The sequence below is a fragment of the Streptomyces arenae genome (assembly GCF_022343545.1).
In the GTDB taxonomy this organism is placed as follows: domain Bacteria; phylum Actinomycetota; class Actinomycetes; order Streptomycetales; family Streptomycetaceae; genus Streptomyces; species Streptomyces humi.
In genome coordinates, this window is sequence record NZ_JAKQYH010000023.1 from 1 (window position 1) to 113,505 (window position 113,505).

Sequence of the window (113,505 nt, forward strand, 5' to 3'; positions counted from 1 at the left end):
GGCGTCGACCTCCAGCTCCTCGGGATCGGCACCGACGGCCACATCGGCTTCAACGAACCCTGCTCCTCACTCGCCTCCCGCACCCGCATCAAGACCCTCACCGAACAGACCCGCGTCGACAACGCCCGCTTCTTCGACGGAGACGTCGAACAGGTCCCCCACCACGTCATCACCCAGGGCATCGGGACCATCCTGGAAGCCCGGCACCTCGTCCTCCTCGCGACCGGTGAGGGCAAGGCCGACGCGGTCGCCGCGACCGTGGAAGGACCGGTCGCCGCGGTGTGCCCCGCCTCGGCACTCCAGCTCCACCGGCACGCCACGGTCGTCGTCGACGAGGCCGCCGCATCCAAGCTCAAGCACGCGGACTACTTCCGGTACACCTTCGCCAACAAGCCGGAGTGGCAGGGGATCTAGCGCCGGTGCGGGCCGGTGAGGGCTCGTCGCGCCCACGCGGCGGAGCCGCATATCTTCAACGGCCTCGCGCCCCTAAAAGCCCGCCAACGCTTCCGCCGCCGCCTGGCCGCAGACTCTTGCCGCTCCGTGGGTGGCTATGTGGAGGGCGCCCCTCGGTGGGGCCTGGGGGACGCCCATCTCCACCACGATCGTGTCCGGGCGGGCCTTGAGCAGGACGTCCAGGGCCCCGCTCATCCACGGGTGGCGGTGTTCGTCGCGTACCACCGCGACGATACGGCGGTCGCCCGCCGCCACGAGCGCCGCGTGGCCCGCGTCCTCGCCCGCGAAGGTGCCGGTCTCGGTCCCGGGCAGCAGGCGGGTCAGTTCCGCCGCCACTCCCCAGGGGGTCTCCGTGCCCACCGCGATGTTGGCCACCGGGGCGAGGGAGGCGACGAAGGGGGGCACGGTCAGCGGGGCGGCGGAGTCGACGCGCGTCACATGAAGCGCGCGGCGGGCCGCGACCAGGCCGATCTCCGTGAGCGCGGGGTCCGCCGGCGCCGGTCGCGTCGTCGCGGTCCAGCGGGCCAGTGACCGTACCCGCTGAGCCGCCTCGGCCAGGCGCTCCTCCGGCAGTTCCCCGGCGCGGACCGCGGTGACCAGGGCGTCGCACAGCCGGCGTACCGTCCCCTCGTCCGACAGGCCGCCGCCCACGCAGATCGCGTCGGCCCCGGCGGTGATGGCCAGGACGCTGCCGTGTTCGATGCCGTAGGTCGCGGAGATGGCCTGCATCTCCATGCCGTCGGTGACGATCAGGCCGTCGTAGCCGAGTTCGCCGCGCAGCAGATCGGTGAGGATCGTGCGGGACAGCGTCGCCGGGCGGGCCGGGTCCAGCGCGGGGACCAGGATGTGGGCGCTCATCACAGCGCGGGTGCCGGCGGCGATGGCCGCGCGGAACGGGACCAGCTCGCGGGTGTGCAGGACGTCGGCGGTCACGTCGATGCGGGGCATGGCGTGGTGGGAGTCGACGGCGGTGTCGCCGTGGCCCGGGAAGTGCTTGGTGCAGGCCGCCACCCCGGCCGCCTGGAGGCCGGTGACGTAGGCGGCCGTGTGGCGGGCGACCAGGTCCTGGTCGGCGCCGAAGGAGCGGACGCCGATGACCGGGTTGGCCGGGTCGGAGTTGACGTCGGCGGACGGGGCCCAGTCGAAGTTCACCCCGCAGGCGGCCAGCCGCCGGCCCAGTTCGAGGGCGACCTGGCGGGTCAGCTCGGGGTCGTCGACGGCGCCGAGGGCGTGGTTGCCGGGGAAGGAGGAACCGGTGTGCACCTCCAGGCGGGTGACGTCACCGGCCTCCTCGTCGATCGCCACCAGGACGTCGTCCCGTTCGGCTCGCAACTGGGCGGTGAGTGCCGCGAGTTGCTCGGCCGACACGATGTTGCGGCCGAACAGGCCGACGGAGGCGAGGCCTTCGCCGAGCCGGCGGAGCAGCCAGTCGGGTGCGGTGGTGCCGGTGAAGCCGGGCTGGAGGACGGTCAGCGCGTCGCGCGTGATTGTGTCCGTACCGCTGGCGAGTGTCGTCATCGGATGGGGTTATCCCTTCACGGCGCCCGCGGTGAGGCCCGCGGCCATCTTGCGCTGGACGAGGAGGAACAGGACGACGATCGGCACGGCCATCATGGTGGAGCCGGCCATCATCGGGGCGTATTCGGTGCCGTGCTTGGTGGTGAAGTTGGCGAGCCAGACGGTCGCGGTCTGGTGCTCCTGGCTGAGCAGCATCAGGGCGTACAGGTACTCGTTCCAGGCCTGGATGAAGGCGTAGACCGAGGTGGCGACCATGCCGGGCGCGAGGAGCGGGAACACCACGCGGATGAAGGCGCCGGTGCGGGAGCAGCCGTCGACCATGGCGGCCTCCTCCAGCTCCTTCGGGATGTTGACGATGAAGCCGCGCAGGGTCCACACCGTGAACGGCAGGATGAAGGTCAGGTAGGTGATGATCAGGCCGCTGAGCTTGTCGTACTGGTCCAGGTCGTTGAGGAGCAGGAAGACCGGGATGATCATGGCGACCAGCGGGACCATCTGGACCGCGAGGATGCCGACGATCACGATCTTGCGGCCGCGGAAGGCGAACCGGGAGATGGCGAGGGCGGCGAGCAGGCCGATGGCCATGCCGATCGCGACGACGGACAGCGAGACGATCAGGCTGCGGCCCACCGGGCCCCAGAAGTCGGCGATGTCCAGGGCGCGGCGGAAGTTGGCCAGGGTGATGCCCGTGGGCAGCAGGCTCGGGTCCGGGTCGATGGCGTCCTTGGCCGGCTTGAACGCCGTGTTGAGCATCCAGTAGACGGGGAAGCCGGCGATGACGAAGACCAGGAGGCCGAGCAGGTTCCAGCCCCAGCGTGAGCCCTTGCGGGCGGTGGCGACGGTGCTCATTCGACCTCTCCGATCTTCAGCATCTGGCGCATGTACACGGCGACGACACCGAGCAGGAGGAGCACGGTGAGCAGGGCGATCGCGGAGCCCTGTCCGTAGTCGTTGACCACGAAGGCGCGGTCGTAGGAGTAGGTGGTCAGCAGCTGGAACTCGGGTTCGGGGTGGCCGCCGCGCATCACGAAGACCTGCGGGAAGACACCCATGTCCCAGATCACCGAGAGCGTCGTGAGCATCACGATGATCGGCTTGAGGATGGGGAGGGTGACGTAGCGGAACACGCCCCAGGCGCCGGCGCCGTCGAGGCGGGCGGCCTCCTCCAGCTCCTTGGGGACCTGGGTCAGACCGGCGCTGAGCGTGATGACCACGAAGGGCACGGCACCCCAGACCACCAGGAGCATGATCACCGCAAGGCCCTCCGGTCCGCTGGCGAACCAGTTGTGGCCGATCATGTCGACCCCGGGGAGCTTGCTAAGCAAGGCGTTGAAGATGCCGTAGTCGGAGTCGAAGAGCCACTTGAAGAGCGTGGTGGCGACGATGACCGGCATGCCCCAGCTGGCCACCAGCACGATGTTGACGAGGGTCTTCACCCAGCCGGAGACCTTCTGCAGCAGCAGGGCGATGAGCATGCCGACGACCATGGTGAAGACCACCGAGCCGACCGCGAAGACGATCGTGCGCAGCACCACCTGCCAGAACTCGGTGTCACCCAGGACGTGGGAGAAGTTCCCGAACCCGACCCACTCGGCGGGCTTGAACCCCCACAGCTGGGACTGCCCGAACTCCTGGAAGGAGAGGGTGACCAGCCGGTAGAAGGGGTAGCCGAGGACGAGCGCGAGGATCGCCAGGCAGGGCGCGAGCAGCAGCCAGGGGACGGCGGGCCCGCCGGAACGCCGGTTCGCTCCCGGTCTCTTCGGGGACTCCGGTGGGGGTGCCGGCACCTTGGCGGGTGTGGTCGTGTCTACGGCACTCATCGCGCTCCTAAGCAGTTCAAAGAAAGGCGGCAGTAAGCGCCCCTTCAGGGGCGCGGGGAACTGCGCGACCAGCCACGACGAACCGGCACCAACCCACCGATCCGTCGTGGCACTTCCTGAGATCACCCACCGGCCGGACCTGCCCCCCGTGCCCCAGGCCCGGCCGCGGTCACCTACTTGGTGTTGATGACCTTGTCGATCGCGGCGTCCGCGGTCTTGGCGGCCGCCTCCACCGTCTGCTTGCCGGTGCCGATGTTCTGCAGCATGGTCTGCAGCACCTGGGCCTTCTCGACCTGGCCCCAGCCCGGCGCCATCGGCACGAACCAGTTGGACTCGGCCGCGGTGGCCGGCACCGCGGTCGCCGGGTCGTTCTTCAGCGTCGCGAGGTCGGTCTTGTTGTTGGGCAGGTTGCCCTTGGCCATCAGGCCCTTCTGGCCGGAGGGACCGGTGAACGCGTTGATCCACTCGGCGGCGACGGCCTGCGCCTTGGACTTCACCGGGATGGCGAGGTCGGAGCCGCCCAGGAAGACCGGCATGTTCTTGCCGGACGGGCCGGGCATCACGAAGTTGACGAGGTTGTCCTTCAGCTTGCCGCCGGTCTTGTCGTTCTTCGGGTCGGCCGCCGTCGCGCCCTCCCAGGCGGCACCGAAGATCATCGCCGACTTGCCCTGGCCGTAGACGATGTACCGGTCGGACTCGTCCTTGGTCTTGTCACCGTGCATGTACTTGTCGATGACGTTCTTGAACTCGGTGAGGCCCTTGATGGACTCCGGCGAGGAGAGGTTGCCCTTCCACTGGCCGCCGGACTCCGCGGCGATGGAGCCGCCGGCGTCGTAGACGAAGGACATGGCCGCGTACCAGTCGCGGGTCGGCTGGTACCAGGCGCTGAACTTGTCGCCTTCCTTCTTCTGGATCTTGTCCAGGTCGGCGGTCAGCTCGGTGTAGGTCTTCGGGGTGGTCTTGATGCCGGCCGAGGCGGCGATGTCCTTGCGCCAGTTGGCGACGCGGCCACCGGCGTAGTAGGGCACGCCGTAGGTCTTGCCGTCGTAGGTGACCGAGGCCTTGAGGCCGTCGAGCCACTGGTCGGAGCTCGTGAACTGGGTGGCGTCGACGGGGGCGAAGGCACCCTTCACCATGTAGCCGAGCATCTCGGTGTTGCCCATCTCGACCACGTCGGGGGCCTTGTCCGTGGCGAGGACGGCGTCCAGCTTGGTGTTCTTGTCCGGCCAGCCGTAGTACTCGTGCTTGATCTTGATGCCGGGGTGCTTCTTCTGCACGGCGGCGTCGGCGGCCTTCACCAGGTCGGGCCAGTTGTTCTGCGCGTCCACCGTGAGCCAGACGGTCAGCTCCTTGGCGTCCGAGCCCTGGGACTTGTTGTCGTCCTTGTTGTCACTGCCACACGCCGCGACGGAGAAGACCATGCCCGCGATACCAATCGCGGCTATCAGCTTGCGCTTCACGCCACCCTCCTCAGGGATGCCACAAACCCCCCTGCCTCCCCGCACGAGCGTTGGGCCGGGACCTGGACCAATGGTGTAGACCAGTGCGGGAAGCTTGGCCCAGACCACCAGGCCTGTCAAGGGTGGTCGAATAGGCTCCGACCAGCCGTTATGCGACCTACATATGCAAGAACCTTTAAGTAAGAAGCCCTCGAAAACCCGGCGCCCGGACGCGACAATTCCGGTAGACCACTAACGTGGTGGACTAGACCAGAAGGGCCCGCGACGGTATACAGAGGGGATCACGCAGCGTGCAGGGCGAATCCCGGTACGCTGCCGTGCCACGAGGCGAGCCGCATCAGGAGCCGGGAAGGCGGAGCATGAGCACCGACGTCAGCAGTGCGGAGAACGAGAGCGGGACAGCCGTCCGTACCGCGCGCGTGCCCAAGTACTACCGCCTGAAGAAGCACCTCCTCGAGATCACCGAGACCCAGGCCCCCGGCACCCCGGTCCCGCCCGAGCGCACCCTGGCCGCGGAGTTCGACACCTCCCGCACCACCGTCCGCCAGGCCCTCCAGGAACTGGTCGTCGAGGGCCGCCTGGAACGCATCCAGGGCAAGGGCACCTTCGTCGCCAAGCCGAAGGTGTCCCAGGCGCTCCAGCTCACCTCGTACACCGAGGACATGCGCGCCCAGGGCCTGGAACCGACGTCCCAGCTGCTGGACATCGGTTACATCACCGCCGACGACCGGCTGGCCGGCCTGCTCGACATAAGCGCAGGCGGCCGGGTGCTGCGCATCGAGCGGCTGCGCATGGCCAACGGCGAGCCCATGGCCATAGAGACCACCCACCTGAGTGCCAAGCGCTTCCCGGCGCTGCGCCGCTCCCTCGTCAAGTACACGTCCCTGTACACCGCCCTCGCGGAGGTGTACGACGTCCATCTCGCGGAGGCCGAGGAGACCATCGAGACCTCGCTGGCGACCCCCCGCGAGGCCGGCCTGCTCGGCACCGACGTGGGCCTGCCGATGCTGATGCTCTCCCGCCACTCCCTGGACCGCGACGGCCAGCCGGTGGAGTGGGTGCGCTCCGTCTACCGCGGCGACCGCTACAAGTTCGTCGCCCGCCTCAAGCGCCCGCAGGACTGACGCGGACCGTCCTTCACGGAATCGACATACCGAGAGCCCGACTGCCACTTCCGCTGCGGTGACGCCGTGACCTAGATTGCCTGCGCATTACACAGGCGATCGGTGAGGGGACGGAGCCGCGGTATGTCGGATGTACCTGAAGTGAGGCAGTCGGTGGTGACGCCCATACGCGTCGTCATCGCCGTCTGCCTCGTCGCGCCCTTCGTGGCGATGCTGTGGGTGGGCTCCTACGCCAGGACGGACCCGACGTTCATCGGGATCCCGTTCTTCTACTGGTACCAGATGCTGTGGGTGCTGATCTCCACCGCGCTCACCATGACCGCGTACCAGCTGTGGCAGCGTGACCAGCGCGCCCGCAAGGCCGACCACACGAGCGGGGGTGCGCAGCGGTGAAGGACGGCGTGAACGGCGTCGCGCTCGGCGTCTTCATCTTCTTCTTCCTGGCCGTCACGGTCATGGGATTCCTGGCCGCGCGCTGGCGCAAGGCCGAGAACGAGCACAGCCTCGACGAATGGGGCCTGGGCGGCCGGTCGTTCGGGACCTGGGTGACCTGGTTCCTGCTCGGCGGCGACCTCTACACGGCGTACACGTTCGTCGCCGTACCCGCGGCGATCTACGCGGCGGGCGCGGCCGGTTTCTTCGCCGTGCCGTACACGATCCTGGTCTACCCGCTGATCTTCACGTTCCTGCCCCGCCTGTGGTCGGTCTCCCACAAGCACGGCTACGTGACGACCTCGGACTTCGTACGCGGCCGGTTCGGCTCCAAGGGCCTCTCCCTCGCGGTCGCGCTGACCGGCATCCTGGCGACGATGCCCTACATCGCGCTCCAGCTCGTCGGCATCCAGGCGGTCCTCGACGTGATGGGCGTCGGCGGCGGCGACGGCACCAACTGGTTCGTGAAGGACCTGCCGTTGCTCATCGCCTTCGGCGTGCTGGCGGCCTACACCTACTCCTCGGGCCTGCGCGCGCCCGCTCTGATCGCGTTCGTGAAGGACGGGCTGATCTACCTCGTCATCGCGGTGGCGATCATCTACATCCCGATCAAGCTGGGCGGCTTCGACGACGTCTTCGCCAAGGCGGGCCACGCGTTCGCCCAGACCAACCCGGCGACCGGCAAACCGCGCGGCGCGCTGGCACCCCCGGAGGCGGGCCAGTGGACGTACGCCACGCTGGCGCTGGGCTCCGCGCTCGCGCTGTTCATGTACCCGCACTCGATCACCGCGACGCTCTCCTCCAGGAGCCGTGACGTGATCCGCCGGAACACCACGATCCTGCCGCTGTACTCGCTGATGCTCGGTCTGCTGGCCCTGCTCGGCTTCATGGCGATCGCGGCCGGCGTCAAGGTCACCAACGGCCAGCTGGCGATCCCGCAGCTGTTCGAGAACATGTTCCCGGACTGGTTCGCCGGCGTCGCCTTCGCGGCGATCGGCATCGGCGCGCTGGTCCCCGCGGCCATCATGTCCATCGCGGCCGCGAACCTCTTCACCCGCAACATCTACCGGGACTTCATCAAGCCGGACGCCACGCCGAAGCAGGAGGCCCAGGTCTCCAAGCTGGTGTCCCTGCTGGTGAAGGTGGGCGCGCTGGTCTTCGTCCTCACCATGGACAAGACGGTCGCCATCAACTTCCAGCTGCTGGGCGGCATCTGGATCCTTCAGACCTTCCCGGCGCTGGTGGGCGGCCTGTTCACCCGCTGGTTCCACCGCTGGGCGCTGCTCGCGGGCTGGGCGGTCGGCATGGTCTACGGCACGGCCGCGGCGTACGGGGTGGCCTCGCCCACCCAGAAGCACTTCGGCGGCTCGGCCAAGGAGATCCCGGGCATCGGCGAGATCGGCTACATCGGCCTCACGGCGTTCGTGCTGAACGTGGTGGTGACGGTGGTCCTGACCTTCGCCCTCAAGGCCCTCAAGGCCCCCGAGGGCATCGACGAGACCACCCCGGCGGACTACACGGCCGACGCGGGCGACCCCGGCGTCGAAGTGGAACTGCCCCCGGCCGTAGCGCCCCTTTAGGGGCGCGGGGAACTGCGCGAGCAACCCCGTACGACCCGCAGCGGGCCGCCGAGAGTACCCTCCTCGGCGGCCCGCTCTTCGTATCTCACCGTACGAACAATCTGACGCTCCGACACCTCCACGACACAACATCTGGGGGTGACACGACAGCCCGGCACTAGATGTATGCTCATGCTCGCTGTCGCCGCAGGGGAATCCGGTGCGAATCCGGAACTGTCCCGCAACGGTGTACTTGTGCGCATCCGCGCACGAGAGTCAGTCCGAGGACCTGCCGACAGCACGCCCGGCCACCCGGTCAGGGCGTCTGACGTCCGGGCCTCGTGGAGTGGGCCAGGGTCTCGACGCGCGCCCCCGCGCGCTCGCGCTGCCCGCTGCCCTCCGCCAGGCCCCGTGCCGAGCGAGGGAGAGCCCCACGTGACCATCGCGCCAGCCGATCCGGCTTCAGCGACCACGACCGCCGCGGAGACCGACGGTCCAGGAACGGCCCTGCTGCGGATCCTGACCGAGCTGACCGGAGACCTCCCCGACGCCGACCCCGGCCGGGTCGCCGCCGCCGCGCTGCGCGGCCGGTCCGCGCGGGCCGACGAGTCGGAGTTGCGCGAGCTGGCCACCGAGGCCGCCGCCGGTCTGATCTCGGAGGACCCCGCCTACTCCCGGCTGGCTGCCCGCCTGCTCACCCTCACCATCCGCGCCGAGGCCGCCTCGCAGGGCGTCACGTCCTTCACCGAGTCGGTCGCCGTGGGCCACCGGGAGGGCCTCATCGCCGACCGCACCGCCGAGTTCGCGCGGCTGCACGCGGCGCGCCTGGACGCGCTCGTCGACCCGGCCGCCGACGACCGCTTCGGCTACTTCGGCCTGCGCACCCTGCACAGCCGCTACCTGCTCCGGCACCCGATCACCCGCAAGGTCGTCGAGACCCCCCAGCACTTCATGCTCCGGGTCGCCGCAGGTCTCGCCGAGGACGACACCGCCCGCGCGGTGGACGAGGTCGCCGCGCTCTACGGCCTGATGAGCCGCCTCGACTACCTCCCGTCCTCCCCCACCCTGTTCAACTCCGGTACCCGGCACCCCCAGATGTCGTCCTGCTACCTCCTCGACTCCCCGAAGGACGAGCTGGACTCCCTCTACGACCGCTACCACCAGGTCGCCCGGCTCTCGAAGCACGCCGGCGGCATCGGTCTCTCGTACTCCCGGATCCGCGGCCGCGGTTCGCTGATCCGCGGCACCAACGGGCACTCCAACGGCATCGTGCCGTTCCTGAAGACCCTGGACGCCTCGGTCGCCGCCGTGAACCAGGGCGGCCGGCGCAAGGGCGCGGCCGCGGTCTACCTGGAGACCTGGCACTCCGACATCGAGGAGTTCCTGGAGCTGCGCGACAACACCGGCGAGGACGCCCGCCGTACGCACAACCTCAACCTCGCGCACTGGATCCCGGACGAGTTCATGCGCCGGGTGAACGCCGACGAGCCGTGGTCCCTGTTCTCCCCCGCCGACGTGCCGGAGCTGGTGGACCTGTGGGGCGCGGAGTTCGACGCCGCCTACCGCAAGGCCGAGGCCGACGGGCTCGCGCGCAGGACCATCCCGGCCCGTGACCTGTACGGCCGGATGATGCGCACCCTCGCACAGACCGGCAACGGCTGGATGACCTTCAAGGACGCGGCCAACCGCACCGCCAACCAGACGGCCACGCCCGGTCACGTCGTCCACTCCTCCAACCTCTGCACGGAGATCCTGGAGGTCACGGACGACGGTGAGACGGCGGTCTGCAACCTCGGCTCGGTGAACCTCGGCGCCTTCGTCGACACGACGGCCGGTGACATCGACTGGGAGCGGCTGGACGAGACCGTCCGCACCGCGGTCACCTTCCTGGACCGGGTCGTCGACATCAACTTCTACCCGACCGAGCAGGCGGGCCGCTCCAACGCCAGGTGGCGGCCGGTGGGCCTGGGCGCGATGGGCCTCCAGGACGTCTTCTTCAAGCTGCGGCTGCCCTTCGACTCCCCCGAGGCCAAGGCCCTCTCCACCCGGATCGCCGAGCGGATCATGCTCGCCGCGTACGAGGCCTCCGCCGGCCTCGCCGAGCGCAACGGCCCCGTGCCGGCCTGGGAGAAGACCCGTACCGCACGGGGTGTGCTGCACCCCGACCACTACGGCGTCGAGTTCACCTGGCCGGAGCGCTGGGCGGCGCTGCGCGCACGGATCGCCACCTCCGGGCTGCGCAACAGCCTGCTCCTCGCCATCGCGCCCACCGCCACCATCGCGTCCATCGCCGGCGTCTACGAGTGCATCGAGCCGCAGGTCTCGAACCTCTTCAAGCGGGAGACGCTGTCCGGTGAGTTCCTCCAGGTCAACTCGTACCTGGTGCGGGAGCTCAAGGAGCTCGGCGTCTGGGACGCCCGGACCCGGGAGGCGCTGCGCGAGGCGAACGGCTCCGTGCAGGACTTCGTCTGGATCCCGGAGGACGTACGGCGGCTCTACCGCACGGCGTGGGAGATCCCGCAGCGCGGACTGATCGACATGGCCGCGGCCCGCACCCCCTACCTGGACCAGGCCCAGTCCCTGAACCTGTTCCTGGAGACGCCGACCATCGGCAAGCTCTCCTCGATGTACGCGTACGCCTGGAAGTCCGGGCTGAAGACGACGTACTACCTGCGCTCGCGCCCGGCGACCCGTATCGCCCGCGCCGCGCAGGCCCAAGCCACCATCCCCGTGCAGCAGACGGCCGATCCCGACGCCGTCGCCTGCTCCCTTGAGAACCCCGAGTCCTGCGAGGCCTGCCAGTGATGTCCAGCAAGAACCTTCTCGACCCCGGCTTCGAGCTCACGCTCCGTCCGATGCGCTACCCGGACTTCTACGAGCGCTACCGGGACGCCATCAAGAACACCTGGACCGTGGAGGAGGTCGACCTCCACTCCGACGTCGCCGACCTCGCGAAGCTCAGCCCGTCCGAGCAGCACCTCATCGGCCGGCTGGTCGCCTTCTTCGCGACCGGCGACTCGATCGTGGCGAACAACCTGGTGCTCACGCTGTACAAGCACATCAACTCCCCCGAGGCGCGGCTCTACCTGAGCCGGCAGCTGTTCGAGGAGGCGGTGCACGTCCAGTTCTACCTGACCCTGCTGGACACCTATCTGCCCGACCCGGAGGACCGTGCCGCGGCCTTCGCGGCCGTCGAGAACATCCCCTCCATCCGGGAGAAGGCGGAGTTCTGCTTCCGGTGGATGGACTCGGTGGAGAACCTGGACCGGCTGGAGTCCAAGGCCGACCGCCGGCGCTTCCTGCTCAACCTGATCTGCTTCGCCGCGTGCATCGAGGGCCTGTTCTTCTACGGCGCCTTCGCGTACGTCTACTGGTTCCGCAGCCGTGGCCTGCTGCACGGTCTCGCCACGGGCACCAACTGGGTGTTCCGTGACGAGACGATGCACATGAGCTTCGCCTTCGACGTGGTCGACACGGTCCGCAAGGAGGAGCCGGAGCTCTTCGACGACGAACTCCGGCAGCAGGTCACCGACATGCTGCGGGAGGCCGTCGAGGCGGAGCTGCAGTTCGCCCGTGACCTGTGCGGTGACGGCCTGCCGGGCATGAACACCGACTCGATGCGGCAGTACCTGGAGTGCGTCGCCGACCAGCGGCTCGGCCGCCTCGGCTTCGCCCCCGTGTACGGCTCGGAGAACCCGTTCTCCTTCATGGAGCTCCAGGGTGTTCAGGAGCTGACGAACTTCTTCGAGCGCCGTCCGTCCGCGTACCAGGTGGCGGTGGAGGGCACCGTCGACCTGGACGAGGACTTCTGAGCCTGCCGCTCACGGGCCTCCCGGTCCTCGTGGGCCTCCCTGATCTGCCGGTCGATGCGCCTGTCGCGCAGGACGCCGAGCACGGACGGGAGGGCCATGAGGACCAGGATGCCGAGGACCAGGACCATTCCGACGAGACCTTCGATCTGGTTTCCGTTCATGGACACCACTGTCGCGCCTGAGACTCCTTACCGTGAGTGGCAGTGCTGCCATGCACCCTCGAATTACTGCCAGCGGCGAGGCACACTGGCAGCATGCTGAAGAACGTGGTGGCGGTGCTCCTGGACGGCGTGCACCCCTTCGAGCTCGGCGTGGTCTGCGAGGTCTTCGGCCTCGACCGCTCCGACGAGGGGCTGCCGGTGTACGACTTCGCGGTGGTCTCGGCGGAGGGGCCGGCGCTCGGCACCCATGTCCCGGGCCTCACCGTCACCACGCCGTACGGCCTGGACCGGCTGGAGGAGGCCGACCTGATCGCGGTCCCGGCCTCCGACTCCAATGTCGCCCGGGACTACCCGCCCGAGCTGCTCGACGCGCTGCGCCGGGCGGTGGACCGGGGCGCCCGGGTGCTCAGCGTGTGTTCCGGCGTCTTCGTGCTCGGCGCCGCCGGGCTGCTGGACGGGCGCCGCTGCGCCGTGCACTGGCGCCACGCCGAGCTGCTGGCCCGCCGCTACCCGCGCACCCGGGTCGAGCCTGACGTGCTGTACGTCGACGAGGACCCGGTGATCACTTCCGCGGGCACCTCCGCCGGGATCGACGCCTGTCTGCACATCGTGCGCAAGGAGCAGGGCCCCGAGGTCGCCACGAAGATCGCCCGGCGGATGGTGGTCCCCCCGCACCGGGACGGCGGCCAGGCCCAGTACATCGAACGTCCGCTGCCGGAGGGGCCCTGCGACACGGTGGGCGAGGTGCTGGCCTGGATGACGGAGCACCTGGACGAGGAGGTCACCGTCGAGCAGCTGGCCGCCCGCGCCCTGATGGCCCCGCGCACCTTCGCCCGCCGCTTCCAGCAGGAGACCGGCACCACGCCGTACCGCTGGATCCTGCGGCAACGGGTGCTGCTGGCGCAGGAGTTGCTGGAGGGGACGGACGAGACGATGGACGCCATCGCGGGCCGGACCGGTTTCGGCACGGCCGCCGCGCTGCGGTACCAGTTCGTGAAGTCGCTGGGCACCACCCCGAACGCCTACCGGCGCGCGTTCCGCGGCCCGGAGGCCGCCGCCTGAGACCGGCATCCGAGACCGGCGGCTGAGACCGGCGGCTGAGACCGGCGGCTGATACCGGCGTTCGCCGGAGAACGCCTGCCGGCGCGCGTCCGGCGGCCTCACGGGCCGTCCGAGCGCGCGCCGGTATCAGGGGCCGGCCGGGAAGGCCGGCAGGTCACCAGGGCACCGGTGTGAGCAGCAGACGCTGGGGGCGCAGGGTGATGCCCACCCGGGTGGCGTCGTCCGATCCGGGAACCTGCTCGAAGCGGTACCTGGCGCACAACGCAGCCGTGATCAGGCTCAGTTGGGTCATGGAAAAGTGGTCGCTCGGGCACTTGCGGTTGCCGACGCTGAAGGGGCTCATGGCGTACTTCGGCACCTCCTTGGCCCGCTCCGGCAGCCAGCGGTCCGGGTCGAAGTCCAGATGCGCCGGGTACGAGTGCGGGTCGCGCTGGACGGCGTAGGGGCTGTAGACGATGTCGGCCCCGGCCGGAATGCGATAGCCACCGAGCTCGGTGTCGGCTTTGGCGCGCCGCGTCAATATCCATACGGCGGGCCGCAAACGCATGGCCTCGACGATGACATTGTTGGTGTGGGTGAGCCGCCGAACGTGCTCAAAACCGACCGGTTGACCACCCGTCACGGATTCGACCTCGGTCCGTACCTTCGCCGCGTGTTCCGGGTGTTCGGCGAGCACCTGGAGCAGCCACATGATCGTGGAGGCGACTGTTTCGCTTCCGGGGGTGAGTATCGCGACGACCTGGTCGTGGATCTCCTGTTCCCCGATGGGCTCGCCATTCTCGTCCTTCGCTTCGAGCAATGCCGTCAGCAAATCGTCCGGCTTTTGACCAGATGCCCGGCGCTCGGTGACGATCTCGTCGACCAGCAGATGTAAATCGGCCAGGGCCCGGTTGAATTCGCGGTTGGCCGGCAACGGCAGTCGGTACAGCGGGCCGAGCGGGATCACCATCCGCCGGTACATACCGCGGAAGACGCTCGCGAGATCGGTGCTGAGCCGCTCGGCGCGCTCGTCCATGTACTCGCCGCGCAGCAGGCAGCGGGCGGCGATCCGGACGGCGACCCGGAACGACTCCGAGGTGCAGTCGACGGTGTCGCCGGGCTGCCAGCGCTCGGTCAGGGCATGCGCCTCCTCCTGCATGACCGGCCCGTACTGCGGGATCGCGGAGAGGTTGAACGCGGGCTGGACGGTGCGGCGCTGGCGCCGGTGGCGGGGCCCGTTGGCGGTGGCCACCCCCTCCTTGCCGAGCAGTCCCTCCAGGGACTCCCACAGCGGGCCGGCGATGACGAAGTCGGGGCTGAGGGCGAGGGCGCCGGTGAGCTCCGGGGTGGTCACGGCGTACACCTCCTTGGGGCCCAGCCGCAGGCGCACCATGTCGCCGTGCTCGCGCAGCCGGGACATGAAGGCCAGCGGGTCGCGGACCAGCTTCCAGCCGTGCCCGAGCAGCGGCACCCCGCCGCCCGCCAGGGGCGGTTCACGCAGTTCGCTCGTTTCGGAAGCCCCGGTGGTCGCGGGTTTCACGGACTCGACGGTCATTTCTCACCTGCCGTTTCGTTGTTGACGTACGGGGGCGTGGACCGGTCGTCCCAGCTGTCGACCATGTAGCGGCCGGATTCGTGGTGGAACCAGTAGACGGAACTGAACCAGTTGCGCATGTTGGCGACACAGGCCAGGACCGCGGCACCGAGTTCCTTTCCGTGGACGGTGCCGTCGTCGAGCTGTTCGGCGAAACGAAGTGCGGCACGCTCGGCGACCAGGAATTCGCGAATGCATTCCTCGACGCGTCGCCTGACTTCTTCGATCGCCTGCTCCAGATTCATTCCCTCATGGGTGACGAGACTGATTCCGAGATTGTGCACCTCGTCGCCCGCTATCTCCTTCGGAAGCGAGCAGAGGTCGTTGTACCAGGCGGCGAATTCCTGACTGAGCAGTGCCGGGCGGCGATATGCCGGGTGCTTGCGCACGGCGTCCGGCAGTTCGGTTCCCGCGCTCGGCTCCAGCAGGTCCGTCCATATCCAGTGGGCGAAGGTGAGGCGCCGCAGCGCGAGGTATTCCTCGACCCGGGGAACGTGTCCCGTGGTGCGGTTGCGGTACTCGCGGTCGTAGGCCTCGACCACCTCGTGGAAGTGCCGGGCGAACCGCTCGTTCCAGGTCCGCGGCAGGAACGTGTACAGCCGGGCGACGCTGTCCGCGAAGCCCGCGACCAGGGTGTCCGGGTGGTGCAGATGGTGCAGTGGGGCGTCGAGGGCCGCGTGCAGCCGGAACCTCAGCCGCCGCCAGTCGGCCGACCGGCCGTGCACCACGTCCCGGTCGTGCCGGTCGTCCCAGACGAAGAACCAGGCGCTGTAGTCGCATATCGCCTGGATGACCTCCTCGGACGCGCCGAGGTAGTACCCCGCCATGAGGTCGGTGTAGCAAAGTCCATCGGCATATTCATGCACCTTGTCCGCGGGCATCAGCCGTTTTTCCAGCAGCCAGAGGCGGGTGTTCTCCTGGAGCCGTGGCCAATACGGGTGCAGTCGCCGGGGAAACTCGGCCTCGATCACCGGGAGGGCGAGTTGTGGTGGAACCGCTACCGCCGTCGGCGTCGATGTGGTGCTGTGTGAGAAAGCATGCACGAACAAACCCCTCTCAGCCGCGCCAGGAGCGCACGCCCCTCCCGCTGTGCCAGGCGTGCGCCGTTGCGTATCCCCGCACTTCCCATTCAGCACCACAACTGACCGGTCTGGGAACGGATTTGCTTCACTCACTACCCCACGATGCCGCGAATCTCCCCTTGTGTGACTGATTAAGGATCGCTAGGGGCGCACAAAGGATCGAATGTGCGACGGACGGGCGAGCGACTCCGACCGGACATGACGAACGCCTGGTCGAGAGGTTCTCGACCAGGCGTCACAACTGCCCTAGCGGTCTCAGTCGTTGGCGACCACGGGATAGCGTGGCTCGTTCTCGGCCATCTGCCGCAGCGCGTCCTTGCGCTCGCGCTTGGAGAGCCGGTCGATGTAGAGGTAGCCGTACAGGTGGTCGGTCTCGTGCTGCAAACACCGTGCGAAGTAGCCGGTGCCGCGCACCTTGATCGGGTTGCCCTTCTCGTCCTGCCCGGTGACCTCGGCGTAGTCGGGGCGCGCGAGCGGCGCGTACGCGGTGGGCACCGACAGGCACCCCTCGTTGCTGTCGTCCAGCCGCCGCTTGTCCGCGGGCAGGTCCACGAGCTTCGGGTTGCACACCACGCCGACGTGCCGGGCGCCCTCGTCGTCCTGGCAGTCGTACACGAAGACCTTCAGGTCGACGCCGATCTGGTTGGCGGCGAGACCCACGCCCTCGGCGGTCCGCTGGCTCGCGAACATGTCGGCGACCAGCTGGTCCAGCTCGTCCCCGAACTCGGTGACGTCCTTGCACTCCTTGTGCAGCACCGGGTTCCCGACGACGGTGATGGGCCGCGAGGTCCCCCGCGCACGCCAGGCGTTCTCGCGCTCCTCGGTCCCCTCGGTGTCGACGACGAACCCGTCGTCATCCACGGGGAGCACGCCCGCGTGCTGCTGATCGGTGTCCTGCTGCGCCATGACCGACGTAAGCCTTCCTGGGTAAAACGGAGGTGATGTTGCTGATACAGGGTACGTGGACGCGCCCGTCAGGGGCGCGGGGAACTGCGCGACAAGCCCCCACGCGGCCGCACCCGGAACCCGGCCCTCAACAGACCTCTTCCAGATCCCGCCAGTCCCTCGAATCGGGGCTGTCGGCGACCCACCCGTCCAGCAGCCCCCTCACCAGCGCAGCCGGCGCGGCCACCCCGCACTCCCGCTCCGGCACCCACAGCTGCCCGTCGGTCCGGTGCCCGAGCGGCCCCGGATGCCCCGGCTCACTGTGGTCGTGCGGATCGAGATGCACTCCGTCGCCCTCGTCGGACGGCATCCGCGACTCGGAACACATCCGGCACAGCAGCCGCACGGAGGAGGACCAGTCCTCCGCCGCGAACCCGGCGTCCCCGGCCAACTGCTCCAACGCGTCCCGGTCGGCCTCCGTCGCCGCCTCCAGCAGCACCACCCACGTCGGCACCGGCGACGGCGCCCACAGCTCGATCTCGTCGAAGACGGGGTAGGCGTGGCCGGTCGCCGTGGTCCGTTCCCCGTGCGGCACCCCGTCGTGCAGGACGACCTCGCCCCAGCGCCGCCCGGACGAGGGCAGCGGAATGGACTGCACCTCGATACGGGCGGGGTCGAGCCGCCGCCCCCAGACCACCTCGGCCTCCCCCTCCGGGGACAGCCGTACGGCGGCACTGCCCAGGTCCATGCCTTCGGGCTCGGCGGACGCGGTGGCACTGCCCGGCACCCGCAGCCCGTACGCCTGCCAGGCCCGCCGGGCCAGCGGCCAGTCCTGGAGCGCGGTCGCCGCGATGCCCACGTTCCACCAGTCGGGCGCCCCGGTCTCCCGGTCCAGCAGCGCCACCGCCCGCAGGCCGGCCGCCCGCGCCTGCTCCCAGTCGTGCCGGAACTTGTGCAGCAGGGCGAGGTTGAACCAGGACTCGGACAGCCAGGGCTCCAGGTCGGCGGCGCGCGTCAGCAGCTCGCCCGCGTCCTCGTACCGGCCGTCGCCGATCAGCGTGAACGCGCGGTCGGTCGCCTGCCGCCAGGAGGCGGAGGGCCGGTGCCGTCCCTTGCCGAAGATCCTCACGATTCCCGCCTGCCAGTTCCAGTTCCGCACAGTGGGCTGGCTTGTGCCCCCGGACATCACCCTCTCCCTCGCATCCAACCACGTACGACGGGAGGGCCGCTCATTACCCATGGGTTACCCAGCCGCGCGCAGGGTCAGACAGTCTCCGGAGAGCACGCGCGCCAGGGACTCCACGACCTCGGGAGCGTAGTCCCCCGCAGCGGCCAGGCGTAACTCCTCCAGCGCGGTCAGCTGCCCGCCGGGCCCGGAATCCCGGGACTTCTCGTCGTACGCGTTGACGGCCCGCACGATCCGCGCGGCGAGCGGCTGCTCCCGGCAGGGGTCGGCCTGCCGTTCCACGACCACGGCGACGGCCGCGGCCACCCCGGTCTGCCGGACGACCGCTCCGCCGAGGAGGGCTATCCGGCGCTGCTCCGCCGCCGACAGCCCGGCGGTGGCACCGGCGGGGACCGGGTCGACGAGACTGAGCTGGCCGATGTCGTGCATCAGCGCCGCGTACTCCAGCACGGTGAGTTCCGCCTGGGACAGGCCCAGGTCCCGCCCGACGGCCTGGCTGAGCGTGGCGACCCGGTGGGCGTGCCCGGCCGGGGTGTACCCCGCTATCTCGGTGGCGCGGGCGAGGGAGGCGATGGTCTGCCGGTAGGTGGCACGGACGGCCGCGTACCGGCGCAGGGACAGCTGGGTGAGGAGCAGGGGCAGACAGAAGACGGGCAGGGCCCACAGGCCGACGGCGGCCACCGCCAGTGCGATCACCGCGCCGGTGGCGCAGACGGCGGACCCGATGCCGAGCAGCCCGCGCAGTTCGTCCCGCAGCAGCGGCCCGAACGGCCACCGGGTGCGGGAGTGCGCCTGGGCGGCGGCGAGCACGGCGTCGCACAGTGCGGTGAGCACCAGCAGCGCGACCAGCAGCAGCGCGTACGCCGGTCCGCCCCAGCGCTCCAACGCGCCCCTGGCGCAGAGGGGTTGGAAGCAGACGGCGGCGAAGCCGACGGTGAGGACACGGCGGGCCAGGTGGTCGAGCGTGCGCCGGCCACGGGCGATGTGGGGCACGTTGCCGAGCAGCGCGGCCGCGCTCACGACGGCGACGACCTGGAAGGCGCCGTCCCGCGCGGCGATCCCGTCGTCGGCGCCGAGCAGCGCGTAGGCGAGGCCGCCGGCCGCCCCGAGGGGTGCGGCCTCCCGCACGTCGGCGCCGGTCCACCGGGCCCACTCCCCGACCCCGACGAGCATGCCGAAGGCGAGGGCGGCACCGCGGTTGTCGATTCCTTCCCACAGGGTGCCGGCGACACCGCCGAGGGCGAGGACCAGTGCGGCCGGCCGGACCGACCACAGCAGGGCCGCGGGACGAGGACGTGACAGGGGACACGGGGCGACCCGGTCCACGGCCGTCTCCCGTCCGGAGGTCGGGTCGGCGGCGCTCATGGGGCGGCCCGCCCCGCGCCGTGCCGGTCACCGCCCGGCCGAGGGGAAGGGGGCGGTCCCGGTGGCGGGGATCCGGCGGTCACCGTGGGGTTCCAGCCCTCCCTGGCCAGCGCCCGGGTCAGGGCGTCGACGACCCGCGCGTCGAAGTGCCGGCCGGCGCACCGTCGTAACTCCGCCACCGCCGCCGGTACCGGGCGGGCCCGGCTGTAGGAGCGGGTCGAGGTCATCGCGTCGAACGCGTCGGCCACGGCCACCACCCGCGCGGAATGCGGGATCTGGCTGCCCGCGAGTCCGTAGGGGTAGCCGGTGCCGTCGATGCGTTCGTGGTGGTGGAGGATCGCCGCGCGGGCCTCGCCCAGGAAGGAGATCCCGCGCACCATCTCGTGGCCGTACTCCGGGTGGAGTTCGATGATCCGCCGTTCCTCCGGTGTGAGCGGACCGTCCTTGCGGAGCAGCCGCGTGGGGACGCCGAGCTTCCCGACGTCGTGCAGGATCCCGGCGAAGCGGAGCACCTCGACCCGCTCGTCGTCCATGCCCAGTTCACGGGCGATCATCACGGAGGCCTGGCCCACTCGCTCACTGTGCCCGCGGGTGTACCCGTCCTTGATGTCGACGGCCTGGACGAGCGCGCGGATGGTGGCCTGGTGGGCGGCCCGCTCCCGGTGGTACTGGGCGAACACCCACCAGGAGACGCACATCGGCAGCAGGACGAGGAGCGCGGCGACGGGGCCGTAGGGGCTGCGCCAGAGCACGGCCATCATCAGTCCGGCGAGCCCGTGCACCGCGACCGGTGCCAGCGATCGGGAGAACAGCCCGCGCCAGGCCCGGCGGGCCGGGACCCTCCCCCACTGCCCGAAAGGCGTGGGAGGTGCCCCCATGCCGAGCGCGAGGATCCCGCCGTCCAGCAGCGCGAGCGCCCCGCAGAACGTCAGGACCGCCGCCGCGCACGGCAGCAGCGCGTACGGGAAGTCGGAGCCGACCACCGCGTCCCGGCCGCCGAGCAGCCAGTGCACCCGCCCCGCGCTCCACACGGCGAGCGCCAGTTCGGCGGCCCGCCAGATCCGGCGCAGCGCCTGCGGACGGTGCCCGGCGGGCGAGAGCAGCGCACCGGGCAGCGGTACGAGGGCGGCGGCCGGCGGTGGCAGCAGGAAGGCACCGGCGAGCAGTACCGGGTGGAAGGTGCCGCCGAGCCGCTGTCGTACGACGTGTTCGCAGGCCGCGTACAGCGCGGCCAGCAGGGCGACGGCCCACCACGGCGTACGCAGAGCGGGCAGCGGCAGCAGACAGAGCACCGTGCCGAGGGCGGCACAGGCGACGTACGCGCGTGCCCGTGCCGGAACCGCCTCCATCACGCCCCTCCCCCGACCATGCCTGTCCAGGCTTCGGAGCCTAGGGCGGGGGCCGGCGGGTACGGGGGCTTATGCCGGGAGGGTTAGCACATTCGGGTGACAGACCACCCGTAGAGCATCCGGTGGCGGCACACTCCGCGGAGGAGGACGCTCAGCTTTCCTGGTGGGTGACCGGCGCGGTGGCCACGTCGCTCTCCGGGACGGTCTGGCCCGAACGGATCAGGTCCAGCCGCCCCAGCACCTTGGCCCGCAGGTCGGTCGGCACGTCGTCATGCCCGCAGCAGCGCTTGACCAGCTTCTTCACCGCCTGCTCCAGCCCGTACTTCTCCAGGCAGGGCGAGCACTCGTCGAAGTGCTGCCTGAACTTGACGCGATCGACGTCAGGCATCTCACTGTCGAGGAACTCGTAGAGATGATCGAGTACCTCACTGCAGTCCGTCTCGTGCGGCTCTCCGCAGCTCATGAGCCCGAGCCTTTCGCTTCGTTCGACTCTCCGGCGCCCGCCGGGACGAGTCCGCGCTCACGCGCGTAGTCCTCCAGCATGCCGCGCAGTTGACGGCGGCCCCGGTGCAGCCGGGACATCACCGTACCGATGGGTGTCCCCATGATGTCCGCGATCTCCTTGTACGCAAAGCCCTCTACGTCGGCGAGGTAGACGGCGATGCGGAACTCCTCGGGGATCGCCTGCAGCGCTTCCTTCACGTCCGAGTCGGGCAGGTGGTCGAGCGCCTGCGACTCCGCGGAGCGCAGACCCGTCGACATGTGCGACTCGGCACGGGCGAGCTGCCAGTCCTCGATCTCCTCGGCCGCCGAGCGCTGGGGTTCACGCTGCTTCTTGCGGTACGAGTTGATGAAGGTGTTGGTGAGAATGCGGTACAGCCACGCCTTGAGGTTGGTGCCCTCACGGAACTGGTGGAAGGACGCGTACGCCTTGGCGTAGGTCTCCTGCACCAGGTCCTCGGCGTCGGCGGGGTTGCGTGTCATGCGCAGCGCGGCCGAGTACATCTGGTCGAGGAATTCGAGCGCGTCCCGTTCGAAGCGCGCGGTGCGCTCCGACGTCGACTCCGCGCCCGTGCCCTGGCCCTCGGGCAGCTCCGCCTGGCCGTTGTCGGTCCCTGCGTCGGTACCGGTGACCGGACCCACCTCCTCAAGTTCCCGGGCAGGACCAAAACCGATCCCACCCGACTCGGAGGATAGAACACGACCCGTGCCTGCCGCCGCTCGAATAGGAGCGGTCTTGGCCGCGTGCAGCACCGTCCACTCCAGGTCAGCGCTGCTGCTGCGGCTCGGGCAGATGGTCGAACCCATGCGGCGGACTTCCTCTCCTTCGGCGTCGGCGCTGGTGCCCCAGCACTTCTGTCCGCCTCAACAGCACTCCGTCACGCAACATTCCCGGCCGTCACCCGAGGGTCGTGAGCCATGCGGTGACCGCGTCCGTGATGATCGTCACTGCCCGCTCCTGCCCGATGTCCGCCCGTTTGGGCACCGCGAAGCCATGATCACCGTGGGGTACCTCGACCAGTTCGTAGTCCCCGTCGGGAAACTCGGCCGGCTTGCCGAACGGGTCGTTCCCGCCCTGGACGACGAGCGTGGGCACCCCGGCCCCCAGCAGCTCCGCGGCGCGTGACTTCTCCGGGCTGCCCGGCGGGTGCAGCGGGAAACTGAGGGCGAGGACCCCGGCCGCGCCCAGCTCGGTGGCCGTACGGCAGGCGACCCGGGCGCCCGCGCTGCGGCCGCCGGAGACCACCGGCAGCCCGGGCGCGGCGAGCGCCGGCCACACGCCCCGCCAGCCGGTGTCGAGGGTCTTCGGCGCGGGCGCGACCTTCTTCCCGGCGACCCGCCAGGGCTGCTCGACGAGGGCCACGGTCACGCCGTGCTCCGGGAGCGCGGCGGCGATCGCCCGCAGGTCCCGTGCCTCGATGCCGCCGCCGGCCCCATGGCCCACGGCGAGCACCAGCCGCGCCTTCTCCGCTTCGTGCCAGGTGACGCGGGCGTCCCCCGCGTCCGTACCGACGATCTTCGATGTGGTCACGGGAGAAGGCTAGAAGAGGGTGCCCTCCTCGGGCCCCTCCAGTTCCTTCAGCAGCTCCGGGCCGTTGTTGCGGACGTTGCTGACGGCCGTGGCGACCGGGTAGGCCCGCATCAGGCCCTCCGGTGGCGGGGCCAGCAGCGACCGCAGGTCCTCGACGTCGGTGCGCGCCGGGTCGAGCCAGGCGTCCCAGCGGTCCGGGGTCAGCATCAGCGGCATCCGGGGGTGGATGTCCGCGAGCGTGCGGGGCCCCTCGGCCGGCGCGACCGCCAGCGGCGCGGTCTCCGCCTCCGTCGTGATCACCGAGCAGGTCGCCCACCAGGCCAGCGGGTGCTCGTCGGGCAGGGTGCGGTCCCGCCAGAACTCGTACAGCCCCGCCATGGCGAACACCGAGCCGTCGGCCGGGAGCACGAAGTAGGGCTGCTTGCGCGGCCGCTTCTTCTTCCCCTCGACCTCCAGGTCGCGCTCCTCCTTGGCGGTGACCCACTCGTAGTAGCCGTCGGCGGGCACGATGCAGCGGCGGGCGGCGAAGGCACGGCGGTACGACGGCTTCTCGTGCACGGTCTCGGCCCGCGCGTTGATCATCCGGGCGCCGCCCTCGGGCGTCTTGGCCCAGGAGGGCACCAGCCCCCACTTGAGCCGGCGCAGCTGGCGAACCGGGCGGCGGTCGTCGGCGTCTTTCACCGGACGGTCGAGGACGACGTAGACCTCCTTGGTCGGCGCCACGTTGTAGTCCGGCTCCAGGGTCTCCTCGGGCTCCCACTTCTCGACTTCAAAGATTCCTGCGAGATCCTCGGGCCCACGACTGGCTGCATACCGTCCGCACATACGTGCAACACTGCCAGACTCCACGCGCCCATAGGGAGTAACCACCGGACCATGGACAGCACCGCCGCCCTCGCGCTGCCCGACTTCTGGGACCGTCTCACGGGGACCCAGACCGACCCCGACCTCTGGGTGGTCCTCGCGACCCTGGCCGCCGCGCTCGCGGTGGTCGTCCCGCACACCCTGTGGCGGATATCCCGCAACGCCGTCACCATCGCCCACGAGGGCGGTCACGGCCTGGTCGCCCTGCTCACCGGCCGCCAGCTGACCGGCATCCGGCTGCACTCGGACACCAGCGGCCTCACGCTCAGCCGGGGCAAGCCGCACGGCATCGGCATGATCCTCACGGCCGCGGCCGGCTACACCGCGCCCCCGCTGCTGGGGCTGGGCGGGGCGGCCCTGCTGGGCGCCGGCCGCATCACGCTGCTCCTCTGGGTCGCCACCGCGCTGCTCGTCGTCATGCTCGTCATGATCCGCAACGCGTACGGCGTACTGACGGTGTTCCTGACCGGCGGCACCTTCCTGCTGGTGTCCTGGCTGGCCGGCCCCCAGGTGCAGGCGGCGTTCGCGTACGCGGTGGTGTGGTTCCTGCTGCTGGGCGGGGTGCGTCCGGCGTTCGAGCTCCAGGCGAAGCGCTCGCGGGGCGGGACGGGCGACTCGGACGCGGACCAGCTGTCCCGCCTCACCCATCTCCCCGCGGCCGTATGGCTGTTCCTGTTCCACACGGTGTCGCTGTGCTCGCTGATCGGCGGGGGCAGGTGGCTGCTCCGGATGTGATGCTCGCCCCGCAGGGGCAGCATCACAGGGGCGCGGGGAACTGCGCGACCAGCCCCCGCGGCGCCGCACCCGAAGGCTCCACAGGCAGCGGCACATTAAAGTGAGCCCATGGCCGCAAACCCCACCGCACCAACCGCCCTCTGGCCCGCCCCCCACCCGCGCGGAGCCGTCGACGCGACGGTTCACGTGCCGGGGTCCAAGTCGGTCACCAACCGCGCCCTCGTCCTCGCCGCCCTCGCCTCCGAGCCCGGCTGGCTGCGTCGCCCGCTGCGGTCCCGCGACACCCTGCTGATGGCCGGCGCCCTGCGCGCGATGGGTGTGGGCATCGAGGAGGGCGTGGGCCCCGACGGCTCCGGTGAGGCCTGGCGCGTGATCCCCGCGGGGCTGCGCGGCCCCGCCACCGTGGACGTCGGCAACGCCGGCACGGTGATGCGCTTCCTGCCGCCCGTCGCCACCCTCGCCACCGGCGACATCCGCTTCGACGGCGACCCCCGTTCCTACGAGCGCCCGCTGCACGGCGTGATCGACGCCCTGCGCGCCCTCGGCGCCCGGATCGACGACGAGAGCCGGGGCGCGCTGCCCCTCACCGTCCACGGCAGCGGCGCCCTGGACGGCGGCCCGGTGTCGGTCGACGCCTCGTCCTCCTCCCAGTTCGTGTCGGCCCTGCTGCTCTCGGGACCGCGTTTCAACCAGGGCGTGGAGGTCCGCCACACCGGCGCGAGCCTGCCCTCCCTCCCGCACATCCGGATGACCGTCGACATGCTGCGCGCGGTCGGCGCCCAGGTCGACACCCCGGAGTCGGGCGGCGAGCCGAACGTCTGGCGGGTCACCCCGGGCGCCCTGCTCGGCCGTGACCTGACCGTGGAACCCGACCTCTCCAACGCCCAGCCGTTCCTGGCCGCCGCCCTGGTGACGGGCGGCAAGGTGCTGATCCCGGACTGGCCGTCCCGGACCACCCAGCCGGGTGACCGGCTGCGGGAGATCTTCACCGAGATGGGCGGTTCCTGCGAACTGACGGAGTACGGCCTGGAGTTCGCCGGCTCGGGCCGGATCCACGGCATCGACGTCGACCTCGGTGACGTCGGCGAGCTGACCCCCGGCATCGCGGCGGTCGCCGCCCTCGCCGACTCCCCCTCCACCCTGCGGGGCGTCTCCCATCTGCGTCTGCACGAGACGGACCGGCTGGCCGCGCTCACCAAGGAGATCAACGAGCTGGGCGGTGACGTCACCGAGACCGCCGACGGCCTGCACATCCGCCCGCGCCCGCTGCACGGCGGGGTCTTCCACACCTACGAGGACCACCGCATGGCGACCGCCGGTGCGATCATCGGCCTGGCCGTGCCGGACGTACGGATCGAGAACGTGGCGACGACGGCGAAGACCCTGCCGGACTTCCCCGACCTGTGGACCGGGATGCTCGGGAGCGGTGGGGCGTAGGGGCGTACGACCATGCGCCGCTACGGCAAGCACACCGACGAGGACGACATCCGCTCCCGTCCCAACCGCAAGGGCAACCGGCCGCGGACCAACATCCGCCCCAAGCACGAGGACGCCGCCGAGGGGATGGTCCTCACCGTCGACCGGGGCCGGCTGACCTGCCTGGTCGACGACCGTACGATCCTCGCGATGAAGGCCCGTGAACTGGGCCGCAAGGCGGCGGTGGTCGGCGACCGGGTCGCCCTGGTCGGCGACCTCTCCGGCAAGAAGGACACCCTCGCCCGGATCGTGCGCATCGAGGACCGCGGCTCGGTGCTGCGCCGCACCGCCGATGACGACGACCCGTTCGAGCGGGTGGTGGTCGCCAACGCCGACCAGCTGGCGATCGTCACCGCGCTGGCCGACCCGGAGCCCCGCCCCCGGCTCATCGACCGCTGCCTGGTCGCGGCCTACGACGGCGGGCTCACCCCTCTGCTGGTCATGACCAAGTCGGACCTGGCTCCGCCGGACAAGCTCCTGGAGCTGTACGGCGACCTGGAGATCCCCTACGTGGTCACGAGCCGCGAGGAGCTGGAGACGGGGGACGCCGCCCGGCGCGTCCTGGAGCATCTCGACGGCAAGATCACGGCGTTCGTGGGTCACTCGGGCGTCGGCAAGACGACCCTGGTGAACGCGCTGGTCCCGGTGGACCGCCGGCGTACGACGGGCCAGGTGAACGCGGTGACGGGCCGCGGCCGCCACACCACGACCTCCGCGCTGGCCCTCCCCCTCTCCGGCGACGACGGCTGGGTCGTGGACACCCCGGGGGTCCGCTCCTTCGGTCTGGCGCACATCGATCCGTCCCGCGTGATCCACGCCTTCCCCGACCTGGAGCCCGGCACGGTGAACTGCCCGCGCGCGTGCAGTCACGACGAACCCGACTGCGCGCTGGACGAGTGGGTCGCCGAGGGCCACGCGGACCCCGCCCGGCTCTACTCGCTGCGCCGGCTGCTGGCCACGCGGGAACGCAAGGAGGGCGACTGACCACCGCGGTGTTTGTCCTGACCCGAGCCAGGTAAGTGCATAATCGCACCGAGCCGGACGTACGGGAGGACAGCACATGGCGTGGCTGCTGGTGATCGTCGCCGGAATCCTGGAGACCGGCTTCGCCGTCTGCCTCAAGCTCTCCCACGGCTTCACCCGGCTGTGGCCGACGATCGCCTTCGCCTCCTTCGCCCTCGGCAGCTTCGGTCTGCTGACCCTCTCCCTGAAGAAGCTGGACGTGGGACCGGCGTACGCGGTGTGGACGGGCATCGGCGCGGCGGGCACGGCGATCTACGGCATGGTCTTCCTGGGCGACCTGGTCTCGGTCCTGAAAATCGTCTCGATCAGCCTGGTGATCACGGGCGTCATCGGCCTCCAGCTGTCAGGCTCCGCACACTGAGGCGCCCCACGGGGGCGCTGGGGGTACCCCCGGCCGAAGGCTGGGGGAGGAACTGCGCGACCAGCCCCCACGCACCCGCGCGTACTCACGGCCGCACGAACCCTCTTTCACACCGGCTGCCGATGAAGCACCCCCCGCACCAGCTCGGCGACGCCCCCCTCCCCCGGCGGCGCGGCCACACACGACAGCGCGAGCCGGACGACCAGCTCGCACGACCGCGCGAGCTCGCCCCCGTCGCGCCCGGACCCGTCGCGCCCGGCGCCGGCCAGCACGGCCACCGCCCGGTCCCGCACGATCTGCACGAAGTCCCCGGGTGACGGCAGCGGCCCGTCCGCCCGCCGCTGCGCCGGCACCGGCGAGGAGGACGGCACCGCGGACAGCGCCGGCGCCGGCAACCGCTCGCTCCAGCACCCCGTGAGCATCGCCCGTACCAGCACGTTCTCCCGGGCCGCCAGCGCCATCCACTCGGCCGTCGCCGTCAGGCGCTCCCGCGCCTCACTGTGGCTTCCCAGCGCCCGCTCGACCCCCGCGAGATACCCGTCGGCCTCCCTGCGCACCAGCGCCCTCGCCAGGCCTTCCTTGCTGCCGAACTCGTTGTACAACGTCTGCCGGGACACCCCGGCCGCCGCGGCCACGTCGACCATCCGGACGGTGGCCCACGGCCGGCGTGCCAGCGCCGCGTACGCGGCGTCCAGTAGGGATTCCCGGGCTGCCGGCATCATCGCCTCCCTCGGGCGAGCGACTCTGCGCCCAGATTTGACGCGCACGAATCGACTGTCAAGGGTTCGCGAAGGCACCAGGGGGCGCCCTTCGGCCAACACGCGCGGGTGCGCCGGAGTCCGCCATCCGGTCACCGCGATCACCGTCCGCTGATCACAGGGTCACCGCACGGCGTCCCCGGAGCTCTCCGGGGGTCCTCGGGCGTCCCCCCTGGTAGCCCCGCGCCGGTCCCGGCAGATAGCGTTCGTCGCATGCCGGACTACCTCGACGACCTGCGTCTCGCCCATGTGCTCGCGGATGCGGCCGACGCCGTCACCATGGACCGCTTCAAGGCCCTCGACCTCAAGGTCGAGACCAAGCCGGACATGACCCCCGTGAGCGAGGCGGACAAGGCCGCGGAGGAGCTGATCCGCGGCCAGTTGCAGCGTGCCCGTCCACGGGACGCGATCCTCGGCGAGGAGTACGGCATCGAGGGCACGGGTCCGCGCCGCTGGGTGGTCGACCCGATCGACGGCACCAAGAACTACGTGCGCGGGGTGCCCGTCTGGGCCACCCTGATCTCCCTGACGGAGGCGGGCGAGGGCGGCTACCAGCCGGTCGTCGGTGTGGTCTCCGCACCCGCGCTGGGCCGTCGCTGGTGGGCCGCGAAGGGCCATGGCGCCTTCACCGGGCGCAGCCTGTCCTCGGCGACCCGGCTGCACGTCTCCAAGGTGTCGAAACTGGCCGACGCGTCCTTCGCGTACTCCTCGTTGAGCGGCTGGGAGGAGCGCGGCCAGCTGAACGGCTTCCTGGACCTGACCCGCGAGGTGTGGCGCACGCGCGCGTACGGCGACTTCTGGCCGTACATGATGGTCGCCGAGGGGTCCGTGGACATCTGCGCGGAGCCGGAGCTGTCCCTGTGGGACATGGCCGCCAACGCGATCGTCGTGACGGAGGCCGGCGGCTCCTTCAGCGGCCTGGACGGCCGCCCGGGCCCGCACAGCGGCAACGCGGCGGCCTCCAACGGCCTCCTCCACGACGAGCTGCTCTCCTACCTCACCGAGCGTTACTGAAACAGTCTTCTGGGACGTGACGGAAGAACCTGAGGCACGAGGGAGCGCTCCACCCCCTCACATATGAGCGCACACGCCCTCAATTGGCTGCGCGCACCCCCTTGTTGACTCCCGCTTTACCTGCCACCCTGAGAGCACCCCCGTTTGTGAATTTGTGAATCGCTGAACTATCGGCGGTTCCGTAGGAGGTGGCACCTTTCATGCTCGTCCGTGACGCCATGAGCACGGTGGTCCTCACCGTCGGCCCAGCCCACACCCTCCGCCAGGCAGCCGCCCTGATGTCCGCGCGCCGCGTCGGCGCGGCGATCGTCCACGACCCGGACGCCGGCATCGGGATCCTCACCGAACGCGACATCCTCAATTCCGTCGGCCTGGGCCAGGACCCGGACCGTGAGCCCATCCACGCCCACACCACCAACGACGTCGTGTTCGCCGCCCCCACGTGGACCCTGGAGGAGGCGGCCCGCGCGATGGCCGACGGCGGCTTCCGCCACCTGATCGTCCTCGACGGCGGTGAACCGGCCGGGATCGTCTCGGTCCGCGACGTCATCCGCTGCTGGGCCGGGACCCGGGCGCCGCAACCCGTCTAGGACATTGGACTAAGTCCAATTCAAGTCGCGCTCCAAAGTCACACAGCTTCGGAAAATGGTCCACCGGCTGTTAGGCTGATTTCCATGAGTGACCTTCTGGAACGGCTGCGTGGACGCGGATGGCGGATGACCGCGCAGCGACGCGTGGTGGCCGAGGTCCTCGACGGCGAGCACGTCCACCTGACGGCCGACGAGGTCCACGCCAGGGCCGTCGTCAAGCTGCCCGAGATCTCCCGGGCGACCGTCTACAACACCCTGGGCGAACTGGTCACGCTGGGCGAGGTCCTCGAGGTCTCCACGGACAAGCGTGCCAAGCGGTACGACCCGAACGCGCACCAACCGCACCACCACCTGGTCTGCTCCCGCTGCGGCTCCATCCGCGACGTCCACCCGACCGGCAACCCGCTGGCCGACCTGCCCAGCTCGGAGCGGTTCGGCTTCACGGTCTCCGACGTCGAGGTGACCTACCGCGGCCTCTGCCCGGACTGCATGGCAGCCGCCTGACGTACGGCCCCCGAAGGCCCCGGCACCCCTCAAGGGCGCCGGGGCCCTCGCGTCGCCGTGCCCGCGCACGGGGTTCCCGAATCTGACGGGTCGTCATATGGTCGGCGGGTCCGCACTCTTGCGAGGAGTTCCCGTGGGAGAGCCGTATCCGAAGCTCCGTGCCCATGCCCTGACCCGCGCCTTCGGCCGGGCCCCCCGCCGGGTCGACGCCCTCGGCCCGCTCGACCTGACCGTCGGAACCGGCGAGTTCGTCTGTCTCGTCGGTCCCTCGGGCTGCGGCAAGTCCACGCTCCTGCGGATCGCCGCCGGCCTGCTGCGCCCCAGCGGCGGCCGGCTGGAGATCCGTACCGACAGCGCCCGGCCGGCGGCGATGATCTTCCAGGACTACGGCATCTACGACTGGAAGACGGTCCTCGCCAACGTCCGCTTCGGCCTCGACGTCCAGCGTGTCCCGCGCCGCGCGGGGAACGCCCGCGCCCTGGACTGGCTGACCCGGCTGGGGCTCTCGGACTTCGCCGACGCGTACCCCGGGACCCTCTCCGGCGGTATGCGGCAGCGGGTGGCCATCGCGCGGGCCCTCGCCGTGGAGCCCGAACTCCTGCTCATGGACGAACCGTTCGCGGCCCTGGACGCACAGCTGCGGGTGATCCTCCAGGACGAACTCCTGGACCTCACCCAGGCCCTGCGCACCACCACCCTCTTCATCACCCACAGCCTGGAGGAGGCGCTGGTGCTCGGCGACCGGGTGCTGGTGATGTCGGCCCGGCCTGGCCGGATCATCGCCGAGCACCGCCCGCCGTTCCCGCGTCCGCGCACCGGAGAGGTCCGCGACGCCCCGGAGTTCACGGCGCTCAAGAGCGAGCTGTGGGAACTGCTCCGGAAGGAGGCGGTACCGGCATGACGACCCTCACCCCGGAGCGGGAGCCCGCGGTCCTGGTCCGCGCCCCCGGACCGGCCGAACTGCGCCCGGCCCGCACCCACCGGCGCCGCCGCGCCCTGGAACTGGCGCTGGCCGCGGCCGTCCCCCTGCTCCTGGTCCTCCTCTGGCAGTTGGCAGCGACCCGGGCCTGGATCGACGACCGCGTCTATCCGGCGCCCTCCACGATCCTGTCCGACGGCTGGGACCGGGCGACGGCGGGCGACCTGTGGCCGGACGTCCGGGCGACCTGCCGCCGGGTGCTCGCCGGCTACGCCGTGGGTACCGCGGCCGGTTACGCACTGGGGTTGCTGATGGGCTCGCTCCCCCTGGTCAGGGCCGCCCTGGAACCCCTCCTGGACGCCCTCTACGTGGTGCCGAAGCTGGCGCTGCTCCCGGTCTTCCTGAACATGTTCGGGCTGGGCGAAGGGCCGCAGGTGGCCCTGGTGGCGGTGACGGTCTTCTTCTTCGTCTGGATCTCCACGATGTCGGCGGTGCTCGCCGTGCCGTCCGGCCACCGCGACGCGGGCCGGGTGTTCGGCGCCTCGCCCTGGCAGATGTTCCGCCATGTGCTGCTGCCTGCCTCGCTGCCCGCGGTCCTGGTCGGGGCCCGGATCGCCGCGGGAGTGGCCGTGCTGGTGATCGTCGCCTCCGAGCAGATCGCGGCCACGGACGGCCTGGGTCATCTGATCTTCGACTCGCGGGCGCTGTTCGAGAACGACGTGATGTTCGTGGGGATCGTCTGCGTCGCGGTACTGGGCGTGGCCTTCTCCGAGCTGATCAGGTTCGTCGGCCGCCTGCTCACCCCCTGGGCGCCGCGGGACCGTGGACGGGGGCAGGCATGAGGGCCCTTCGATGCCTGGTGGCGACGGCCACGCTGGCCCTCGTGGCGACGGCCTGCTCGGCACCGCACTCCGGGGACCCCGGGGCGGCCTCGGCACCCCGCACGGTCCGTCCGGTGGCGGGCTGCGGCAGGGCCTCCTGGACCGACCCGGCCGACCTCTCGCCGACCCGCTCCCCCGCCCGCTGCTCACCGGGGAAACCGGCGCCCGTGCCCCTCACCGAGCCCCGGAAGATCACGATCGCCACCGGCACGCTGAGCGCGGAGTACGTGGCCCCTCTCGAAGTCGCGCTCGACAAGGGCGAGTTCAAGGCGGAGGGGCTGGACGTCACGCTCAAGGTGCTGCCCACCCCGGACGCGCTGCCGCTGCTGGCCAAGGGGGACGTCGACGCGATGTGGGCGGCGCCCGAGGCCGCCGTGATGAACGGCGTCCGCGGCGGCTTCGACATCAAGTGGGTCGCGGGCAACTTCTCGCCCGCCCCGGGGTCGAGGAGCGGCCTGTGGGTACGGCTGAAGGACGGCGAGAACGCGTCCGGCGTGCGGATGGCGGGGCGCACACTGGGCACGATGATCGGCAGGGGTTCGGTGATCGCTTACCCCATGCAGAAGGCGCTGGCGAGCCATGGCGGCGGCCTGGATCGCATCCGCTACCAGCAACTGGGCTCGGCGGACGTCCTCACGGCCCTGCGGAACGGTGGCGTCGACTCGGCGTGGCTGCTCGACCCGGTGTGGCGGCAGGTCACCGGCAGGGCGGGCTACGCGTTCCTGGGCGGCCAGCCGCAGGGCGAGCCACTGGGCGGGATGCTGTACGGCCGTACGCTGCTGAACGACGACGTGGACGCCGGGGTGGCGCTGCTCAGGGCCTACATCCGCACCGTCGACACGTACTTCGCGGGTGACTACAAGGCGGACGGGACCTTCGTCGCCTACCTGGCGAAGCTCCTGAAGGCCGATCCCGCGATCCTGCGGGCCACGCCACCGCTGCGCATGGACTGGGAGATCCGTGCCGGCACGACGACGCGTCTCCAGGCGGCGTACCGCGCCCAGGGCGTCGAGTCGGGCTCCCCGCTGCCGGAGTCCCGGACGGTGGACCGGGCCCTGTACGAGGAGGCGGTCGGCCACCGGCCGTAGGCACCGACCGTGGGGCACCCGGCCGTCGGCGGTGACACCCGGGCATGGAAAAACCGAGGGCCGGATTCCGTTTCCGGATTCCGGCCCTCGGCCTTCAGTAGCGGGGACAGGATTTGAACCTGCGACCTCTGGGTTATGAGCCCAGCGAGCTACCGAGCTGCTCCACCCCGCGTCGATGAATGCAACACTACGTGAGGGACGCGAGAAGAAGCAAATCAACCCCCGCGACCCCCACTGACCTGCGGAAAGGGCCCCCTCACGCGGACAGCTCCTCCCGCAGCGCGTCCCGCAGCCGCCCCGCCCGTTCGCTCACCTCGGCCGGCCCCAGCGCCACCGCCCGGTCGGCCCAGCGCTGGCCCTCCGCCAGCTCACCCCGACGCGCGTAGACCAGGGCCAGCCGCAGCGCCGCCCGTCCGTGCCCGGCGTCCGCGGCCCGCTCCCACCAGACCGCCGCCTCCGGCTCGCTGCCCTCGCGGGCCAGCAGCAGGCCCAGGTTGAAGGCCCCGTTGCGCGATCCGGCCTCGGCCGCCGCCCGGTACCAGCGCGCCGCCTCCACCACGTCCCCGCGCGCCGCGGCCAGCATCCCGACCCGCACCTGGGCGCGCCGGTGGCCCTGCGAGGCGGCCCGCTCGTACCACTCCTCGCACTCCGTCTTCACGTTCAGCGAGGACTCCCCGAGCTCGTGCTCGGACACCGTGGGCCGGCGCGCGTCGAGCACCGCGGCCAGCCGGTACGCGGCCTCGGCGCTGCCGCCGCCCGCCGCGCACCGCAGATGCAGCTCGGCGGCGGCCTCGTCGCCCTCACGGAGCCGGGCGATGCCGACCTGGAGCGCGGCCTCGGTGTGCCCGGCGGCGGCCGCCTGCTCGTAGCAGCGCAGCGCGACCCGGTCCTCGCCCCGCCCGGCGTACAGGATCCCCAGGTTGAAGGCGGCGTCCACGCTGCCCGCCTCCGCGGCCTTGGAGAACCACGGTTCGGCCCCGGACGTGTCACCGACCTGGAGCAGCAGGATGGCGAGCGCGTTCGCGGCCTCCCGGTGCCCGGCGTACGCGGCCCGCCGGTACCACTGCTCGGCCTGCGCGGTCCGGCCCTGTTCGGCGCAGAGCAGCCCGAGGTTGTACGCGCCGTTGTCGTCGCCCGCGTCCATCGCCGCCCGGTACCAGCGTTCGGCGGTCTGGGTCTCGCCGCGCTCGGCGTGCAGCGCGCCGAGCGCGTTCGCCGCGTTGCCGTCGCCGTCCTGGGCGGCCCGCAGCCACCAGATGGCCGCGTTCTCGGTGTCCCCGGCGTCGCGCAGCAGGAAGCCCAGCGCGCAGGCGGCCCGAGCCTCACCGTCCTTGGCGGAGGTCAGGTACCAGCGCCCGGCCTCCTTCAGCTCGCCGCGCTTCTCCAGGATCGCCCCGAGGTGCAGGGCGGCCCGCCGGTGCCCGCGCGCGGCGGCCTGCCGGTACCACTGCTCGGCCTCGGCGGCCTCCGCGGCACCGGCCGCGGTCTCCACGGCGGCACCGCCGTCACCCCCGGCGCCCTCCTCGCCCGCCGCCGGCCTGCGGTCGAGCGCACGGGCCAGCCGGTACGCCGCCTCCCGGTGGCCGCGTTCGGCGGCGGCCCGCATCCACTGTCCTGCGGTCGTGTCACCGCGGTGCTCCAGCAGGTCGGCGAGCGCGTAGGCGCCGAGCGGGTGTCCCTGCTCGGCGGACTGGCGCAGCCAGTACTCGGCAGCCGGTTCGTCCCCGCGCTCACGGTGGTGGCGGCCCAGCGCGTGGGCGGCGGCCGCGGATCCGGCGACGGCGGCGATCCGCCACCAGCCGGCCGCTTCGTCGGGGTAGCCGCGCTGGTGCAGCAGGACACCGAGGTTGTTGGCGGCGGCGCGGTCGCCCGCAGCGGTGGCGGCCCGCAGCTGGGGCTCGGCTCCGTCGAGGTCGCCACGGCGCAGCAGCATGGCGCCGAGGACGCTCATCGCCTCGACGTCACCGCCCTCGGCCTGGAGCCGACAGCGTGCCTCCTCAGCGGCCTCAGCGGCCTCGTCGCGGGTCGGCTCCTCGCCCGAAGGCTGCACAAATCGCCCTGTCTCGAACAGAGTTGCCTTGTCCCCCATAACGTTCATCGTCGCACCACCTGCAACCTGGGTACACCACGTATACCGCAGACCGTGAGGTCACTTCAGCGTTTTGTCGACATGCCCACAGAACGACAAGTCAAACACATCTCGCTCAACTCCCGGCAGCGGCGCGGCGCCCCGTCGGCCGGTACATGCGTTCGTCACCTGTCCGGACACCACGAAGGCCCGGATCCTCAAGAGGATCCGGGCCTTCGACTTCAGTAGCGGGGACAGGATTTGAACCTGCGACCTCTGGGTTATGAGCCCAGCGAGCTACCGAGCTGCTCCACCCCGCGCCGTTGCCTGCAAACCGTACCACGGCGCGGAGCGGACTTGATCATCCGCCCCCGGGGATCAGCCGCTGGGGCTGGAACTCCCGCTGGGACTGGGGCTGCTGCTCGCACCCGCGGCGGGACTCGGACTGCCGCTGGGACTGCCACTGGGGCTCGGGCTGCTGCTCGCGGTCGCGCCCCCGCCTGCCTTGTCCGCCTTCGCCTGCGCGTCCTCGGCCCGCTTCAGCGCGTCCTGGAGTTCGTCCTGGGCCTTGCCGTACGCCGTCCAGTCGCCCTTCTTCAGGGCCTCCTGGCCCGCCTCGAAGGCCTTCTGGGCGTCCTCCAGCGCCTGTTGGACCGTCGGATTGCCGGACGTCGGCGGGGTGGTGGTGCCGGTGTCCGAGGATCCCGTGTCCGAACCGTCCGAGCCGAACACCTTGTTGAGCGCCTCGTCGAGGGTGTTCTCGAAGGCCGTCCTGCCCTCGTAGGTGACCAGGACCTTGCGCAGCAAGGGGTACTTGACGCCCGCACCGCGTACGTAGACGGGCTCCGCGTACAGCAGGCCCCCGTCCAGTGGCACGGTCAGCAGATTGCCGTACTCGACCTCGGAGTCGCCGCCCTTGAGGAGTTTGATCGCGGCGGCGATGTCCTGTTCGGAGTTGAACTGGCTCTGGACCTGTTTGGGTCCGTCGACGGTCGTACTGGTCGGCAGTTTCAGGATTCTGATCTTGCCGTAGTCCTGGGAACCGGCCTCCGAGTCGACGGACATGAACGCGCTGAGGTTGTCCCGGCCGTTCGGCGTGAACGTCGTCGACAGCGAGAACGCCTGCCGGCTCTGGTCCGGCATCTTCATGCTCAGGTAGTACGGCGGCACCGCGTTGCCCGACTTGTTGGTCGGGTCGTCGGGTACCTGCCACACCTCGCTGCCGGTCAGGAACGTCTGCGCGTCCGTCACGTGGTAGCGGGTGAGCAGTTCCCGCTGCACCTTGAACAGGTCCTGCGGGTACCGGAGATGGTCCAGCAGGTCCTGCGAGATGGCGCTCTTGGGCTGCACCGTGCCGGGGAAGGCCTTCATCCAGGTCTTCAGCACCGGGTCCTGGGTGTCCCACTGGTAGAGCTCGACCTGGCCGGTGTACGCGTCGACGGTCGCCTTCACCGAGTTACGGATGTAGTTGACCTGGTTCTGCTGGGCGACCACCGCGCGGGAGTTGTTGGTCGCGGTCAGCGAGTCGGCGGTGGTGTCACCGAGGGTCGTACGGGAGGCGTAGGGATAGCCGTTCGACGTGGTGTAGGCGTCGACGATCCACTGGATACGGTTGTTGACGACCGCCGGGTAGGCGTCGCCGTCGATGGTCAGCCAGGGGGCGACCGCCTCGACGCGCTCCTTGGGCGTGCGGTTGTACAGGATCCGCGAACCCTCGCCGATGGCACCGGAGTAGAGGATCTGCGGCTCGTTGAACGCCACCGCGTACGCGGCCCGGTTGATCGGACTGGAGAGGCTGACCCCGCTCTTGCCCGCGTAGCTGGTGGTCTTCTCACCGCTGTCGTCGGAGTAGTCGATCTCCTTCTGGGGACCGCCGACGATCGAGTAGGTGGTGGTCTTCTCGCCGTAGTAGACCCGCTGCTGGTACGTGCCCAGGTCACCGGTGGACGGCAGGTCGGACTCGGTGAAGACCGGCTGCCCCTGGTCGTCGGCCTCGGTGCCCTTGGCCGCGACCACGCCGTAGCCGTGCGTGTAGCGGAAGTGGTCGTTGATCCAGTTGTTCTTCGGGATACCGGCGAGGTTCAGCTCGCGCAGACCGATGACGGTGTCCTGGACCTTGCCGTCCTTGGTGTAGCGGTCCACGTCCAGGTTGGTCGGGAACGCGTAGTAGTTCCGCATCTGCTGGAGCTGCTGGAACGTGGGCGACACGATGTTCGGGTCCATGATCCGGATGCTCGCCGTCGAGTCGACGTCGTCCCGGAGCTTGGTCTTGTCCGTGGTGGTGCTCTTGCCGGTGTACTCGGTGACCTTGGTGTCGTCGATGCCGTACGCCTCGCGGGTCGCCTTGAGGTTCTTCTGGACGTACGGGGCTTCCTTGGCCTGCTCGTTGGGCTGGACCTGGAACTTCTGGACGATCGCCGGGTACAGGCCGCCGATCAGGATCGCCGACAGGACCATCAGGCCGAAGCCGATGACGGGCAGCTGCCAGGTGCGCCGCCACAGGGTGGCGAAGAACAGCAGCGCGCAGATGACGGCGATGCAGAACAGGATGGTCTTGGCGGGCAGATAGGCGTTCGCGTCGACGTACCGCAGGCCCGTCCAGTTGCCGGTGGCCTTGAAGTCACTGGACTTGACCGCCAGTCCGTAGCGGTCGAGCCAGTAGGCGACCGCCTTGAGGGCGACGAAGATCCCGAGCAGCACCGACAGGTGACCGGTCGCGGCGGCGGTGGCACGCGCGCCGGGGCTGGTGACGCGCAGCCCGCCGTACAGGTAGTGGGTGAGCGCGGCGGCGATCAGGGAGAGGATCGCGGTGGCGAAGCCGAAGCCCAGCAGGAACCGGTACCAGGGCAGGTCGAAGGCGTAGAAGGAGACGTCGAGGTGGAACTGCGGGTCCTTCTGGTGGAAGGGCACGCCGTTGACCCACATCAGCCAGGTCCGCCACTGGCCTGCCGCGGACGCGCCGGCGATCAGCCCGACCAGCGCGGTGGCCGCGAGCAGCAGCCACCTCTTGTAGGGCGCGATGCCCATCCGGTAGCGGTCGAGGCTCTGCTGCTCGGTGGACATCGCGCTCAGCGGCGGCCGCAGCCGGTGCGCGAGCCAGATGTTGAAGCCCACCGCGGCGGCCATCAGCAGGCCGAAGACGGAGAACAGCCCGATCTTGGTCCACAGGGTGGTGGTGAACACCGAGGAGTAGTGCACCGACCGGTACCAGAGCCAGTTCGTCCAGAAGCCCGCGAACATGCTGAACGCCATGCCGAGCACGGCAAGGACGCCCAGGGTCAGGAGCAGGGTCCGGACGCGCCGGGACGGACGTCCCGTCGCTCTGATCCGTGGCCCCGTCGGGCCTCCGCCGCGGTCCGGCATCTGGAAAGCCAAGGTGCGCACCTCGAAGTTCGCTGTTGGGTCTGCTTCTTGTTCCGTCAGGCTCCGGTGTTCGTGAGCCTTCCGTGGTCCCCCGTGATCGCGAGGCCACACCTATGCAACTTACTCACGGTTTACTCGGTTCCCGATTCCGGCCATGAACGAGGCAGGATTGTGACCATGTCCAACACTCCCATGGCAGCGAACCCGCTCACCCGGGCCGTACTCGAGATCGACGAGTACGCCTCCGGCCTCGGCTGGGACCAGCCCGCTCGCCTCTTCGCCCTCGTCGACACCGTCCGGCTGCGCTCCCAGGAACCGGCGCTCGCCGCCCAGCTCGGTCTGGAGGACGAGTCGGCGACCACCGGCCTCACCCCGATCGAGCAGGACGAAGTGCCAACGGACAAGGCGCTGGACGAGTTCCTGGGCACCATCGCCTGGCCGGACGCGGTGGTCGGCTGCGCGCTCACGGTGGAGCGCCTGATGCTGCCGCCGTCCGCCGAGTCGCAGGTCCCGGAGGGGTTGAGCGGGGCCAAGCTGACCAAGTGGGTCGCGAGCCACCCCGACCGCCAGGAGGTCCGGATGACCGTCGCCGTCCTGCGGGACGGCAGCCGCGACTCGGCCGTGCGCCTGCGCGAGAAGGACTCGCCCACGGAGGTCCTCACCGGCCCCGACCTGGTCCCGGGCCTGGCGGAGGCCCTGAAGGCGACGTTCGAGGACTGAGGCCCGCGCGGCCGGCTCCGGGGGCGCCCCTCGTCAGGAGGGCGCCCCCGGTGCGTCCGGGTCCGTCAGCCCTTGGCCGTGCACTTCGGCAGGGCGCCGGTGTCCCCGGTGCGGATGTCCTTGAGGGCGCCGAGGGCGTCCCCGATGTTCTTGACCTTGACCAGGGTGAGCCCGCTCGGGGTGTCCTTGGCGGCCTCGGCACAGTTGTCGGCCGGGGTGAGGAAGTACTGGGCGCCCTTGTCGTGCGCGCCGATGGTCTTCAGCGCGATGCCGCCGATCGGGCCGACCGTGCCGTCGTCGTCGATCGTGCCGGTACCGGCGACGAACTTGCCGCCGGTGAGACTGCCTGGGGTCAGCTTGTCGTAGATGCCCAGCGAGAACATGAGACCGGCGCTGGGCCCGCCGACGTCGGCGAGCTTGATGTCGACGGTGAACGGGAACGTGTGATCGGTCCCGGCGGAGATCCCGACGATCGCGCGCTTCTCGCCGGCGTCGTCGGAGGTGGTCGTGGTGACGGTGACGTTCTCGGTCTTCGTGGCCGTCTTGTTCGCCTTCTCGGCGGCGGCCTGTTCCTTGGCCGGTACGACGGTGAAGACGACCTTCTGGCCGGCCTTGTGCTTGGTCACCAGCGTGGCCACGTCGGTCGGCTGCTTGACCGCCGTGCCGTCGACGGCCTTGATCACGTCACCGGCGTGCAGCCTGCCCTCGGCCGGCGAGTCCTTGAGGACCGTGGAGACGATCACCCAGGACTTCACCGGGATGCCGAGCTCCTTCAGGGCGGCGACCTTGGCGCTCTCCTGGGACTGGCTGAACTCCTCGGCGTTCTCCTGGGTGGACTGCTGCTCCGTCTTGCCGTCCGGGTAGAGCGTGTCGTGGGGCACGACCTTGTTGTCGTGCGACAGCCAGCCGTAGACCGCCTCCAGGAGGTTCATCTTGTAGTCGGCGCTGGTGACCCGGACCGTGGTCATGTTGAGGTGCCCGGAGGTGGCGTAGGTCTTGTGTCCGGACACCTGCAGCACCGGCTCGCCGTCGTGGTCCCCGAGCGTGTTCACGGTCGGGCCGGGAGACATCTCCGAGTACGGCACGTTGATGAGCACTCCGGCGCACAGGAGCGCGATCAGCATCAGGGTGGAGGCGAGCATCGTCGCGGTGCGGCGTGGCATGAAACGACAGTACGGGACGCGTCTGTCAGCGCACCGTCAGGGCCACCCGTCGCACCCGCCCCCGCCGTGCCTCAGCCACCGGTGTGGGACCGCTCCATGGCCTCGCGGAACCGCGCGTACCCGTCGAGCTCGGGGCCGTCGCTCCGGACCTTTCTCGTCCGGTTGGCCCAGCTGCCCCACAGACCGGCACCGACCGCCGCCACCAGCGGAATCAGCAACCAGACGAGCGCCGCCATGCCGACCTCCAACCCCATGACCGTCGCGACTGACTGATCAACAGATTAATCAACCGCACTGACAACGCTCACGCGAGGGGTACGGTTACGCAACCGGAGGTCCGACGTGGGTCCTGCGCGGGTCCTTCAGCAGGCCCCGACCCATTCCTCCGTCCCGTCGGAGAACTTCTGGTGCTTCCAGATGGGCACCTCGTGCTTGAGGTCGTCGATCAGCTTCCGGCAGGCTTCGAATGCCTCCCCCCGATGCGGACACGACACACCGACGACCACGGCGAGATCACCCACCCGCAGGTCCCCCACCCGGTGCACGGCGGCCAGCGCCCGCACCGGATACTCCGCGACCACCTTCTCGGCGACCCTGCGCATCTCGCTCTCGGCACTGGGATGGCACGAATACCCGAGCGCGTCGACGTCGGCGCCCCCGTCGTGGTTGCGCACGGTCCCCACGAACAGCGCGACCCCGCCGGCCGCGTCGTCCCCGAGGGCCGCGAAGACCTCGTCCACGGAGAGCGCGCTCTCACGGATCGCGATCAGCCTGACCGGATCGTCGGCACCCAGCTCACCGGGGTGATCATTCACAGCAGCCATGCCTCCATGGTGCCGCACGTACGGAGCCGCACGGAATACGACCAACACCCGGCACACGCGCGGACGCGTTTGGAGGCTCCTACAGAGCGACCGCAGGGACAGGGAGCGTCAGATGCGGCGGCGGGCCTTGCGGGCGCGTCGGACCACGGCCGCCGCGCCCAGCAGCGCGACCGTCGCTCCCGCGGCTCCCGCGGCCGTCGCGTCCTTGCGTCCGAGCCGCCGTCCGACGACAGTGTGCCGCCCGGACACCTCCCCCAGCAGCTCGGCCAGCACCTCCTCGTTGGTCCACGCCGGCCGCCACCCCGCGTCGTGCAGCCGGCTCCCGCTCACCACCCAGGGGTACATCGTGTAGGCGAGGTCCCCGGCGGGCGACGGTGTCAGTCCGATCCGGTGCAGCCGGGCCGCGGCGCCGAGCGCGACCGCCGACGGCAGTTCCATCCGCCGGATCCCGCTCAGCTCCTCGACCTCCTCCTGCTCCAGCCATCCGTCGCAGCCGACGGCGAGTTCCCCGTCGACCTTCTCCAGGACGGCGTACTTGAGCGCGCTGCACAGATCCTCGACATGGCAGAACTGCCAGGCGGGCCGCGAACCGGCGACGACGAGCAGCCGAGGAGACTCGAAGTACCTGGTCAGCGCGGTGTCGGTACCCCCGACGAGCACCGCGGGGCGCACCACGGTGACATTGAGCCCGGGGTGCGCGCGGGGCGCCCGGCGCGCGAGCCGCTCGATCTCCAGCAGGTCGCCCACGCCCGTCGCCTCGGCGGTCGCCCGCAGCTCCGCGTCCTCGGACAGCGGCAGCTCGTTGTCCGGAAGCGCTCCGTAGACCATCGCGGAGGTGCACAGCACCACGCGGTGCACCCCGGCCGCGGCCGCCGCCGTCAGCACGGTCTGCGTCCCGCGCACGTTGTAGGCCGTACGCGCCGCCGGATCGGTCTCCAGGTCCAGGTCGAGCGCGAGATGCACCACCACGTCGGCCCCGCGCAGCTTGTCCGCGATGGCCGGATCCCGCACGTCGAGGATGTGCCACTGGGCGTCCGCGCACTCCCCGCGCCGCTCGTCGATGGCGATGACCTGCTTGATCTCCTCGGAGGCTGCCAGCAGCTCGGTGAGCAGCGCGCCGACCCCGGTCGCGGCACCGGTGACGGCGACGACGGGCCCGCGCGTCGCGGGAGGGGTTGAGTGGTTTCGCGCTGCGCGAACCTGCGGATCTGGGGAACTCACCGGGCGTCTCCAGCGGTTGTCTTCAGTACGGGCGCGAGTGACGCGTACGTACCAGGTGGCTTCCATCCTGCCGCAGGCGGACTGTCGGCGAAGCACCGAGGCCCGATCGGGTCGGGGTGTCTACGCTGGGTGGTGTTGTCGGGCAGCCGCGCCGCCGGAGAGAACCGGTGGCCTTACCAGCCGAGGATTCCCGTGAGTGACACCCCATTCGGTTTCGGCCTTCCGCCGGAGGAGCCGGAAGACGGCGACGAGGGCAAGAAGAAGGACCAGCAGAGCGGTGGTGGGCAGGGACCGGCCAACCCGTTCGGTTTCGGTACGCCCGGCGCCGGTGGCTTCGGCGCACCCGGCGCCGACAATCCGTTCGCTGCCATGTTCGGTTCGCTGAACCCCAACGACCTGGGTGCGGCCTTCCAGCAGCTGGGCCAGATGCTCTCCTACGAGGGCGGCCCGGTGAACTGGGACATGGCCAAGCAGATCGCCCGCCAGACGGTCTCCCAGGGCACGTCGGACGGCGTCAAGGACGCGAGCGTCGGCCCCGCCGAGCGCACGGCGGTCGAGGAGGCAGTGCGACTGGCCGACCTGTGGCTGGACGACGCGACGTCGCTGCCGTCGGGTTCCGGCTCGGCCGTGGCGTGGTCGCGCGCGGAGTGGGTCGAGGCGACGCTGCCCGCCTGGCAGGAGCTGGTCGACCCGGTCGCCGAGCGGGTCGGCGCCGCGATGGGCGACGTCCTGCCGGAGGAGATGCAGGCCATGGCGGGCCCGCTGATCGGCATGATGCGCTCGATGGGCGGTGCCATGTTCGGCACCCAGATCGGGCAGGCCGTCGGGGTGCTCGCGGGCGAGGTCGTCGGTTCGACCGACATCGGCCTGCCGCTGTCCCCCGCAGGCAAGGCCGCGCTGCTGCCGGTGAACATCGAGGCGTTCGGCAAGGACCTGGGCGTGCCGAAGGAGGAGGTGCGGCTGTACCTCGCGCTGCGCGAGGCGGCCCACCAGCGCCTCTTCTCGCATGTGCCGTGGCTGCGCTCACACCTGTTCGGCGCGGTCGACGGGTACGCGCGCGGGATCAAGGTCGACACGGCCAAGCTGGAGGACGTGGTCGGCCAGTTCGACCCGCAGAACCCCGAGCAGCTCCAGGACGCCCTCCAGCAGGGCATGTTCCAGCCGGAGGACACGCCCGAGCAGAAGGCCGCCCTGGCGCGTCTGGAGACGGCTCTGGCGCTCGTCGAGGGCTGGGTCGACGCGGTGGTCCACGCGGCCGCGAAGCCGCGTCTGTCGTCCGCGGACGCGCTCCGCGAGACCCTGCGCCGGCGCCGGGGCACGGGTGGCCCCGCGGAGCAGACGTTCGCCACGCTGATCGGCCTGGAGCTGCGCCCGCGCCGGCTGCGGGACGCCTCCCGGCTGTGGGCCTCGCTCACGGACGCGCGCGGTGTCGACGGCCGGGACGCGCTGTGGGCGCACCCGGACATGCTGCCGACGGCGTCCGACCTGGACGACCCGGACGGCTTCGTGCACCGCGAGCAGCTCGACTTCTCCGAGCTGGACAAGATGCTCGGCGAGGCGGCGGAGAAGCCCGACCTGCGCAAGAAGGACGACCGGGCCGAGGGCGACGACCGGACCGAGGGCGACGGCACCGAGTGAGCCTGTACGACGACGCGGTCCTCGTCCTCAAGGGGTACGAGGACCAGGGAGAGCTGCGCCAGGCCTACCTGGACCATCTCGCGGCCCACCCGGACGGCCTGTGGAAGGCCTGCCACGCGGGCCATGTGACGGCGAGCGCGCTGGTGATCGACCCGGAGCGGGGCCGGGTGCTGCTGACCCTGCACCGGAAGCTGCGGATGTGGCTCCAGATGGGCGGCCACTGCGAGCCGGGCGACGCCACCCTGGGCGCGGCGGCCCTGCGGGAGGCGACGGAGGAGTCCGGGATCCCCGGTCTGACCCTCCTCGGGGCCGGCCCGGTGCGGCTGGACCGGCATCCGATCCCCGCACCGTGTCACTGGCACTTCGACGTGCAGTACGCGGCCCTCGCCCCGGCGGGCGCCGCCCACGTGATCAGCGACGAGTCCCTCGACCTGCGCTGGTTCGCCTACGACGAGGTCCCGGCGGTCGCGGACGACTCGGTCGTCCAGCTCCTGGCGGCGACCCGCGCGCGGATCTGACCGCGGTTCTCCGGAACCTTCCGGCGCATGCGTAAGGGGCGCCCGCCCGGGCGGGCGCCCCTTACCCGTGGGCTCTCAGCTCCAGACGTTGCCCTGGTTGGCCCCGCGCGCTCCCTGCTGGCCCATGCCGAACTGGGCGGCGATGCCCTGACCGATCTGGGCGTGCTGCGGAGGCAGCAGTTCACTCGGCTGGACCAACGCGAAGCCAGTTCCCATGAAGCTCAGCTCCCAGCCCTCACCGGTGCTGCCGCGGCGCCGCCAGACACCCGAGGAGTGGGTCTGGGCCTGCATCTGGACCCGCAGCCCGGTGGACCAGGCCACGATCGCGTCGGCGTCACAGTTGACGTACCGGTCGGGCGTGACCTGCATCAGCAGCGGCGCACCCGAGGTCATCAGGGCGACCTTGCCGCGCCCGGTGATGTTGAGCTGGTACTTCCCGGACCCGGAGATGCCGTAGAGGCTGTCGACGGCGACGACCTCGTAGTGCAGCGAGGAGTCCATGGCGAGGACGTAGCCGCTGTCCACGGTCAGGCCGTCCTGCTCGACGTCGAGGACGTGGACGTGCTGGGCGAGGTTGGCGAAGTAGACCGTGCCCTGCCCGTGGCAGCGCATCAGGTCCAGGCCCTCGCCGGTGTACGCACGCGCGCGTGACTGCTGGTTGTTCGTGTACTCGGCGTCGAACTCGACGAGCCCCTGGTAGGCGACCATGGTGCCCTTGCGGGCGAGGACGTCGTCGTGGCCCTCCAGGACGACCCGCAGCATCTGCTTGTTCTGCAGGCTGTAGCGGTCCCGGGCCTGGGAGTCGTTGAAGGCGAAAAGCGGGCTCTGCATGGTTTCCTGACTCCCCCTCAGCCCCGGAACCGGAGGCGGTCGGTGCTGTCCTCGCTGGGCTGGACGACGACGATGCCCTGGCCGGAGAAGGCCATCTGGTAGGCCTCGCCGCTGCCCCGGCCGATCAGGGACTGCGCCTTGAAGCTGCGCTTGCCCTTCACCTTGAGGTTCGGGGACCAGGCGACCAGCGCGTCCGGGTCGACGTACGTCTCGTCGTCGCCGCCACCGCAGTCGACCACGATGGGCTTGCCCCGGGAGGTCAGCGCGACCCAGCCCTGCCCGGAGATCCTGGTGTTCCACAGGCCCTGGCCGGCGAACTTCGCCAGTCCCTTGACCCGCTCCACGCCCCACGTCAGGTGGGCGTCGAAGGCGAGCAGGTTGGTGGCGTTGACGGAGATGCCGTCGCCGTTGAGGTTGATGACGACGACGTTCGCGCCGTAGTCGGCGAGGTAGAGCAGGCCGTCGCCGGAGCACTTCATCAGCGGTGCGCCCTCGCCGGTCACCCAGTCCCGGGCGATCTGGCGCACGGCCGGCGGGTTGGGCTCGTACTGGACGAAGCCCTCGTAGGCGACCATGGACCCCACGCGCGCGAGGAGGTCGTTCCCGGTCTGCATGGCGACCTTGAGCATGTGGTCGCCGTGGTTCTCCATGCGGGCGGTGACGGGTGCGGGGGCGTAGCCCGCGAGCGGCTGGTTCATGACGGGCTCCCTCAGACCTCGTACGGCTGGACGACGATGAAGTTGCCGGGTGCACCCCGGAACTGCAGGTTGACGCTCTCGCCGGTGTCTCCCGGATAGGCGTTGCGGCGCATCCGGACCTGGCTGGAGACGATCACCTGGGAGGCCGCCGACCAGGCGACGATCGCGTTGCAGTCGGCGAAGGTCGTCGGGGTCACGGGCAGCACGACGGGCGTGCCGTGTGTCTTCACGACGATCGTGCCGGTGCCCTGGAACTGCATCGTGAACAGCGCACCGCCGGGGATGCCGTGCCCCTCGATGCGGCGGACCTCGTACTGGAGGCTCTCGTCGAAGGCGAGGACACTCTCGGCGGAGACGCAGATCGCGTCGCCCTGGAGCTCGATCGGGTGCAGATGCGCGGAGTTCTCGGCGAAGAACACCTGGCCGTTGCCGGTGCAGCGCATCAGCTGCATCTCCTGGCCGGTGGCGTTGCCCACGATCCGGCCGGCGAATCCGGCGCCCTTGTAGCTGAAGTCGACCTTGCCCTGGTACAGGACCATGCTGCCCTGCCGGGCCAGCACCGGCTGACCGCCCGTGCCCAGGTCGACGCGGATGAGCTTGCTGTTCTGCGGGGTCCAGCGCTGCCCGGTGGGCGTCTCCTTGAACTTCTGGAGGGCGGCGCCCACTCCGGCACCGCCCTGGGGAGCGCCTTGCGGTACCCCGTAGGCCTGCTGGCCTGGCACCTGCCCGAACGGCGGCTGCTGGCCGTAGCCAGGGGGCGGCGTAGGAGCCTGGGGGTAGCCGGGCGGCGGACCGGGGGCCTGCGGAGGCGCCGGGGGCTGGCCGTAGCCGGGCGGCACGGGCGCGCCAGGGACAGGCGGCTGACCGTAGGGCGCCGGAGAGGGGGGCGGCACGGTGCCGGGCGGGGTCATCGGGGCGATGAGGGTGGGTGCCGCGTGCACGTTCGGGTTGGGTGCGGGAGCCGGGGGCGGGGTGAAGCCCTGGGGCGCGGGAGCGGGCGCCGGCGGCGCGGGCGCCGGGGCGGGCGCCGGGGGCGCGGGCGGGGTCGCGAACGCGGGCGGCGCGAAGCCGGGTGCGGCTCCGGTCCCCGGCTGCTGCGGCGCCGGGGCGGCAGGCGCCTCCTCCTCCAGCACCTCGCCGCCGAAGTTCTTCAGCAGCGCCTCAAGACCGCCGTCGAACCCCTGGCCGACAGCGGCGAAGCGCCACACGTCCTTGAGGTAGAAGTCGCCGAGCATCACGGCGCGTTCGGTGGAGAACTCCGAGCCGGTGAAGGAGTACCGGGCCACCTCCTCACCGCCCGCGACGATACGGATGTAACCGGGCGCGACCTGCGACATCTGCCCGGCGCCGTCGATGGTCGCCGTGAACGCCAGCTTCTGGATCTGCTGCGGGACCCTGTCCAGCGTGATCCGGAAGGACTCCGTGTCGCCCGCCTGGGCGCCGAGCAGCTGGATGGACTCCTCGGGGGACTTCGGCTGGTTGAAGAAGACGAAGTAGCGGTCGTCCGAGAGCCGTTCGTCGGCGTCGAGACCGAAGCAGCTGATGTCGAACGACAGACCGGGCCCGGAGATCTGCACCCCTACGTACAGATCCGTTCCGGCCGTGAGGTCACTGATCCTGGCCTTGTGGCCGCGTTGGAATTCCCTGGCCATGCGTTACGACCGTCCCCCATCCCGAATGTGAGTGCGTCGCGCCAGGCTAACGGCTAACTCGGACATCGGAGGAAGTCGGTACAGACCCGGTACACAACCGCACTCGGCGGCCACGGAGGAAACGCCGCCGGGGCGCGTCACTCGTCGCGCACACCGGGCACCGGGGGCAGCCGGTCGGCGGCGACCACCCCTTCGAGGTACCCACGGGCCCGCTCGGTCCGGGGGTACGCCTCGAGAAGCTGCCAGAAGCCGGGGCCGTGCCCGGGTACGAGCAGATGCGCCAGCTCGTGGCAGAGCACGTAGTCGACGACGTACTCGGGCATGCCCTGAAGCCGGTGGGAGAGACGGATGCTGCCCTCGGCCGGGGTGCAGGAACCCCAGCGGGTGTTCTGGTTGGTGACCCAGCGCACCGTGGCGGGGCGGGCCCGGCCGCCGAAGTACTGGGCCGACAGCCGCTGGGCGCGCTCGGCGAGTTCGGCGTCGCCCAGCACTCGCCTGCTCTCCTGGGCGGCGAGTTTGTTGAGCATGACGGTCACCCAGCGTTTCTCCTCCGCCTCGGACATCCGGGCGGGGATCAGCACGACGGTGCGATCGCCCTCGCGGTATGCGGAAACGGTCCGGCGGCGCCGGGCGCTCCTGCGAACCTCGATCGCGCTCGCCCCCGAGCCGCCGGGCGGCTGGCTCGTCGTACTGCGCTGTGGCTTTCCGGCGCGGTGCAGTGGGTCGGCGGGCACGCCCCGACGTTACCCGCTGCGCACGGGGGAAGTCCCGGGTCCGGGACGGTTCGGTTTCGATCCCCCACCATGCGTTGGATTTGTACGACGAATACTCGGTGCCTGTGGACAACTTTCGGCACCCGCCGGGCGGTCCGGGCATGCTGGCATTCGTCGGCGGAGCGTGACCAGCACCACCGGCAGACGTGGACGTTCCATGACCTTTCGACAGCTACGGGGGCCTGTCATGCATCCGTTGGTGAAGCCCGCGCTCCGGCGCGGCTGGCGCGATCTCAACACCGTCCAGTTCGGGATGACTCCGGCGCACGCGATGACCCTCGGGCCGATGGACACGGCGACCGGGAGCTTCCTCGACCTGCTCGACGGCGCCCGGGGACTGGCGCTGCTGCGCGCGGAAGGGCATCGCATGGACCTGCCGGACGGCCATGTCGACGCGCTGGTGGAGCGGCTGTCCCGGGCCGGGCTCGTGGACGACGCGCGTGGTGGCGGGCCCGCCGCTCAGGAACTGCGGGAGAAGAAGGAGGTGCTGGCCCGGCTGGGCCCGGATCTCGCGTCGCTGTCCCTGATCACTCAGGAGCCGGGGGGCGCGATCGGGCGGCTGGCGGCCCGGCGGGCTCTTCGGGTGGAGGTGCGGGGCGCGGGCCGGGTGGGTGTCACGCTGGCCGCGCTGCTGTCGGGCGCGGGCGTCGGCGAGGTCGACGTGCGGGACGTGGGCCGCGTCCAGCCGTGGGACGTGGCGCCGGGCGGGCTGCCCGCGGAGTCGGTCGGCGAACGGCGCGCCGAGGCCGCGCGCGCAGTGGTACGCCAGGCGGCCCCGGACCGCCCGCCGCGCCGGCCCGGTCCGGACGTGGCGGAACCCGGGCTGGCGCTGGTCGTCGTCGCCCCGCGCGACGACGTTTTGGTGCACGCCCCGGACGCACGCGCCGCCGAGCCGCTCATGGCCTCCGGGACACCTCACCTCTACACGGGTGTCGTGGAGGGGACGGGCGTCGTCGGCCCGCTCGTGCTGCCCGGCGGGACAGGCTGCGCCCGCTGTCTGCACGAACACCGCACGGACCGGGATCCGGCCTGGCCACGGCTGGTCGCCCAGTGGCGGTCCGGGCAGGCCCGGCGAGTGGGGGCCTGCGATCTGACACTGGCGGCGGCCGTGGCCGGCCTGGCCGCGGCGCATGCCCTGGCCTTCCTCGACGGCGAGTCGCCGTCCGGTACGGGCGTCCGCTGGGAGGCGTCCGTGCCGGCTCTGCACTGGCATGCGCGACCGGTCCCGCCGCACCCCGCGTGCCCCTGCGGAGCGCCGGAGAAAACGGAGGCGACAGCCGGGCGGAAAGCCGTGGAGGAGGCCGGGCGGAACACCGGGGAGAAAGCTGAGGGGGAACAGGCCTCAACCAACCGGACTCCGCACGGGACAATGGTGGTGCAACGGCCGTCGGCGAAGCGGCGAAAAGCGGCAGACGCGGCGCGGCCGACTGGGACTTGGAGGGCGCATGTCTGATCTTCCCCGGAAGGCGGTCACCCGGACCGCCAAGCTCGCCGCGCTCCCGCTCGGCTTCGCCGGCCGCGCGACCTGGGGTCTGGGCAAGCGCATCGTGGGCGAGTCCGCGGAGATCGTCGGCCGCGAGCTGCAGCAGCGCACGGCGGAGCAACTCTTCAAAGTGCTCGGAGAGTTGAAGGGCGGAGCGATGAAGTTCGGGCAGGCCCTGTCCGTCTTCGAGTCCGCCCTGCCGGAGGAGGTAGCGGGCCCCTACCGGGCGGCTCTCACCAAACTCCAGGACGCCGCGCCCCCGATGCCGACCCGCACCGTGCACTCGGTGCTCGCCGAGCGGCTCGGAGAGGACTGGCGGGAGCTGTTCGTGGAGTTCGAGGAGAAGCCCGCGGCGGCCGCCTCGATCGGCCAGGTGCACCGGGCGATCTGGCACGACGGCCGCGCGGTGGCGGTGAAGGTGCAGTACCCGGGAGCGGGCGAGGCCCTGCTCTCGGACCTCGGGCAGCTGAGCCGTTTCGCCCGTCTGCTGGGTCCGCTGATCCCGGGTATGGACATCAAGCCGCTGATCGCGGAGCTGCGCGACCGGGTCTCCGAGGAGCTGGACTACTCCCTGGAGGCGCAGGCCCAGGCGGCCCACGCGGAGGAGTTCGAAGGCGACCCCGATGTGCTGGTGCCGGCAGTGGTGCACCAGTGTGACCAGGTACTGGTCACGGAGTGGATCGACGGGATACCGCTCTCCGAGATCATCTCGGCGGGTACCCAGGAGCAGCGGGACCGGGCCGGTCAGCTGCTGGCCCGCTTCCTGTTCTCGGGCCCGGCCCGCACCGGCCTGCTGCACGCGGACCCGCACCCGGGCAACTTCCGTCTGCTGCCCGGCGGGCCGGAGGACGAGGAGGAGTGGCGCCTCGGCGTGCTGGACTTCGGCACGGTCGACCGCCTCGCCGGGGGCCTGCCCAGTCCGATCGGCGACTCCCTGCGGATGACCCTGGACGGTGACGCGGAGGCGGTCTACGAGCTGTTGCGCGCCGAGGGGTTCGTGAAGGAGTCCATAGAGCTGGACCCCGATGCCGTCCTGGACTATCTGGTGCCGATCATCGAACCGGCCCAGGTCGACGAGTTCACCTTCACCCGCAACTGGATGCGCAGTCAGGCGGCCCGTATCGCCGACCCCCGCAACCCCGCATACCAGCTCGGCAAACAGCTCAATCTGCCGCCCGCCTACCTGCTGATACACCGGGTGACGCTCAGCACCATCGGCGTGCTGTGCCAGCTGGGCGCGACGGTCCGGCTGCGGGAGGAACTGGAGGCGTGGCTGCCGGGGTTCGTGCCGGAGGACGCCGCGGAGTTCGAGGAGGCCGAGGCGACGGAGGCGGTCGGCGAGGCATAGGGGGCGTGTCCGGCGCAGGGGACCCGGTGTTCACCACCAGGACGAGTCGAGCCTGCCCTCGATCGCCCTGAGGTTGTCCCTGGAGCAGGTGTCGCAGAAGTACCGGCGGATGCCGTGTTCCACGGAACAGGTCCAGGTGGTGGGCGGGGGACCGTCGGCCGGGACGCCGCAGCGGGCGCACGCCAGAGGGTGGGGCTCCGGGCCGGAGCCGCCGTGATCACTGCCTCCGGGAAGACTCGTCACCTGGTGACGATAACTCCGCGGTGCGCCGATCCCGGGCACAACGCACCGCGGGGGCCGGTCCGTTCGGCCGGACCGGCCCCCGCGGGGAGAGCTTTCGCCTCCCTCGGTCGGGAGGCCACCGCTTCAGGTGTTCGGGACTACTGCATCACGGCCATGGCGAGCGCGCGGCGGGCGCGCAGCGAGGCGCGCTCGGCCCTGCGCTGCATGCGGCGAGCGGCCGCCAGGCGCACGGCCAGGCGTTCCCGCTCGGCCTCGTGCAGTCGCTCGTGCATATGCGCACGGGCCAGGGCTTCTGGAATGAGTTGCATCTCTCGGGTCCTGTTCTGACGCGAACCGGTGGTGGCACCGGCAGTGGTGAAGTCTGGGGTCGCGGAGCCTGCGGGCTCGCTGGTGGACGGCTTCATCGGGGCCTGCTTCTTGGGGTCGTGCGTGAGGGGGCGGTCGATCGTTCCGTGGATGTTCATGCCGTGACCGGGTTCTTGCGCGGACGGCCACGAGGCCGCTTGCGGGCCACGACGACACCCTGGACGAACAGCTCGCCACCCCAGACGCCCCAGGGCTCACGCCGCTCCTTGGCGCCGGCGAGGCAGGCCTCGATCAGCGGGCAGGTGCGGCAGAGGGACTTGGCGTACTCGACGTCGGCCGGCGACTCGGCGAAGAAGACCTCCGGGTCGTAGGAGCGGCAGGGGACGGGTACGCCGAGGTTCTCGATGGCGTCGTCGAGCGCGGTGAGCGCGGTGAGCGGGATCAAGGTGGAGTCCTCCGTGAGGCCGGGCGGGGGGATCGTTTCGGAAGGCGGTACGGACGGGGCGTGCGCTTCGAGTTGCACGGTTGTTCTTCCTCGTCTGGTCGTTCCGGTCGGGTGGACCGGTTGGCGGCTGGTACCGGGTTCTGCTCTTGCCCCGAGGCCCCTTCGCTCCGCTCTCCCCGTTCGGGGAAAACAGAAGGGCCGCGGATCCCGGATGGGGTTCCGCGGCCCTGAAGGCGCCGGCCTGATCGATCAGGCTGGATCACTCCAGGGTTCTGGCCCACGGAAGGCCCACATCAGGTCGTGCTGCTTCGTCTGCTTCCGGCTTCCGGCACCGGCTGCCGTAAAGGCATAGGCATTGGCCCCTGCCACTACTGCTTCCAGTGCCTCGGTCGGTCGCTCGTCGCGCTCACGGACGGGAAGACCCGCGAGAGAGACAACGGTGGACGCCGGACGCACGGCAGAAATGCCGGACAGACCGGTGCCCAGGTTGGAGACGCCGAGCATGCACAGGGAGACGGCCGAGAGATCGGTCATTTTGGCCGCGCTGATGTTGGTCTCGATGCTGATCACTGGACTCGCCTCCTCTCGGCGTCTGGGGGGACTGGGGTGAACCAGTCCGCTCGGATATGCAAGTACAACACGGAACCGGGCCTTCGAGAAGGCCGCCGCTTCCGTGCCTAGAACCTATGGGGATTGCTGGCGCATGCGCAAACTATTTTTTCGACGAGTTCGCATCAGTCGTCGGCGTCCCCTCCCCCGGGCTGCCGACCTGCGCAGATGGCCAGAACATCGGCGCCGTAGCGGTTGAGCTTGCGCATGCCGACGCCGGGGATGCGAGCCAGTTCGCGATCGTCGTCCGGGGCCGTCTCCGCGATGGCCATCAGCGTCCGGTCGGTGAAGACACAGAAGGCGGGCTGACCACTGAGCCGGGCCTGGTCGGCACGCCAGTCGCGCAGCCGTTCGTAGAGGCCTTCGTCCATGTCGGAGGGGCAGCCGTCGCAGCGCATCAGTTTCATCTCGCCCGCGTCGGTGAGCGTACGCCCGCAGACCCGGCAGCGGGCCGGGGTGCGCTGGGTGCGCCGGGGTGCTGCCGACGGGCCGCCGCCGAAGCCGCGTTCGACGCCCCCGCCGCCGGTGCCCGTGGCGCGGCCCACGGTGCCGGTGGAGCCGGGGCGCAGACCGTCCAGGAAGTGGCTGGGCCGGCGGTTGGGGCGGCCGCCGGGGCTGCGGGAGAGCGACCAGGAGACATGGAGCCGTTCCCTGGCGCGGGTCACACCGACGTACAGGAGACGGCGTTCCTCCTCGATCTGTTCGTCGGTCTTCGCATAGGTGATCGGCATCATGCCCTCGGCGACACCGACCAGGAAGACGACGTCCCACTCCAGGCCCTTCGCCGAGTGCAGGGAGGCGAGGGTGACGCCCTGGACGGTCGGGGCGTGCTGGGCGCCCGCGCGCTCGTCGAGTTCGGTGACGAAGTCGGCGAGGGTGGCGGCGGGCCGGGCGGCGACGACGTCGTGGGCGAGGTTGACCAGGGCGGCCAGTGACTCCCAGCGTTCCCGGACCGCGCCGGAACCGGCCGGCGGCTCGCTGGTCCAGCCCTCGCCGGAGAGGACCGCGCGTACCTGGGAGGGCAGGTCGACGGTGTCGTCGAGCAGCGCGTCGTTGCCGCCGAAGCGGGCCGCGGCGCGCAGCGCGACACCCGCTCTGCGCACCTCGGGACGGTCGAAGAACCGTTCGGCGCCACGCAGCTGGTAGGACACCCCGGCGTCGGCGAGGGCCTGCTCGTAGGTCTCGGACTGGGAGTTGGTGCGGAACAGCACGGCGATCTCGGCGGCCGGGACGCCGGCGGCCATGAGCTCCCGGATGCGGCGGGCGGCGCCCTCGGCCTCGGCCGGTTCGTCGGCGTACTCGGTGTAGACGGGCTCGGGTCCCGCTGGGCGCTGGGAGACGAGCTCCAGACGGTGGTCGGCCGCCCGGCCGTTGGCCTGGGCCAGCAGGCCGTTGGCGAGGTGGACGACCTGGGGGGTGGAGCGGTAGTCCCGGACCAGCTTGACGACGGTGGCCCCGGGGTGGCGGGTGCGGAAGTCGAGCAGATGGTCGGGGGTTGCTCCTGTGAACGAGTAGATGGTCTGGCTGGCGTCGCCGACGACGCACAGGCTGTCGCGCTCCCCCAGCCACAGTTCCAGCAGCCGCTGCTGGAGGGGGCTGACGTCCTGGTACTCGTCGACGACGAAGTGCTGGTACTGGGCGCGGACCTGGTCGGCGATGTCCTGCCGGTCCTGCAGGATGCCGACGGTCAGCAGCAGGACGTCCTCGAAGTCGATGACGACGCGGTCCCGCTTGAGGTCCTCGTAGACCGAGTAGAGCTGGGCGATCTCCGCCGGGTCCCGCGGGCTTTCGCGGCCGGCCTTCAGGGCGGCGAGCGCGTAGTCGGCGGGGACGGTCTGGGTGACCTTGGACCACTCGATCTCCGCGGTCACGTCGCGCAGCTCGCCCCGGTCGAGACGGATGCGGCAGGCGGCGGCCGCGTCGGCGACGAGCTGGATCTTGCGGTCGACGAGCCGGGGCAGGGAGCCACCGATCGCTTTCGGCCAGAAGAACTGGAGCTGGCGCAGCGCGGCCGAGTGGAAGGTGCGGGCCTGGACGCCCTGCGCGCCGAGCTGGCGCAGCCGGCCGCGCATCTCTCCGGCGGCGCGGTTGGTGAACGTGACGGCGAGCACGCTGGAGGGCTGGAGGATGCCGGCCCGCACCCCGTAGGCGATCCGGTGGGTGATCGCCCGGGTCTTGCCGGTTCCCGCTCCGGCCAGCACACACACCGGTCCGTGCAGGGCGGTCGCCACCGCGCGCTGCTCGGGGTCGAGCCCTTCGAGCACCGCGTCGGCCGAGTCCGGTACCGGTGGGAAGAGGGAGGAGTGCGTTGCTGCTGTCACATTGCCATGCTGCCAGGTCGCCCGAGACGACCGTGCCGGTTGTCCACAGGCGTCCCCTCGCGGTCGTACTAACGCGGCAGGCGCCGTACTAATGCGGCAGGCGCCGTGCGGGGCGGGGGCGGTGGGAATGGCGGACGGGTCGCGGACGTTCTTTCTCCGGACGACCTTCCCGAGCTGCCAGAAGGAGCGCGAGCGAGATGCAGGGCACTGTGACGATGTACAGCACCACGTGGTGCGGTTACTGCCGTCGGCTGAAGAGCCAGATGGACCGCGAGGGCATCGCGTACACCGAGATCAACATCGAGCAGGACCCGGAGTCGGCCGCGTTCGTGGAGAAGGCGAATGGCGGAAACCAGACGGTGCCGACCGTGCTCTTCGGAGACGGCTCGACGCTGACGAACCCCTCCCTGGCCCAGGTCAAGCAGAAGATCGGCGCCTGAGTTCGCAGTCGTACGGCGGCCCCTGACACATGTCAGGGGCCGCTTTCGCGTGTTCAGACGGGCTTGTCCCACACCAGGCCGTAGCGCCAGAGCAGGGCCTTGTGGTTACAGGGAGTGTCGGCCTTCATCGCGCCCGTCGTCTCAGACGAAGCTCCTCGTCGGCAGTGGCTTGCCGTACCACATCTCGATCAGGCGGGCCGCGATGGAGATGCCGTACGGCGGCAGGACCTCGCCGGAGTCGAAGGCGGCGCCCAGTTCGTCGCGGGAGAACCAGCGGGCCTCGTGGATCTCGTCGCCGTCCACGTTGATCTCCGTGGAGGTCGCGCGGGCCATGAAGCCCAGCATCAGGCTGGACGGGAACGGCCAGGGCTGGCTGGCGACGTACTCGACCGGGCCGACGGTGACCCCGACCTCCTCGGACACCTCACGGCGCACCGCCTGCTCGATGGACTCGCCCGGCTCGACGAAACCGGCGAGCGTGGAGAAGCGGCCCTCGGGCCAGTGGACCTGGCGGCCGAGCAGGATGCGGTCGTCCTCGTCGGTGACGGCCATGATCACGGCGGGGTCGGTGCGCGGGTAGTGCTCGGCGCCGCAGGCGGGGCAGCGGCGGATGTGTCCGGCGGCGGCGATGGCGGTGCGTTCGCCGCAGCGGGAGCAGAAGCGGTGGGTGCGCTGCCAGTTCTCCAGGCCGACCGCGTGCACCATCAGGCCGGTGTCGCGCGGGGACAGCAGCAGCCCGGCCTCCCGCAGGCCGGCGGGGCGCGCGGACTGGTCGATGCGGCCGGGCAGCGCGTCCTTCTGGAGGGCGAAGTAGCTGACGCCGTCCTCGTCGGTGCCCAGGAAGTAGCGGTGCGCCTCGGTGAGGGGGGCCTCGAAGGAGGGGGTCATGACGAGTTCGGTGCGGCCCTCGGGCGTCTCGTCGATGAGGACCTGGCCGCCGGAGACCACGAAGCAGCGGGTGTCGGGGTGGCTCCACGCCGCCGCGAGCCAGGCCTCGTCGAGCCGGTGGTGGGCGGCGCGGTCGATGCCGCTCGGGGCGGTGAGCGAGATGGGTCGGTCGGCGGTGTGGTCGGTCCAGGTGGTCACGGGTGCTTCCAACTCCCCCAGTGCAGCGGATGTTTCAGCGGGTGGTTCAGTGGGACGAAGGGCGGGAGGAGACCGGGTCGGGCGGGGCCGGGCGGGGCGGCCCTTCCAGTGTGCCCCGCGCGCGGTGCCGCTCCGGACGGCGCCGGCGGCTCAGGGGGCACGGCGCCAGTTCTCGGCGAGGTCGTCCCAGAGGTAGGCGCTGGTCTCGACGCCCTTGAGGAGGAGGTCCAGCTCGACCTTCTCGTTCGGGGCGTGCCAGCCGTCGGAGGGGACGGAGATGCCCAGGAAGAGGACGGGTGCCCCGAGGACGTCCTGGAGGTCCGCCGCCGGTCCCGAGCCACCCGAACGGGTGAACCGGACAGGGCCTTCGAAGGCCCGCCCCATGGCACGGGCCAGCGACTGGAGCCCGGGGTGGTCGAGCGGGGTCAGGCACGGGCGGGTGGCCGGCAGGAACGTGATCTCGGCGCGGACGCCGGCGGGGATCCGGTCGGCGGCCCAGGCGCGGACGGCCTCGTTGACGCGCTCCGGTTCCTGTCCCGCGACCAGCCGGAACGACAGCTTCAGCTCCGCCGAGGACGGGACGATCGTCTTGCTGCCGGGGCCCTGGTAGCCGCCGCCGATGCCGTTGACCTCGGCGGTGGGACGGGCCCAGACGCGCTCCAGGGTGGTGTATCCGGCCTCGCCCGCGGTGGCGTGCGAGTGCGCTCCGCGCAGCCAGCTCTTCTCGTCGAAGGGCAGCTCGGCCCAGAGCCGCCGCTCGCGGTCGCCCGGCTCCACGACCCCGTCGTAGAAGCCGGGGATCGCCACCCGCCCGTGTTCGTCGTGCAGGGCGGCGACCAGGCGGGCCGCGGCGGTGGCCGGGTTGGGCACGGCACCGCCGAACTCGCCGGAGTGGATGTCCTGGTCCGGGCCGTGCAGGACGATCTGGCACTCGGTGAGCCCGCGCATGCCCGTGCACACCGTGGGGATGTCCTCGGACCACATCCCGGTGTCGGAGACGATCACGGCGTCGGCGGCGAGCCGCTCGGCGTGCTCCTCGACCAGCGCGCGGAAGTGCGGGGAGCCGGACTCCTCCTCGCCCTCGATCAGCAGCTTCAGGTTGACCGCGGGGGCGGTGCGGCCGGTGGCGGCGAGGTGGGCGCGGACGCCGAGTGTGTGGAAGAACACCTGGCCCTTGTCGTCGGCCGCGCCGCGCGCGTAGAGGCGGTTCTCCCGGACGACCGGCTCGAAGGGTTCGCTGTCCCAGCCGTCCTCGCGGGCGGCGGGCTGTACGTCGTGATGGCCGTAGACGAGGACCGTGAGGGCTTCGGGGTCGCCCGAGGGCCACTCCGCGAAGACGGCGGGGGCGCCCGGTGTCTCCCAGACCTCGGCGGTCGGGAAGCCGGTCCCGGTCAGTTTGGCGGCGAGCCAGTCGGCGCTGCGGCATACATCGGCGGCGTGGTCGGGCCGAGCCGACACGGAGGGGATGCGCAGCCATTCGGCGAGGTCGGCGAGGAAGGCGGCGCGGTGCTGCTCGATGTACGTACGGACGGCGCTGTCCGGGGTCTGGCTCATGGTCACGAGCCTATCGGCCCGGACGGACATCCTCGGCGGGCTGTTCGTCACACTCAGCTTGTCCGACGATCAGCTTTTCCAGGGCGGCGCGGTCCGGCAGCCCCTCCGGCCGTTCCACCTCGCCGGTGCGCACGTGCACGAACGCGACCGTGACCGCCTCGGGCGGCACGCCCTGCTGCTCCGCCCAGCCGATCCGGTAGATCGCCAGCTGGAGCGGGTCGGCGAGCCGGGTACGGCTGGTCTTCCAGTCCACGATCTCGTACGACACCCGGTCGCCGCTCACGGTCCGGTACACGGCGTCGATCCGGCCCCGTACGACCCGGCCCGCGAGGGCGAGCTGGAAGGGGGCCTCGACCCGGTAGGGCGTGCGGTGGGCGTACTCGGTGCGTTCGAAGGCCTCCTTGAGGGCTTCGAGGTCGCGTTCGTCGGCGATCTCGGCGTCGCTGCCGGGCAGCTCGTCGGGCTCCAGCATGGGCAGCGTGAGTTCTTCGAAACGGGCCTCGACCCAGGCGTGGAACCGGGTGCCCCGGCGCGCGGCCGGCTGCGGGGGGCGTGGCATGGGGCGGGCGAGTTCCTGTGCGAGCCCGTCCGGGTCCTCCGCGAGACGCATCAGCTGGGTGGCGGAGAGCGCGGCCGGCAGCGGCACGTCGGTGACGCTGCGGCGGGCGCGCAGCAGCTCACCGGCGAGCGCGTCGAGGTCACGGTCCCAGGAGGCGACGGCGCGGGCCTCCTCGGGGGTGAGCGGGACGGCGGGGGCACGCTCGTCCGCCGGCGCGTGCGGGGGCGTGCGCTCGGCGTGCGCGACCTGGTGCGGGACCGTGGGGCGGTCGGTGCTCCAGGAGTCCCAGTCGGCGGCGTGGGCGTCCGCGAAGGCGTCCTCGTCGGGGTCGGGTTCCTCGTCCTCCGGCGGCGGGGGCCAGTCCGGGTCCTCGACGCCGGCCGGGTCGTGGGCGGCGGGAGCACCACCCGAGCCGGCCTCGGCCGGAACGGCGTCCAGGTGGGCGAGCACGGTCTCGGCGGCCGCGCGCCGGCGGGCCAGCGCGCCCTCGTCCAGGGGCAGCGGCCAGGCCTGGTCGGCGCTCGCCGTGTGCAGTGCCGGGTTCTCCTCGTCCTCACCCGGTTCGTCGGCCCAGGCCTCGATCTCGCCGTATCCGGCGGCGCAGTGCTCGTACAGGTCCCCGAGGAAGTCGGAGGGGCCGCGCGGCTTCTTCTGGCTGGGGCCCCACCAGTGGCCCGACCCGAGGAGCAGCGAGCGGGGGCGGGTGAAGGTGACGTAGCCGAGCCGGAGTTCCTCGGTGTGCTGGTGGTCCTTCATCGCCTCGTGGAAGGCCTTCATGCCCCGTGAGTCCCAGGCCTCGACGTCGGGCAGGGTGTCGGTGTCGCCGCGCAGGGCGTGCGGGAGCACCTTGGCCTGGGCGGTCCACTTCTCACGCCCCTGGCTGCTCGGGAAGGTGCCCTTCACCAGTCCGGGGACGGCCACGACGTCCCACTCCAGGCCCTTCGACTTGTGCGCGGTGAGCACCTTGACGGTGTTCTCACCGCCGGGCAGCGCGTTGTCCAGGCCCTTCTCGTACTGGGCGGCGGTACGCAGGAAACCCAGGAAGGCGAGCAGACTCGCCTCCTGGTCACCGGCCGCGAAGGAGGCGGCGACGTCCAGGAAGTTGGACAGGGTCTCGCGACGGCGGGCGGCGAGGGCGTGCGGGGACGCCGACAGCTCGACCTCGAGGCCGGTGACCGCGAGCACCCGGTGCAGAACGTCCATCAGCGGGTCGGACAGGGCCCGGCGCAGCTCGCGCAGTTCGGCGGCGAGCCGGGCGAAGCGCACGCGCGCGTCCGGCGAGAACGGCAGCCCGTCGTCCTCCGGCCCGGTCCGGTCCGTGCCGATCGGCAGCTCCAGGAAGGTGTCCAGGGCGTCCGCGAGCGATATCACCTCGGCGGGGTCGACGCCTTCGACGGCCTCGGCGAGCCGACGGTCCGGGTCGTCCGGGTCGCCCACGCGCGCGTGGGCGACCAGCAGCCGGGCACGGCGGCCGAGCAGGGCCAGGTCACGAGGGCCGATGCGCCAGCGCGGGCCGCTCAGCAGCCGGACCAGGGAGGCGTTGGCCCCGGGGTCCTGGAGCACTTCGCAGACGGCGACGAGGTCGGCCACCTCGGGCAGGTGCAGCAGCCCGGAGAGGCCGACCACCTCGACGGGGACGTCCCGGGCGACGAGTGCGCCCTGGATCTGTGCGAAGTCGGTCGCCGTGCGGCACAGGACCGCGATCTCGCCGGGCGCGGTGCCGGTGCGGACGAGATGGGCGACCGAGTCGGCGATCCAGTCCATCTCCTCGGCGTGGGTGCGCAGCAGGGCGCACCGGACCGTGCCGTCGCGTTCGGCGCCCGGGGCCGGGCGCAGGGCCGCCACGCCCGCGTGCATGGCACGCAGCGGCTCGGCGAGGCCGTTGGCGAGGTCGAGGAGACGGCCGCCGCTGCGGCGGTTCTCGCTGAGCGCCTGGCGGGTGGCGGGGCGGCCGTCGGCGCGCGCGAAGTGCTCGGGGAAGTCGTCCAGGTTGGCGACGGAGGCGCCACGCCAGCCGTAGATGGCCTGGCAGGGGTCGCCGACCGCGGTCACGGGGTGCCCGGTGCCGCCACCGAACAGGCCCGCCAGGAGGACACGCTGGGCGACCGAGGTGTCCTGGTACTCGTCGAGGAGGACGACCCGGAACTCGTCGCGGAGCAGCCGGCCCACCTCGGGGATCCGGGCGAGCGAGGCGGACAGCGCGATCTGGTCGCCGAAGTCGAGCAGGTCCCGCTCGCGCTTGGCGGCCCGGTACCGCAGGACGAGTCCGGCCAGGTCACGGCGTGCGGCCGCGGCCTCGGGGACCTTGCGCAGGTCGGCGTTGCCGAGCTTGACGCCCGCCAGGGTGCTGAGCAGTCCGGCGTCCCAGGTGCGCAGCTCCTCGGGTCGTACGAGGTGTTCGGAGAGTTCGGAGTCCAGCGCGAGCAGGTCGCTGACCAGGTCGGCGAAGGAGCGGGTCAGGGCCGGGTAGGGGCCGGGGGCCTCGCGCAGTACGCGGGCGGCGAGCTGGTAGCGGGTGGCGTCGGCGAGCAGCCTGGAGGTGGGCTCCAGGCCGATGCGCAGCCCGTGGTCGGTCAGCAGCCGGCCGGCGAAGGAGTGGTAGGTCGAGATGACCGGCTCGCCGGGCGGGTTGTCCGGGTCGATGACGTCGGGGTCCGTGACGCCGGCCCTGACGAGCGCCTTGCGGACGCGTTCGGCGAGCTCACCGGCCGCCTTGTTGGTGAAGGTCAGGCCGAGGACCTGTTCGGGGGCGACCTGGCCGGTGCCGACCAGCCAGACCACGCGGGCCGCCATCACCGTGGTCTTGCCCGAACCGGCTCCGGCCACGATCACCTGCGGGGCGGGCGGCGCGGTGATGCAGGCCGTCTGCTCCGGGGTGAACGGGATGCCGAGGAGCTCCTTGAGCTGCTCGGGGTCGGTGATGTGTGCGGGCATGAGGAAAGAGGCTAGCGGCGGGCACTGACAATCGAGACACAGCGCTCACTCCACCACGTGCCGCCCCTCGGGCCGGGCGCTGCACGACGCCCGGAAGGCGCAGTGCGTGCAGTGCTGGCCGGTGGTGGGCGTGAAGCGTTCGTCGAGTACCTTGCCGGCGGCCGTGGCCAGCAGTTCACCGACCCACTCCCCCTCCAGCGGCTCCTGCGCCTGCACCTTGGGCAGTGTCTCGCCGCCGTCGCGCTGGGCGGCGCCCTGTCGGAGGTGGACCAGTTCGGCGCCGCCGGGCTCGGGCCGTACTCCGTCGAAGGCCTCGTCGACGGCGCCCTCGCGGACCGCGAGCTGGTAGACGGCGAGCTGGGGGTGCCGGGCCACCTCGGCCGAACTGGGCGCCTGTTTGCCGGTCTTGAAGTCGACGACGTACGCGCGGCCCTCGGCGTCGGTCTCCACGCGGTCCATCTGCCCGCGGATGCGCACCTCGTAGTCGCCCGCGTCCAGGGTGACGTCGAAGTCCTGTTCGCTGGCGACCGGGGTCCGTCCGGTGCGGTCCAGGACGTGCCACTTCAGGAAGCGTTCGAGCGCCACGCGCGCGTTGTCCTTCTCCTGCGCCGACTTCCAGGGCGCGTCGAAGGCGAGCGCGTTCCACACCGACTCCAGGCGCTCCATGAGGACGGCGAGGTCGGCGGGGGTACGCCCGGAGGCGACCTCGTCGGCGAGGACGTGCACGACGTTGCCGAAGCCCTGGGCGGTGGTGGCGGGGGCGTCGGCCTTCACCTCGCGGCCCAGGAACCACTGCAGGCTACAGGTGTTGGCGAGCTGGTCGAGGGCGCTGCCGGAGAGCACCACCGGCTGGTCGCGGTCGCGCAGCGGCACCTTGCTCTCGGTCGGCTCGAACATGCCCCACCAGCGGTAGGGGTGGGCGGCGGGCACCAGGGGGCGGCCGTCCTCGTCGGCGAGTGCGGCCAGCCGGGCGAGGCGCTGCGCGGCCGCCTCGCGCAGGGCGTCGGAGGCGCGCGGGTCGACAGTCGTCGCGCGCAGCTCGGCGACCAGGGCGGCCACGGCGAGCGGCCGGCGGGGCCGGCCGGTGACGTCCTGGGGTTCGACGCCCAGCTCGGTGAGGAAGCGGGAGGGCTGGTCGCCGTCGTCCGCGGGGGCCTTCACCGCGGTGACGACGAGACGTTCCCGCGCGCGCGTGGCGGCGACGTAGAACAGGCGGCGCTCCTCGGCGAGCAGCGCGCCCGGGGTGAGCGGTTCGGCGAGTCCGTCGCGGCCGATGCGGTCGGCCTCCAGGAGCGAGCCGCGGCGGCGCAGGTCCGGCCAGACCCCCTCCTGGACGCCGGCCACGACGACCAGTCGCCACTCCAGCCCCTTGGCCCGGTGCGCGGTCATCAGGCGTACGGCGTCGGGCCGTACCGCACGGCCGGCCAGGGTGTCGGCGGCGATGTCCTCGGCCTCGATCTCGGCCAGGAAGTTCAGCGTGCCCCGGCCGCCGCTGCGCTCCTCCGCGCGGGCGGCGGTGGCGAACAGGGCGCACACGGCGTCCAGGTCACGGTCGGCGTTGCGGCCGGCCGCGCCGCCGCGCCGGGCGGCGCGCTCCAGGCGCGAGGGCCAGGGTGTGCCGTTCCACAGGTCCCACAGCGCCTCCTCGGCCGTACCGCCGTCGGCGAGGCGCTCCCGGGCCTTCCTGAGCAGCGCGCCGAGGCGCTGGGCCCCGCGCGCGTAGCCGGGGTCGTGGACGGCCAGGCGCTCGGGTTCGGCGAGCGCCCGCGCGAGCAGTTCGTCCGAGGGCGGCGGGAGCGCGTTCCCGGACGCGCGCTCCTCGTCGCGCAGGGCCCGGCCGAGGCGGCGCAGGTCGGCCGCGTCCATGCCGGCGAGGGGCGAGGTGAGCAGGGTGAGCGCGGTCTCGGTGGTCAGCCAGCTGGCACCGTCCGGCGCCTCGTGCGCCGCTGCCGCCTCGGCCACCGCGCGCAGTGCCGCCAGCAGGGGCGCCACCGCCGGTTCGTGGCGCAGCGGCACGTCGTCACCGTCGATGTCCAGGGGGACCCCCGCCGCGGTGAGGGCGCGGCGGACCGTCGGAAGTGTGGCGCCGCCGCGCACCAGGACGGCCATGTCGCTCCAGCGGACGCCGTCCTCCAGATGGGCGCGCCGCAGGACGTCGGCGATGTTGTCCAGTTCGGTGCCGGCGGTCGGATACGTGTAGACCTCGACGTGTCCGCCGTCCCGCGCGGGGACCGGTTCGCGGTGGGCACGCACCCGGTCGGCGGGCAGCCGGGTGAGCGGCATCCGCCGGGTCAGCAGCCGGGTCGCGGCCAGCAGGCCGGCACCCGCGCGGCGGGCGGTGCGCAGCACCTCGACGGGGGCGGGAGTGCCGTCCACGCGCGCGAAGACGTGCGGGAACTCCAGGATCCCGTTCACGTCCGCGCCGCGGAACGTGTAGATCGACTGGTCCGGGTCGCCGAACGCGACCAGGGTGCGCCCGGCCCCGGCCACGGCGCGCAGCAGGCGGACCTGGGCCGGGTCGGTGTCCTGGTACTCGTCGACGTAGACGGCGTCGTAGCGCCCGGCGAGGTCCAGGGCGACCTCGGGGCGGTGGGCGAGCAGCACCGCGCGGTGGACGAGTTCGGCGTAGTCGAGGACACCCTGGAGGTCGAGGACGTCCAGGTACTCGGCGAGGAAGGCGGCCGCGGCCCGCCAGTCGGGGCGGCCGATCCGGCGGGCGAAGGCGTCCAGGGCGGCCGGGTCCAGGCCGAGTTCCCGGCTGCGGGCGAGGACCGCGCGGACCTCGTCGGCGAAGCCCCGGGTGGTCAGGCAGGCGCGCAGTTCGTCCGGCCAGCGCACCGGGTCGAGCCCCAGCCGCTCCAGCTCTGCCTCGCCGGCCAGCAGCTCGCGGACGGTGACGTCCTGCTCGGGGCCGGACAGCAGCCGCAGCGGGTCCACGAACAGACCGCTGTCCTGGTGGGCGCGGACCAGGGCGTAGCAGTACGAGTGGAAGGTGGTCGCCCGGGGCGCGCGGGCCGCGCCCACCCGCAGGGCCATGCGGTCGCGCAGTTCGACGGCGGCCTTGCGGCTGAACGTCAGCACCAGGATCCGCTCGGGATCCGCACCGCGCGCGATCCGCGCGGCCACGGACTCCACCAGGGTGGTGGTCTTCCCGGTGCCGGGACCGGCGAGGACGAGCAGCGGACCGGCGGCGTGCTCAACCACGGCGCGCTGTGCGGCGTCCAGACGAGGGGGGCGCACAGCGGCCGGCGGGGTACGGACCAGTCGGTAAGCGCCACGGCTCCCCTGCCGCACCTGGGGGTGCGGCAGGCGCCTGGTGGAGGAAGAGGAGCTCACGTGGTTCGCCGGTCCTGGTGGGTGTGCTGGTCGGTCCGCGGTCGCGGGTGCGGGACGGTGGCCGCGGGGTGAGCGGGACACGCGCTGCCGACGCTACGCCGACGAACCGGACGGAAGCAGGGCTTCCGATTCTTCCCGCCCGGCCCGCCCGCCCCGGGCGGCACCCGCGGCACACGTTTCCCGCATCCCACGAACGTACGTCATGCCACGGACGTCCCCGGTGTCCCTCGTACGGGCCACCGACTCCCCCCGAGGGCCCCGGATGGCGGAAGCTGTCAGGTGTGAGCCCCCGCGTCCGCGCCGCCGTCCCACCGCGCCCGCTTCATGTCGAGCCGCGGCAGATGGCCCTCCGCGGCCCTGCTCGCCGTCTTCAGCGGAGTGCCCTCGGCGCGGTAGTGGTCCAGTGCGCGCAGTTCGTGTCCGGGCAGCAGCACCCCGTCGGAGCGCACCACCCGCCACCACGGGACGGCACCACCGTAGAGCGACATCACACGCCCCACCTGACGCGGTCCGCCCTCCTCCAGCCACTCCGCGACGTCCCCGTACGTCATCACGTGCCCGGACGGGATCCGCTCGGCGACCTCCAGGACCCGCTCGGCGTACTCCGGCAACTCGTCCGGGTACCCCTCCCGGGTGTCCGCGGGACGGCTCTGCTCGCTCATTCGTCACATCCTGCCGCACCCCACCGACAACCGGAGCGGTCCGCGGTTCGGCGCCACCTCGCCCTCTGGCGGCGCTTGGGGCAGACTGTGCGCCCCCGCATCTGCACCCTGATGCCCTCCGGTGTCGGTGGGGCATGCCACCATCGTGCGGGCGGTGACTGGTGATACGAGACAAAGAAGAGACGACCAAGCAGCAGGGCGTGCACCCCGACGGCGCGGCGGGCACCCCTGACGCCGGCGCGCGCCCGGACGCCGGAACCCCCGGCACGGCGCACCCCGAGCCGGCCGCCGACCCCGACGCCGCCGAGGCGGAGCGCGTGCCGGACGAGACACACGCCGACGAGGTGGAGGGCGACGAACCGCTCCTCCCCGCGCGCGTGCACCGTCCTTCCGACCTCATGCGGCTCATGGTCGGCGTGCTGGGCATCGTCGTGCTGCTCGGCATCGCCGCGTTCGCGCACGGCACCACCTCCGGGCTCGAACAGGACATCAACAAGGGCACCGGCCAGGCCCCGGACCTGCTGATCAGGTTCGCGGGACTGGCCTCCAGCATCGCGATCCTGCTGGTGCCGGTCGCGTTCGCGATCGAGCGGCTGATCAAGCGGGACGGGCTGCGCATCGCCGACGGCGTGCTCGCGGCGGTCCTCGCGCACGGCGTGACCCTCGCCACGGACCTGTGGGTGGCCAGGGCCGCGCCGGGCTCGATCCAGGAGGCGCTCACCCAGCCCTCCCCCGGTGACATCCACGCCCTCACCGACCCGGTGCACGGCTATCTCGCGCCCGTCATCGCCTATATGACGGCCGTCGGCATGTCCCGGCGGCCGAGATGGCGCTCGGTCCTGTGGATCGTGCTGCTGCTCGACGCGTTCTCCATGCTGGTCACCGGCTACACCACCCCGTTCTCGATCATCCTCACCGTGCTGATCGGCTGGACCGTCGCCTACGGCACGCTCTACACGGTCGGCTCGCCCAACGTCCGCCCCACCGGGCGGACCCTGCTGGCGGGCCTGCGGCACGTCGGCTTCCACCCGGTCGGCGCGGCCCGCGAGGAGGTCCTGGACTCCGAGAACGGCGACCGGGGCCGGCGCTACTTCGTCACCCTGGAGGACGGGCCGCCGCTGGACGTCACGGTCGTCGACCGGGAGCAGCAGGCCCAGGGGTTCTTCTACCGGGCCTGGCGCAACCTCACCCTGCGCGGCTTCGCCACCCGCTCCAGCCTCCAGTCACTGCGCCAGGCGCTGGAGCAGGAGGCACTGCTCGCGTACGCGGCGATCGCGGCCGGCGCCAACGCCCCGAAGCTGATCGCCACCTCCGAGCTGGGCCCCGACGCCGTGATGCTCGTCTACGAGCACACCGGCGGCCGCACCCTCGACTCGCTGGCCGACGAGGAGATCACCGACGACCTGCTGCGCAACACCTGGCACCAGGTGCAGGCCCTGCAGTCGCGCCGGATCGCGCACCGCAGGCTCGCGGGCGACGCCATCCTGGTGGACCGTTCCGGCACGGTGATCCTCACCGACCTGCGCGGCGGTGAGATCGCGGCCGGTGAGCTGCTGCTGCGCATGGACGTCGCCCAGCTCGTCACCACACTCGGCCTGCGGGTGGGCGCCGAACGGGCGGTGGCCTCGGCGGTCGGCGTCCTCGGGCCCGACGCCGTCGCCGACTGCCTGCCGATGCTCCAGCCGATCGCGCTCACCCGCTCCACGCGCGCGACGCTGCGAAGACTCGCCAGGGAACGCGCCCAGCGCGAGCGCGACGCGGTCCTGGAGGCGTCCCGGCAGGCCAAGCAGGCCCGCGCAGAGGAGGCCGAGAAGCCCGACAAGAAGACCGTGCGCGCCGAGCAGCGGGCCGAGAAGCGGGCCCTGGACGACGCGCTGGAGGAGGCCCGCGAGGAGGACCTGCTCACCCAGATCCGGCACCAGGTGCTGCGGATCAGGCCCCAGGCGCCGGTCGAGCCCGCCCGCCTCGAACGGGTGCGGCCCCGCACCCTGATCAGCTTCATGGCCGGTGCGATCGGCGCGTACTACCTGCTCACGCAGCTCACCCACATCGAGTTCAACACCCTGTTCGCACAGGCCCAGTGGGGCTGGGTGATCGCCGCGGTGGCCTTCTCCGCGCTCAGCTACGCCGCCGCCGCGATGGCCCTGCTCGGCTTCGTGCCCGAGCGGGTGCCGTTCGTGCGGACCGTGGCGGCGCAGGTCGCCGGCTCCTTCGTGAAGATCGTGGCGCCCGCCGCCGTCGGCGGTGTCGCCCTCAACACCCGCTTCCTGCAGCGCGCGGGGGTCCGCCCCGGAGGCGCGGTGGCGAGCGTCGGCGCCTCCCAGCTGTTCGGGCTCGGCTGTCACATCCTGATGCTGCTGTCCTTCGGCTACCTGACCGGCACCGAGAAGACACCGTCCCTGTCACCGTCCCGGACCGTCATCGCCGGCCTGCTGACGGTGGCCGTCCTGGTCCTCGTGGTGACCTCGGTGCCCTTCCTGCGGAAATTCGTCGTCACGCGCGTGCGATCGCTCTTCGCGGGTGTCGTGCCGCGCATGCTGGACGTGCTCCAGCGGCCACAGAAGCTCGTCACCGGCATCGGCGGCATGCTGCTGCTGACCGCCTGCTTCGTGATGTGCCTGGACGCCTCCATCCGCGCGTTCGGCGACCAGTCGACCTCGCTGAGCATCGCCAGCGTCGCCGTCGTCTTCCTCGCCGGGAACGCCCTCGGCTCCGCGGCGCCCACACCCGGCGGCGTCGGCGCGGTCGAGGCCACCCTGACCGTCGGCCTGATCGCCGTCGGGCTGCCCAAGGAGGTCGCGGCCCCCGCCGTCCTGCTGTACCGGCTGCTGACCCTGTGGCTGCCTGTCCTGCCGGGCTGGCTGGCCTTCAACCACCTCACCCGCAAGGGCGCCCTGTAGGGCCGTACCTCGTACGGCTCGCGCCCCGCGCGCGTGGTGGGGCGCGACCCCACGATGGGGGTATGCCGAAGCCCAGCCGGATCCGTGTCGCCGCCCTGACCACCGCCCTGGTGCTGTTCGTGCTGACCGGATGCAGCGGCGGCGGATCCGAGAACCAGGATCTGACGGCGCAGAAACTGGACTGGAAGGCGTGCCCGGCCCCCGACGAGGCCGAGGGCGGCGGCGACTCGCCCTCGCCGCTGCCGGGTGGCGCCAGCTGGCAGTGCGCCACCATGAGGGCGCCCCTGGACTGGTCGAAGCCGAAGGGCGCGACCATCGGGCTCGCCCTGATCCGTGCCAAGGCCAGCGGCGCCCCGGACCGGCGGATCGGCTCCCTGGTCTTCAACTTCGGCGGGCCCGGCGGCAGCGGCGTCACCACCCTGCCGGCGTTCGGCGCGGACTACGCGGCCCTGCGCACCCGCTACGACCTCGTCAGCTTCGACCCGCGCGGGGTAGGCCGCAGCGACCCCGTGGAGTGCGAGAACGACGCCCAGCTCGACGACTACTTCCAGCAGGACGCGACGCCCGACACCAGCGCCGAACGCACCCAGCTGATGAAGCGCACCCAGCAGTTCAACGCCGCCTGCGAGAAGAACTCCAAGACGATCCTGCCCCATGTGCCCACCACCGACGCCGCCCGCGACATGGACCTCATGCGCCAGGTCCTGGGCGACCGGCAACTGCACTACTTCGGCATCTCCTACGGCACCGAACTCGGCGGCGTCTACGCCCACCTGTTCCCGAAGAACGTGGGCCGGGCCGTGTTCGACGCCGTCGTCGACCCCACCCAGAACCCGGAAGAGAGCTCGCTGGGGCAGGCCAAGGGTTTCCAGCTCGCGCTCGACAACTTCGCCGAGGACTGCACCTCGAAGAAGACACCGTGCCCCATCGGTGACACCCCGCAGGATGTGAAGGACCGTATCGCCAAGCTCCTCGTGGACCTCGACAGGAAGCCGATCCCCGGCATCCTGCCCCGCATGCTGACCCAGACCGCCGCCACCAACGGCATCGCCCAGTCCCTGTACTCCAAGGACTTCTGGGAGTACCTCACCGAGGGCCTGGAGGAGGCCTACGACGGTGACGGGAAGATCCTGATGCTGCTGTCGGACTCGATGAACGGCCGTAACCAGAACGGCGAGTACAGCAACATCACTGCGGCCAACATCGCCATCAACTGCGCCGACGAGAAACCCCGGTACACCGCGGACTACGTCCAGCAGAAGCTGCCCGAGTTCCGCGCCGCCTCCCCGCTGTTCGGCGACTACCTCGCCTGGGGCATGGTCAGCTGCACGGACTGGGCGGTGCCCGGCGCCGCCGACCACCCCGACGTGAGCGCGCCCGGCTCGGCGCCGATCCTGGTCGTCGGGAACACGGGGGACCCGGCCACTCCGTACGAGGGCGCGAAGAAGATGGTGGAGGCGCTCGGGCAGGGGATCGGGGTCGAGCTGACGTACAAGGGGCAGGGGCACGGGGCGTACGACAGCAAGAACAAGTGCGTGCAGGGCGCGGTGAACGGCTACCTGCTGGAGGGGACGGTGCCGAGGGCGGGGACCGTGTGTACGTGATCGCGGCGGGTGGTGCCGAGCGGGTGGCGCCGGGAGGGTGGTGACGCGGCTGCGGCGCCGTCGTGGCTGATCGCGCAGTTCCCCGCGCCCCTTTCGGGGGCGCTTTGAAACCGCAGGTCAAAGGGTTATCCACAGGCGGAATTGGGCTTCGTGCGTTCCGCCTACCATGGCCTGACCGCTTTCCGCGACGAACCTGCGGAGGGCCCGTGTGGGGGATGTGAGCACATGTATCGATCTGTACGGTGGGGGGCCGTCGTGGCCGCCGGGCTGCTGGTGGCCGGGTGCAGCGGTGGGTCGTCCGGTGGGGGCGGGGAGCCGGGGAAGGCCCGGCCCGTCCGGCCGTCGGCCTCCGCCAGTGGTTCCGGTGTCCTGCCTGGCTCCCTCACCTCCCAGAAGCTCGACTGGGCCCGCTGCAAGGCCACTTCGGACTCCGCCGCGCCGGGTGACGAATGGCGGTGCGCGACGCTCAAGGTGCCGTTGGACTGGGCGAAGCCGGACGGGGAGACCATCGGGCTGGCGCTGATCCGGGCGAAGGCGAGCGGGGCCCAGGGCAAGCGGATCGGTTCGCTGCTGTTCAACTTCGGCGGCCCGGGCAGCTCGGGTGTCTCGACGATGCCGTACTACGCCCCCACCGTCTCCGCGCTGCGCGAGCGGTACGACCTGGTGAGCTGGGATCCGCGCGGGGTGGGCGCCAGCGAGGGCGTCCGGTGCCGCGGCGACAAGGCCGTCCAGGCCGCCGAGTCGGTCGACGCGACACCGGACACGGCGGCCGAGGAGACGACGTACTTCCAGGACGCCGCCGACTTCGGGAAGGACTGCGAGAAGGCCGCCGGCAAGCTGATCGCGCACGTCTCGACGACCGACACGGCCCGCGACATGGACCTGATGCGCCAGGTGCTCGGTGACACGAGGACGCACTACTTCGGCATCTCCTACGGCACCGAACTGGGCGGTGTGTACGCCCACCTGTTCCCCGGGCGGGTGGGGCGGCTGATCCTGGACGCGGTGGTCGACCCGACCGCGGACTCGGTCGGGCACGCGAAGAACCAGGCCCAGGGCTTCCAGCGGGCACTGGACGACTACCTGAAGTCCACCGGGCAGGACCCGAAGCAGGGTTCGCAGAAGATCGTGGACCTGTTGAAGACGCTCGACGCGAAGCCGCTGCCGACATCCTCCGGGCGGAAGCTGACGCAGACCCTCGCGGTCACCGGCATCGTCCTGCCGCTGTACAGCGAAGAGAGCTGGCCGACGCTGACCAGCGCGCTCAAGGCGGCCGAGGAGGGCGACGGCACGGAGCTGCTGTCGCTCGCGGACCAGTACAACGAGCGTGACTCCGCGGGGCACTACGGCACGACCACCCAGTCCCAACGGGTCATATCGTGCCTGGACGACAAGCAGCGGCCGACGCTCGCCGAGACGAAGAGGCTGCTGCCCGAGTTCGAGAAGATCTCCCCGGTCTTCGGGGACTTCCTGGGCTGGGACACGGCCGGCTGGTGCCACGACTGGCCGGTGGCCGGCGAGTACGACACCCCGGAGGTGAGCGCCGCGGGCGCGGCCCCGATCCTGCTGGTCGGCAACACCGGCGACCCGGCGACCCCGTACGAGGGCGCCCGGCGGATGGCCGACGAGCTGGGCAAGGGCGTCGGTGTCGAGCTGACCTGGAAGGGCGAGGGCCACGGTGCCTACGGCAGTGGCAGCGACTGCGTGGACTCGACCGTGAACGCCTATCTGCTGGACGGCACGGTCCCGAAGGACGGCAAGGTCTGCTCATGACGGAGGCGGGGGCCCCGGGCACCTGCCGTGCCCGAAGCCCCCGCCCACCGTGGGAACCGTGCTCAGTAGACCGGCTTCGCCGGCTCGATCTGGTTGACCCAGCCGATCACGCCGCCGCCCACGTGGACGGCGTCGGAAAAGCCCGCGGACTTGAGGACCGCGAGGACCTCCGCGCTGCGGACGCCCGTCTTGCAGTGCAGGACGATCTTCTTGTCCTGCGGCAGGCCCTCCAGGGCGGTGCCCAGGAGGAACTCGTTCTTCGGGATCAGCTTGGCGCCGGGGATGGAGACGATCTCGTACTCGTTCGGCTCGCGGACGTCGATGATCTCGATGTTCTCGCCGTCGTCGATCCACTCCTTGAGCTGCTTGGGAGTGATCGTCGAACCGGCGGCCGCCTGCTGGGCCTCCTCGGAGACGACGCCGCAGAAGGCCTCGTAGTCGATGAGCTCGGTGACGGTCGGGTTCTCGCCGCAGACCGCGCAGTCCGGGTCCTTGCGGACCTTGACCTGGCGGTACTGCATCTCCAGGGCGTCGTAGATCATCAGCCGGCCGACCAGGGGCTCACCGGTGCCGGTGAGGACCTTGATGGCCTCGGTGACCTGGATGGAGCCGATGGACGCGCAGAGCACGCCCAGGACACCGCCCTCGGCGCAGGAGGGGACCATGCCCGGCGGCGGGGGCTCCGGGTAGAGGCAGCGGTAGCAGGGGCCGTGCTCGGACCAGAAGACCGAGGCCTGGCCGTCGAAGCGGTAGATGGAGCCCCACACGTACGGCTTGTTCAGCAGCACGCAGGCGTCGTTGACCAGGTAGCGGGTCGCGAAGTTGTCCGTGCCGTCGACGATCAGGTCGTACTGGCTGAAGATGTCCATCACGTTCTCGGCCTCGAGCCGCTCTTCGTGAAGGACCACGTTCACGTACGGGTTGATGCCGAGGACGGAGTCCCGGGCGGACTCGGCCTTGGAGCGGCCGATGTCGGCCTGGCTGTGGATGATCTGACGCTGCAGGTTGGACTCGTCGACCTCGTCGAACTCCACGATGCCGAGAGTGCCGACGCCCGCGGCGGCCAGGTACATCAGCGCCGGCGAGCCCAGGCCGCCGGCGCCGACACAGAGCACCTTGGCGTTCTTCAGCCGCTTCTGCCCGTCCATCCCGACGTCCGGGATGATCAGGTGGCGGGAGTACCTGCGGACCTCGTCTACGGTGAGCTCAGAAGCTGGCTCGACCAGGGGTGGCAGCGACACGGAGACTCCGTTGATCGGTCTATCACTACGTTTGTTCTCCCTGTAACACTGCCACGGCCTTCATCATTCCGAGACACCTGTTCCGATCCGCGAGACGATCTCGTCCCAGTAGCCGGGCATGGCCTCCCACGGATCCGCCCTGCCGCCGCGATCGGTCCGGTCGGTGATGTAGATCGTGGCGGCGCCCTGCCAGCGGGTGATCCGCAGGGCCTCGTCGAGGTGGCCGAGGGGCACGCCGTGGACGAAGTGGCAGAAGCGGTCGGGCGGGTAGTCCGCGGTCCACTCGGCCACCTGCGACCAGCGGTAGTCGCTCCAGGGACCGGCGAAGGTGACCAGTTGGTCGGCGTTCTCGGCGTAACCCGGGTGGGGGTGGGTGCCGTGTCCGAGGACGATGTGGGGGCCGTCACCGATGTCGCGGAGCGCGGCGACGGTGCGGCGGACCTCGGGGAGCGCGGTGCGCTCGGTGGGACAGCGGTCCAGCAGGAAGCCGTCGACGCGGTACCAGTCGTGGAAGCAGTGGGCGTCGGTGACCAGGTCGGCGCGGGGGCGGGCGCCGTGGGCGGCGTCCAGATGGCCGAGGACACGGACGCCCGCATTGCGGAGCCGGCCGGCCGCCTCCAGGCAGTGCGGGTCGGGCCGGCTGCCGGGACCGTTCGCCACGTCGAGGACGACCCAGTGCAGGGGCGTGCCAGGGCGGGCGAGTTCGGCCCACTGGGCGGGCGCGAGAAGGGGGTGGGCGTAGCCGGGGATGCCGACCGCGGTGCGGACGCCGGTGGTGGCGGCGCCCGCCCGAGGGCTGGTCAGATGCGGCATGCCGCCTCCATCCAGATGTCCGCGAGGGATTCCTCCAGGTTGATACGGGGCCGCCAGCCGAGCCGGTCGCGGGCGCAGCGCACGTCGGCCTGCTGCCAGCTGCCGCAGCCGTCCGGGTACGGGTACGCGACCGGGGCCGCGTGGTCGGGGTCCAGGCGGGGGTGGCCGATGGCGCCGCGCAGCGGGCCGGGCGGGCCGTCCAGTTCGTGCAGGGCGCCGCCGTATCCGGCGACCCGGGCGAGGACGGCGGCCGCGTCGCGCAGGCGGACGGCGCGCCCGGAGCCGATGTTGATGACGCCCTGGGCGGCGGAGAGCGAGGCCGCGTGCACGGCGCGGGCGACGTCGCGGACGTCCACGAAGTCGCGCTGGGCACCGAGGCCGCCGAGTTTGAGTTCGCCGTCGCCGGACTGCATGGCGCGGCGCATCGCCTCGGCGAGCCGGCCGAGCGGGGAGCCGGCCGGGGTGCCGGGCCCGGCGGGCGAGAAGACGCGCAGGACCACGGCGTCCAGGCCGGAGCCGAGGACCAGTTCGGTGGCGGCGAGCTTGCTGACGCCGTACGGGCCGCCGGGTCGGGGCACGGCGTCCTCGGCCGTGGAGGAGCCGGGCTGGCTCGGTCCGTACTCGGAGCTGCAGCCGATCTGCACCAGCCGGGCGCCGCAGCCGCTGCGGCGCAGGGCCTCGCAGACGGTGGCGACGGCGACGGTGTTGTGCCGGGTGAGTTCCCGGGCGCCGCCGCGGGTGGCGCCGGCGCAGTTCACGATCACGCCCGGGTGGACCGCGTCGAGGAAGCGGGTGAGGGCGCCGGGGCTGCCGGTGGCGAGGTCGAAGCGGACATCGGCGTCGTCACCGCGGCCGAGTGCGGTGAGCTGGACGGCCGGGTCGGCGAGCAGCCGGTCGGCGACGAAGCGGCCTAGGTATCCGTTTGCTCCGATCAGCAGGACCCTCATCGCGTGGCTCCCGGGGTGTGCGCTCCGGCGACTCCGGTGGTTCCGGACGCTCCGGGTCCGGGTCGGGAGATGGTCATCTGGTGGTCTCCTTCTAGGGGTGCGGTTGCCTCGGACGAGGCGCCGGGCGCCGGCCGCCGGGACGGCACGGCGTGACCCGGGAAGAGTTGGCTCACTCGGGGTCTCCCGTGGGGGCGTGGGCCGAGGCCCGGGTGAGGGTGCGGGCTGCCCGGAACAGCAGCGCCAGGGCGGCCGCGCCGCAGGCCAGGGCCGGGACGCCGCCCGGGCCCGCCACGTTGGCGAGGGCGTCGACAGGGGTCGCCAGGAAGGCGCAGCCGGGGAGCCGGCCGGCGAGGACCAGGGCCACGGCCGCCGCTTCCGTGACGGCGGCGCCGGCGAGGGCGAGGCCGACCCCACGCGGGGCGTGGTGGACGGCGAGCAGCCGGGCGAGCAGCAGGAGGGCGCCGAGGGTGAGGGCCTGCGGGTAGCCGGCGGCTTCGCCGAGGACGGTGCCGCACAGCGCGAGCAGGCCGGTGAGGGCGCCCAGGCAGAGGGCGAAGGTGCCGAGCAGCAGCGGCTGGACGGCTGCCGTGAACTCCTCCAGGCCGCGGCTGCCGGCGAGCCGGCGGCGGGCACCGGTGGTGAGGAGGTGGGTGCTCCAGGCGGCCGGGGCGGTGGCCAGGGCGAGGGCGAGGACCGGAACGGTGGCCACCGGCCAGGGGCCGTGCGCGGTGCCGGTCGGGAGACCGTGGGGACCGCCGTCGAGGGCGGCCCGCAGCAGGCCGTCGCCGAGGAGGGCGTAGCCGAGGAGCCAGCAGGTCCATGCGCGGGTGCCGGTCGCGGTGTGCCGGGCGAGCGCGCGGGACGGCGCCGCCAGCGGGCCGCGGCGCAGCGTGAGGCGGAGGGCCAGGGCGACGGCGAGGACGCCGGCGGCTGCCAGCAGGAGCCGTGGGCGGCCCTGGGTGAGCCGTACGCCGGTCACGGTCAGCGCGGCGAAGGTGCCCGGGAGGCACGCGAGCAGCGCCCAGTCGGCGCGTACGCGGGGCGTGGGCGCCGGTTCGGGGTGCGGGCGGTGTTCGTCGTCGCGGGGCACGCGCGCGTAGAGCTCCTCGGCGAGTGAGAAGACGTCACGGTGCCGGAAGCCGGCGGCGGTCCGGTCGGTGACGCCGTGCGCCTCCAGGCCGGCGGCGATCTCCAGGGGGTCGACGGCCCGCTCGCAGAGGGCGCGGTGGCGGTGCAGCAGCGCTTTCACGGGGTCGCCGGCGCTGCGTCGCGGGCTGGACCTGTGGCGCCCGGCGGTGTCCTGGCCTTCCCTGCCATCTGCGGCACCCGTGGCGGCCATGGCGGCCGCGGCCGGTCCCGGTCGGCCGCTTCCGAACGGGGAGGAGTCTCCCGGATCGCCCTCCTCGGGCTCCGGAAGCCACTCCCCCGACCGGGCGTCCCACGCAGCGGCCCGGCTCGGCGGCCCCGGCCGGTCCAGTGCCCCCGGCCCACCGCCCGCCGTACCGCGCCCGTCACCGCCCGCCGCGCCGCGCCCGTCGCCGTTCACCGTGCCCCCTCGCGCTCTTTGAGCGGTGTGGCCCGCACCGGGGTGATCCCCGTCGTGGCGCCCGGCGCCCGGCCGGGCCCGCGCCTGCCGGCGACCTGGGCCGTGGGGCCGGTCCAGCGGCCCGGCACATGGGCCTCGGCGGGGACGGCGAACGGCAGCGGCTCGCCCGACTCGTCGAGGACGACGCGGCGCACCGGGCAGTGCGAGACGATCTCCAGGTAAATGCCGCGAAATGCCGTGACGTTCTGCTCGACGGTGAAGAGTTCCAGTGCCCGGGCGCGCGCGGCGGCACCGAGGCGCTCACGGCGCTCGGGGTCGCGCAGCAGTGCCACGCACGCCTCCGCGAGCGCCCGCGGATTGCGCGGGGGTACGACGAGACCGGTGCCGCCGATGACCTCCACCACGGCGCCGACGTCCGTGGACACGGTCGCGCGGCCGCAGAACATCGCCTCGGCGAGACCGACCGGGAACCCCTCGACGACGCTGGAGAGGACGACGACGGTGCCGGACGCGTAGGCGTCGGCGAGGGTGGGCGCCTGCGGGCCGCCGATCTCCTCGAAGCAGACCGGGTTGTCGCCGACGGCGTGCACGCCCTCGGCCTCGTCCGGGAAGAGCTGCGCGGCGAGCGCCTTGCAGTGCCCCAGATAGGCCGCGCCCTCCGGACCGGTGGGGGCGCCCAAGATCCGCAGCCGCGCCTCGGGCTCCTCCTTGCGGACCTCCGCGAAGGCGTGCAGCAGCGACATCAGGTCCTTGGCGGGTTCGACACGGCCGACCCAGACGAGCGTGTGCGGGTCGGCACGGTCCGGGGCCTCACCGACCTCGGTGAAGCGGGCGGACTCCATACCGGGGTGCACGGTCCTGATCCGGGCCCGGTCGGCGCCGCAGCGCTCCTGCCAGCGGCGGGTGTGCGCGTTGCCCGGGGTGATGATCGCGGCGCGGCCGTAGACCTCCGCGGCGAGCCGGCCGTGCAGGGCGGCGAGCAGGGTGCGCACGGCCGGGGTGGCCGCTTCCGGACCGGCGGCGAGGTAGTGCGCGCGCAGTCGCGCGCCGTACTCGGTGACCAGCAGCGGGACGTCGGAGAAGTGCCCGGCGAGCAGGCCGGACAGGGCGGCGGGGCCGGTGGCGGTGGCGTGGCAGAGGTCGGCCGCGCCCAGGCCGTCGTCGCCGTACCAGTCGAGGGAGAGGGGGCGCAGGGCGCGTTCGAGGTGGGTGGCGATGGCGAGCAGATCGGGTACCCGCGCCCCGCGCACGGCGGTGTGTGCGCCGGGCGCACGGCAGGCGCGCTCGAGCGCGCGTGCGGCGGTGTCGGAGTGGAGGGCACCGACCAGCCCGCCCTCGTCACGGGCGAGTTCGGCGAGTCCGTAGAGGGCGCTGCCGAAACGGTCCGCCATGAGACCGGGCACGGCGTCGGGGCCGTCGGGACCGGTCGCGCCGCCTCCGCTCGGCCCGGCGCACAGCACCTGCGCGAGCTCCTCGTAGCTCTCGGCGAAACGCCGGCGCGCGCGCCTGCCGTACGCGACGCCGTCCTCCTCCGCGGTCCACAGGGGGGCCGTCCGGACCCGGCTGACGTGCGGGGGCGGCTCCAGTCGGCCCTCGGCCTCCTGACGGCGGCCGCGGCTGAGTGCGTAGACGTCGAACTCGTGCTGCCCGAGCCCGCGCACGAGCCGGTCGCACCAGAGTCCGGCGTCACCGTTCACATACGGATAACCACCCTCCGTAACCAGTCCGATGCGCACGTGTGCACCCCCGATCGATCTCGCGTATGGGAGCCGCCGTCGCGTCGACGGCTCGCAGCGGGACGAACGTATGCGGACAAGGCGGTGGCGCGACGGACGGTTGTCCATCGCGCCACCAAAAGGGGTGAACGGTCGTAACTTTCACGTGCGGACCGCGTTCGGTCGCGCTAAGAGATCGTTCGACAGCGAAACGTTACCTCACGGCACCGGGCCGAGCAGCGGAAACGTCACGCCGACGCCAGTTCCCGCCGGGCGGCCCGGCGCCGGGCCGCGACCTCGGGGTCGAGGGCGGGTACGGCGGCCAGGAGTTGCCGGGTGTACGGGTCCTGGGGGTTGTCGTACACCTCGTCGGCGGGTCCGGTCTCCACGATCCGCCCCTGCCGCATGACCGCGACCCGGTCGCTGACCTGACGCACGACGGCGAGGTCGTGGGCGACGAAGACGAGCGCCAGCCCGAGTTCGCGCTGGAGTTCGCCGAGCAGGGCGACGACCTGGGCCTGGGTGGTGACGTCCAGCGCGGAGACCGGCTCGTCGCAGACGATGACGCGCGGGTCGGCCGCGAGCGCCCGCGCGATGCCCACGCGCTGGCGCTGGCCACCGCTGAACTCGTGCGGATAACGCTCGTAGTGCGCCCCTTCGAGCCCCACGCGCTCCAGCAGTTCGCTGACCCGCCCCCGAATGCGCCCCTCGTCCCGCTCGCCGCGGGCGCGGAGCGGGTCGGCTATCGACTCGCCCACGCTGCGGCGCGGGTTGAGCGAGGAGACCGGGTCCTGGAAGACCATCTGGACGACCGGGTGCACGCCCACGCGCGCGTGCCCGTCGTGACGGACCTCCCCCGCCGTCGGCTCCAGCAGCCCGACCAGCATCCTGCCGAGCGTCGTCTTGCCGCTGCCGCTCTCCCCGACGACACCGAGGGTCTCGCCCCGGCGGACGGTCAGTGACACGTCGTCCACGGCCGTGAACGCCCGCCGGCCGCGCCCGAACTCACGGCTCAGGCCGACCGCTTCCAGGACGACCTCGTCGGACGCCTGCGACGGCGCGCGGACCGTGTCCACACGCGGGACGGCGGAGAGCAGTTCGCGGGTGTACGGCCGTGCGGGCGCCCCGAGCACGGTGGCGACCGGGCCCTGTTCGACCACGCGGCCGTGGCGCATGACGAGCACGTCGTCGACGCTCTCGGCGGCGACGCCCACGTCGTGGGTGACGAGCAGCAGGCTCATGCCGGTCTCCTCGCGCAGCGTGTGCAGCAGGTCGAGGATCTGGGCCTGGACGGTCACGTCGAGGGCTGTGGTGGGCTCGTCGGCGATGAGCAGTTCGGGCTCGCAGGCGAGCGCCATGGCGATCAGCGCACGCTGGCGCATGCCGCCGCTGAACTCGTGCGGGCGGGACCGGGCCCGGCGCGCGGCGTCCGGGATGCCGACGCGGTCCAGGACCTCGACGGCACGCGCGCGTGCGGCCCGTCGCGAGACGCGCGTGTGCACCCGGTGGACCTCGGCGATCTGGTCGCCGATCGCGTAGTACGGGTCCAGGGAGGACAGCGGGTCCTGGAAGACCATCGCGGCCTTCGCGCCGCGCAGCCGCCGCAGTTGCTCGTCGGACGCGGCCTGCACGTCGACTCCCGCGACCTCGACCGAGCCGCCGACCCGGGCGCCCGTGCCGTGGTGCAGGCCGAGCAGGGCCGAGGCGACCGTGGACTTGCCGGAGCCGGACTCGCCGACCAGCGCGAGGGCGGCGCCCGCCGCGAGGGTGAAGGAGAGCCCGTCCACGGCTCGCAGGTCGCCGAACTCCACGGTCAGATCAGTGACTCGGACGAGACTCACGTCAGTACCACCCGTCGGTCGGCCAGCGCGTACAGGACGTCCGCGACGGCGTTGGCGAGGACCACGAAGAAGCCGATGACCAGGACCATGCCGACGACGACGGGCAGGTCGACCACGGTGACGGCGTGGACGAGTTCCTGGCCGATGCCGGGGAGGCCGAAGAGGGTCTCGATGAGCACGGCGCCGCCGACCGCGCTGCCGACGTCGTTGGCGTTCAGGGCGATGATCGGCGCGAGTGCGCCGCGCAGCGCGTGCCGGCCGACTATCGCCCGTTCGCCGACGCCGTAGGCACGGAAGGTGCGGATGTGGTCCTCGGCGAGGGTCTCCAGCATCGAGGCCCGGGTGAGCCGGGCGAAGTAGGCCGCCTCGGCGACCGCGAGGGTCAGCCAGGGCAGCAGCAGGTTCCAGGCCCACTGCTCGGGGTCGTCCGCGAAGGAGACGTACTCCGGGAACGGCAGCAGCTCCAGCTGTCCGCAGACCACGATCATCAGGACGAGGCCGATGACGAAGACCGGCGTGGCGATGCCGGCCAGGGTGAGGCCGGTCAGGGCGCGCTCGGTGAACCGGCCGCGCCGCCAGACGGAGAGGATGCCGGTGCCGACGCCCAGCAGCAGCCAGAGCACCATCGCCCCGATCACCAGCGACAGGCTGACCGGCAGCTTGGTGAGGATGATCTGGGTGACCTGCTGGTCGCTCTGGTACGACAGCCCGAGGCAGGGCGCCGCGCAGTGCGCGACGGACGTGCCGGTCGAGTAGTCCTGGCCGGCGACGATGCCCTCCAGGAAGTGCCAGTACCGGACGTACAGCGGGTCGTCGAGCCGGAGTTGCTGGGTGACCTGGTGCACCTGTTCCGGCGAGCAGCGGGGGCCGCAGGTGATCTGGGCGACGTTGCCGGGGGTGACGTAGAAGACGACGTAGACGATGACCGAGATGGCCAGCAAGGTGATGACCGCGCCGATCACGCGGCGCAGTGCGAATCCGGCGAAGCCGTTCATGACCTCGCCTCCTTCGCGGAAACCGGAGCCGTCTCGGAAGCGGGATCCGTCGCGGGGGCCGGAGCCGTCCCGGAAACCGGATCCGTCGCGGGGACCGGAGCCGTCGTGGGTGCCGCCGCCGCGGTGGCCGCCGTCGTCTCCCGCCCGCGGCCGGTTCCGACGCGCAGCCGGGAGGCCGAGCGGGGGTCCAGGGCGGTGCGGACGCCGTCGCCGAGCACGGTGAGCGCGAGCACGGTGACGAAGAGGGCGCTCGCGGGCAGCAGCAGGTACTGCGGGGCCGCCTGGTACCAGACGTTGGCGGAGGTGAGCATCTGGCCCCAGGACGGGGTCGGGGGCTTCACGCCGACGCCCAGAAAGGACAGCGAGGCCTCGATGGCGATGTTGGCCGGCACCATGAGGGCGGCGTACGTGATGACGGGCGCGGCGAGGCCGGGGAGCAGTTCGCGGCGGGCGATCCGCCAGGTGCTCCAGCCGCTGAGCCGCGCGGCGGCCACGTAGTCGAGGTTCTTCAGGGAGAGTGTCGCGGCACGTGCGATCTTCCCGATGGTGCCCCAGGCGACGAAGCCGATGATGAGGGAAACCAGGACGGGCCTGGGGAAGCTGCTGGGCACGACGGCCAGCAGGGCCAGCGCCATGATGATCAGCGGCATGGCGACGATGATGTCGGTGATCCGGCTCAACAGTTGATCAACCCATCGGTTGCCGAGCCCGGCCGTGACGCCGACGACGACACCGAGGACGACCTGCACGGTGGTCGCCCCCAGGGCGACGCCGAGGGAGACCCGGGCGCCGTAGACGAGCCGGGCGAACAGGTCCCGGCCGGTCCCCGGTTCGACGCCGAGCCAGTGGTCGGCGCCGATGCCGCCGAAGGAGCCGATGGGCACGCCGCCGCGTGCCGAGTCCACCAGGGAGGGGTGGTAGGTGGTCGGGTCCTGCCCTTCCAGGGCGGTGAGCAGCGGCGCGGCGAGCGCGACCAGGACGAGCAGCGCGACGATCCCCGCCGCGACCAGGGCGGCTCGCTGCGCGCGCAGCCGCCGCCAGAACTGACGAGCCCCCGAAGCCCCCGAGGCGGGTGCCTCGGGGGCCTGGGGGGAGACGATTGCCTCGGTCACGGCGTCACTTCACCGCGACCTGGGAGATGTCCAGGACACCGGTCCAGTCGCTGATCACGACATTCCTGATGTCCTTGCCGACCAGCCGCTTGTAGACGGGGTGGAACAGCGGCACGGTCAGGGCCTGGGCGCCGATCTTCTTGTCCAGCGCGCCCCACCGCTCGGCGGCGGCGTTGAGGTCGGTCAACTTGTTGATCGCGTCAATCTCGGCATTGACGGATGCGTCGTTGAGCAGACCGTTGTTGAAGTTGGCGCCGTCCTTGACGATCTGCCGGCCGTCGAAGATCGGGGCCAGGAAGGGACCGCCCGAGGGCCAGTCGGCGCCCCAGCCGGAGAGGAAGAAGCCCGGCTCGGTCTTCACGCTGTGGACGGTGTCGGAGTAGCCGTTGTCCTCCAGGCCCTGGAGCTTGACCGTGATGCCGGCCTTCTTGAGGGCGTCCTGGATGGCGGTGGCGATCTCGGGGCTGGTCCTGAAGTTCTGGGCGTTGTCGTGCGTCAGCGTGACGGTGAGCCCCTTCGGGTAACCCGCCTCCTTCAGCAGTTCCTTGGCCTTGGCCGCGTTGCCGGTGGCACCGGCCGGGAAGAGGTCGTACGGCGTGTAGCCGAAGGCCTTCTGGTTCGGGAGGAAGGTGGTGGCGGGCTCGGCGAGCGCGCTGCCGCCCGCCGCGTTGACCACGGACGACCGGTCGACGGCGTAGGAGATCGCCTGCCGCACCTTGGGGTTGTCGAACGGCTTCACCGTCGGGTTGAACGCGATGTAGTTCGTGTAGCCGAAGTGGCCGGTGCCGACCCGCGCGGCCAGTGCCTTGTCGCCGGTCACCTTGGCGAGTTCGGCCGGACCGAGGTTGGTGTCCGTGGTGACGGCGGCCGCGTCCGTGCCCTGGGACGCCGACAGCCGCTGGTTGATCACGGCCGAGTCGAGACCGGACTTGACGTCGATCTTGTCCGGGTAGGCCTTGCGCTGGTCGTCGACGGACGTCGACCAGTACTTGTTCCGCTCCAGCACCAGGTGCTCACCGTCGTTGTCGTTCTCGACGACCTTGTAGGGGCCGGAGGAGACCGGGTGCTCCTCGTACTTGGTGCCGGTGTCCTTGGCCTTCGGGACGGGCGTGAACTGCGTCTGCGTGGCCAGGTACGGGAACTCGCCCTCGGGCTTGTTCAGATGGAAGACGATCGTGCGGCTGTCCGGCGTCTCGATCGCCGACAGCCCCTTCTTGTCCTTGTAGGGACCCTGGTAGTCGGCCGCGCCGACCAGCCAGTCCCGCAGGTACGGCGCGCCGCCGGAGAGTTCGGGGGCGAAGGACCGCTCGATGCCGTACTTGATGTCGGCGGACGTGATCGCGGTGCCGTCCTCGTACTTGAGGCCCGCCTTCAGGGTGTACGTCCACACGGTCGCGTTCTTGCTGGGGCGCCCGGTGTCGGTGGCCAGGTCGGGCACGACCTTGGTGCCGGCGGCGCCGTTCGCGCGGTTGCGGGTGGTGAGCGTACGGAACACCAGGGAGGGCACGTTGCCGCCACCGGAGGTGTACAGCCGGGCCGGGTCGAAGTCCGACTGGGGGTCGGAGTTCAGGACGGTGAGCGTGCCGCCCTTGTGCGGCGTGGAGTCGCCACCGGAACCCTTGGCATCGTTGTCCTTCGGCCCGCAGGCGGCGGCACCCGCTGCCACGACCAGGCTGACGGTTGCCACGGCCACACGGCGCGCTGTGGCGGACGGTTGACGCATCGGAATGACGACCTCTCGGAAGGCGTGTCTCGCTGGGTGAGACAGATTGACGAGGAGTGAGACGAAAGTGAACAGACGTCTGCCCTGGCGCCAGGCCGCCGAAAGAGCCGTGACCCAGGTCACGGCAGCATGGAGAGATCGCGACGCGAACGCCAGAGGGCGAGCGTCAGCGACAGTGGATGTCGGCCACGCAGAGCGCGGTCACGCCGATGAGCGCCAGCTCGATGGCGGCGCGCGAAGAGGCGTGGGGGGACGACATGCCCAGAAATATGTATGAACTTTCTGCTCATGTCAATGTGATGTATGCGCCACCTGTCAACTCTTGGGGTACGGCCAGGCGTTGGGCAGACAGTGGATTCCGTCGTGGTCCAGGAACTTGGTCTGCTGTTGCATGACCGGCGCCAGTTCGCCGTCCTTGTCGCACGTCACATGTCCGTAGCCGAGCCGGTGGCCGACCTCGTGGTTGATCAGCATCTGCCGGTAGGCGTGGATCTTGTCGCCGTACGTCTTGCTGCCCTGCGCCCATCGGTACGCGTTGATCATCACGCGCTGGGTGGACGCCGAGTCGCAGGAGACGTTGTCCTCGGTCGTGTCGAGGCCGGACTTGGCGCACCACTCGGCGGTGGTGCCGGGGCTGGCGAGTGTGATCACGAAGTCGGCCTTGCCGGAGGAGACCCGCTCGAAGGTGCGGGCGCCGTCGTGGGCCCAGCTGCGGTCGTCGTTGAGCGTCTTCTGCACGGCGTCGGCGAACAGCTTCCCGTCCAGGCCGAGTCCCTGCTCCACGTCGACGCGGTAGGTGTACTTGTGCCCCTTGCCGGGCGCCTTCGCGTTGCCGGGCACGGCCGCGAACTTCCCGGAGCCCGCCAGCGTGGCGCTGAGCGGGTACTTGGTGTCCATCGCCTGCTCGTACGACAGCGTGGCCACGCTCGGCGAGGCGGAGACGGACGGCGTCGTACGGCTGTCGCCGCGCGAGGCTGCGCTGTCGGTGGCCCGCGCGTCACCGGCGGCCGACTCGGTCCGCACGCCACTGTCGCGGCCGTCGGCGACCTGCCCTGCGACGATCACCGCGAGCACGGTGGTGACGGCGGCGGCCGCGACGCCGGTGAAGGCCCGGCCCTTGCCGCCCCTGGCCTGCGCGGGCACGCCGGTGGGCGGCGCGTCGTCATCGTCGCCGTACGGCTCGGAGGCGAGCGCGGAGGTCCGCGGGCCGGTGTCCGGCCGATACGTTTCCGCACGCTGGGCGCCGATGCCGGGTCGGGGCGTGAAGACGTCGGCGTCCTCGTCGAAGGCGTCGACGTACTCCTGCCGGGGCCCACCGGGCGGGCGCTGCCGCTGCCGCGGTATCGACACGCCGGCCTGTGCGCCACCCGGCCGGCCCCAGCCACCGCCCGCCTCCCGCTGCTCGGGATGCCCGCCCCGAACCCCCGGGGCGCCGTCGGCCGGACCGCCGCCGGGGCCACGGGGCACGCCGCCGGCCCGGACACCGCCGGGGACACGCGAGACACCGCGCGCGGGCGTGCCGTCGGGGACACGCGGTACGCCCTGTGCCGGCGTGCCGTCCGGGAGACGTCGCATCCCGCGCGCGGGGGTCCCGTCAGCCATCCGGGGCACTCCCCGCGCGGGGGTGCCGTCGGAGGCCGGCCCCCCGCCCGTTATGCCCGCGGCATCGTCCTTGGGTGCCGGGCCGCGGCGGCTGTGGCGTCCCACCTGGCCCTCAGCCCCCCGCGCCCGGAGCGGGAGTCCGGTCGCCGTCCAACCGCTCGGCGTCCGCGAGGAGTTCACGGAACGCCGCGGCCACCGTTCCCGGGTACTCCATCATCGCCACGTGCCCGGCGTCCGGCATGGACAGCAGCCGGGAGTGGCGGAAGCTGCGTGCCGCCTTCTGGGCCATGCGGTAGCCGACGAGCTGGTCGCGGGCGCCGTAGATCAGCAGGGTGGGGGCGAGGACGCGCTCGGCCTGACGCCAGAGCCCGTGCTGGCCGCCCAGCGTGTACGCGTTGACGATCCCGCGCGCGGACCGCGCCATCGCGTCCCAGAAGTACGGCAGCCGCAGCCGGCGTTCCAGTTCCTCCACCGCGTACCCGAACGCCTCGGGCGTCACCCGGCCGGGGTCGCCGTAGCAGAGCGCCAGCACGCCGCGTACCCGCTGTTCGGCCGTCCACTTGCCGGTCGTACGGGTGAGGAGTGCGGCGACGCCGGGCAGGCCGATCAGGATCGTCGGCACGGCGGTGCGCTGGACCCGCAGTTCGGGCAGCGCCGGCGAGATCAGCGTGAGCGTGCGGACGAGGTCGGGGCGGACGGCGGCGACCCGGGTGGCGACCGCGCCGCCGAGCGAGTTGCCGAACAGGTGGACCGGGCCGCGGCCGGCCGCGTCGAGATGACGGATGACCGCGCGCGCATGCCCGGTCACGGAGTAGTCGCCGTCGTCCGGCGGCGGCGAGTCGCCGAAGCCCGGCAGGTCGACCGCCTCGCCGTCCACGACGCCTTCGAGCCGTTCCATCAGCTCCGACCAGTTCTGTGAGGAACCGCCGAGTCCGTGGACGAACAGCGCGGGCGGCAGGCCCTCCCGCGCGGGCGGCCGCGAACGGATCGTCAGGGTGACGCCGGGCAGTCCCACCGACCGCAGCCGTTCGCCCGCCGCGACTCTGACGGCCTTCGCCTTCGGCAGCACGCTGGTGGGCGGCACGGACGGCAGTTCGGTCGAAGACATGGGCCAATGTTACGAGACGATCACACAGTGATTCGTGTGTTCGCCGTCACAGAAACAGCCGGGCGAGCCGCGTACCAGGGCCGCCGACGACATCGCGTCCGCATCCGGTGTCTCCTACGCTCGTAAACAGGGCACCCGTGCGTGGCCCCCTGCCGAGCCAGGGACGTTCGAAGGAAGGGAGCCCACCATGGCCTACGACCCCGTCGACCCCGTCGACCCCGAGGTGCTCGACGATCTGGAGGCGGAGGACGCCCCCGAAATCGATGTCGAGGCCCCCGAGGGGGACGCGGCCGAACAGCACACGGACGTCGCGCCGTCCCATGACGACCCGCTCACCGGTGTGGACCCGGACCGCGCGAACGAGGCCGATCTGGTCGAGCAGGCGCGGGTGGTCTCCCTCGACGAGGACGACTACCGCTGACGGTAACCGGTCTCCGGCGGGCCCACCTGCCCTGTCGGCAATTCCCGGTGCATTTCCTGGTGCGGCTTTCGCCGCCGTCCGGTACGTGAAATTCTGCGCTCGCACCGCGCACATCACGGTTACCGAAAAGTACGATGGCCGGGCGGCGCGATCCGCATGAGGACGACTTTTGGGAGGCGGCGTGACAGCCATCGAGCAGACAGAGGCGGCACGCCCGCGGGGCACTCGCCTGCCGCGCCGTGCCCGACGGAACCAGCTGCTGGGCGCCGCCCAGGAGGTTTTCGTCGCACAGGGGTACCACGCGGCCGCGATGGACGACATCGCCGAGCGCGCAGGCGTCAGCAAGCCGGTGCTCTACCAGCACTTCCCGGGCAAGCTCGACCTCTACCTGGCTCTGCTGGACCAGCACTGCGACGCCCTGATCCAGGCGGTACGCGGCGCGCTCGCGTCGACGACCGACAACAAGCAGCGTGTCCGCGCGACCATGGACGCCTATTTCGCGTACGTGGAGGACGACGGCGGTGCCTTCCGCCTGGTCTTCGAGTCCGACCTGACGAACGAGCCCGCGGTGCGCGAGCGAGTCGACAAGGTCACCACCGAGTGCGCCGAGGCGATCTGCGACGTCATCGCCGAGGACACCGGCCTCTCGCGCGCGGAGTCGATGCTGCTGGCCTCCGGCCTCGGCGGTCTCGCCCAGGTGGTGGCGCGCTCCTGGCTGCACAGCGACCGCAGCGTCCCGCGTGACCAGGCGGTGCAGCTGCTGGCCTCACTGGCCTGGCGAGGCATCGCCGGCTTCCCGCTGCACGGCCTCGAGTCGCACCACTGAGACGACGGGGAAGCGGCCGCCCGCGCGCGGCCGCTTCCGCGGCATTCCCGTTCGCTGTTCGCTCCTGGCGTGGTCGTCCGCAGCGTGTACGTCCCCTCACCGGGCTAATGTGTGCAGCGTACGGCGCGGAAGCCCGCGCACTTCACTGACCGTCGGAGGGACATAGCCGTGGAGGTCAAGATCGGCGTGCAGCACGCGCCCCGCGAGATCGTTCTGGAGAGCGGTCTGAACGCCGAGGAGGTCGAACGCCTCGTCGCCGACGCGCTGGCCGGCAAGTCGCAGGTGCTGTCCCTGGAGGACGAGCGTGGCCGCAAGGTCCTGGTCCCGACGGACCGCCTGGCGTACATCGAGCTCGGTGAGCCGACCGTGCGCAAGGTGGGCTTCAGCGCGGTCTAGCCACAGCAGCGTGCGGGGGCCCGGCGGACACCAGTCCGCCGGGCCCCCGTGTCATGTCCCGCCGCCCTGTCCGGTCTCCACACGGGGCCCACAACCCGCCCACAGAGGAGGGTTGCATTCCGCAGGTCACGGGTATGACGGGCTACGACCCTGAAAGCACCGGCCGGCCGTGGGAGGGACCCCGCGTGATGCTCCTGGAAGTCCTTGGATCCGCCCTGCTCGGCCTGGCCCTGGCGTGGGCCGCGAACAGCCGCCTTTCCCACCGCCTTCCGGCGCGTCCCCTGGTGTTCTCCACAGGCGTCGCGGGAGCCCTGTTCGGCGACTTCGTCACGCACAGCGCGCTGGGCCCCGGCACGCCGTTCGTGAGCCTGGCGGGAGCGGCGATCGTCTCGGCGGCGTCCCTGTCCCTGCTGCTGCGCCCCACGGGCCGCCGCCTGCGCCGACGATCGATCCCGGCGTAGCTCCGCCGGAACGCCCCGCCCCTCCCGCGTAGCGCTACGCGGCCAGGCCCAGCGCGGCCATCCGCTTCGTGTGCGCCTCGGTGATCCGCGAGAACATCCGCCCCACCTCGGCCAGGTCGAACCCGTCGGCGACCCCGCCCACCAGCATGGTCGACAGCGCGTCCCGGTCGGCCACGACCCGCTGGGACTGCGACAGCGCCTCCCCCATCAACCGCCGCGCCCACAGCGCCAGTCGGCCCCCCACGCGCGGGTCGGCGTCGATGGCCGCGCGGACCTTCTCCACCGCGAACCCGGCATGCCCCGTGTCGTCGAGGACGGCCAGCACCAGCTCGCGCGTGTCGGTGTCCAGGCGGGCCGCGACCTCCCGGTAGAAGTCACTGGCGATGGAGTCGCCGACGTACGCCTTGACCAGGCCCTCCAGCCAGTCCGACGGCGCCGTCTGCCGGTGGAAGCCGTCGAGGGCCGCGACGAACGGCTCCATCGCCTGCGTCGCGTCCTCCCCGATCTCCGCCAGCCGGTTCCGCAGCCGCTCGAAGTGGTGGAACTCGGCCGACGCCATCTTCGCCAGCTCGGCCTTGTCCGCCAGCGTGGGCGCCAGCTTGGCGTCCTCGGCGAGGCGCTCGAACGCCGCGAGCTCGCCGTACGCGAGCGCGCCCAGCAGGTCCACGACCGCGGCACGGTACTGCGGGTCGGCAGCCGCCCGCGCCCAGTCCTGGGCGGCGACACCGGTCGGTTCGGCGGAGGCGGTCTCAGGCTTGTCAGAGCTCGTCATGAAGCGCACAATAGCCCGCTCGCCGCCCTGGGGGAGCCGTGGGGAAGCGCCGGGGAGACCCTGGGGGAACCGTGGGGGAGATCCCCGAGACGGCTCCGGGAAGTCCCTGGGAGTCACCGGAAGTCCTGGGAGAAGTCCCTGGTCAACCACTGTGACTACCACGACGTGACCAAATCGGCCATCGCATGTGCACGATTCCGGGGTATGGTGGTAATGCGCCTGCTGGTACGCCGTCTGTTTCAGACGTGCCTCGACAGGCCGCACGTATGAGGATGCCCGGTCGGTGGCCCGATCGGCTCCGAACCGACAGCCCTCCCGGCGCGTACGGCACATCGCGTACGTCGACCGGAGGGAGACACCCTCAGCGGTATGAGCGCTAGAGCGTCGGCAGAGGTCCCGTGCACTACGGCGTGCCCCCCACAGCCCGCCCGTAAGGCAGCCGACGTCCCCCGGCACGGTCCGTCAAAGACCCCCGCGCTCGCCTCGTGCCGCGACTCACAGAAGAGGCAGCGCCCTGACTACGACGTTTCGAGAACTCGGAATCCTCCCCGAGACCGCCGAGGCCCTGGAGGCCGTCGGCATCATCAACCCCTTCCCCATCCAGGAGATGACACTCCCGGTCGCCCTGTCCGGCACCGACGTCATCGGCCAGGCGAAGACCGGCACCGGCAAGACCCTCGGATTCGGTCTGCCGCTCCTGGAGCGGGTGACCGTCCCCGCCGACGTGGAGGCCGGACGCGCCGCCCCCGAGGCCCTCACGAACGCCCCGCAGGCGCTCGTCGTCGTCCCCACGCGCGAGCTCTGCACCCAGGTCACCAACGACCTGCTGACGGCTGGCAAGGTCCGTAACGTACGCGTCCTCGCCATCTACGGCGGCCGTGCCTACGAGCCGCAGGTCGAGGCCCTGAAGAAGGGCGTCGACGTCGTCGTCGGCACCCCGGGCCGGCTCCTGGACCTCGCGGGCCAGAAGAAGCTCGACCTCAAGCACATCAAGTCGCTCGTCCTCGACGAGGCCGACGAGATGCTCGACCTGGGCTTCCTGCCCGACGTCGAGAAGATCATCGACATGCTTCCGGCCAAGCGCCAGACCATGCTGTTCTCGGCGACCATGCCGGGCGCGGTCATCGGCCTCGCGCGCCGGTACATGAGCCAGCCCACCCACATCCGCGCCACCGCGCCGGACGACGAGGGCGCGACCGTCGCGAACATCGCGCAGTTCGTCTACCGCGCGCACTCCATGGACAAGCCGGAGATGATCGCGCGCATACTGCAGGCCGAGGGCCGCGGGCTCGCGATGATCTTCTGCCGCACCAAGCGCACCGCCGCCGACATCGCCGAGCAGCTCCAGCGCCGTGGCTTCGCCTCCGGCGCCGTGCACGGCGACCTCGGCCAGGGCGCCCGTGAGCAGGCGCTGCGCGCGTTCCGCAACGGCAAGGTGGACGTCCTCGTCTGCACCGACGTCGCCGCGCGCGGTATCGACGTCGAGGGCGTCACCCACGTCATCAACTACCAGTCCCCCGAGGACGAGAAGACGTACCTGCACCGGGTCGGCCGTACCGGTCGCGCGGGCGCGTCGGGCACCGCGATCACGTTCGTCGACTGGGACGACATCCCGCGCTGGCAGCTCATCAACAAGGCGCTGGACCTGAAGTTCCCCGACCCGGTGGAGACTTACTCGACCTCCCCGCACTTCTTCGAGGACCTCAAGATCCCCGCGGGCACCAAGGGTGTCCTGCCGCGCTCCGAGCGCACCCGCGCCGGGCTCGACGCGGAGGAGCTGGAGGACCTCGGCGAGACCGGCGGCCGCGGTGGCCGCGGTCGCGGTGCCCGAAGCGGTCGTCCGGAGTCCCGGGGCGACGCCCGTACCGGTGAGGCCCGTACCGAGGAGCGCGAGCGTCCGGCCCGCACCCCGCGCCGCCGCCGTCGTACCCGCGGCGGTTCGGCCGCGGACTCTCCGGCCGGTACGACGGCCACGGCGCCGGTCACCGAGTCCGCCGCTCCGGCCGCCGAGGAGGTGCCGGCCACCCGGACCCCGCGCCGTCGTCGCCGTACGCGCGGCGGGGCAGCGCAGGATGCGGTGGCGACCGCCTCGCCGACGGCCGTGACCCCGGAGGCCGTCGTGGAGACGGTCGAGGCGGTGACGGAGACGGCCGCGCCTTCGCGTCGCCGCCGCACCCGCCGGTCCGCCGAGGCCGAGGCCGCACCGACGGCAGAGGTCACCCCGGTGACCGAGGCCCCGGTGGCGCAGGCTCCGGCGGAGACCCCGGTGGCGCAGGCCCCGGTGACCGAGGAAGCACCGGCGGCTCCCGCCCGGCGCCGTACCCGCAAGACCGCCGCGGTGGCCGAGACCCCCGCGACCTCCGAGGCCGCACCCGTGGCCGTGGAGACGGTCGAGGCCGTCACGGAGCCGAAGCCGCGCCGCACGCGCAAGGCGACGGCGGCCACGGAGGCCGCTGAGGCCGCGGTGGACACCGCCGAGGCCGTGGCTGCCAAGCCGCGCCGCATCCGCAAGACCGCTGCCGCCGTACCGGTGGCCGAAGCGGCGGAGGCGGCCACGGAGGCCGTGGAGGCCGTGGAAGCACCGGTGACGCCGACGCGCCGCCGTACCCGCAAGGTGGCGGAACCCGTCGCCGAGGTCACCGAGGCGCCGGCGGAGACCGCCGAGGAGCCGAAGCCGCGCCGCACGCGCAAGACGGCCGCCGCCGCCCCCGCCGACGCCGCCGAGGCGACGGAGGAGGCCAAGCCGCGCCGCCGTACGACGCGCAAGGCGGCCGAGGCCGCGGTCGACACGGCGGAAGCCGCGGAGGCCAAGCCGCGCCGTACGCGCAAGACTGCGGTCGCAGCTCCGGAGGCCGTCGAGACGGATGCCGAGGCCGCTCCGAAGCCGCGCCGCACCCGGAAGACGGCGGCCGCCGCCGAAGCCGTGGTGGACACGGCCGAGGCCACGGAGGCCAAGCCGCGCCGGACCCGGAAGACGGCAGCCGCCGTCGCCGAGCCGGCCGAGGCCGTGGCAGCCGCGGAGGCCAAGCCGCGTCGCACCCGGAAGACGGCAGCCGCCGCGCCGGAGGCCGTCGAGGCGGAGCCCGCGCCCAAGGCGCGCCGGACCCGGAAGGCCGCCGAGGCGGTCGTCGACACCGCCGAGGGTGCCGAGGCGAAGCCGCGCCGGACCCGCAAGACGGCCGTGGCCGCCACCGCGGAGATCCCGGCGCAGGCCAGCGCGGAACCTGAGGTCGAGCCGAAGGCCCGGACCATCCGCAAGGCGACCGCGTCCGCCGCGCCGGACGACGCGGAGGCGAAGCCGAAGGCCCGCCGGACCCGGAAGGCCGCTGCCGCGACCCCCGAGGCCTGAGCCGAACCGACCCGACGGCCCGACCCACCCCGCGTGGGCCGGGCCGTCGGCGTTCACGCACCCAGGCAACGGGCAACAGCACACCGTCGACATGGGCACGCCCCACACCCACCAACTGCCGAAAGCAACCCACCGGCACCCGGCACCCGAATCCCGCCGCCACCCACACCCGACGTGGCGGCTGGTGGCTGGGGGCCGACTGCCGGTGCGGGGGCCGGGTGGGGCGGCGGCTGGGGTGAACGCTGACGTCGGTGACGGTCACGGTCGCGGTTCGCGGCGGCGGTCGCGGGTCGCGGCGGCGGTCGCGGGTCGCGGCGGCGGTCGCGGCGGCGAAGTGGCGGTCGCCGGTCGCGGCGGCGGTCGCGCGTCGCGGCGGCCCGGCGGCGGCCCCGGCGGCGAGGTGGGGTGAACGCTGACCAGCCACCAGCCACCGGCGTCAGCACCCGCATCCCCGTCGTCAGGGTTCACCCACCGTCCGCCGGGCCGTCGGTGGGCGCCGGTTACGCTCTCCCCCATGAGCAGGCCTTCCTCTTTTGTTCCGCCCGTCGGTGCCCGGGCGTACACGCTCGCCACCACGCGCGGTGAGTTCGCCGTCGTCGACTCGCCGGTGGCGGCCGGGGTGGAGCCACGGGGGGTCGCGCTGCTGCTGCCCGGCTTCACCGGCAGCAAGGAGGACTTCAACCTGCTGCATCCGGCACTGGGCGCGCGCGGGTACCGCACCGTCGCGGTGGACGGGCGCGGCCAGTACGAGTCGGACGGGCCGCAGGACGACGAGTCGGCTTACGCGCAGGCGGAGTTGGCGAAGGACGTGCTCGCACAGGCGGCGGCCGTCGGCGCCGGCCGGCCGGTGCATCTGCTGGGCCACTCCCTGGGCGGTCAGATCGCGCGGGCGGCCGTGCTGCTCGACCCCGCGCCGTTCCGGTCGCTGACCCTCATGGCCTCGGGCCCGGCGCAGATCTCCACCTCCCAGCAGCAGCGCGTGAAGCTGCTGCGGGACGCGCTCGGCGTGATGTCCATGGCCGAGGTCTGGGAGGCCATGCAGGCCCTGGAGGCGCCGGAGGAACTGGACGGCGATCCCGACGAGGACGGCCCCGAGGACCGGGAGGATCTACGGCGCCGCTGGCTGCGCAACAAGCCGGCCCAACTCCTCGCCACCGGGCTCCAGTTGTGCACCGAACCGGATCGCGTCAGCGAACTCGCCGCCCTTCCGCTGCCGTACCACGTCCTGTCCGGCGCGCGGGACGACACCTGGCCGGTGCCGTTGCTGGACGAGATGGCGCTACGGCTGCGCGCGCGCCGGACGGTCGTGGACGGCGCGGAGCACTCGCCCAACACCGACCGGCCGGCCCCCACCGCCGAGGCGATCGCCGCCTTCTGGGAGAGCACGGACGGCTGACGGCTCCGGTACCGCGTCAGTACCGCGTCAGTACTGCGTCCGAAGGTGCTCCCAGAAGCCTTCCCGCAGGGCGCGGCGCAGGTCGGCCTGGCCGCGCAGCGAGTACTGGAGCAGGGTCTCGGCCTCGACGAGCAGGTCCTGGTCGACGGATCCGGGCAGATAGGGATGGCCGGGCAGCAGTTCGACGAGCGCGTCGCGGCCGCGCGCGGACAGCCATTTCGCGGCGATCTGCGCACCGACGAAGCGGACGTTCTCGCGGGTGGGTCTGGTGGCGCCGGTGTCGTAGGCGGGGGCGGCGCGCCGGGAGACGTACGGCTTGAAGAACTCGAGGTCGAGGGTGCGCTGGCTGTCGACCTCCCAGAGCAGTGGTTCGGCCTGGTTGCGACCCTCGGGGGCCTCGATGCCCCACAGGTGGACGCGGGCGCCGTAGCCCTGGGCGGCCTCCACCGCGGAGACCAGGTCCTCGTCGCCGCCGAGCAGGGCCGCGTCGCTGATCGCGCGGTGCCGGGCGAGTGACTCCAGGTCGGTGCGGATCAGGGAGTCGACGCCCTTCTGCTGGTTGTTGGCGTTCAGGTTGCCCAGGCGGACCTTGACGTCGGGCAGCTCGGCGATGGTCTGCTGTTCGGCGGTGTGGATCCGGCGGCGGGCGCCGTCGTACCAGTAGACGCGCAGCAGCCTGCTGTCCGCGAAGATCTGCCGCGCCTTGTCGATGAGCGCCTCGATCAGGCCCTCGGCGTCGAGGTCGAAGGCCCGGCGGTCCTCGGTCCCGGTGACGAGCCGGCCCGTGGCGGCGTAGAGGTAGCCCGCGTCGACGAAGATCGCGTGCGTCGAGGGCGTCTTCGCCACCTCGGCGAGCATGCGGGTGAGCAGCTCGTTCGTGCGGTCGATACGGGCCTTGAGGGTGGCGAGGTCGTCGTTCATCACCTCCATTGTCCCGGCGGTCACGCTGCGAACACAACCGGTCCCGGTCAGTCTCCTCGATACCTCGTACCGGTCAGTAGTTAGACGTTCGAAAAATTTCTTTAGCGTAGGGAATGTTTGTAACACGCAAGTCGTTGACTAGGTCGGAACACAAAGACGAAGGGAGAGGCCATGCGCTTCGAAATCATGCGACTCGACGAGGTCGACGGCACCACCGTGGACAGCACTGTCGTGGACGCCGCCTCCGTCAACAGGATCGTGCAGCAGGCCGCCGCCGTCGGGCAGCGCCTGTGGATCCGACCGGCCGAGAACCAGACGTCGTAACGGAATACGAGAGACGAGCAACCTGACGCGCGGAACACCGCAGAGTCTTCGGAGCCCCCGCACGGCACTCACGCCGTGCGGGGGCTCCGCGTTTCAGGCGCCCCTGATCACCTGGGTGACGCCGTTGATGATCTGCTGCACGGCGATCGCGGACAGCATCATGCCCGCGAGGCGGGTCACCAGGACCACGCCGCCGTCCTTGATGACCCGGATGATCAGCAGCGAGTAGCGCATCACCAGCCACAGCACGACATGGATGGCGAGGATCGCCGTCCACACCGACACCTGCGAGGCCACGCCGTGGGCCTTCTGCACGGCGAGGATGACCGAGACGATCGCACCGGGACCTGCCAGCAGCGGCATGCCCAGCGGTACGAGCGCCACGTTGACGTCCTTGGTCTGCTTCGGCTCGTCGTTCTTGCCGGTGAGCAGGTCGAGGGCGATGAGCAGGAGCAGCAGCCCGCCCGCGATCATCAGCGCGGGCACGGAGACGTGCAGGTAGTCAAGGATCTGGTGACCGAGGAGCCCGAAGACGGCGATCACCCCGCCCGCGACACAGACGGCCTGGAAGGCCATCCGCCGCTGCACCTTGCCGGGCCGGCCGGCGGTGAGGGCGAGGAAGATCGGGGTGATCCCGGGGGGATCCATGATGACGAAAAGGGTCAGGAAGAGGGAGCCGAAGACGGCGAGGTCGAACATGGGTGTGCCACAGGCCTTGCGGAAGAAGAGGGATCAGGAGATGCGGGGGCCGAGCCTCAGGCCCCGCCGGTCCCCGGCACCGGGAACGCACCCGTCGCCCGGCGCGTGATCTCGCCGTACACCTCGGGGTGGGTCGTATACGCGCCGAGCGCCACCGTCTTACGGCTGCCGTGGTAGTCCGAGGATCCGGTGACCAGCAGCCCCAGCTCGGCGGCGAGGCCCCGCAGCCGCGTCCGGGCGTCCTCGTCGTGGTCCATGTGGTCGACCTCGATCCCGTCGAGACCGGCCGCGGCCAGCTCGGCGATGGTCGACTCGGGCACCGTACGTCCGCGCTTGGAGGCCGCCGGGTGCGCGAACACGCACACCCCGCCGGCGCCCTTGACCAGCCGGATCGCCTCGAAGGGGTCGGTCTCGTGCTTCTCGACGTAGGCCCGGCCGCCGTCGGCCAGCCACTCCTCGGTGAAGGCGTCGCTCACGGTCGGTACGACGCCGAGCTCGACGAGCGCGGAGGCGACGTGCGGCCGCCCCACGGAACCGCCGCCGGCGATCCGCTCGACCTGCTCCCAGGTGACCGGCACGTCCAGCGCGTTCAGCTTGGCGATCATGCCCTGGGCGCGCGGCACCCGGTCGTCCCGGACCAGCTCGCGCTCGGCGAGCAGGGCCGGCTCCTCGGGGTCGAAGAGGTAGGCGAGCATGTGCATGGAGACGCCGTCGACACGGCAGGAGAGTTCGGCCCCGGTGACCAGGGTGAGCCCCTCGGGCAGCGCGGCGATGGCCTCGGCGTACCCACGGGTGGTGTCGTGATCGGTCAGCGCGACGACGTCGAGACCGGCAGCGGCGGCGTTGCGCACCAGCTCGGCCGGGGTGTCCGTACCGTCGGAGGCGGTGGAGTGGCAGTGCAGATCGACACGCACGACACGGACTCCAGCGGGACGGTAGGGGTGGGGACGCGTCAAGGATAACGGCCGGAAGGGGATGCCCTGTCACACCCGCAGCCCACGAGCACCCCATACAGTCGCCCCACAGGGAACGCGCCCTCCACAGGGAACGCGCCCCGTAGGGGCGCGAGGAACTGCGCGCTCAGCCCCCACCGGCCCGCAGACGACCGATCACCCCCACCGGCCCGCAGACGTCGACCGCTCACCCCCACCGGCCCGCAGACGTCGACCGATCACCTCCACCGGCCCGCAGACGACCGACCGGGGTCACGACCTTCACGGCTCCAGCAGGCGCGGCGACAAGGCCCCGCAGGGCACCAGGTCCACCTCGGCCCCGGCGTCCCGCAGATCCGTGAGCACGAGTTCGTCGTACATCAGCAGCCCGGTCTGCTCCGGCCAGACCACTGCCCACAGCCACAGGCCCCGGGCCTCGCCTGCGAAGACGGCGCGGTCGTCCGGCGCCCCGGAGACGTGCCACAACGGCGTCGGCCGGCCGGCCGCCAGCACCTTGGCCTGCGGCGGCTTCTCCACGTCCATGTAAGGGCCCGGGTCCGGTGCGTCGATGCCCGCGTACCGCGCACCGAGGCCGACTCCCAGCTCCTCGGCGACCAGGATCATCTCCCCTATCCCGCCGAGCGGTGCGGGTCCGGAGCAGGCGACGGCGGTCGCGCGGCCGCCGCTGCGGTCGTCACCGGCGCAGGCCACACCCGTGAACAGCCAGCCGACCGGCAGCGGCCAGGGCATCCACACCGGTACCTGGGTGCGGTGCACGACCACACCCAGGGCCTCGACGCTGGGCGGGATCACGGGCTGGACCGGATGCACGGTCCCGTGCACGTCGCACTGCCAGGTGTCGGCGAAGAGTCCGGGAGCCCTGACCCGGCCACCACACTTCGGGCAACTGGGTTCGCCCCTCATAGGGCCCCACGGTCCTACCCGGAATCCCCCACGTCAAGGACGATCACCCGACCGGCGCACGCCGCACCGCCGGCGCCTCGGCATGACAGCGGCACGGTCTTTGCCAACTGGCCGCGCCCGGACGGCGCTTGGTGAGCTTGCGCGCTTGGTGAGCTTGCTCACCCTCGCGACCGTTCGAGGGGTCAGTCCAGGCGGACGGAGTTCCGGGCGGGGTCCCTGAGGTCCGTCCCGTTCGCGAGCCAGCGCTCCTGGAGGGGCTGGGCACCGTGCACCCGCTTCCAGGCGGCCTCGTTCGGCGTCATGGGCAGCAGCGGCAGGAACCGTACGGGGTCGAGCGGGCCGTCCAGCTCCAGATCCTCGACGAGGCCGCCCGGCTCGCCGACCAGGACCGAGGTGAAGGGGGCGCCGGGCCACAGCGGTCCGCCGACGTCGAGGGACGCGCCGGGGGCCACGACCAACCCCTCGACCTGTGGGGAAGCGGCGAGGACGGCGAGCGCGCGGAGCACCTTGTCGGTCTCGGCGAGGCCGGCCCGGACCGAGAGCACCAGTTCGGCGCGGGGTCCCTTGACGGGGTCCGCGACCATCGCCGTGGGGTCGGTCATGGGGTGGGCGGACATGCCGAGCGTGGCGTAGCGGACGACGTTCTCACCCTGGAGGTCCTCGTGGAAACGGAGCACCTCGATGCGGTCCGTACCGAGGAAGGTGACCGCCGCGCGCGCGTCCGGTTCGCCCAGCGCGGTGGTCAACCGGGCCTCGACCAGAGCAAGAACATCAACCATGTCGTGAGCATAGAACTCGTCAGCTCCGGGCAAAGCGGCGCCTTGACACCAAGCGCTGCTGCTAGTCTGGCCGCGGTGGTTCGGGGCAGCACGCTGAGCGTCGCGGTCAGACCCCGACGCCGACAGGACTCCCTTACGAGGGACCGGCTGGAGGAGGTGGGGCTGTCATGGATCGAAGTCACCCGTGCAGTACCACTCGCTCTTCCTGCCGCTGAATTCTTCTCTGGCTGGCTACCGCCTCTTGGTGCGCGTCGTCGTTCGGAAGAGCACTTCGTCTCGCTTGCCGATCCCGCTGACCGATCCCTTCCGGATCTGTCGGGATCTGATCGTCTGATCCGAATCAGTAGCGAAGTCGCCACCGCAACGGTGCGGTGCTCCCCGCTTTGTGGACGCGCCAAACATCCGCAGTCAGGACGTCCTCATTCCGGGTAGTTCCACCCGTTCCTCGGCGATCTTCCGCTGCCTGTCGCGAAGGAGCCTGCCCATGTCGATGATCCGCGACCTGCGCGCCGTGGTCCGCCCGTCCCGTCCCTCGCTGCGCAAGAGCCTGCGGCCGGACAGCGGCGCGTACGACACCACCCGCGACCCCGGTACGCCGTCGGCCGTCGTCGACTGCGCGGTGTACCGGGACGGCGCCCGTGTGGAGACGGCGACCCCGCTGACCCCGCACGAGGCGATGCGGCTGGTGCGCCGGGACGGCGGGTTCGTGTGGATCGGCCTGCACGAGCCGACGGAGGCCGAATTCGCCGGTATCGCGAGCGAGTTCGGACTGCACCCGCTGGCCGTGGAGGACGCGGTCCAGGCCCACCAGCGCCCCAAGCTGGAGCGTTACGACGACTCCCTCTTCACGGTCTTCAAGACCATCCACTACGTCGAGCACGACCAGCTCACCGCCAACAGCGAGGTCGTGGAGACCGGCGAGGTCATGTGCTTCACCGGCCGGGACTTCTTCATCACCGTCCGGCACGGCGGCCAGGGCTCGCTGCGGGCGCTGCGGCACCGGCTCCAGGACGACCCCGAACTGCTCGCCAAGGGCCCCTCGGCCGTGCTGCACGCCATCGCCGACCACGTCGTGGACGGCTATGTCGCGGTCGCCGACGCCGTGCAGGACGACATCGACGAGGTGGAGACCGAGGTCTTCACACCGGGCCGCAGGGGCGGGGTCTCGCGCGGTGTCGACTCGGCGCGGATCTACCAACTCAAGCGTGAGGTACTGGAGTTCAAGCGGGCGGTGTCGCCGCTGCTGCGCCCGATGCAGCTGCTGAGCGAACGCCCCATGCGGCTGGTCGACCCGGACATCCAGAAGTACTTCCGGGACGTGGCCGACCACCTCGCCCGCGTCCAGGAGCAGGTCGTCGGCTTCGACGAACTCCTCAACTCCATCCTCCAGGCCAACCTCGCGCAGGCGTCCGTGGCGCAGAACGAGGACATGCGGAAGATCACGGCGTGGGCCGCGATCATCGCCGTACCCACGATGGTGTGCGGGGTGTACGGCATGAACTTCAAGTACATGCCGGAGCTGCACTGGAAGTACGGCTACCCGGTCATCATGGGCATCACGGTCTGCCTCTGCCTGGGCATCCACCGGACGCTGAAGCGCAACGGCTGGCTGTGAGCGGCCCGGTTAGGGTGAGCGCCATGACAAGCGAGCTGCTCGACCAGGCCCTCGTCGAGGAGGCCACCAAGAAGTCCGGCCTCGTCTGGGTCCGGGCCGCCGGGGCGCCGGCCGCGCGTGCGCTGTGGCACGTGTGGGCCGACGGGAGCGTGTTCCTGGTCGGCGACGGCGCCGAGCAGCCGCTGTCCGGCCTGGCCGACGGCGGGACGGCGGAGGTCACCGTCCGCAGCAAGGACAAGGGTGGCCGACTGGTCACCTGGCCGGCGACGGTGGCGGAACTGCCGGCCCGCTCCCCCGAGTGGGACGCGGCGGTGGCCGAACTCAAGGGCAAACGCCTCAACGCCCCCGACGGCGAGGCCATGACGGACCGCTGGGCGGCCGAGTGCAGGGTGCTGCGGCTGACCCCGACGGGATCGGTGCTGCCGGTCCCGGAGGGGAACCTGGCCGAGGCGCCGGTGCCGTCCCCGGCCACCACCCGCCGCCCGGTCCCGGCCGGCCTGCCCCGCCTGCTGTCGAGACGCCGGAAGTCCCGCTAGCGGCTTCGGGGAAACACGGGAACGCGGCCCGCCGACCCCCTCTGTGACATGGGATCCCTCTGTGACATGGGCCCCCTTGTGACATGGGCCCCTACGACGTGGGCAGCTGCTTCCCGTAGTCCACCGTCTCGCCCTTCTCCGGTTCGGCCACGCTGAAGTCCTCACCCCAGTCGGAGAAGGTCAGGGTGCCCGCGCCGCCGCCGCGTTGCAGACGGAGGGGGTACGGCTTGCCCTCCAGGGAGACGTCGAGCGTGCCGCCGGAACCCTTGTCGCCGGTGATGCGGATGGTGCGGGTACCCGACTGCTCGTGGTGCCCGTCGGTCGTGAGAGAACCGTGCAGGGTCAGCAGGCCCGAGAGGAGGAGGTCCTTGTCCGTGAAGCCGCTGAACTTCTTGTACGCGGGGTCCGTCCGGGGCACCTTCACGTACTTGCCGTCGAGCTTGGACGCGGCGGCCGTGTCACTGCCGTCGGCGTGGTTCCAGAACCCCGCGTCGGCCTGCAGGTACAGCGTGTCGTCCACCCGCAACAGCTGGAACGTCGTCCCCTTCGACGTGACGGAACCCGTCCCGCCGTCCTCGTTCAGACGCATGTCCAGTTCGTACGTGCGGCCACTCGTGACCACGGTCCCCGCCATCCGTACCGTCGCCACCGAAGCCGCCGCGGCCCTGGTCCTCGACTGGATCACGCCCGCCGACAGCTTGCCCACCCCGTTCGTCCCCGCGTCCGGATCCTCGCTGCACGCCGTCAGGACGGCCAGGGCGCAGAGCGCGGTCAGCAGCGCGGCGCGGCGCGTACGGCCCGGAGCGATCGCGGTCACAGACGGGGCCACCTTTCAGAGGGGTCCGGCACGGCGTACCGCAGCGTACCGGTGCCTCACCCACCCGGCGGAGCCAGTCCGTCCGGACCGCCCACCAGGGCGTATCCGATCGGTACGGGCTAGCCTGAAGCCCACCGAGCGGGCACAAACGGCAGGAAACCCATCCATCGGCAACGCGGCACGCAAAGGAAGCGAACCCATGGCAGCCGGCGCTCCCCGGATCTTCGTCTCGCACCTCGCCGGCGTCGCCGTCTTCGATCCCAACGGCGACCAGGTGGGACGCGTCAGGGACCTGGTCGTCATGCTGCGCGTCGGCCGCAAGCCCCCGCGACTGCTCGGCCTGGTCGTCGAACTCTCCACCCGGCGCCGCATCTTCCTGCCCATGAACAGGGTGACCAGCGTCGAGTCCGGTCAGGTCATCACCACCGGTGTGCTCAACGTCCGCCGCTTCGAGCAGCGGCCCACCGAACGCCTGGTCTTCGGTGAACTCCTCGACCGCCGTGTCCGGCTGGTGGAGACCGGCGAGGAGGTCACCGTCCTGGACCTGGGCGTGCAGCAGCGGCCGGCCCGCCGGGAGTGGGAGGCCGACCGGGTCTTCGTCCGCAAAGGCCGCAGGAGCGCCTTCCGCCGGTCCCGGGGCGAGTCGATCACCGTCGAGTGGTCGCAGGTCAGCGGCTTCTCCCTGGAGGAGCACGGACAGGGCGCCGAGAGTCTGCTCGCCACCTTCGAGCAGCTGCGCCCCGCCGACCTCGCCAACGTGCTGCACCACCTGTCCGCCAAGCGGCGCGCCGAGGTGGCCGCCGCCCTGGACGACGACCGTCTCGCCGACGTGCTCGAAGAGCTCCCCGAGGACGACCAGATCGAGATCCTCGGCAAGCTGAAGGAGGAACGGGCGGCGGACGTCCTGGAGGCCATGGACCCGGACGACGCGGCCGACCTGCTCGCCGAGCTCCCCGAACAGGACAAGGAGCGGCTGCTGAGCCTGATGCAGCCGGCCGACGCGGCCGAGATGCGGCGGCTGATGTCGTACGAGGAGCACACCGCGGGCGGTCTGATGACCACCGAGCCGATCGTGCTGCGGCCGGACGCCACCGTCGCCGACGCCCTCGCCCGGGTCCGCAACCCCGACCTCTCGCCGGCCCTCGCCGCCCAGGTCTACGTGTGCCGCCCGCCCGACGAGACGCCGACCGGCAAGTACCTGGGCACCGTGCACTTCCAGCGGCTGCTGCGGGACCCCCCGTACACCCTGGTCAGTTCGCTCGTCGTCGACGACGACCTGCAACCGCTCACCCCGGAGGCCACGCTCCCGGTCATCGCCGGGTTCTTCGCCACGTACGACATGGTCGCGGCGCCCGTGGTGGACGAGACGGGGTCACTGCTGGGCGCGGTCACCGTGGACGACGTACTGGACCACATGCTGCCGGAGGACTGGCGGGAGACCGAGTTCCACCTGGACGAGGAGGAGGAGCCGCTGCGGACCGAGGCACGGAAGGGGGCGGGGGACCGTGGCGCCCGAGCGTGAGAACGGCCGCGAGCGGACCCCGGCCGGCGCGACCGCCACCACCCGCTCCCGCGGGCCCCGGCTGGACCAGCCGCGTCCGCCGCGGCGCAGGCTGCTGCCGGAGTGGGACCCGGAGGCCTTCGGGCGGCTGTCGGAGCGCATCGCGCGCTTCCTGGGGACCGGGCGGTTCATCGTCTGGATGACGATCGTGATCATCCTCTGGGTGTTGTGGAACATCGCGGCGCCCGGCCGGCTCCGCTTCGACGAGTACCCGTTCATCTTCCTCACCCTGGCCCTGTCCCTGCAGGCCTCCTACGCGGCCCCGCTGATCCTGCTCGCGCAGAACAGGCAGGACGACCGGGACCGGGTCAACCTCGAACAGGACCGCAAGCAGAACGAGCGGTCCATCGCGGACACCGAGTACCTGACCCGGGAGATCGCCGCGCTGCGGATGGGGCTCGGCGAGGTGGCGACCCGTGACTGGATCCGCTCCGAGCTCCAGGACCTGCTGAAGGAGATGGACGAGCGCAGGCACGGACAGGTGGTATTCCCGACAGAACGGTCGGCGGGGCGTGACGTAGACGACCGTTGAGGGGCGTTATAGGGGCCCCGTGCCGCGCCGTACCATCGTCTGTATGGCTAGCGAAGACGCGGTGCGCGAGGCACTGGCGACGGTGAACGACCCGGAGATCAACCGACCCATCACCGAACTGGGGATGGTCAAATCGGTGGAGATCGGGGAGGACGGCGCGGTCGCGGTCACCGTGTACCTGACGGTCTCCGGCTGCCCCATGAGGGACACGATCACCCAGCGCGTCACCGAGGCGGTCTCCCGCGTCGAGGGGGTCACCGGGGTGGACGTCACGCTGGACGTGATGAGCGACGAGCAGCGCAAGGAGCTGGCGTCGGCCCTGCGCGGCGGGCAGACCGAGCGTGAGGTGCCGTTCGCCAAGCCCGGCAGCCTCACCCGGGTGTACGCGGTCGCGTCCGGCAAGGGCGGCGTGGGCAAGTCGTCGGTGACGGTGAACCTCGCCGCCGCGATGGCGGCCGACGGTCTCAAGGTGGGTGTCGTCGACGCCGACATCTACGGCCACTCCGTGCCGCGGATGCTCGGCGCGGACGGGAGTCCCACCCAGGTCGAGAACATGATCATGCCGCCGTCGGCGAACGGCGTGAAGGTCATCTCCATCGGCATGTTCACCCCGGGCAACGCCCCGGTGGTCTGGCGCGGCCCGATGCTGCACCGCGCTCTCCAGCAGTTCCTCGCGGACGTCTACTGGGGCGACCTCGACGTCCTCCTCCTGGACCTCCCGCCCGGCACCGGTGACATCGCCATCTCGGTGGCCCAGCTGGTCCCGAACGCCGAGATCCTGGTCGTGACGACGCCTCAGCAGGCGGCGGCGGAGGTCGCCGAGCGCGCCGGCTCCATCGCGGTCCAGACCCACCAGAAGATCGTCGGCGTGGTCGAGAACATGTCCGGCCTGCCCTGCCCGCACTGCGGCGAGATGGTCGACGTCTTCGGCACGGGCGGCGGCCAGCTGGTCGCCGACGGCCTCACCCGCACGACGGGCGCCACGGTCCCGGTCCTCGGCAGCATCCCGATCGACCTGCGCCTCCGCGAGGGCGGTGACGAGGGCAAGCCGGTCGTCCTGACCGACCCCGACTCCCCGGCGGGCGCGGCCCTGCGCGGCATCGCGGGCAAGCTGGGCGGCCGCCAGCGCGGCCTCTCGGGCATGTCCCTGGGGATCACTCCGCGCAACAAGTTCTGAGGCCGTCACCACTGAGGGGGGCGCCGTCCGCGAGGGACGGTGGCCCCCTTTTCGGTATGTGCCCCCGTTTCCCTGCTCGCGCTCAATCGGCGCCACGTTCGTGTGCGCGCTTGGGGCACAGGTCGAGCGGCGTACACAGCTGGATCACCCGGTAGAGGTCTCCTTCGGCCGTGGCGTCGGCCTCGAGGTCCGCATGCGGAACGAACCGCCATTGCGAGGCCTTGCTGTGTCCTGTGCTGTTCACCTTCTCCACGCCGGCATGGAGAGTGCGGGCCTGGGGGTCGTTCGTCTCGACCAGTACCTCGTCCGCGGCGATGGGGAAATGATCGTGCAGCAGGCAGAGACCGAAACGGTTCAGGTTGCCGTGCTTCGCCAGCACCGCCACCAGATCCCGCACGAACTCGGCGTCCTGGGGGCCCAGCGCTTCGGCCTCCTCAAAACGCGGAAGTGACGTTCTCGATGCGGAAACGTTTATGTCCGCCATAACCCCTCCGTCCGATTACTGACGGTGATCAGATTCCATTATCAGCCATCGGCAGTTTTCCTGCAATTCCGCAGACTGGGGCGAAGGGGTGGGTTTCCCGACTGCCGCCGTGCGCCTGGGTGTGCGACGAGGGATCGTGCGCCTAAATTCGGGGCGGAGGAGGCGGTGGAGAAATGCGGAAGATCCGGTGGTGGCGGATGCTGTCACTGCTCGTCGTAGCCGCGTCATGGTGGGGGTGCCCGCCTGCGGAGGCCCGGGCGAGCACGCGCGACGACTGTTTCACCCATCAACTTCGCACCACCACCGTCGAGGCCGACATCGGATTCTCGCAGCCGCACCAGGATTACACCAAGGCGTACTCGGATATCAAGGTCGCGGTCCCCCGGAAATGGCATTACGCAAAAAGCCTCACATTCAGCGAGCATTCCAAAGAGTACAGACACGCAATGCGCTGTCTTCTACTGGGCGCGAAGGGAACCACCAGCGACAGCGAATGGCACGACCATGACCCGAAAGTGACCGCCACCGGGGAGCGGGTCACGGTGGAGTTCAGCGCGTTCGCCTGGATCGAGAATCCCGGCACCATTCAGCTCGGTCCGTGGCAGATCGTCGACGCCGACGACAACATGTGGAACGTGGCGCTTCGCCCGCCGAGCCTCGAAGGCTTCCGCTGGAAACACGTCGAAGCAAGGCTGAACGGGCTGAATTTCGATGACCGCTCGACCCCGCAGGCGTCGTACGCCGATGCGAACAATCTGAGATGGGACGATCAGAAGCCCATTCAGGTGAAGTTCGACGTCGATCTCTCCGGGCAGCACTCCATGGCACTGCTCGACGAGAAGAAGTTCTCGAAGACGGCGGGCATCGCCACCTGGTGGGTGTGTGCGTCGTGTGTGATCGTACTGGCCGCACTGCGCGCCCGGCAGCCGCATCCCCCCTCTGCGCAGGATGCATCGGGGTGGTATCCGCGGAGACCGAGATGGCGGGTGGGCGACGCTTTCGGGGAGAGTCCTGTAGGCGCGATGGTTCAGTGGGGCGTACTCAACGCCGCGATCGCGCTGACACTCATTCTGATCATTTCAAGGCATTCCCTCTCGGCATCGAAGCGCAGCCTCATCTGCATTCTCGTGGGCCTGGCCCTGCTTCTCGTGGCACGTCCCTGGCGTCGTGCGTTGCCGTCCGCCGCCCAGGGCACCGAGACGGACCGGCCCACCGGTCCAGACGACGTCCAGCGCCGCCAGGCCCGCATTGTCGTCACAACCGCTTGCGCGGTGGCGCTCGCCGGACTGCTGGCGCTCAAGGGCCATGCTGTCTTCGGCCTGTCGGCGAACCTCGGAGCGAAAGGCGCACCGACCGTTCGGGGGCTGGTCGGCTATGCACTCGTGGGCCTGGCGACCATGTGGCTCTGGATCTCGGCCATGATTGCCTGGGCGTGGCGCTTCGCGCGCGAAGGAGGGCTCGTCCGCACCTCCTGGACAGACCGGTGGGACACCAGACCAGGCCGCTGCGTCGCAGCGGCCTCGATTCTGGCCGCAGCGGCCGCGGGGGCTCTGCTCGACTGCGTCTGGTGGTCGGCCCAGCGCAAGTGGCTCCGCGTCAACTGGCTCACCGAAAGCCGTGGTTCCTTCACTGATACGCCCTACGTGAACAAATTCATGGCGTCCTTCTCCTTCACCGACCTCTTCTGGCTCTTCTCCTACAGTTGGATTCTGACGGTCATCGCACTCGCCTCCCTGCTGTATTTTCGCGTGGAGGCGCAACGGAATCCCAGGGAAAGCAAGGCGGAACGCATTTCCTTGTGGCCGGCGACGCCGGACGTCATGCTGATCACGGCGGTGTTCGCTTTCCTGGTCGGGGTGCAGGGCGGAAATGTCGCAGGCGTGACCACCTTGTACGGGGTCTGGATCCCCTTGAACATCATGTCCCTCTACTTCGTTCTTTCCGTAGGACGAAGGATGTCCGTACTGGGCCAGTTGGGAGACTGCTTCCACTCGAATCTCCTGGAGAGCAAGAAGCGCCGTCGCGAATTGCCGAAAAAGGCCCAGAGCTATCGCAGCCTGAACCGCCAGATCTACCTGTCGGACCAGGGGCGCGGAGGCGGTGCCACCCGCGAGCAACTGGAGCGCGAGTTGCACGGACTGCAACAGTGGGTGGTCGCGGGCTGCGGTGGCGAAACTCCACCGGAGCACATTTCCCTGCTGGAGGTCGCTTTGGCCTGGGGACCGGACGGACACTGGTGGGACAATGCCGTACGCGCCGCACGCCTCGCCTTCTGCTTTGGATTGCCGGCCAGCGCGGGCCTGGTGTACATCAACCTGCACAACACCCGGAACTGGCTGCACTTCGCCAATGATCCCACCGGCATTCCGGAGACTGTCGCGAACTTTTTTGAATACCAGTTGACCTGGGTCGGTGCAGGATTCGCCCTCGGTGCACTGTGGCGCCTGCTGCCCGGAAGCAGCAGTCCCATTCGCGCCTTCAGCCTGGTCTTCGCCTATGCCATGCCGGTCGGGATCCTCGTGCTGCTCATGAGATCGACCCATCCGAACTTCGGCCAGGTACTTCTTTTTTCGGTACTCATGCTGATCGTCCTGACGGTCACCAGCATGTGGATGGACACGGCGACTTTCAGGCGCGAGCTGGAGCTGTGGCCGAGCCGGCTGGCGTTGCTGCTGTCGATCTACCAGATCCGGGGCTTCTCCACGAAGATCGCCTGGCTTCTCACCCAAGTGGCGGCGGTCGCGGGGCTCTTGAAGGTGCTGCCGCACCACTGAGGCGGGGTACGACCGGGCCCGGCCACCGCTCGTGTCAGGGCCCGCCCCGCTCTACGCGTACGTCGTGATGTCCTTGATCACCGCGAAGCCGAGGCCGTATGCGCTCATGCCGCGCCCGTACGCTCCCAGGTGCACCCCCGCCTCGGTCGACCCGGCGAGGACCCACCCGAACTCCGACTCCCGGTAGTGGAACGGGGTGGCCACCCCGTCCACCGGCAGCGAGAGCGTCGACCACTCGGGGCCGCTCAGTTCGTCGGCCAGCTCCCACGCCGTCTCGGTCTGCTGGTCCAGCCAGTCGTCCCGCAGGCTGTGGTCCATCTGCCCCGGCCAGGTGAAGGACAGCAGCCCGACCCCCGCCAGCCATGCGGCCGACGACACGGACGTGGCCTCCAGCAGGCCCGTTCCGTCGGCGCTGCGCCGGGACGGGCTGGCCGCGACGGTCACCACGACCGCGAACTTCTCGCGCGGCTCACCGACGGACGCGGCCAGATGCTCGTTGCGCACCGACGGCTCGTCCCCGTGTCCGATCGACCCGTGCTCCACCGCGCCGTCGGCGGCCGCACCCACCTGCATCAGCCAGCGCGGCCCCGTGAACGCCTCGTCGAGGCCGTACCAGGGGAAGGGCGCCTCAAGGTAGCCGTCGACCGTACGGCGGGCGGAGAGGAACTGCTGTCCGCCCTCCGCGGCCGGTGCCTGTCCGTCCACCCGACTTGTCGTCTCCATCTGGGACGCCTCCTAGCTCTCGTCGGTCCGGGGCGGCCCGCCCCCCTTCGGGCGCACTCGTCCGGTCCGCACAACAACTCGGCAGCATATCGACACCGCTGGGACCAGCAGCGAAACCGCCCGGCGGGTGGGTCGCGCGGGCGGCTCGATCAGGCCTCGAGCGGCGCGTGCGCGGTATGAAACGCGTCACGTACGCCGCTCGTGTCCAGGGGTCCGGTGCTGCTCAGGTGGCGTCCGCGTCGAACGGCGGACGGTCGTCCTTGCCGGGGTCCTCCGGCTTCTTCGTCATGTCGATCCGGCCGCCCGCGGAACCGCTGCCCGAGGACGAGGCGGCCGAGTCGGCCTCGCGGCTGTGCACCGAGTCGGTGACCTCGGCCATCTCCTTCTTCAGGTCGAAGCCGTTGCGGATCTCCTTCAGCCCCAGCTCGTCGTTGTCCAGGTGCTTGCGGATGAAGGTCTTCGGGTTGAGGTCCTCGAGTTCGAAGTCCTTGAACTCCGGGCCGAGTTCCTGCCGGATGTCTTCCTTGGCGCTCTCCGAGAACTCCCGGATCTTGCGGATGGTCCGCATGACGTCCTGGATGACTTTCGGGAGCTTGTCCGGACCGAAGACGAGCACGGCGAGCACGACGATCGTCACCAGCTCGAGTGGTCCTATGTCATTGAACACCTGAAGCTCCTTGCGATGTCCTCGGTCCTCGGCCCTCCGGTCGCTGTTGCGGGTGTTCCGTGGTCCGGGCCGGGTCCACGGTACCCGCCGCACCTGTCCGACCGGTACCGTCCCGAGGTGTCCGACTGCGCGTGTACGACCGGTTTTCCGGGTTGTTTGCCTAGTCGGGGCACCGGCGCCGTCCCGCCTGTGAGGTTTCTGTCAGTTCCTGTCGGAAGCCCCACCGGAAGGCCTGTCGGCAGTTCCGTCGTCAGTCCCCTCGGCAGGACCCAGGACGAGCGTGAGCCGCTCCTCGGTGCCGGCGCGTTCGACGGTGAGGCTCAGCCGGTCCCCCGGCCGGTGGGCACGGGTGCGGACGAGCAGTTCCGGACCGGAGTGCACGGGGCGTCCGTCGACTCCGGTGACCACGTCGCCGGGCCGCAGGCCGGCCCGCGCCCCGGGGCCTCCCTCGGCGACGGCGGGTCCGCCGTCGGCGGCCTCGGCGTCGATCCGGGCGCCGTCGCCCGGGTAGTCCATGTCGAGGATGATCCCGATGACCGGGTGGGTGGCGGGGCCGGTGGCGCCGCCGCCCGGTGGCCTGCCGGGTGGCGGCGGGCCGGGCCGGGGCAGCTCCACGGTCTCCACGCCGCCGGTGCGCTCCAGGTAGGCCCCGATCAGCCCGCCGGTCATCCCGGAGGCCACCGCGAGCACCAGCGCGCCCGCGACGAGCGTGCGCCGGCTCCGGTCAGGACGCTGCCGTTCCCCGGTCCCGAACAACTCCTGGACGCCGTCGCCGTCGCCGACGCCCGGGGCCCGCGCCGGTCGGGCGCGCCCGAGGGCGTCCGCGGTGCCCGGTGCGGCCGGTGCCGTCTCCTCGGCCCGCTCCCCCGCGGCGGGCACCGCGTCGCCGGGCGCCGCCGGTGGCGTCGGTGTCCTCTCGTCCATGGTCTCTCCGCGGGCTGACCGCGTCCCCGGGCGCGGGCGGGGTCGCGGAGGGTCGGCTCCCTGCCCGGAGGGGTCTCACGGGCATGGCTGGCTCACAGGATTCAACCAGGTTCGCGGGTCGCCGTGCAGCGGCCGTTCGACAGGTGGTCAGTGGGCCGCGCGGGGGGCGGAGGGGGAGGGGGAGGGAGCGGAGGTGGTGTCGGGGAGGGGTGCGGCGAGCAGGGCGGTGCCGGTCGCCTCGGGGGTGGCGGTCCACGAGGTGAGCGAGAAGGGCGCGTTGGTGGTGAGCGGTCGTATCAGCGGGGAGACCGCGGCCGCGCCGGCCATCACCGGGGCGGTCAGTTCCCGCAGTGCCTGCTGGGCGGCGGCCGGGGAGGGGACGCCGGGCAGCAGCGGGGCGGACACCGAGGTGGGTGCGGCGGTCGTGTCGCCGAGGGTGCCGGACGCCAGCAGGGGGCTGACCGAGCGGCGGCGCTGCGGGTCGGCGGTGCCGGCCGTGCCCGCGCCGGCGGTACCGGCCGGGGTCACGTTGCCTCCGCCGGTGGAGCGGGCGTCGGCGGCCGGGGAGCCGGGCAGGCCCGCGGTGACCCCGCCGAGGGCGACGGCGGCCAGCGAGACCGCGCCGGCGGCCACGAACGCGAACCGCATGCCGAACGAGGCGGAGCGGTCGCTGTCCGGACGGCCGACGGGGTGGACGCGGAAGCCGCGTCCGGCGGCCGCCGCCGGGTCGTGCGGGCGGACGGGGACGTAGCCGAACTCGAAGCGGTCCTCCCGGCTCACGCCGAAGACCCCGCTGTCGGTACGGCGCCCCGAGGGGCCGGCGCCGAACGGCGAGCCGCCGTCGCTGTCACCGCCCGCGGGCAGCCCCTGGAGGCGGGCCAGGAAACTCTCCGAGGGCGGCGGCGGGGCCGCCTCGGCGAAGACGTTCTTCAGCGCGCGCTGGGCGTCCGCCTCGGCCTTGCACCTGGCACAGGTCGCCAGGTGGGCCAGGACACGCTCACGCGACTCATGGCCGAGTTCTCCGTCCACCAGGGCGGAGAGTCGGTCTCCCAGGTGCTGCTCGGCGAACTGTCGCCCGGCGGGTTTCGGTCGTGATCCACTCACGCGGTCGCGCCCCCTCCTCCCAGTGCGGGAACACGGGGCACGAAGGAGCGGCGCTCGGCCTTGCGGGCCTGCGGCGAGCGGTGCGCGAGGGCCTTGCGCAGCTGGGAGCGGCCACGGTGGATGCGGGAGCGGACGGTGCCGAGCTTGACGCCGAGGGTCGCGGCGATCTCCTCGTACGACAGGCCCTCGATGTCGCACAGGACGACGGCGGCCCGGAACTCGGGCGCGAGGGTGTCCAGCGCCTGCTGGACGTCGGCGTCGAAGTGCGCGTCGTTGAAGGCCTGCGAGGGGGTGGGCTCGCGGCTGGGCAGGCGCTCGGCCGCGTCCTCGCCGAGGGCGTCGAAGCGGATGCGCTGCTTGCGGCGGACCATGTCGAGGAACAGGTTGGTGGTGATGCGGTGCAGCCAGCCCTCGAAGGTGCCCGGCGAATAGGTGGACAGGGAGCGGAAGACGCGGACGAAGACCTCCTGGGTGAGGTCCTCCGCGTCGTGCTGGTTACCGGTGAGGCGGTAGGCCAGGCGGTAGACGCGGCCGCTGTGCGTGCTGACGATCTCCTCCCACGTGGGCGGAGTCCATGCCTGCCCGTCCGCGTCGGTGGAGAAGGTCGCGGTCCGGTCCTCGCCCGTGGCGAGAGCTTCGGCGTGGCTGGGGTCAGCAGCGGTGTCGTTCACGGATTTCGGCCTGCCCGCCGACCCGAGGAAGCGCCGTAGCACTCCGCCCCGGTCCTCAGGCGCGGCCGCACCTCCCCTGTCGGCTCTGGTGGTGTCCAGTGGAGCCCCTACCATAGCCACCTCGCCCGTTAGCACCGGATAAGCGGTTTTACGAGAATTTGATCTGCGCTGATCCGGCTCGTCCGGCCGGGTCGGCAGGTGATCGACCACCGTCTCGTCGTCGTGATCCATTCGTGTCCCCCAGCCCTGTCTTCCATCCCTCTAAACGCCTGGTCCCATCAGCAGGTTCCCGGTGCCAACGGATACAGTCACGCCCAGGCAACCACGGGGACAGGAGAGGGTCATTACCGGCAACCGGCAGACGAGCTGGGCGTTCGCCGACGCCTTTGTCGCCGAGGACGAGGCGCTGCGCTGGGCCCGGGACCGGGCCCGCGAGGCAGGGCTGCGCTCGGTGTCGCCCGGCACGGGCGCCGCCCTGCGCATGCTCGCCGCCTCCGTGGACGCCAAGGCGGTCGCCGAGATCGGTACGGGTTGCGGGGTGTCGGGGATGCACCTGCTGCACGGCATGCGGCCGGACGGCGTGCTGACCACGGTGGATCCCGAGCCGGAGCACCAGCAGTTCGCCCGGCAGGCCTTCCGCGCCTGCGGCTTCGCCAGCAACCGGGCCCGATTCATCCCCGGCCGCGCGCTCGACGTGCTCCCCCGCCTCGCGGACGCCGGCTACGACCTGGTCTTCTGCGACGGCGACCGCCAGGAGTACTCCGACTATCTCGCTGAATCGTTGCGCCTTCTGCGCACCGGTGGCCTGGTGGTCTTCGAGGGCGTCTTCGCCAACGGGCGTACCGTCGACTCCGGCCCGCAGCCCACCGAGGTGCTGCGGCTGCGCGAACTGCTGCGCACGGTCCGTGAGACCCAGGAG

General features: G+C 71.4%; 100 protein-coding genes, 2 tRNA genes, 1 pseudogene and 1 riboswitch (1 of these 104 only partly in view). Of the genes and pseudogenes, 40 read left to right on the forward strand and 63 right to left on the reverse strand.

Annotation, left to right across the window (positions count from 1 at the left end):
* Positions 1–414 (forward strand): 6-phosphogluconolactonase (locus MB828_RS11940; RefSeq protein ID WP_301648134.1); only part of this gene is annotated, 414 nt, incomplete at its 5' end.
* A 72-nt stretch (positions 415–486) separates the two neighbouring features.
* On the opposite strand, the gene MB828_RS11945 is transcribed toward MB828_RS11940, so the two are convergent.
* The 4 genes from MB828_RS11945 to MB828_RS11960 form a co-directional block, all read right to left on the reverse strand.
* A complete protein-coding gene (locus MB828_RS11945; protein WP_301648135.1) occupies positions 487–1,971 on the reverse strand; it encodes a glycoside hydrolase family 3 protein in 1,485 nt (494 codons plus the stop codon).
* A gap of 9 nt (positions 1,972–1,980) precedes the next feature.
* Positions 1,981–2,820, reverse strand: a complete 840-nt coding sequence (locus MB828_RS11950; protein ID WP_301648136.1) for a carbohydrate ABC transporter permease — start codon at positions 2,818–2,820, stop codon at positions 1,981–1,983.
* Entirely contained in the window at positions 2,817–3,791 is a 975-nt protein-coding gene (locus tag MB828_RS11955) for a carbohydrate ABC transporter permease (protein WP_301648137.1), read from the reverse strand. The genes MB828_RS11950 and MB828_RS11955 overlap by 4 nt, the downstream gene beginning before the upstream one ends.
* A gap of 173 nt (positions 3,792–3,964) precedes the next feature.
* Positions 3,965–5,251, reverse strand: a complete 1,287-nt coding sequence (locus tag MB828_RS11960; RefSeq protein WP_301648138.1) for an extracellular solute-binding protein — start codon at positions 5,249–5,251, stop codon at positions 3,965–3,967.
* 359 nt (positions 5,252–5,610) lie between these two features.
* Between MB828_RS11960 and MB828_RS11965 the strand changes: the two genes are divergently transcribed.
* From MB828_RS11965 to MB828_RS11985, 5 genes are all read left to right on the forward strand, one after another.
* Complete coding sequence (locus tag MB828_RS11965) at positions 5,611–6,375, forward strand: GntR family transcriptional regulator (protein ID WP_046731157.1); 765 nt, start codon at positions 5,611–5,613, stop codon at positions 6,373–6,375.
* 123 nt (positions 6,376–6,498) lie between these two features.
* The gene (locus tag MB828_RS11970; protein ID WP_206306242.1) at positions 6,499–6,768 is read left to right on the forward strand and encodes a DUF3311 domain-containing protein; all 270 of its coding nucleotides are present in this window, start codon (positions 6,499–6,501) and stop codon (positions 6,766–6,768) included.
* Positions 6,765–8,387, forward strand: a complete 1,623-nt coding sequence (mctP, locus tag MB828_RS11975; RefSeq protein ID WP_133025366.1) for a monocarboxylate uptake permease MctP — start codon at positions 6,765–6,767, stop codon at positions 8,385–8,387. The genes MB828_RS11970 and mctP overlap by 4 nt, the downstream gene beginning before the upstream one ends.
* A gap of 165 nt (positions 8,388–8,552) precedes the next feature.
* Positions 8,553–8,677, forward strand: a riboswitch (cobalamin riboswitch).
* Between the two features lie 124 nt (positions 8,678–8,801).
* Positions 8,802–11,171 (forward strand): ribonucleoside-diphosphate reductase subunit alpha, encoded by a 2,370-nt coding sequence (locus tag MB828_RS11980; RefSeq protein ID WP_301648139.1) that lies wholly within the window; start codon positions 8,802–8,804, stop codon positions 11,169–11,171.
* Positions 11,171–12,178: a ribonucleotide-diphosphate reductase subunit beta gene (locus MB828_RS11985; RefSeq protein ID WP_301648140.1), complete on the forward strand. Its 1,008-nt coding sequence runs from the start codon at positions 11,171–11,173 to the stop codon at positions 12,176–12,178. The genes MB828_RS11980 and MB828_RS11985 overlap by 1 nt, the downstream gene beginning before the upstream one ends.
* Here the strand turns inward: MB828_RS11985 and MB828_RS11990 are convergent.
* The gene (locus MB828_RS11990) at positions 12,091–12,339 is read right to left on the reverse strand and encodes a hypothetical protein (RefSeq protein WP_301648141.1); all 249 of its coding nucleotides are present in this window, start codon (positions 12,337–12,339) and stop codon (positions 12,091–12,093) included. The two genes, MB828_RS11985 and MB828_RS11990, sit on opposite strands and share 88 nt — an antisense overlap.
* Before the next feature lie 93 nt (positions 12,340–12,432).
* Here MB828_RS11990 and MB828_RS11995 point away from each other — a divergent pair, with 93 nt between their 5' ends.
* Positions 12,433–13,401: a helix-turn-helix domain-containing protein gene (locus MB828_RS11995; protein ID WP_301648142.1), complete on the forward strand. Its 969-nt coding sequence runs from the start codon at positions 12,433–12,435 to the stop codon at positions 13,399–13,401.
* Positions 13,402–13,555: 154 nt separating this feature from the next.
* Here MB828_RS11995 and MB828_RS12000 read toward each other — a convergent pair whose 3' ends face one another.
* The 10 genes from MB828_RS12000 to MB828_RS12045 all read right to left on the reverse strand — a co-directional run bounded on the left by MB828_RS12000 (position 13,556) and on the right by MB828_RS12045 (position 23,698).
* Positions 13,556–14,935, reverse strand: coding sequence for a cytochrome P450 (locus MB828_RS12000; protein WP_301648143.1), 1,380 nt, complete (start codon positions 14,933–14,935; stop codon positions 13,556–13,558).
* Positions 14,932–16,017, reverse strand: coding sequence for an epi-isozizaene synthase (gene cyc1, locus MB828_RS12005; protein WP_301648144.1), 1,086 nt, complete (start codon positions 16,015–16,017; stop codon positions 14,932–14,934). The genes MB828_RS12000 and cyc1 overlap by 4 nt, the downstream gene beginning before the upstream one ends.
* A gap of 294 nt (positions 16,018–16,311) precedes the next feature.
* Positions 16,312–16,962, reverse strand: coding sequence for a peptide deformylase (def, locus tag MB828_RS12010; RefSeq protein ID WP_046731149.1), 651 nt, complete (start codon positions 16,960–16,962; stop codon positions 16,312–16,314).
* A gap of 127 nt (positions 16,963–17,089) precedes the next feature.
* Positions 17,090–18,070, reverse strand: a complete 981-nt coding sequence (locus MB828_RS12015; protein ID WP_301648221.1) for a hypothetical protein — start codon at positions 18,068–18,070, stop codon at positions 17,090–17,092.
* 114 nt (positions 18,071–18,184) lie between these two features.
* On the reverse strand, positions 18,185–19,492 hold the full coding sequence (locus MB828_RS12020; RefSeq protein ID WP_430381365.1) for an HD-GYP domain-containing protein: 1,308 nt from the start codon (positions 19,490–19,492) through the stop codon (positions 18,185–18,187).
* Entirely contained in the window at positions 19,489–20,841 is a 1,353-nt protein-coding gene (locus tag MB828_RS12025) for an HD-GYP domain-containing protein (protein WP_301648145.1), read from the reverse strand. The genes MB828_RS12020 and MB828_RS12025 overlap by 4 nt, the downstream gene beginning before the upstream one ends.
* A gap of 151 nt (positions 20,842–20,992) precedes the next feature.
* The gene (gene rsrA, locus MB828_RS12030) at positions 20,993–21,304 is read right to left on the reverse strand and encodes a mycothiol system anti-sigma-R factor (RefSeq protein WP_133025374.1); all 312 of its coding nucleotides are present in this window, start codon (positions 21,302–21,304) and stop codon (positions 20,993–20,995) included.
* The gene (gene sigR / locus MB828_RS12035) at positions 21,301–21,984 is read right to left on the reverse strand and encodes an RNA polymerase sigma factor SigR (protein ID WP_046731146.1); all 684 of its coding nucleotides are present in this window, start codon (positions 21,982–21,984) and stop codon (positions 21,301–21,303) included. The genes rsrA and sigR overlap by 4 nt, the downstream gene beginning before the upstream one ends.
* A 256-nt stretch (positions 21,985–22,240) precedes the next feature.
* Positions 22,241–22,873, reverse strand: a complete 633-nt coding sequence (locus MB828_RS12040; RefSeq protein WP_301648146.1) for an alpha/beta hydrolase family protein — start codon at positions 22,871–22,873, stop codon at positions 22,241–22,243.
* 9 nt (positions 22,874–22,882) lie between these two features.
* On the reverse strand, positions 22,883–23,698 hold the full coding sequence (locus tag MB828_RS12045) for an SOS response-associated peptidase (RefSeq protein WP_301648147.1): 816 nt from the start codon (positions 23,696–23,698) through the stop codon (positions 22,883–22,885).
* Positions 23,699–23,749: 51 nt separating this feature from the next.
* Here MB828_RS12045 and MB828_RS12050 point away from each other — a divergent pair, with 51 nt between their 5' ends.
* From MB828_RS12050 to MB828_RS12065, 4 genes are all read left to right on the forward strand, one after another.
* Positions 23,750–24,472 carry a M50 family metallopeptidase gene (locus MB828_RS12050; RefSeq protein WP_301648148.1) on the forward strand — a complete coding sequence of 241 codons (723 nt, stop codon included), beginning with the start codon at positions 23,750–23,752 and terminating at the stop codon, positions 24,470–24,472.
* A gap of 108 nt (positions 24,473–24,580) precedes the next feature.
* Entirely contained in the window at positions 24,581–25,909 is a 1,329-nt protein-coding gene (gene aroA / locus MB828_RS12055) for a 3-phosphoshikimate 1-carboxyvinyltransferase (protein ID WP_301648149.1), read from the forward strand.
* A 12-nt stretch (positions 25,910–25,921) separates the two neighbouring features.
* Positions 25,922–26,932, forward strand: coding sequence for a ribosome small subunit-dependent GTPase A (gene rsgA, locus MB828_RS12060; protein WP_301648150.1), 1,011 nt, complete (start codon positions 25,922–25,924; stop codon positions 26,930–26,932).
* A 76-nt stretch (positions 26,933–27,008) separates the two neighbouring features.
* Positions 27,009–27,332 (forward strand): DMT family transporter, encoded by a 324-nt coding sequence (locus MB828_RS12065; RefSeq protein ID WP_046731140.1) that lies wholly within the window; start codon positions 27,009–27,011, stop codon positions 27,330–27,332.
* A 107-nt stretch (positions 27,333–27,439) separates the two neighbouring features.
* On the opposite strand, the gene MB828_RS12070 is transcribed toward MB828_RS12065, so the two are convergent.
* Complete coding sequence (locus MB828_RS12070; protein ID WP_301648151.1) at positions 27,440–28,054, reverse strand: TetR/AcrR family transcriptional regulator; 615 nt, start codon at positions 28,052–28,054, stop codon at positions 27,440–27,442.
* Positions 28,055–28,303: 249 nt separating this feature from the next.
* Between MB828_RS12070 and hisN the strand changes: the two genes are divergently transcribed.
* The 6 genes from hisN to MB828_RS12100 all read left to right on the forward strand — a co-directional run bounded on the left by hisN (position 28,304) and on the right by MB828_RS12100 (position 33,086).
* On the forward strand, positions 28,304–29,104 hold the full coding sequence (hisN, locus tag MB828_RS12075) for a histidinol-phosphatase (protein ID WP_301648152.1): 801 nt from the start codon (positions 28,304–28,306) through the stop codon (positions 29,102–29,104).
* A gap of 200 nt (positions 29,105–29,304) precedes the next feature.
* Positions 29,305–29,694: a CBS domain-containing protein gene (locus MB828_RS12080; RefSeq protein WP_301648153.1), complete on the forward strand. Its 390-nt coding sequence runs from the start codon at positions 29,305–29,307 to the stop codon at positions 29,692–29,694.
* An 84-nt stretch (positions 29,695–29,778) separates the two neighbouring features.
* On the forward strand, positions 29,779–30,198 hold the full coding sequence (locus MB828_RS12085; RefSeq protein ID WP_046731137.1) for a Fur family transcriptional regulator: 420 nt from the start codon (positions 29,779–29,781) through the stop codon (positions 30,196–30,198).
* A gap of 133 nt (positions 30,199–30,331) precedes the next feature.
* On the forward strand, positions 30,332–31,099 hold the full coding sequence (locus tag MB828_RS12090) for an ABC transporter ATP-binding protein (protein WP_301648154.1): 768 nt from the start codon (positions 30,332–30,334) through the stop codon (positions 31,097–31,099).
* Entirely contained in the window at positions 31,096–31,959 is an 864-nt protein-coding gene (locus MB828_RS12095) for an ABC transporter permease (RefSeq protein ID WP_301648155.1), read from the forward strand. The genes MB828_RS12090 and MB828_RS12095 overlap by 4 nt, the downstream gene beginning before the upstream one ends.
* Complete coding sequence (locus MB828_RS12100) at positions 31,956–33,086, forward strand: ABC transporter substrate-binding protein (protein ID WP_301648156.1); 1,131 nt, start codon at positions 31,956–31,958, stop codon at positions 33,084–33,086. Before MB828_RS12095 ends, MB828_RS12100 begins: the two co-directional genes overlap by 4 nt.
* Before the next feature lie 98 nt (positions 33,087–33,184).
* Here the strand turns inward: MB828_RS12100 and MB828_RS12105 are convergent.
* From MB828_RS12105 to MB828_RS12120, 4 genes are all read right to left on the reverse strand, one after another.
* Positions 33,185–33,258, reverse strand: a tRNA-Met gene (locus tag MB828_RS12105).
* A gap of 84 nt (positions 33,259–33,342) precedes the next feature.
* Positions 33,343–35,184 carry a tetratricopeptide repeat protein gene (locus tag MB828_RS12110; RefSeq protein ID WP_207920790.1) on the reverse strand — a complete coding sequence of 614 codons (1,842 nt, stop codon included), beginning with the start codon at positions 35,182–35,184 and terminating at the stop codon, positions 33,343–33,345.
* 216 nt (positions 35,185–35,400) lie between these two features.
* Positions 35,401–35,474: transfer RNA gene (locus MB828_RS12115), tRNA-Met, on the reverse strand.
* A gap of 58 nt (positions 35,475–35,532) precedes the next feature.
* The gene (locus MB828_RS12120) at positions 35,533–38,517 is read right to left on the reverse strand and encodes a UPF0182 family protein (RefSeq protein WP_301648223.1); all 2,985 of its coding nucleotides are present in this window, start codon (positions 38,515–38,517) and stop codon (positions 35,533–35,535) included.
* A 177-nt stretch (positions 38,518–38,694) separates the two neighbouring features.
* Here MB828_RS12120 and MB828_RS12125 point away from each other — a divergent pair, with 177 nt between their 5' ends.
* Complete coding sequence (locus MB828_RS12125) at positions 38,695–39,237, forward strand: PPA1309 family protein (protein ID WP_046731132.1); 543 nt, start codon at positions 38,695–38,697, stop codon at positions 39,235–39,237.
* 65 nt (positions 39,238–39,302) lie between these two features.
* Here MB828_RS12125 and MB828_RS12130 read toward each other — a convergent pair whose 3' ends face one another.
* The 4 genes from MB828_RS12130 to MB828_RS12145 form a co-directional block, all read right to left on the reverse strand.
* A complete protein-coding gene (locus MB828_RS12130) occupies positions 39,303–40,400 on the reverse strand; it encodes a YlbL family protein (RefSeq protein ID WP_301648157.1) in 1,098 nt (365 codons plus the stop codon).
* A 71-nt stretch (positions 40,401–40,471) separates the two neighbouring features.
* Positions 40,472–40,654 carry a hypothetical protein gene (locus MB828_RS12135; protein WP_207920830.1) on the reverse strand — a complete coding sequence of 61 codons (183 nt, stop codon included), beginning with the start codon at positions 40,652–40,654 and terminating at the stop codon, positions 40,472–40,474.
* 108 nt (positions 40,655–40,762) lie between these two features.
* Complete coding sequence (locus MB828_RS12140) at positions 40,763–41,224, reverse strand: molybdenum cofactor biosynthesis protein MoaE (protein WP_133025386.1); 462 nt, start codon at positions 41,222–41,224, stop codon at positions 40,763–40,765.
* Positions 41,225–41,332: 108 nt separating this feature from the next.
* Complete coding sequence (locus MB828_RS12145; protein ID WP_133025387.1) at positions 41,333–42,445, reverse strand: SDR family oxidoreductase; 1,113 nt, start codon at positions 42,443–42,445, stop codon at positions 41,333–41,335.
* A 192-nt stretch (positions 42,446–42,637) separates the two neighbouring features.
* On the opposite strand from MB828_RS12145, the gene MB828_RS12150 reads away from it, so the two are divergent.
* Entirely contained in the window at positions 42,638–44,083 is a 1,446-nt protein-coding gene (locus MB828_RS12150; RefSeq protein ID WP_301648158.1) for a zinc-dependent metalloprotease, read from the forward strand.
* Positions 44,080–44,601, forward strand: a complete 522-nt coding sequence (locus tag MB828_RS12155) for an NUDIX hydrolase (RefSeq protein WP_301648159.1) — start codon at positions 44,080–44,082, stop codon at positions 44,599–44,601. Before MB828_RS12150 ends, MB828_RS12155 begins: the two co-directional genes overlap by 4 nt.
* A gap of 75 nt (positions 44,602–44,676) precedes the next feature.
* Here MB828_RS12155 and MB828_RS12160 read toward each other — a convergent pair whose 3' ends face one another.
* From MB828_RS12160 to MB828_RS12175, 4 genes are all read right to left on the reverse strand, one after another.
* Positions 44,677–45,432: an AIM24 family protein gene (locus MB828_RS12160; RefSeq protein WP_133025390.1), complete on the reverse strand. Its 756-nt coding sequence runs from the start codon at positions 45,430–45,432 to the stop codon at positions 44,677–44,679.
* A gap of 17 nt (positions 45,433–45,449) precedes the next feature.
* On the reverse strand, positions 45,450–46,130 hold the full coding sequence (locus MB828_RS12165; protein WP_133025391.1) for an AIM24 family protein: 681 nt from the start codon (positions 46,128–46,130) through the stop codon (positions 45,450–45,452).
* Positions 46,131–46,141: 11 nt separating this feature from the next.
* The gene (locus tag MB828_RS12170; protein WP_301648160.1) at positions 46,142–47,782 is read right to left on the reverse strand and encodes a TerD family protein; all 1,641 of its coding nucleotides are present in this window, start codon (positions 47,780–47,782) and stop codon (positions 46,142–46,144) included.
* 137 nt (positions 47,783–47,919) lie between these two features.
* Positions 47,920–48,516 carry a M48 metallopeptidase family protein gene (locus MB828_RS12175; RefSeq protein WP_133025393.1) on the reverse strand — a complete coding sequence of 199 codons (597 nt, stop codon included), beginning with the start codon at positions 48,514–48,516 and terminating at the stop codon, positions 47,920–47,922.
* A 226-nt stretch (positions 48,517–48,742) separates the two neighbouring features.
* On the opposite strand from MB828_RS12175, the gene MB828_RS12180 reads away from it, so the two are divergent.
* Positions 48,743–50,008: a TOMM precursor leader peptide-binding protein gene (locus MB828_RS12180; protein WP_301648161.1), complete on the forward strand. Its 1,266-nt coding sequence runs from the start codon at positions 48,743–48,745 to the stop codon at positions 50,006–50,008.
* Positions 50,001–51,386, forward strand: a complete 1,386-nt coding sequence (locus MB828_RS12185) for an ABC1 kinase family protein (protein WP_301648162.1) — start codon at positions 50,001–50,003, stop codon at positions 51,384–51,386. The genes MB828_RS12180 and MB828_RS12185 overlap by 8 nt, the downstream gene beginning before the upstream one ends.
* A gap of 30 nt (positions 51,387–51,416) precedes the next feature.
* Here MB828_RS12185 and MB828_RS12190 read toward each other — a convergent pair whose 3' ends face one another.
* The 5 genes from MB828_RS12190 to MB828_RS12210 form a co-directional block, all read right to left on the reverse strand.
* Positions 51,417–51,629, reverse strand: a complete 213-nt coding sequence (locus MB828_RS12190; protein ID WP_133025396.1) for a hypothetical protein — start codon at positions 51,627–51,629, stop codon at positions 51,417–51,419.
* 137 nt (positions 51,630–51,766) lie between these two features.
* A complete protein-coding gene (locus MB828_RS12195) occupies positions 51,767–52,093 on the reverse strand; it encodes a hypothetical protein (RefSeq protein WP_046730471.1) in 327 nt (108 codons plus the stop codon).
* The gene (locus tag MB828_RS12200; protein WP_010984500.1) at positions 52,090–52,458 is read right to left on the reverse strand and encodes a WhiB family transcriptional regulator; all 369 of its coding nucleotides are present in this window, start codon (positions 52,456–52,458) and stop codon (positions 52,090–52,092) included. The genes MB828_RS12195 and MB828_RS12200 overlap by 4 nt, the downstream gene beginning before the upstream one ends.
* A gap of 171 nt (positions 52,459–52,629) precedes the next feature.
* Positions 52,630–52,914, reverse strand: coding sequence for a hypothetical protein (locus MB828_RS12205; RefSeq protein ID WP_430381367.1), 285 nt, complete (start codon positions 52,912–52,914; stop codon positions 52,630–52,632).
* 200 nt (positions 52,915–53,114) lie between these two features.
* Complete coding sequence (locus MB828_RS12210) at positions 53,115–55,310, reverse strand: ATP-dependent DNA helicase UvrD2 (protein WP_301648164.1); 2,196 nt, start codon at positions 55,308–55,310, stop codon at positions 53,115–53,117.
* A 197-nt stretch (positions 55,311–55,507) separates the two neighbouring features.
* Here MB828_RS12210 and MB828_RS12215 point away from each other — a divergent pair, with 197 nt between their 5' ends.
* A complete protein-coding gene (locus MB828_RS12215) occupies positions 55,508–55,750 on the forward strand; it encodes a mycoredoxin (RefSeq protein WP_046730473.1) in 243 nt (80 codons plus the stop codon).
* A 141-nt stretch (positions 55,751–55,891) separates the two neighbouring features.
* On the opposite strand, the gene nudC is transcribed toward MB828_RS12215, so the two are convergent.
* The 5 genes from nudC to MB828_RS12240 all read right to left on the reverse strand — a co-directional run bounded on the left by nudC (position 55,892) and on the right by MB828_RS12240 (position 65,881).
* Entirely contained in the window at positions 55,892–56,836 is a 945-nt protein-coding gene (gene nudC / locus MB828_RS12220; RefSeq protein WP_133025399.1) for an NAD(+) diphosphatase, read from the reverse strand.
* Between the two features lie 150 nt (positions 56,837–56,986).
* The gene (locus MB828_RS12225) at positions 56,987–58,390 is read right to left on the reverse strand and encodes a dipeptidase (protein ID WP_301648165.1); all 1,404 of its coding nucleotides are present in this window, start codon (positions 58,388–58,390) and stop codon (positions 56,987–56,989) included.
* A gap of 10 nt (positions 58,391–58,400) precedes the next feature.
* Positions 58,401–61,883: a UvrD-helicase domain-containing protein gene (locus MB828_RS12230; protein WP_301648166.1), complete on the reverse strand. Its 3,483-nt coding sequence runs from the start codon at positions 61,881–61,883 to the stop codon at positions 58,401–58,403.
* 45 nt (positions 61,884–61,928) lie between these two features.
* A complete protein-coding gene (locus MB828_RS12235; RefSeq protein WP_301648167.1) occupies positions 61,929–65,219 on the reverse strand; it encodes an ATP-dependent helicase in 3,291 nt (1,096 codons plus the stop codon).
* A 275-nt stretch (positions 65,220–65,494) separates the two neighbouring features.
* Positions 65,495–65,881: an MGMT family protein gene (locus MB828_RS12240; protein ID WP_133025403.1), complete on the reverse strand. Its 387-nt coding sequence runs from the start codon at positions 65,879–65,881 to the stop codon at positions 65,495–65,497.
* A 161-nt stretch (positions 65,882–66,042) separates the two neighbouring features.
* Between MB828_RS12240 and MB828_RS12245 the strand changes: the two genes are divergently transcribed.
* The 3 genes from MB828_RS12245 (at position 66,043) to MB828_RS12255 (ending at position 72,158) form a co-directional block, all read left to right on the forward strand.
* Positions 66,043–68,781: a lysylphosphatidylglycerol synthase domain-containing protein gene (locus tag MB828_RS12245; RefSeq protein WP_301648168.1), complete on the forward strand. Its 2,739-nt coding sequence runs from the start codon at positions 66,043–66,045 to the stop codon at positions 68,779–68,781.
* Between the two features lie 62 nt (positions 68,782–68,843).
* The gene (locus MB828_RS12250) at positions 68,844–70,385 is read left to right on the forward strand and encodes an alpha/beta hydrolase (RefSeq protein ID WP_301648169.1); all 1,542 of its coding nucleotides are present in this window, start codon (positions 68,844–68,846) and stop codon (positions 70,383–70,385) included.
* A gap of 225 nt (positions 70,386–70,610) precedes the next feature.
* A complete protein-coding gene (locus MB828_RS12255; RefSeq protein WP_301648170.1) occupies positions 70,611–72,158 on the forward strand; it encodes an alpha/beta hydrolase in 1,548 nt (515 codons plus the stop codon).
* Between the two features lie 62 nt (positions 72,159–72,220).
* Here the strand turns inward: MB828_RS12255 and moeZ are convergent, their stop codons facing one another.
* The 12 genes from moeZ to MB828_RS12315 all read right to left on the reverse strand — a co-directional run bounded on the left by moeZ (position 72,221) and on the right by MB828_RS12315 (position 86,801).
* Positions 72,221–73,399, reverse strand: a complete 1,179-nt coding sequence (gene moeZ, locus MB828_RS12260) for an adenylyltransferase/sulfurtransferase MoeZ (RefSeq protein ID WP_133025407.1) — start codon at positions 73,397–73,399, stop codon at positions 72,221–72,223.
* A 63-nt stretch (positions 73,400–73,462) separates the two neighbouring features.
* Positions 73,463–74,212 carry a spherulation-specific family 4 protein gene (locus MB828_RS12265; protein WP_301648171.1) on the reverse strand — a complete coding sequence of 250 codons (750 nt, stop codon included), beginning with the start codon at positions 74,210–74,212 and terminating at the stop codon, positions 73,463–73,465.
* On the reverse strand, positions 74,200–75,159 hold the full coding sequence (locus MB828_RS12270) for an NAD-dependent epimerase/dehydratase family protein (RefSeq protein ID WP_046730484.1): 960 nt from the start codon (positions 75,157–75,159) through the stop codon (positions 74,200–74,202). Before MB828_RS12270 ends, MB828_RS12265 begins: the two co-directional genes overlap by 13 nt.
* A gap of 169 nt (positions 75,160–75,328) precedes the next feature.
* Positions 75,329–76,705, reverse strand: a complete 1,377-nt coding sequence (locus MB828_RS12275) for a hypothetical protein (protein ID WP_301648172.1) — start codon at positions 76,703–76,705, stop codon at positions 75,329–75,331.
* Complete coding sequence (locus MB828_RS12280; protein ID WP_430381366.1) at positions 76,702–78,402, reverse strand: glycosyltransferase; 1,701 nt, start codon at positions 78,400–78,402, stop codon at positions 76,702–76,704. Before MB828_RS12280 ends, MB828_RS12275 begins: the two co-directional genes overlap by 4 nt.
* Positions 78,403–78,668: 266 nt before the next feature.
* Positions 78,669–80,261, reverse strand: coding sequence for an ABC transporter ATP-binding protein (locus MB828_RS12290; protein WP_343236162.1), 1,593 nt, complete (start codon positions 80,259–80,261; stop codon positions 78,669–78,671).
* On the reverse strand, positions 80,258–81,256 hold the full coding sequence (locus MB828_RS12295) for an ABC transporter permease (RefSeq protein ID WP_133025412.1): 999 nt from the start codon (positions 81,254–81,256) through the stop codon (positions 80,258–80,260). The genes MB828_RS12290 and MB828_RS12295 overlap by 4 nt, the downstream gene beginning before the upstream one ends.
* Complete coding sequence (locus MB828_RS12300) at positions 81,253–82,368, reverse strand: ABC transporter permease (protein WP_301648174.1); 1,116 nt, start codon at positions 82,366–82,368, stop codon at positions 81,253–81,255. The genes MB828_RS12295 and MB828_RS12300 overlap by 4 nt, the downstream gene beginning before the upstream one ends.
* Before the next feature lie 4 nt (positions 82,369–82,372).
* On the reverse strand, positions 82,373–84,091 hold the full coding sequence (locus tag MB828_RS12305; RefSeq protein ID WP_301648175.1) for an ABC transporter substrate-binding protein: 1,719 nt from the start codon (positions 84,089–84,091) through the stop codon (positions 82,373–82,375).
* Positions 84,092–84,257: 166 nt separating this feature from the next.
* On the reverse strand, positions 84,258–84,350 hold the full coding sequence (locus MB828_RS46650; RefSeq protein ID WP_338059060.1) for an Ms4533A family Cys-rich leader peptide: 93 nt from the start codon (positions 84,348–84,350) through the stop codon (positions 84,258–84,260).
* Positions 84,351–84,406: 56 nt separating this feature from the next.
* Positions 84,407–85,798, reverse strand: a complete 1,392-nt coding sequence (locus MB828_RS12310; protein WP_301648176.1) for a DUF3152 domain-containing protein — start codon at positions 85,796–85,798, stop codon at positions 84,407–84,409.
* Positions 85,799–85,805: 7 nt separating this feature from the next.
* The gene (locus MB828_RS12315) at positions 85,806–86,801 is read right to left on the reverse strand and encodes an alpha/beta fold hydrolase (RefSeq protein WP_301648177.1); all 996 of its coding nucleotides are present in this window, start codon (positions 86,799–86,801) and stop codon (positions 85,806–85,808) included.
* A gap of 187 nt (positions 86,802–86,988) precedes the next feature.
* Between MB828_RS12315 and MB828_RS12320 the strand changes: the two genes are divergently transcribed.
* From MB828_RS12320 to MB828_RS12335, 4 genes are all read left to right on the forward strand, one after another.
* Positions 86,989–87,222, forward strand: a complete 234-nt coding sequence (locus tag MB828_RS12320) for a hypothetical protein (protein ID WP_133025417.1) — start codon at positions 86,989–86,991, stop codon at positions 87,220–87,222.
* A gap of 181 nt (positions 87,223–87,403) precedes the next feature.
* On the forward strand, positions 87,404–88,048 hold the full coding sequence (locus tag MB828_RS12325; RefSeq protein WP_046730491.1) for a TetR/AcrR family transcriptional regulator: 645 nt from the start codon (positions 87,404–87,406) through the stop codon (positions 88,046–88,048).
* Between the two features lie 168 nt (positions 88,049–88,216).
* Entirely contained in the window at positions 88,217–88,444 is a 228-nt protein-coding gene (locus MB828_RS12330) for a DUF3107 domain-containing protein (protein ID WP_046730492.1), read from the forward strand.
* 188 nt (positions 88,445–88,632) lie between these two features.
* Positions 88,633–88,905, forward strand: coding sequence for a hypothetical protein (locus MB828_RS12335; protein ID WP_133025419.1), 273 nt, complete (start codon positions 88,633–88,635; stop codon positions 88,903–88,905).
* 34 nt (positions 88,906–88,939) lie between these two features.
* Here MB828_RS12335 and MB828_RS12340 read toward each other — a convergent pair whose 3' ends face one another.
* On the reverse strand, positions 88,940–89,686 hold the full coding sequence (locus tag MB828_RS12340; RefSeq protein ID WP_133025420.1) for a ferritin-like fold-containing protein: 747 nt from the start codon (positions 89,684–89,686) through the stop codon (positions 88,940–88,942).
* 598 nt (positions 89,687–90,284) lie between these two features.
* On the opposite strand from MB828_RS12340, the gene MB828_RS12345 reads away from it, so the two are divergent.
* Together MB828_RS12345 and MB828_RS12350 are read left to right on the forward strand one after the other, a co-directional pair.
* On the forward strand, positions 90,285–93,026 hold the full coding sequence (locus MB828_RS12345) for a DEAD/DEAH box helicase (RefSeq protein ID WP_301648178.1): 2,742 nt from the start codon (positions 90,285–90,287) through the stop codon (positions 93,024–93,026).
* A gap of 514 nt (positions 93,027–93,540) precedes the next feature.
* The gene (locus MB828_RS12350; protein WP_301648179.1) at positions 93,541–94,422 is read left to right on the forward strand and encodes an alpha/beta fold hydrolase; all 882 of its coding nucleotides are present in this window, start codon (positions 93,541–93,543) and stop codon (positions 94,420–94,422) included.
* A 27-nt stretch (positions 94,423–94,449) separates the two neighbouring features.
* On the opposite strand, the gene MB828_RS12355 is transcribed toward MB828_RS12350, so the two are convergent.
* Complete coding sequence (locus MB828_RS12355; protein ID WP_301648180.1) at positions 94,450–95,343, reverse strand: NYN domain-containing protein; 894 nt, start codon at positions 95,341–95,343, stop codon at positions 94,450–94,452.
* Positions 95,344–95,514: 171 nt separating this feature from the next.
* Here MB828_RS12355 and MB828_RS12360 point away from each other — a divergent pair, with 171 nt between their 5' ends.
* Positions 95,515–95,667, forward strand: a complete 153-nt coding sequence (locus MB828_RS12360; RefSeq protein WP_165941569.1) for a hypothetical protein — start codon at positions 95,515–95,517, stop codon at positions 95,665–95,667.
* Between the two features lie 93 nt (positions 95,668–95,760).
* Here MB828_RS12360 and MB828_RS12365 read toward each other — a convergent pair whose 3' ends face one another.
* The 4 genes from MB828_RS12365 to MB828_RS12380 form a co-directional block, all read right to left on the reverse strand.
* The gene (locus tag MB828_RS12365; RefSeq protein ID WP_046730498.1) at positions 95,761–96,366 is read right to left on the reverse strand and encodes a MarC family protein; all 606 of its coding nucleotides are present in this window, start codon (positions 96,364–96,366) and stop codon (positions 95,761–95,763) included.
* A 56-nt stretch (positions 96,367–96,422) separates the two neighbouring features.
* Positions 96,423–97,280 carry a PHP domain-containing protein gene (locus tag MB828_RS12370; protein ID WP_301648181.1) on the reverse strand — a complete coding sequence of 286 codons (858 nt, stop codon included), beginning with the start codon at positions 97,278–97,280 and terminating at the stop codon, positions 96,423–96,425.
* Between the two features lie 300 nt (positions 97,281–97,580).
* Entirely contained in the window at positions 97,581–98,222 is a 642-nt protein-coding gene (locus MB828_RS12375; protein ID WP_133025424.1) for a DUF6758 family protein, read from the reverse strand.
* A gap of 182 nt (positions 98,223–98,404) precedes the next feature.
* Positions 98,405–99,001: a suppressor of fused domain protein gene (locus tag MB828_RS12380; RefSeq protein WP_133025425.1), complete on the reverse strand. Its 597-nt coding sequence runs from the start codon at positions 98,999–99,001 to the stop codon at positions 98,405–98,407.
* 484 nt (positions 99,002–99,485) lie between these two features.
* Here MB828_RS12380 and MB828_RS12385 point away from each other — a divergent pair, with 484 nt between their 5' ends.
* Positions 99,486–100,616: a magnesium and cobalt transport protein CorA gene (locus tag MB828_RS12385; protein WP_133025426.1), complete on the forward strand. Its 1,131-nt coding sequence runs from the start codon at positions 99,486–99,488 to the stop codon at positions 100,614–100,616.
* Positions 100,617–100,639: 23 nt separating this feature from the next.
* Positions 100,640–101,152, forward strand: a complete 513-nt coding sequence (locus tag MB828_RS12390; RefSeq protein WP_301648182.1) for a hypothetical protein — start codon at positions 100,640–100,642, stop codon at positions 101,150–101,152.
* Positions 101,153–101,243: 91 nt separating this feature from the next.
* On the opposite strand, the gene MB828_RS12395 is transcribed toward MB828_RS12390, so the two are convergent.
* The gene (locus tag MB828_RS12395; protein WP_207920794.1) at positions 101,244–101,969 is read right to left on the reverse strand and encodes a hypothetical protein; all 726 of its coding nucleotides are present in this window, start codon (positions 101,967–101,969) and stop codon (positions 101,244–101,246) included.
* Positions 101,970–102,168: 199 nt separating this feature from the next.
* On the opposite strand from MB828_RS12395, the gene MB828_RS12400 reads away from it, so the two are divergent.
* From MB828_RS12400 to MB828_RS12410, 3 genes are read left to right on the forward strand one after another with little or no spacing between them, the layout of a single operon-like run.
* Positions 102,169–103,491, forward strand: coding sequence for a magnesium transporter MgtE N-terminal domain-containing protein (locus MB828_RS12400; protein WP_301648183.1), 1,323 nt, complete (start codon positions 102,169–102,171; stop codon positions 103,489–103,491).
* Positions 103,475–104,062 carry a DUF1003 domain-containing protein gene (locus MB828_RS12405; RefSeq protein ID WP_301648184.1) on the forward strand — a complete coding sequence of 196 codons (588 nt, stop codon included), beginning with the start codon at positions 103,475–103,477 and terminating at the stop codon, positions 104,060–104,062. The genes MB828_RS12400 and MB828_RS12405 overlap by 17 nt, the downstream gene beginning before the upstream one ends.
* Positions 104,063–104,105: 43 nt before the next feature.
* Positions 104,106–105,239 (forward strand): Mrp/NBP35 family ATP-binding protein, encoded by a 1,134-nt coding sequence (locus tag MB828_RS12410; protein WP_133025429.1) that lies wholly within the window; start codon positions 104,106–104,108, stop codon positions 105,237–105,239.
* 82 nt (positions 105,240–105,321) lie between these two features.
* On the opposite strand, the gene MB828_RS12415 is transcribed toward MB828_RS12410, so the two are convergent.
* Entirely contained in the window at positions 105,322–105,723 is a 402-nt protein-coding gene (locus MB828_RS12415) for a hypothetical protein (protein WP_301648185.1), read from the reverse strand.
* Between the two features lie 173 nt (positions 105,724–105,896).
* On the opposite strand from MB828_RS12415, the gene MB828_RS12420 reads away from it, so the two are divergent.
* Complete coding sequence (locus MB828_RS12420; protein WP_301648186.1) at positions 105,897–108,497, forward strand: DUF6185 family protein; 2,601 nt, start codon at positions 105,897–105,899, stop codon at positions 108,495–108,497.
* A 51-nt stretch (positions 108,498–108,548) separates the two neighbouring features.
* Here the strand turns inward: MB828_RS12420 and MB828_RS12425 are convergent, their stop codons facing one another.
* The 5 genes and pseudogenes from MB828_RS12425 to sigE all read right to left on the reverse strand — a co-directional run bounded on the left by MB828_RS12425 (position 108,549) and on the right by sigE (position 112,628).
* Entirely contained in the window at positions 108,549–109,220 is a 672-nt protein-coding gene (locus tag MB828_RS12425; RefSeq protein ID WP_301648187.1) for a hypothetical protein, read from the reverse strand.
* 223 nt (positions 109,221–109,443) lie between these two features.
* Positions 109,444–109,887 carry a sec-independent translocase gene (locus MB828_RS12430; RefSeq protein ID WP_301648188.1) on the reverse strand — a complete coding sequence of 148 codons (444 nt, stop codon included), beginning with the start codon at positions 109,885–109,887 and terminating at the stop codon, positions 109,444–109,446.
* 201 nt (positions 109,888–110,088) lie between these two features.
* A pseudogene (locus MB828_RS46850) lies at positions 110,089–110,445 on the reverse strand (PDZ domain-containing protein); the annotation flags it as partial.
* 513 nt (positions 110,446–110,958) lie between these two features.
* Positions 110,959–111,915 (reverse strand): anti-sigma factor family protein, encoded by a 957-nt coding sequence (locus MB828_RS12440; RefSeq protein WP_301648189.1) that lies wholly within the window; start codon positions 111,913–111,915, stop codon positions 110,959–110,961.
* A complete protein-coding gene (gene sigE / locus MB828_RS12445) occupies positions 111,912–112,628 on the reverse strand; it encodes an RNA polymerase sigma factor SigE (protein ID WP_133025436.1) in 717 nt (238 codons plus the stop codon). The genes MB828_RS12440 and sigE overlap by 4 nt, the downstream gene beginning before the upstream one ends.
* Before the next feature lie 250 nt (positions 112,629–112,878).
* Here sigE and MB828_RS12450 point away from each other — a divergent pair, with 250 nt between their 5' ends.
* Positions 112,879–113,505: the 5' portion of an O-methyltransferase gene (locus MB828_RS12450; protein WP_133025437.1), read on the forward strand. 57 nt of this gene lie beyond the right edge of the window; only the first 627 of its 684 coding nucleotides appear in the window; the start codon lies at positions 112,879–112,881; its stop codon lies beyond the right edge, outside the window.

Excerpts from the sequence above, each read along its gene's own strand:
- MB828_RS12420 (WP_301648186.1), top strand. The coding sequence starts at position 105,897 with ATGCGGAAGATCCGGTGGTGGCGGATGCTGTCACTGCTCGTCGTAGCC.
- MB828_RS12080 (WP_301648153.1), top strand. The coding sequence starts at position 29,305 with ATGCTCGTCCGTGACGCCATGAGCACGGTGGTCCTCACCGTCGGCCCA.
- MB828_RS12100 (WP_301648156.1), top strand. The coding sequence starts at position 31,956 with ATGAGGGCCCTTCGATGCCTGGTGGCGACGGCCACGCTGGCCCTCGTG.
- MB828_RS12225 (WP_301648165.1), bottom strand. The coding sequence starts at position 58,390 with ATGAGCCAGACCCCGGACAGCGCCGTCCGTACGTACATCGAGCAGCAC.
- MB828_RS12130 (WP_301648157.1), bottom strand. The coding sequence starts at position 40,400 with ATGCCACGCCGCACCGCGACGATGCTCGCCTCCACCCTGATGCTGATC.
- MB828_RS12355 (WP_301648180.1), bottom strand. The coding sequence starts at position 95,343 with ATGAACGACGACCTCGCCACCCTCAAGGCCCGTATCGACCGCACGAAC.
- MB828_RS12315 (WP_301648177.1), bottom strand. The coding sequence starts at position 86,801 with ATGTCTTCGACCGAACTGCCGTCCGTGCCGCCCACCAGCGTGCTGCCG.
- MB828_RS12380 (WP_133025425.1), bottom strand. The coding sequence starts at position 99,001 with ATGGTTGATGTTCTTGCTCTGGTCGAGGCCCGGTTGACCACCGCGCTG.
- MB828_RS12265 (WP_301648171.1), bottom strand. The coding sequence starts at position 74,212 with ATGCCGCATCTGACCAGCCCTCGGGCGGGCGCCGCCACCACCGGCGTC.
- MB828_RS12195 (WP_046730471.1), bottom strand. The coding sequence starts at position 52,093 with ATGAACATCCACGGAACGATCGACCGCCCCCTCACGCACGACCCCAAG.
- hisN (WP_301648152.1), top strand. The coding sequence starts at position 28,304 with ATGCCGGACTACCTCGACGACCTGCGTCTCGCCCATGTGCTCGCGGAT.
- MB828_RS12120 (WP_301648223.1), bottom strand. The coding sequence starts at position 38,517 with ATGCCGGACCGCGGCGGAGGCCCGACGGGGCCACGGATCAGAGCGACG.
- MB828_RS12135 (WP_207920830.1), bottom strand. The coding sequence starts at position 40,654 with ATGGGGTTGGAGGTCGGCATGGCGGCGCTCGTCTGGTTGCTGATTCCG.
- MB828_RS12140 (WP_133025386.1), bottom strand. The coding sequence starts at position 41,224 with ATGGCTGCTGTGAATGATCACCCCGGTGAGCTGGGTGCCGACGATCCG.
- MB828_RS11995 (WP_301648142.1), top strand. The coding sequence starts at position 12,433 with ATGCTGAAGAACGTGGTGGCGGTGCTCCTGGACGGCGTGCACCCCTTC.
- MB828_RS12255 (WP_301648170.1), top strand. The coding sequence starts at position 70,611 with ATGTATCGATCTGTACGGTGGGGGGCCGTCGTGGCCGCCGGGCTGCTG.
- MB828_RS12385 (WP_133025426.1), top strand. The coding sequence starts at position 99,486 with ATGTCGATGATCCGCGACCTGCGCGCCGTGGTCCGCCCGTCCCGTCCC.
- def (WP_046731149.1), bottom strand. The coding sequence starts at position 16,962 with ATGGCGCAGCAGGACACCGATCAGCAGCACGCGGGCGTGCTCCCCGTG.
- MB828_RS12335 (WP_133025419.1), top strand. The coding sequence starts at position 88,633 with ATGCTCCTGGAAGTCCTTGGATCCGCCCTGCTCGGCCTGGCCCTGGCG.
- MB828_RS12375 (WP_133025424.1), bottom strand. The coding sequence starts at position 98,222 with ATGAGGGGCGAACCCAGTTGCCCGAAGTGTGGTGGCCGGGTCAGGGCT.
- MB828_RS12095 (WP_301648155.1), top strand. The coding sequence starts at position 31,096 with ATGACGACCCTCACCCCGGAGCGGGAGCCCGCGGTCCTGGTCCGCGCC.
- MB828_RS11970 (WP_206306242.1), top strand. The coding sequence starts at position 6,499 with ATGTCGGATGTACCTGAAGTGAGGCAGTCGGTGGTGACGCCCATACGC.
- MB828_RS12305 (WP_301648175.1), bottom strand. The coding sequence starts at position 84,091 with ATGCGTCAACCGTCCGCCACAGCGCGCCGTGTGGCCGTGGCAACCGTC.
- MB828_RS12295 (WP_133025412.1), bottom strand. The coding sequence starts at position 81,256 with ATGAACGGCTTCGCCGGATTCGCACTGCGCCGCGTGATCGGCGCGGTC.
- MB828_RS12065 (WP_046731140.1), top strand. The coding sequence starts at position 27,009 with ATGGCGTGGCTGCTGGTGATCGTCGCCGGAATCCTGGAGACCGGCTTC.
- MB828_RS11955 (WP_301648137.1), bottom strand. The coding sequence starts at position 3,791 with ATGAGTGCCGTAGACACGACCACACCCGCCAAGGTGCCGGCACCCCCA.
- MB828_RS12000 (WP_301648143.1), bottom strand. The coding sequence starts at position 14,935 with ATGACCGTCGAGTCCGTGAAACCCGCGACCACCGGGGCTTCCGAAACG.
- MB828_RS12085 (WP_046731137.1), top strand. The coding sequence starts at position 29,779 with ATGAGTGACCTTCTGGAACGGCTGCGTGGACGCGGATGGCGGATGACC.
- MB828_RS46650 (WP_338059060.1), bottom strand. The coding sequence starts at position 84,350 with ATGTCGTCCCCCCACGCCTCTTCGCGCGCCGCCATCGAGCTGGCGCTC.
- MB828_RS12415 (WP_301648185.1), bottom strand. The coding sequence starts at position 105,723 with ATGGCGGACATAAACGTTTCCGCATCGAGAACGTCACTTCCGCGTTTT.
- MB828_RS12050 (WP_301648148.1), top strand. The coding sequence starts at position 23,750 with ATGGACAGCACCGCCGCCCTCGCGCTGCCCGACTTCTGGGACCGTCTC.
- MB828_RS12360 (WP_165941569.1), top strand. The coding sequence starts at position 95,515 with ATGCGCTTCGAAATCATGCGACTCGACGAGGTCGACGGCACCACCGTG.
- MB828_RS12180 (WP_301648161.1), top strand. The coding sequence starts at position 48,743 with ATGCATCCGTTGGTGAAGCCCGCGCTCCGGCGCGGCTGGCGCGATCTC.
- MB828_RS12045 (WP_301648147.1), bottom strand. The coding sequence starts at position 23,698 with ATGTGCGGACGGTATGCAGCCAGTCGTGGGCCCGAGGATCTCGCAGGA.
- MB828_RS12270 (WP_046730484.1), bottom strand. The coding sequence starts at position 75,159 with ATGAGGGTCCTGCTGATCGGAGCAAACGGATACCTAGGCCGCTTCGTC.
- MB828_RS12350 (WP_301648179.1), top strand. The coding sequence starts at position 93,541 with ATGAGCAGGCCTTCCTCTTTTGTTCCGCCCGTCGGTGCCCGGGCGTAC.
- MB828_RS12110 (WP_207920790.1), bottom strand. The coding sequence starts at position 35,184 with ATGAACGTTATGGGGGACAAGGCAACTCTGTTCGAGACAGGGCGATTT.
- MB828_RS11965 (WP_046731157.1), top strand. The coding sequence starts at position 5,611 with ATGAGCACCGACGTCAGCAGTGCGGAGAACGAGAGCGGGACAGCCGTC.
- MB828_RS12160 (WP_133025390.1), bottom strand. The coding sequence starts at position 45,432 with ATGCAGAGCCCGCTTTTCGCCTTCAACGACTCCCAGGCCCGGGACCGC.
- MB828_RS12215 (WP_046730473.1), top strand. The coding sequence starts at position 55,508 with ATGCAGGGCACTGTGACGATGTACAGCACCACGTGGTGCGGTTACTGC.
- MB828_RS12400 (WP_301648183.1), top strand. The coding sequence starts at position 102,169 with ATGGCAGCCGGCGCTCCCCGGATCTTCGTCTCGCACCTCGCCGGCGTC.
- MB828_RS12025 (WP_301648145.1), bottom strand. The coding sequence starts at position 20,841 with ATGGAGGCGGTTCCGGCACGGGCACGCGCGTACGTCGCCTGTGCCGCC.
- MB828_RS12240 (WP_133025403.1), bottom strand. The coding sequence starts at position 65,881 with ATGAGCGAGCAGAGCCGTCCCGCGGACACCCGGGAGGGGTACCCGGAC.
- MB828_RS12020 (WP_430381365.1), bottom strand. The coding sequence starts at position 19,492 with ATGAGCGCCGCCGACCCGACCTCCGGACGGGAGACGGCCGTGGACCGG.
- MB828_RS12205 (WP_430381367.1), bottom strand. The coding sequence starts at position 52,914 with ATGACCGATCTCTCGGCCGTCTCCCTGTGCATGCTCGGCGTCTCCAAC.
- MB828_RS12125 (WP_046731132.1), top strand. The coding sequence starts at position 38,695 with ATGTCCAACACTCCCATGGCAGCGAACCCGCTCACCCGGGCCGTACTC.
- MB828_RS12230 (WP_301648166.1), bottom strand. The coding sequence starts at position 61,883 with ATGCCCGCACACATCACCGACCCCGAGCAGCTCAAGGAGCTCCTCGGC.
- MB828_RS12320 (WP_133025417.1), top strand. The coding sequence starts at position 86,989 with ATGGCCTACGACCCCGTCGACCCCGTCGACCCCGAGGTGCTCGACGAT.
- MB828_RS12390 (WP_301648182.1), top strand. The coding sequence starts at position 100,640 with ATGACAAGCGAGCTGCTCGACCAGGCCCTCGTCGAGGAGGCCACCAAG.
- MB828_RS12165 (WP_133025391.1), bottom strand. The coding sequence starts at position 46,130 with ATGAACCAGCCGCTCGCGGGCTACGCCCCCGCACCCGTCACCGCCCGC.
- MB828_RS12170 (WP_301648160.1), bottom strand. The coding sequence starts at position 47,782 with ATGGCCAGGGAATTCCAACGCGGCCACAAGGCCAGGATCAGTGACCTC.
- aroA (WP_301648149.1), top strand. The coding sequence starts at position 24,581 with ATGGCCGCAAACCCCACCGCACCAACCGCCCTCTGGCCCGCCCCCCAC.
- rsrA (WP_133025374.1), bottom strand. The coding sequence starts at position 21,304 with ATGAGCTGCGGAGAGCCGCACGAGACGGACTGCAGTGAGGTACTCGAT.
- MB828_RS11990 (WP_301648141.1), bottom strand. The coding sequence starts at position 12,339 with ATGAACGGAAACCAGATCGAAGGTCTCGTCGGAATGGTCCTGGTCCTC.
- rsgA (WP_301648150.1), top strand. The coding sequence starts at position 25,922 with ATGCGCCGCTACGGCAAGCACACCGACGAGGACGACATCCGCTCCCGT.
- MB828_RS12250 (WP_301648169.1), top strand. The coding sequence starts at position 68,844 with ATGCCGAAGCCCAGCCGGATCCGTGTCGCCGCCCTGACCACCGCCCTG.
- MB828_RS11985 (WP_301648140.1), top strand. The coding sequence starts at position 11,171 with ATGTCCAGCAAGAACCTTCTCGACCCCGGCTTCGAGCTCACGCTCCGT.
- MB828_RS12365 (WP_046730498.1), bottom strand. The coding sequence starts at position 96,366 with ATGTTCGACCTCGCCGTCTTCGGCTCCCTCTTCCTGACCCTTTTCGTC.
- MB828_RS12070 (WP_301648151.1), bottom strand. The coding sequence starts at position 28,054 with ATGATGCCGGCAGCCCGGGAATCCCTACTGGACGCCGCGTACGCGGCG.
- MB828_RS12425 (WP_301648187.1), bottom strand. The coding sequence starts at position 109,220 with ATGGAGACGACAAGTCGGGTGGACGGACAGGCACCGGCCGCGGAGGGC.
- MB828_RS12185 (WP_301648162.1), top strand. The coding sequence starts at position 50,001 with ATGTCTGATCTTCCCCGGAAGGCGGTCACCCGGACCGCCAAGCTCGCC.
- MB828_RS11950 (WP_301648136.1), bottom strand. The coding sequence starts at position 2,820 with ATGAGCACCGTCGCCACCGCCCGCAAGGGCTCACGCTGGGGCTGGAAC.
- MB828_RS12410 (WP_133025429.1), top strand. The coding sequence starts at position 104,106 with ATGGCTAGCGAAGACGCGGTGCGCGAGGCACTGGCGACGGTGAACGAC.
- MB828_RS12345 (WP_301648178.1), top strand. The coding sequence starts at position 90,285 with ATGACACTCCCGGTCGCCCTGTCCGGCACCGACGTCATCGGCCAGGCG.
- MB828_RS11945 (WP_301648135.1), bottom strand. The coding sequence starts at position 1,971 with ATGACGACACTCGCCAGCGGTACGGACACAATCACGCGCGACGCGCTG.